The organism is Streptomyces sp. NPDC021212 (genome assembly GCF_044332925.1).
Classification (GTDB): Bacteria; Actinomycetota; Actinomycetes; order Streptomycetales; family Streptomycetaceae; genus Streptomyces.
Window position 1 is genome coordinate 1 of the sequence record NZ_JBIRPZ010000011.1, and the last position, 112,622, is coordinate 112,622.

The following is a 112,622-nucleotide window of genomic DNA, read 5'->3' on the forward strand; positions in this document are numbered from 1 at the left end:
GCTTCATCGTTCGACTTGCATGTGTTAAGCACGCCGCCAGCGTTCGTCCTGAGCCAGGATCAAACTCTCCGTGAATGCTTTCCGGGTCATCCCGGTCAACACCACGAGAGCGGAACAAGCCGGAGGAATAGTCCAGCTCGTTCACAGCGTCCTCGCTGTGTTTTTCTTCAAAGGAACCTCGACCACATCAGTGATGCGGACGGGGTATCAACATATCTGGCGTTGACTTTTGGCACGCTGTTGAGTTCTCAAGGAACGGACGCTTCCTTTGAAACCGTATCACCGGTTTCTCCGGGCTTTTCCCTCCGGCCTTTCGGCCTTTCGTGTTTCCAACCTTACCAGATCCGTTTTCCGTTCCGTTTCCGGTCCGAATTCCGTTTCCGGCCCCCTGTTGGAGCGGGGTGTTTCGCGCCTTCCGGCGTGTCCACCACTTTAGCGAATTTCCCGCTCAGCTCCTAATCGGAGCCCCAGGGCATGATTTCGCGCAGCGAAATAGGACCCTGTTGGGGAAGTGTCAGTAGTGGTTGGCCACCTGGGGCTACTGGGGGCCCGACCTGGGGTCGTGCCGACAGCGCTGCCCGTCTCAAGCGACTCGGGCTACGTTAGGCCCCCGGCCGACCGGAGTCAAGTTCCCACCTGACGACGCGTCGCATTACGGCGCCTCGGGGTGTGCGCCCGGTACGGGCTGACCGAAGGGTCCCCGTCGATCCAGAAGCGCCACGGGTGGGTCGCGCCCTCGCCACCGACTCCCGTGCGGGGTCCGCTGAGCACCTGCTCGGGCCGGGCGGGGCAGCCCGTGAGTATCCCCAGCGGGGCCTGCGGGCCCGCGCACACATCGGTGCCGTCCAGCCGGCGGTCGACACCGAGTGCCGTGGCCAGCCGGGCGGGGCCCTTGGCCAGTTCATGGTCGTTGCGCGCCTTCGGCCGGCGCTCGTGGGCGTGCTCGTGTCCGTACAGCACCTCCCCCGCGCGCAGCAGTACCCCGCTCGGGGAGCCCTCCGGTCCGCAGACCAGGTTGAGGCAATGCCACATGCCGTAGGTGAAGTAGACATACGCATGCCCCGGGGGCCCGAACATCACGGCGTTGCGCTCGGTGCGACCGCGGTAGGCGTGGGAGCCGGGGTCGGCCAGGCCCGCGTACGCCTCGACCTCGGTCAGGCGCAGCGCGATCGGACCCTCGGGAGTGCGCCGCACGAGCGTCCGGCCGAGGAGGTCCGGTGCGACCTCGAGCACCGGGCGGTCGAAGAAGGCACGGTCCAGCGGCTCGCGGTCGGGTCCATCGGTCACTTCGGCTCCGTCAGTCACGCGGTCCGAGCGTAGTGGAACCGTTGGATACCGGTGGTTGGAGCCGGGCCGGTCCACTGCGAGGGTATGACCTGCGGAACCGCCGGAGGCTGTTCCGCGTATCTACTGTTCAACAGCGACCGATGCGATCGAGTCATGGCGCGAAAGCGTCGGCGCGAATGTGTCTTTGAGAGGGAGAACATGGGCTTCAAGAAGCTGCTCGCGAGTTTGGGTGCCGGTGGCGCCTCGGTGGAGACGGTGCTGACCGAGGAGAACGTCGTCCCGGGTGGCGTCGTGCAGGGCGAGGTCCGGATCCAGGGGGGCTCCGTCGCGCAGCAGGTCGAGGGCCTCTCCGTCGGGCTGCAGGCCCGGGTCGAGGTGGAGAGCGGCGACCAGGAGCACAAGCAGAACATCGAGTTCACCCGGCAGCAGCTGGGCGGCGCGTTCGAGGTGCAGCCGGGTGCGGTGCACGCCGTGCAGTTCGGTCTGGAGATCCCCTGGGAGACTCCGGTCACGACCTTCCTCGGCCATCATCTGACCGGGATGCACGTGGGCGTGACGACGGAGCTGGCGATCGCGCGCGCGGTGGACTCCGGTGACCTGGACCCGGTCAACGTGCATCCGCTCCCCGCCCAGCAGGCGATCCTGGACGCCTTCGGTGCGCTCGGTTTCCGGTTCAAGAACGCCGACCTGGAGAAGGGGCACATCCGCGGGACGCGTCAGCGGCTGCCCTTCTACCAGGAGATCGAGTTCCACGCGCCGCAGCAGTACCGGGGGCTCAACCAGGTCGAGCTGTCCTTCGTCGCGGACGACCGCGAGATGGACGTCGTCCTGGAGATGGACAAGAAGCCGGGGCTGTTCAGCTCGGGCAGCGACTCGTACCGCTCCTTCACCGTCGGCCTGGAGTCCTACCAGGAGACGGACTGGGCCGCGTATCTGAACCAGTGGCTCGCCGAGGTCGGCGGCAAGCGCAACTGGTTCTGAACCGTCGCCGGTTTCCCCTCACACGATGCGCCGCGGGGCGTGTGCCGGATGCGTTCGGCGCACGCCCCGCGCTATGCGTCCGGGCCGTCGTCGTACCAGATGGTCAGCGGTGTGCCGCGGGCGGACCAGTACGTCACGGCGTCGCTGAGGATGTCCGCCGCGATCGCCGCGGCCTCGGGTGCCGCGGCGCGGAACGCGTTCCAGCCACGGACCCGCAGCAGATAGCCGCTGGGCTCGGCGTCCTCGCCCCACCAGGAGAGGTCGGTGAGGCAGTCGGCGAGCGCGTCCCAGTTGTGCCCGTACCAGTCGGGGAAGCGCAGGTCCCGGGCGCAGCGCTCGAGGAAGCCGTCCTTGTCGGACACGCCGTCGAGGTGCAGGGGGAGGACGGGGGTCGGGCCGGTCATGGGCGCCATGGTGCCAGCCCGCGCCCGTCCGGTCTCGTTAGGCTGGCCGGGCAGCTGATCAACCGCGATCATCAGGAGGTTTTCGACGTGTCCGATCAGAACCGGCGTCCGCTCCCCCATGACTTCCATCCGCCGGTGCCGTCGTTCACCGTGGCGAGCGACGATGTGACGGCGGACGGCGCGCTGCCGTCCGCCCAGGTGTACGCGGAGGGGAACACCTCGCCGCAGCTCCGCTGGGAGGGTTTCCCGGAGGGGACGAAGAGCTTCGCCGTCACCTGTTTCGACCCGGACGCGCCGACCGGCAGCGGGTTCTGGCACTGGGTGCTGTTCGACATTCCGGCGACCGTGACCGAGTTGCCGGCCGGGGCGGGAACCGGTGGCTTCGCGGGGCTTCCCGAGGGTGCCGTGCACGCCCGTAACGACTTCGGCACCCGGGACTTCGGCGGTGCCGCGCCGCCGCCCGGGGACGGTCCGCACCGCTATGTGTTCACCGTGTACGCGGTGGACACCGAGAAGCTGGGCCCGGACGCGGACGCGTCGCCCGCGGTGGTCGGCTTCAATCTGCGCTTCCACACGCTGGGCCGGGCGCAGCTGATCGGCGAGTACGAGGTGCCCGCGGCGGGCTGACGCCGCGAAAATGCGTTGTTCTCGGCCATTCTCCCGGCCAGAGTTGACCCCGGCCCGCCCGTCACGGAAGGCGGGCGTGGCCGGGATGCGGGAGGTGGTCGGGATGCGCGAGACGCTGGTTCTGAACGCGAGCTTCGAGCCGCTGTCGACGGTGACGCTGCGGCGTGCGGTGGTGCTGGTCCTCCAGGAGAAGGCCGTCGTCGAACGCGCCCATCCCGGACTGCGGGTGCGCGCCGCGGAGGTCGATCTGCCGGGGCCCCGGGTGATCCGGCTGTGCCGTTACGTACGGGTGCCGTTCCGAAGACGTGCTCCGTGGTCGCGGCGCGGGGTACTGGTGCGGGATCAGCACCGGTGCGCGTACTGCGGTCGGCGGGCGACGACCGTGGACCATGTGGTGCCGCGGTCGCGCGGGGGCGGGGACACCTGGCTGAACACCGTCGCCTCCTGCGCGGAGGACAACCACCGCAAGGCGGACCGGACTCCGGAGCAGGCGGGGATGCGACTGCTCAACTCGCCGTTCGAGCCGACGCCTTCGGACGCGCTGCTGCTGGCGCTGGGGGCCGCCGAGCGGGACGGGCTGCCGGAGTGGCTGGCGCTGCCCGCCTGAGCCCATGAGCCGCCAGGACGACTGAAGGGCCGGTACCCCGCGCGGGGTACCGGCCCTTCAGTCGTCGGCGTCAGTCGATCCTGGGCTGCTCGCGGCGCGGGGCGGCCTCCTTGCCGGTGGCCGTCGGGGCGGCCGGTGCGGCACCGCCGCCGTTCCCGCCGGTCATCGGCCCGAAGTTGCCGATGGCCCCGCCGAGGCCCTTGAGGGCGTCGCCGATCTCGCTGGGCACGATCCAGAGCTTGTTGGCGTCGCCCTCGGCGATCTTCGGCAGCATCTGGAGGTACTGGTAGGAGAGCAGCTTCTGGTCCGGGTCTCCGGCGTGGATGGACTCGAAGACCGTACGGATGGCCTGGGCCTCGCCCTCGGCGCGCAGCGCGGCGGCCTTGGCCTCACCCTCGGCCCGCAGGATCGAGGACTGCTTCTCGCCCTCGGCGCGCAGGATCTCGGACTGCCGGACACCTTCGGCCTGGAGGATCGCGGCGCGCTTGTCACGGTCGGCGCGCATCTGCTTCTCCATCGAGTCCTGGATGGAGGTCGGCGGCTCGATGGCCTTCAGCTCGACGCGGTTGACGCGGATGCCCCACTTGCCGGTGGCCTCGTCGAGGACGCCGCGCAGCGCCGCGTTGATCTCCTCACGGGAGGTCAGGGTGCGCTCCAGGTCCATGCCGCCGATGATGTTCCGCAGGGTGGTGACGGTCAGCTGCTCGATCGCCTGGATGTAGCTGGCGACCTCGTAGGTCGCGGCCCGGGCGTCGGTCACCTGGTAGTAGATGACGGTGTCGATGTTCACGACCAGGTTGTCCTGGGTGATCACCGGCTGCGGCGGGAACGGGACGACCTGTTCCCGCAGATCGACGCGGTTGCGGACCGAGTCGATGAATGGGACGACGATGTTGAGGCCCGCGTTGAGGGTGCGCGTGTAGCGGCCGAAGCGTTCCACGATGGCGGCACTGGCCTGCGGGATGACCTGGATCGTCTTGATCAGTGCGATGAAGACGAGCACCACCAGGATGATCAGGACGATGATGATCGGTTCCACAGCGGCTCCCCGTGCCCTTCATGCGTGCTTCTGGATGATCGGGATGATCAGGTCCGGTCTTGTGGGTGGAGTCTGTCAGATCGACGGCCGACTCCGCAGCTGAGCGGGGTGGGGCTCAGCTCTTGGTACTACGACGTCTACATGACGACGGCGGTGGCGCCGTCGATCTCGACGACGTCGACCTGCTGGCCGGGTTCATAGGACTGGCCGGGGTCGAGGGAACGGGCGGACCAGATCTCGCCGGCCAGCTTGATGCGGCCGTCGCCGCTGTCGTCGACGCGTTCGAGGACGACGGCCTGCCGTCCTTTCAGCGCCTCGACACCGCTGCGCAGCCCGGGTTGCTGACGCCGGCTGCGGACCGCCAACGGGCGGACGACGGCGACCAGCGCGACCGAGACCGCACAGAAGACGATGACCTGGAGTACGACTCCGCCGCCGAGCGCATCGGTGATGGCACCGGCGACCGCGCCGACCGCGACCATCCCGAATTCGGGCATCGCGGTCAGCACGAGCGGAATGCCCAGTCCTACGGCGGCGATCAGCCACCACACCCACGGATCCACAAGGTCATGGTAGTTCTCGAGGTCCGTCGGGGAACAGGGCGCATTCCGGGTTGCCGGTGGCAGGCGCCGTGTTCGGAGCGGATGTTCAGGCCATCGGAGGGTGGTGTCAGGTGAGGGGCAGGCCCTGGGCGGTCCAGCGGTCGCCGTTGCGCTCGACGATCAGCGGGAGCCCGAAGCAGCGCGAGAGGTTACGGGAGGTCAGTTCCATGTCGATGGGCCCGGCGGTGAGCACCTTGCCCTGACGGATCATCAGGACGTGGGTGAAGCCCGGGGGGATTTCCTCGACATGATGTGTCACCATGATCATCGACGGCGCGTACGGGTCGCGGGCGAGCCGTCCGAGGCGTCGTACAAGGTCCTCGCGGCCGCCGAGGTCGAGCCCTGCCGCGGGCTCGTCCAGGAGCAGCAGTTCGGGGTCGGTCATCATCGCGCGGGCGATGAGGGTGCGCTTGCGCTCACCCTCGGAGAGGGTGCCGAACTTGCGGTCGAGGTACTCGGTCATGCCGAGGCGGTCGAGGAAGGCCCGGGCCCGGGCCTCGTCGACCTGGTCGTAGTTCTCCTGCCAGTGCGCGGTCATGCCGTACGCGGCGGTGAGCACGGTCTGCAGGACGGTCTGGGCGCGCGGCAGCTTGTCGGCCATGGCGATGCCCGCCATGCCGATGCGCGGGCGCAGGTCGAAGACGTCCACGGCGCCGAGCTGCTCGCCGAGGATCCGGGCGGACCCGGCACTCGGGAAGAGGTAGCTCGACGCGAGGTTGAGCAGGGTGGTCTTCCCGGCGCCGTTGGGGCCGAGGATCACCCAGCGCTCCCCTTCCTTGATCGACCAGGAGACGTCGTCCACCAGAGCCCGACCGTCGCGGACCACGGATACGTCCACCAGCTCCAGAACCTCGCTCATGAGCGCGTTGTCTCCCATTGCAGTCTCGAGTGTTGCGTGCGCCTGTGGGCGCAGCCCCCAGAGGAAAACCTACGCCACGCATTGTCGGCGGCAGTCCTTAGGCTGGTTCCATGCTCGATGAACCACGTTCAGGGCGCCTCGCAGCCTGGGGAAATGCCCTTCTCGCCGGACTTGTCTCGCCGGACGACGCCGCGCACCGGATCGCCGGGGAGGACGCGTCGCACCGGGTGGCGGAGCTGCCCGGCGAGTCCGGCCCGGTCGGACTGACGCTGGCGCTGGGGCGGCTGAGAGCGCTCGGGGCCAAGGGGCTGCGGGTGGCGCTGCCGATAGCGGGGCACCCCCTGGGGCTGAGCGGGCCGCCGGAGTTCAACGAGAGGGCGCTCGACGCGGGCGAGGCGGTGGTGGCAACGGGGGTGGCGCTGGGTCTGGTGCCCGAGGTGTCGGCGGTGGGGCCCGAGGGCGATCAGCACATCGAGGTGACGTGGCGCTGTCTGCCGGTGCGGGAGGCGCCGCCCGCGGACGTGCCGTCGCTCGGCGAGGCCGAGCGGGAGCTGGCCGAGGCGCTGCGGGAGGCGACCGAGGTGCTGTCCCGGCTGAATGTGGCCGGGGCCGGTCCGGCCGCCCAGGCAGCGCTGGAGGCGTACCGGGCGCGGGCCGAGCGGGGGCGCGAGGTGCTGGCGCCGGGCTATCCGCCGCGGGCCCTGCGGGTGCTGGAGCTGGCGCAGCGGGTGGGCGCGCTGATCGCCATCGCGTACGCACCGGGCGGGGACGGCAAGGATCACGGGGCGGCGGTGAGCGCGTCGGAGATCGCGGCCCGGTCGGAGGCGCTGCGGCCGGTGGAGCGCACGGCCCGGCGGGCGCAGGTGGCGGCGTACAACGCGTATGTGGAAGAGCTGGAGCGGGGCGGTTTCTGACGGCCCGGACGCAAGGGGCCGGCCCCGGAGGCGGTGCCTCCGGGGCCGGCCGGTGCTGAGCGGTGCCTCTGCCCTGAGGGGAGGGCTCAGTCGCAGAAGGCGGGGTTCATCGTCCCGATGACGTTGATGGTGTTGCCGCAGACGCCGACCGGCACGTGGACGGGCACCTGGGCGTTGTTGCCCGCGACGACTCCCGGGGACATCGTCGCCCCGCCGTCGGCCATGGGGCCGTCCTGGGCGGAGGCGACACCCGCACCGGCGACGGCGAGACCGCCGGCCGCGATGGTGATGGCAGCGATCCTCTTGATGTTCTTCACTTCTCAAGACCCTTCGTCCATAACGCGTCGCTGCGGCGAATCTCCGCAGTACGCCGTGGAGAACGGCCCGGGACGGGCGGAGTTGCGCTGTTCGGGTGACATACACACGTTGGTGTGATTGCACGGAGAAACGCTGTTCATGCTCCGATTCCATGGCGTACCGCCCAGAGCGCGGCCTGCGTGCGATCGGCGAGGTCCAATTTCATAAGAATATTGGACACATGTGTCTTCACGGTCTTTTCGGACAGTATGAGCCTGCGCGCGATTTCCCGGTTCGACCGGCCGTCCGCGATCAGCGCGAGCACCTCCCGCTCCCGGTCGGTGAGGGAGCCGCCGCGCCCCTGACCGCCGCTCTCCTCACCCTGGGAGAGCAGCGCGTCGGCCACCTCGGGCTGGAGCACCACCTGCCCGGCGTGGGCGGACCGTATGGCGCTCGCGAGGGCCTCGGGGTCCACGTCCTTGTAGACGTAACCGGCCGCACCCGCGCGCAGGGCGGGAACCACGGTGCGCTTCTCGGTGAAACTCGTCACGACCAGCACCCGGGCCGGGTTGCCGAGGTCGCGCAGCTTGCGCAGCGCCTCGATGCCGTCGACGCCGGGCATCTTGATGTCCATCAGGACGACGTCGGGGCGCAGCTCCTCGGCGCGGGCGATGCCCTCCTCCCCGTCCGGCGCCTCGCCGACCACGTCGATGTCGTCCTGCACCTCCAGGAAGGTCCGCAGGCCGCGCCGCACCACCTGGTGGTCGTCGACGAGCAGCACCCGGATCGCCGCTCCGTCCCGTCGCTCACCCACCGGGCACCTCCATCTCGATCACGGTTCCCTTGCCGGGCGCCGAGTGCACGGTCAGTCCGCCGCCTACGCCGCTCGCCCGGTCGCGCATCGACACCAGCCCCAGATGCCGCCCCGCCCGGCGCACCGCCAAGGGGTCGAAGCCGACGCCGTCGTCGCTCACCCGCAGCACGGCGCCCTGATGGTGCCGCGAGAGGGTGACGTCGACCTGCCGCGCGTCGGCGTGGCGCAGCGCGTTGTGCAGGGCTTCCTGGGCCACCCGCAGCAGCGCCTCCTCCTGGGCGGCGGGCAGCGCCCGTACGCCGAGGGCCTCGAAGGTGACCCGGGCGGTGTGGGCCCGGTCCAGGACCTGCACCTGGGTCCGCAGGGTCGCGACCAGGCCGTCCTCGTCGAGCGCGGCGGGGCGCAGCTCCACGACGGCGGAGCGCAGTTCGTCGGCGGCCTCGGCCGCGAGGGCCGCGACCTGGTGCAGCTCCTCCTTGGCGCGGGCCGGGTCGCGGTCCACGAGCGCTGCGGCCGCCTGGGCGGTCAGCCGCAGCGAGAAGAGCTTCTGGGAGACGGCGTCGTGCAGCTCATGGGCGAGCCGGGCGCGCTCCCCCGCGATGGTCAGCTCGCGGCTGCGCTCGTAGAGGCGGGCATTGGTGAGGGCGATGGCGGCGTGCTGGGCGAGGATGGCGAGCAGTTCCTCGTCCTCGGCGGTGAAGCCACAGCTGCCCTCCGGTTTCGCGCATCGCTTGTTGGCCAGGAAGAGCGCGCCGAGAACTTCCTCACCATCCGCGATAGGAAGTCCAATAAAGTCGGACATGTCCGGATGACCCCGGGGCCAGCCCTCGAATCGCGGATCGCGCCGGACATCGGCCAGCCGCTGCGGGGTGGCGTCCCTGAGCATCGCGGCGAGGATCCCGTGCTGGCGGGGCAGCGGCCCGATGGCCTTCCACTGCGCGTCACTGACGCCATCTACTACGAACTGGGCAAAACCCCCGTGGTCGTCCGGGACCCCCAGCGCCGAGTACTCCGCATCCAGCAGCTCACGGGCGGACACAACGATTGTCTTTAGGACATCTCGGACTTCCAGATGTCTGCTCATCGCGAGGAGCGCACTGCTCACCCAAGCCAGGCCCGCCCCGGCCCCGCCGCCCGGTCCTTTGGTCATGAGCATCACCGTACCGGCGCGGCGGAAGTGAGCGTATCGGCCTTACCACAGGGCTTCATTGCGACTTCCGACCTAGGGCGAAGGAAGCAGCGGAAGCGCCGGAAGAGGCCGTTACAAAGTGCGGAAATTCGGCGACACTCCGCATTTGCGCAGGCACACTTCGCAATATTAAAGACTCGGCAATGTGACCCCTGACACAGGACGCACGTCACTTACGAAGTCGGTTAGTGGATGTTTTACCCGGCATGAGCGGGGACAACGCACGCTCACACGGGCGGGGAAAACCTACTTACCCACTAAGCGGCATCGTATGTCACACCTTTGCCACAGCATTTTGCAACCGCTAAGAATTTCCCCCAGTCGCACGGCGCCGTGGATCCAGGGACGGCGCACAAGGCGCCGATTTGGCCTGCGACACAAGCGATTGGAAGAGGTCTACTCCGCCATGCCCCTGCCCAGCATTCCCGGCTACAACCGCCTGACGAAGACAACCAAGTACTCCGCCGCCGGCATCGCCGCGGCCGGCGCCGCCGCCATAGCCTTCGCGCTCGTCCCCGGCGGCAACGCCGACGCCAAACCGACGGCCCAGGAGCTGCCGGCGAAGTCGGTGTCCTGGACCTCGCAGAAGGTCGACAGCAAGGTCCAGCGGGAGGTTCTGCTCAAGCAGGCCACCCTCGCCAGCAAGCAGGCCCAGGCAGAGGCCGCGCAGAAGAAGGCCGCCGAGGAAGCGGCAGCGAAGAAGGCCGCCGCCGAAGCGGCCGCCAAGAAGGCCGCCGCGGAGAAGGCCGCCGCCGCGAAGGCCGCCGCGGCCAAGGCCGCCAGGGAGAAGGCCGCGCAGGAGGCCGCGAGCCGCGCCGCCGCGCGCGCCAAGCTCGCCGCTGCCAAGAAGACCTACCCGAACAACCTCGACGGCTGGATCCGGGAATCCCTGGACATCATGAAGAAGCACAACATCCCGGGCACCTACTACGGCATCCACCGCAACATCATCCGGGAGTCCGGCGGTAACCCGCGGGCGATCAACCTGTACGACATCAACGCCCAGAACGGCGTCCCGTCCAAGGGTCTGCTCCAGGTCATCCTCCCGACCTTCCAGGCGTACCACGTCGCGGGCACGCCCTTCGACCAGTACGACCCGGTCGCCAACATCGTCGCCGCGTGCAACTACGCGGCCGACCGGTACGGCTCCATCGACAACGTCAACGGCCCGTACTAAAGCCAGGCGCCCACATGCCGAAGGGCGGCGGCACCCCCTGTGTGCGAGGGGTGCCGCCGCCCTGGGCCGTGCTGTGCTGGTTGCGGCTACTTGCGCATGACCTCCGGCTCATGGCGGCGCAGCAGCCGCGCGACCGCGATCGCGCAGATGATGGCGAGCGCCAGCAGGACGGCCATGTCGATGCTCCACTGGGCGGTGGTGTGCTCCCACAGCGGGTCCGTGTCCAGCGGCTTCTTGCGGTCCCACGGCGCCATCAGATGGCCCGGGCCGGGGCCGAGGTCCAGCGTCGCGCCGACCGCGCCGACCGCCCAGCGGGCGGGCATCAGATACGCGAACTGCTCGATGCCGGGCGATCCGTAGATCTTGAACAGGATGCCGGTGAAGACGACCTGGATGATCGCGAACATGACCAGCAGCGGCATGGTCTTCTCGGCGGTCTTCACCAGCGAGGAGATCACCAGGCCCACCATCATCGAGGTGAAGCCGATCGCGATGATGGCCACGCACATCTCGACGGCCGGCGGCATGATCAGCGCCTCTTCGGGCAGCTCGCGGACCGAGAAGCCGATGGCGGAGATGATCACGCCCTGGAAGGCGGTGATCACGCCGAGCACGATCACCTTGGACATCAGATAAGCGGAGCGGGACAGGCCGACGGCCCGTTCCCGTTCGTAGATCACCCGTTCCTTGATCAGTTCTCGTACGGAGTTGGCCGCGCCCGAGAAGCACATGCCGACCACGAGGATCAGGGTGATCGTGCCCGAGTCCTGGTTGAACTGCCCCTTCGGTGCTCTGTTGAAGCCGAAGTCCGACGGGATCACGGTACTGACCGCGCCGAGCACGGCGGGCAGGATCACCATCAGCGCCAAGAAACCGCGATCGGAGGCGATCACCGAGACGTAGCGGCGTATCAGCGTCCACAGCTGGGAGCCCCAGCCCTGCGACTTCTGCATCCGCGCGGGCGGCGCCTGCACATCGACGGACTGCGGGGCGACGGCGTCGATGTCCGCTGCGTACATCTGGTAGTGCTGCGAACCGCGCCAGCGGCCCGACCAGTCGTAGTCGCGGTAGTTCTCGAACGCCGAGAAGACGTCCGCCCAGCTGTCGTAGCCGAAGAAGTTGAGCGCCTCGTTCGGCGGGCCGAAGTAGGCCACCGAACCGCCCGGCGCCATCACCAGCAGCTTGTCGCACAGCGCCAGCTCGGCGACCGAGTGGGTGACCACCAGGACGGTGCGGCCGTCGTCGGCGAGGCCGCGCAGCAGCTGCATGACGTCGCGGTCCATGCCCGGGTCGAGACCGGAGGTCGGCTCGTCCAGGAAGATCAGCGACGGCTTGGTGAGCAGCTCCAGCGCGACCGAGACCCGCTTGCGCTGACCGCCGGAGAGCGCGGTGACCTTCTTCTCGCGGTGGATGTCGAGCTTCAGCTCGCGCAGCACCTCGTCGATCCGGGCCTCGCGCTCGGCGGTCGCGGTGTCGCCGGGGAAGCGGAGCTTCGCGGCGTACCGGAGGGCCTTCTGGACGGTCAACTCCTTGTGCAGGATGTCGTCCTGCGGGACCAGACCGATGCGCTGGCGCAGCTCGGCGAACTGCTTGTAGAGGTTCCGGTTGTCGTAGAGGACGTCGCCCTCGTTGGCCGGGCGGTAGCCGGTGAGCGCCTTCAGCAGCGTCGACTTGCCGGAGCCGGACGGGCCGATGACCGCGATCAGCGACTTCTCGGGGACGCCGAAGGAGACGTCCTTGAGGATCTGCTTGCCGCCGTCGACGGTGACGGTGAGGTGGCGGGCCGAGAAGGAGACGTCACCGGTGTCGACGAACTCCTCGAGCCGGTCGCCGACCAGCCGGAAGGTGGAGTGGCCGACGCCGACGGTGTCGTTCGGGCCGATCACCTGCTGGCGGACCGGCTGACCGTTGACGTACGTACCGTTGTGGCTGCCGAGGTCGCGGATCTCGAAGCGGCCGTCGGGCAGCGCCCGGAACTCGGCGTGGTTGCGGGAGACCTGGAGGTCGGAGACGACCAGCTCGTTCTCCAGCGCACGGCCGATGCGCATCACCCGGCCCGCGTCCAGTTGGTGGAACGTGGTCGGGCTGCGGTCGGCCTGACCGGTCCGCGCGTCGCCGGGGCCGCCGCCCTGGCCGTTCTGCGCGTGGTGGTCGCGCGGGCTCTGCTGCTGCGGCACGAACGGCTGCTGCTGGGGCGGGGCCTGTTGCTGCCACCCCTGGGGCTGCGCCTGCGGCTGCCGGCCCTGTTGCGGCCAGCCCGCGCCGGGCTGCTGATACGGCTGCTGCGGGGGCTGCTGGTACTGCTGCGCCTGCTGCTGGGCCTGTTGAGGGGCGCCTGCGGCCCCCTGCCGGCTGTACGCCGCGGCGCCCGCGCCCGAAACGTTCAGCCGCGGGCCGTCCGTCGCGTTGCCGAGATGGACGGCCGCACCCGGGCCGATTTCCACCTGTTGGATTCGCTGGCCCTGCACATAAGTGCCGTTGGTGCTGCCATGATCTTCAACGACCCAACTGCCGCCGCCCCAGCGCACCGTGGCGTGCCGCCACGAGACTCTGGCGTCGTCCAGCACCATGTCGCCCTGTGGGTCACGCCCCACGCTGTACGACCTGGATGGATCAAGCGTCCAGGTCCGTCCGTTCAATTCCAGTACGAGTTCCGGCACTCCATGCCCCACTAGTTGTCCCCCGAGCTACCCCCTGCAAAGGGAGTCTAGGGATGGCGAACATCGTGAGGAACTATTTCAGGCTCAGCCGCTTAACCGGAAGTCGGGTTTTGAGCAAGACGGCAACTCGGGCAAGTTGGTTCATCCGGAAAACCCCAGAAAACCCCAGGAAAGCGTAAGCGCGCCCGGATGGGTCCGACCACGGAGGATCCGGGCAACTCGGCGCGGCCATGATCGGCGGCGGCGACGGTGACGCGGTGGCGTCCGGTAGATGAACGTTGCGCACCGTATGGCCGTCCACGACGCGGGCTGCCGCGCGGCGGGCGGGGGCGGCCGGATACGGTGGGAAGACCATGAGCGCATCGCAGATTCCCCCTGCCACCGCCGTCCCATCCGACGACGATCCCACACTCCTTGTCAAAATCTTCGGCAAGGACCGCCCCGGCCTCACCGCCGGGCTTTGCGACACCCTCGCCGCGTACGGGGTGGACATAGTCGACATAGAGCAGGTCGTCACCCGGGGCCGCATCGTGCTGTGCGTGCTGGTCACGGCCCCGAAGGCCGACGGGGCCGAGGGGGAACTGCGGGCCACCGTGCACAGCTGGGCCGAGTCCCTGCGGATGCAGGCCGAGATCATCTCCGGCCGGGGTGACAACCGTCCGCGCGGCACCGGCCGGTCGCACGTCACCGTGCTGGGGCATCCGCTGACCGCCGAGGCGGTGGCCGCGATCGCGTCCCGTATCACCGGCACCGGCGGCAATATCGACCGTATTTTCCGGCTGGCGAAGTATCCGGTGACGGCCGTGGAATTCGAGGTGTCCGGGGCCGAGACGGAGGCCCTGCGCACCGCGCTGGCCACCGAGGCCGCCGATATCGGGGTCGATGTGGCGGTCGTGGCGTCGGGGCTGCAGCGCCGGGCGCAGCGACTGGTGGTCATGGACGTCGACTCGACGCTGATCCAGGACGAGGTGATCGAGCTGTTCGCGGCCCACGCGGGCTGCGAGGCCGAGGTCGCCGAGGTCACGGCCCGGGCGATGCGCGGTGAGCTGGACTTCGAGCAGTCGCTGCACGCGCGGGTCGCGCTGCTGGCGGGGATCGACGAGTCGGTGGTGGAGAAGGTGCGCGCGGAGGTCCGGCTGACGCCCGGCGCCCGCACCCTGATCCGTACCCTCAAGCGGCTGGGCTACCAGGTCGGGGTGGTCTCCGGCGGCTTCACGCAGGTCACCGATGATCTCAAGGAGCGGCTGGGGCTGGACTTCGCCTCCGCCAACACCCTGGAGGTCGTGGACGGCAAGCTCACCGGGCGCGTGGTCGGCGAGGTGGTGGACCGGGCGGGCAAGGCCCGGCTGCTGCGGCGCTTCGCGGCCGAGGCGGGGGTGCCGCTGGTGCAGACCGTCGCGATCGGCGACGGGGCGAATGACCTGGACATGCTGAACGCGGCCGGGCTCGGGGTCGCCTTCAACGCCAAGCCGGTTGTCCGGGAGGCCGCGCACACCGCGGTGAACGTGCCGTTCCTGGACACCGTGCTGTATCTGCTCGGCGTGACCCGCGACGAGGTCGAGGCCGCGGACGCGCACGTGGAGGACTGACCGCCCCGCCCGGCGCTCCCCCGCCCCTGATCACCCCCGTTCCGCCCGCCTCGCTGCCGAGGCGGGCGGAACGATACGGCGACGGATGACGGGCCGGTAGGGCGGCGGGGTTACTCGTGCGGCGCCCAGAAGTCGTCGAGACGGCCGACGCCGTGCTCCACCGACTTCCACGAGCCGCTGAAGGTCACCACCGCGATGCCGGAGGTGGGGAAGCCGGTGCGGGTCATCCGCTCCCGGGTGCCCTCCGCGGCCTGGCCCGCGAGGGCGTCGGCGAGGGCGTGCACCCCGGGGTTGTGGCCGACCACCAGCAGGTCGGTGATGTCGTCGGACGTCTCGTTGAGTACCGCGATCAGTTCGCCGAGCGAGGCGTCGTACAGCCGCTCCTCGTACACCGTCTTGGGGCGCTGGGGCAGCTCGTGGACCACGAGCTTCCAGGTCTCCCGGGTGCGCACGGCCGTGGAGCAGAGGGTCAGTTCGGGGACCAGACCGGCTTCGGTGAGCCGGCGCCCGGCGAGGGGGGCGTCCTTGCGGCCGCGCTCCGCGAGCGGCCGCTCATGGTCTGCCACCTCGGGCCAGTCGGCCTTGGCGTGTCGGAGAATGACGATCCTGCGGGGCACATCGACGCTCATGCGTCCCAGCTTCGCATGAAACGGCTGGCGAGGCGCAGGGTGTTGAAGCGGTGCTCACCTAAGTGAGCGCACACGGCGGGTGCCTCCGCGCACCGTCGGTCACGCCCCCCGGTGGCCGAGGGTCTGCCGCAGCAGCTCCAGGAAGTGCGAGAGGGCGCCGGACCCGCTCGCGGCCTGTGCGTCGGACGGCCGGGCCAGCAGGAGCAGCAGCGCGACGAAGGCGAGGGCGGGCAGCGCGACCGCCCACCACGGCAGCCGGACGTCCATGCCACCGTCCGGCGGGGTCGCGGGCCGGGTGGGGGTGCGGGCGGGCATGGGGATCGCCTCCGGTCGGGGAACCACGCTGCTTCGGATGGTTCGACGGTACGGAGCGGGCGGGCCCGTTCCCATCCGGTGATCCACCCAGTTCCCCCTGACCCTCACCCCCTAGGGGATGGTGGTGCCGGCCCCACCCCTTCCGGGACGGGCGCGGGCGGGCGTCGGCCTCAGGGCGAGGCGATGGTGGCGATCACGCCGATGACCACCGTGATCCCGAGCATCACGCCCAGGATGAGGAGGAGCTTCTTCTGGCCGTCCGGCGGGTTCTCATCGAGCACTGGCATGGGGCCAGTGTCCCACCCGGCGGTCAGATCTCGTCCTCGAGGGTGCGGTCGCGCCCGGCCAGCAGTCCCGCCACGATCTGCGGCACCATCAGCCCGGCCATCAGCGCGAGGGGCGGCCCCCAGCCGCCGCTGTGCTGGTACAGCATGCCGACCAGCAGCGGGCCCGGGATGGACAGCAGATAGCCGGTGCTCTGGGCGAAGGCGGAGAGCCGGACGACGCCCGCGCTGGTCCTCGCCCGCATGCTGATCATCGTGAGGGCGAGCGGGAAGGCGCAGTTGGCGACGCCGAGCAGGAGGGCCCACACCCAGGCGCCACCGACCGGGGCCAGCCACAGCCCCGCGTAGCCGATGAGCCCGCAGACGCCGAGGGCCACGGCCAGCACGCCCTGGTTGCGCAGCCGGGCCGCGGCGCGGGGCAGGACGAAGGCCAGCGGGACGCCCATGGCCATGATGACCGCGAGCAGCACCCCGGAGGTGGAGGCGGAGACCCCCGCGTCGCGGAAGATCTGCGGCATCCAGCCCATGGTGATGTACGCGGCCGTGGACTGGAGGCCGAAGAAGACGGCCATCGCCCAGGCGGTGGGGCTCCGGGTGATCCGGATGGCGGGTTCCGGCGCGGCAGGCCCGGCCGGTGCGGTCGACGCGGCCGGTTGCTCGGACTCGCGGTGCGTACGGTCGCGGGCGAGGAACAGCCAGGGCACCACGGCGACCACGGCGAGCACCGCCCACACCCCGAGCCCGGCCCGCCAGCTGCCGCCCAGCGCGTCCGTCATGGGCACCGTGGCGGCCGCGGCGCTGGCCGTGCCCAGCGAAAGACCCATGGAGTAGAGGCCGGTCATCGAGCCCACTCGGTCCGGGAACCAGCCCTTGACGATCACCGGCATCAGGATGTTGCTCACCGCGATCCCGGCCAGGCCGAGCGCGCTGGCGCACAGGAAGGCCACCGTCCCGCCCGCGAACGGGCGCAGCGCCAGGCCCGTGGCGATGGCCGCGAGACCGGTGCAGACGACGGCCCCGGGCCCGAAGCGGCGGGCCAGCCGGGGCGCGGTGATTCCGAAGACGGCGAAGCAGGCCGCGGGCATCGAGGTGAGCAGCCCGGCGATGGTTCCGCTCATGCCGAGGTCGTCCCGGACCTCCTTCAGGAGGGGACCCAGGCTGGTGACGGCGGGGCGCAGGTTGAGCGCGGCCAGCAGCAGCCCGACGACCACGATGCGGCGGCGCCACGGCGAGGGCGCGGGGCGCGGTTCGTGGTCCCGCCGGGCCGGGGCCGCGGTGTCGAGCGTCGCGAGGTCGTCATTGGACATGCCGACCATCATAGAATCATGGGATGAATGCCTGTCCAATCGATATGTAACCGCCTGGTGACAACGGGACGGCATCATGGAATCCCTCGTTTCCCGGCCCCAGCCCCCGGCAAAGCCCCGGGCACAGCCCCCGCCCCAGCCCCAGGCACAGGAGAGTCATGCCGCTGACCTCACCCCAGCGCTCCGCCCTCGCCGACCAGGTGATCGCCCAGCTGCGCGCCCAGATCACCTCGGGCGAATGGCAGGTGGGCTCGCGGATCCCCACCGAGCCCGAGCTGGTCGAGCAGCTCGGGGTGGCGCGCAACACTGTGCGCGAGGCGGTGCGCGCGCTGGCGCACAACGGCCTGCTGGACATCCGGCAGGGCTCGGGCACGTACGTCCTCGCGACCAGCGAGCTGGCCGGGGTCATGCACCGCCGCTTCGCGAGCGCCGAACCGCGGCACGTGGCCGAGCTGCGCAGCGCCCTGGAGACGAAGGCCGCGCAGCTGGCCGCGGAGCGCCGTACCGAACAGGACGTCAAGCAGCTCGACGCGCAGCTGGACCGGCGCGAGCGGGCCTGGGAGTCCGGTGACGCGGAGGCGTTCGTGGAGGCGGACGCGACGCTGCACATGGCGATCGTGGCCGCCGCCCACAACGACGTCCTGGCGGCGCTCTACGCGGACCTGGGATCGGTCGTACGTGACTTCCTGCGCGCCGACGTGGCCGACGGCCTGAGCCCCGAGGCGTACGTGGACCACGCGCGGCTGGTGGAGGCCATCCGGCAGCGGGACGGGGAGCGGGCGGCGGCCGAGGCGAGCACGCATCCGTTCGCCTGCCGGCTCACGCCCGAGGCCGGCTGAGCACGCGTACGACGGCGGGCACGCGTACGACGCCGCGTCCTCATCGGCGACGGTGGGTCACCCACGCCTTGCGGATCTGCTTCCAACAGCGCTCGTCCAGCTCCACGTGCTGCGCCGGGCTCACCTCCACCCGGCGGCTGTCCATGTCCGGGTCCCACCAGCGGGCGCATTCGACGTGCAGCTGCACCCGGTCGGCGTCGGGGTAGGGGTTGAAGCAGCTGGCGGTGGCGTGTGAGCCGCGCACCGAGGTGGAACAGGCGGCCTCGCGCGGCCGGGGGCGCTCCAGCGCGACGGACGCGACCGAGTTGGAGGCGGCGAGGGCGCAACCGACCGCTGCGACGGCCAGCGAGACGACCGCGAAGCGACGAGGCGTACGCATGGCAGGACCTCCTCGGCCGGGCTGTCGCTCCGCGAGTCGTACTCCACCCTGCGCGCCGCGCCATCCGTCCGCCCGCCCGCTGGTCCGAACGGGTGACTATCGGCACCCGAACGGCCGCCGCCCCCGTCCCGCGCGGTGGCGGGGCGGGGGCGGCGGGCCCTGTGGACGGTCCGGACGGCTCAGGCGCCCATCATGTGCACGCCGCCGTCGACGTGCACGATCTCGCCGGTGGTGCGCGGGAACCAGTCGGACAGCAGGGCGACGACGCCACGGCCGGCCGGCTCCGGGTCGGTCAGGTCCCAGCCGATCGGGGCCCGGTGGTTCCACACGTCCGCCAGCTCCTCGAAGCCCGGGATGGACTTCGCGGCCATGGACTTGATGGGTCCGGCCGAGACCAGGTTGCAACGCACGTTCTTCTCGCCCAGGTCACGGGCGAGGTAGCGGCTGGTCGACTCCAGGGCGGCCTTGGCCACGCCCATCCAGTCGTACTTCGGCCACGCGAACTGCGCGTCGAAGGTCAGCCCGACGATGGAGCCGCCGCGCGGCATGACCGGCAGGCAGGCCATGGTGAGCGCCTTCAGGGAGTACGCCGAGACGTGCACCGCGGTGCCGACGTCCTCCCAGCTGCCCTCCAGGAAGTTGAACGCGCCCTGCGGGCCGAAGGCGATGGAGTGCACGACACCGTCGAGGTCGACGCCCTCCCCCAGGTGCTCGCGCACCTTGTCGGCGAGCCCGTCGAGGTGCTCCTGGTTCTGCACGTCCAGCTCGATGACCGGGGCGGGCTTGGGCAGCCGCTTGGCGATCCGCTCCACGAGGGAGACCCGGCCGAAGCCGGTCAGGATGACCTCGGCGCCCTCCTCCTGCGCGAGCTTCGCGGCGTGGAAGGCGATCGAGGACTCGGTGATGACGCCCGTGACGAGGATGCGCTTACCGGCGAGAATTCCACTCATGACTGTCAGTGACCCATGCCCAATCCGCCGTCGACAGGGATGACGGCTCCAGTGATGTAAGCGGCCTCGTCGGAGGCCAGGAAGCGGACCGAGGCGGCGATCTCCTCGGGCTGCGCGTAGCGCGCGAGCGGCACCTGCTTGACGATGCCCTCGCGCTGCTCGTCGCTGAGCGCCCGCGTCATGTCCGTGTCGACGAAACCGGGCGCGACCACGTTGACGGTGATGTTCCGCGAGCCCAGCTCACGGGCGAGCGAACGGGCGAAGCCCACCAGGCCCGCCTTGGACGCGGCGTAGTTCGCCTGCCCGGCGGAGCCCATGAGCCCGACCACGGACGAGATCAGCACCACGCGTCCCTTACGGGCCCGCAGCATGCCCCGGTTGGCCCGCTTGACCATGCGGAACGTACCGGTGAGGTTGGTGTCGAGGACGGCGGAGAAGTCCTCCTCCGACATGCGCATCAGCAGCTGGTCACGGGTGACCCCAGCGTTGGCCACCAGAACCTCGACCGTGCCGTGCTTCTCCTCGATCTCCTTGTACGCCTGCTCGACCTGCTCGGGCTCGGTGATGTCGCACTTCACCGCGAGGAAGCCGGCCGGCGGCTCACCGGACCGATAGGTGATGGCGACCTTGTCGCCTGCGTCGGCGAAGGCCCGGGCGATGGCGAGGCCGATGCCGCGGTTGCCTCCGGTGACGAGAACCGAGCGGCTCAAGGGACCACCCTCTCTTGTAGATGTCGTGCTCGACCCCACGCGGTGTCCGTACGTGTGTCGACCCTCGTGCGGAAAAACTACCGGGCTACGGACGGGTTCGGAGAATCGAGCGCGCACAGGGGCATGTGTCCGACCCTGTCGACTTCCTACAGAACGGGCACGTACAGGGGCTGACGGGTACGCGCCAATCGCCCAGGGCCCGGATGATCACGAGCCCGTCACCGCTGAGCGCGGCGTCCAGCGAAACGCGGGTCACCGAGATCGCCCTCGCCCATCGAGGGAAAAGACACCTTCGCGCCCCTGGCAGCACGTTCACATTGCGCCATGTCCCGCACCTCGCTTTCCGGCCAACTCCACGGTTCACGTCCTGCCGGACCTGAACCGTTACGGCCACAGCGATGGGAATCACTTTACCCCGCATGGGGAACTAACGCGGACAGCCGGATCGGCACCGGCCAGGATCCGCCGCACGTTAAAACATGAACAAACACTTGGTGAATATTGATCCAAAGAACAGCCTGGAGCACCGGGGACCAGCAGAAAAAAGCGTTGTCCAAAACTCCACGGACACAGCGTCGCACGAATCCACTTTGCCCCAATTCGCGCATCAATGCATCACTCAACGTTTTATTGCCCCCGTCTTGACCGGCATCGATGGCCCCTCCTACGTTTTTTCCGCCCGGATTCAGACGTTTCACCTGGCGCCGGAAACGACGAAACGCCTGCCGCAGGTCAACGAGAGATGCGATGAAGGAGATCGCGAAGTCATCGACGGCCTCGATTTTGCCAACCAGGCAAAGACGGGACGGCCGCCGGGCCCTCGGACACAAAGAGCTGGAGGCCCACGTTAAAACACGCCATCCGGCCCTTCCAATATGAGACGTAGTTGATTCGGTGATGACTCATCTCGACCTGGTCGGCGCGACGGGACTATCGGGAAGCAGCCATTGTTCTCGGGAATGATCCGGGCTCGTTTCACAATGGCGTTCGCAGAGGAGCGGGCCTCGGTCATGGCAGGGCGAGAATGTCGAACAGGGACGGAGACGGCGCGCATGGCCCCATCGCAGGGACGCATGAACAGCACATTCACCCGGTTGCCCCGGCACGGTTTCACCGACCCCCCGGCCGCCCGGCGACTGCTGGACGCGCTCGAACTGGCCGGGGTGCGCGGCGATTCGGTGCTGCTCGACGGGCTCGGCGCGACCGTCGATCCCGACCTGGCGCTGCGCGGGCTGGTGCGGCTGATCGAGGCGCTCCCGGAGATTCCCGAGGGCGGGGACGACAAGGAGGGCGCTGACTCGCGGCAGGCGTTGCTGGACACGCTGGTCACCGCGAGGCCGCTGCGGGACCGGCTGCTGGGGGTGCTCGGGGCGTCCGAGGCGCTGGGCGACCATCTGGCCCGGCATCCGCACGACTGGCACGCGCTGGCGGCCTACAGACCGGGCGATCTGCGTCCGGCGCTCACGGAGTTCGAGCAGGCGCTGGCCGAGGGGATCTGGGGCGAGGCGGGGACCGGGATGCCACGGCCGGACGCGCTGCGCGTCGCCCACCGCCGCGCCCTGCTGGCGATCACCGCGCGCGATGTGTGCGGCACCACGGACGTCACGCAGACCGCCGCCGAACTGGCGGACCTGGCGACCGCGACCCTGCGCGCCGCACTGGAGATCGCGGCGGAGGAGCGGCCCGAGGACGCGGCGGCCTGCCGGCTCGCGGTGATCGGGATGGGTACGTGCGGCGGGCACGAACTGAACTACGTCTCGGACGTGGACGTCATCTTCGTCACCGAGGCCATCGACGGGGTGGAGGAGAGCGAGGCCGTCCGGGCCGCCACCTCGCTGGCCTCGCGGCTGATGCGGATCTGTTCGGATGTGACCGTCGAGGGCACCATCTGGCCGGTCGATGCCGATCTGCGACCGGAGGGACGCGATGGCCCGCTGGTGCGGACGCTCTCCAGCCATGCGGCGTACTACCGGCGGTGGGCCAGGACGTGGGAGTTCCAGGCACTGCTGAAGGCCCGCCCGGTGGCGGGCGCCCCCGGTCTCGGCGAGCGTTTCATCGAGCTGATCGACCCGCTGCGCTACCCGCCCGGAGGACTGGACGCGGACGCGGTCCGCGAGATCCGCCGGCTCAAGGCGCGGATGGAGTCCGAGCGGCTGCCCCGCGGCGCCGATCCCACCACCCACACCAAGCTCGGCCGCGGCGGGTTGAGCGATGTCGCCTGGACGGTCCAGCTCCTCCAGATGCGTCACGGCCGCGCCGAACCGGGCCTGCGCACCACCCGCACCCGCCGCGCCCTGGCCGCCGCGCACGCGGCCGGTCTGATCGGCAGGGACGACGCCCGGACCCTGGACGAGGCGTGGGTGCTGGCCGGCCGGGTCCGCAACAGCGTGATGCTGGTCCGCGGCCGCCCCGGCGACACCTTCCCCAGCGACGCCCGCGAACTGGCGGCCGTGGCCCGCTACCTGGGCTACGGCCCGGGTCGGGCCGGCGAGATGCTGGACGACTACCGCCGCACGACCCGCCGCGCCCGCGCCGTGATGGAACGCTTGTTCTACGACTGTGAGCGGTGACCGACCGGCTCCGGCCCGGTAAAGCGGTGGACCCACCGAATGTCGTAGCGGCATGGTTCACTGCCGACGGACACTCACCGACGAAGGGGTCGCCGTGGCGCACGAGATCGATCCGTCCTTCCTCGCGCTGCCGCTGCGCGCGCTCGCCGATGCGGCGCTCGCGCGGGCGCGGGCGTTGGGGGCCGAGCATGCGGACTTCCGGTTCGAGCGGGTTCGCAGCGCCTCGTGGCGGTTGCGGGACGCCCGGGTCGCGGGCTCGTCCGACACCACGGACCTGGGGTATGCGGTGCGGGTGGTGCACGGGGGGAGCTGGGGGTTCGCGTCCGGGGTGGATCTGTCGATGGACGCGGCCGCGCGGGTGGCCTCGCAGGCGGTGGCGATGGCGAAGCTGTCGGCCAAGGTGATCGAGGCGGCGGGGTCCGATGAGCGCGTGGAACTGGCGGACGAGCCGGTGCACGCGGACCGGACGTGGGTGTCGTCGTACGAGGTCGATCCGTTCGGCGTGCCGGACACCGACAAGACCGGGCTGCTGGCCGAGTGGAGCGGGCGGCTGCTGGCGGCGGACGGGGTGGCGCATGCGGACGCGTCGCTGCTGACCGTCCATGAGAACAAGTTCTACGCGGATACGGCGGGCACCACGACCACCCAGCAGCGGGTGCGGCTGCATCCGCAGCTGACCGCGGTGGCGGTGGATCCGGTGAGTGGGGAGTTCGATTCGATGCGGACCCTGGCCCCACCGGTCGGGCGGGGGTGGGAGTACCTGACCGGGGCCGGCGGCTGGGACTGGGACGCGGAGCTGGCCGAGCTGCCCGGGCTGCTGGCGGAGAAGATGGCGGCGCCGTCGGTCGAGGCGGGCTCGTACGACCTGGTGATCGATCCGTCCAATCTGTGGCTGACGATCCATGAGTCGATCGGCCACGCCACCGAGCTGGACCGGGCGCTGGGGTACGAGGCGGCGTACGCGGGGACGTCGTTCGCGACCTTCGACAAGCTGGGCAGTCTGCGGTACGGCTCGGAGATCATGAACGTCACCGGTGACCGGACCGCCGAGCACGGGCTGGCCACGATCGGGTACGACGACGAGGGCGTGGCCGCGCAGTCCTGGGACCTGGTGAAGGACGGCAGCCTGGTGGGGTATCAGCTGGACCGCAGGATCGCCCGGTTGACCGGTTTCCAGCGGTCCAACGGCTGCGCGTACGCCGATTCGCCGGGTCATGTGCCGGTGCAGCGGATGGCGAACGTGTCGCTCCAACCGGACCCCGACGGGCCGTCCACGGACGGGCTGATCGGGGATGTCGAGAACGGGCTCTATCTGGTCGGCGACCGCTCGTGGTCGATCGATATGCAGCGCTACAACTTCCAGTTCACGGCGCAGCGGGCGTACCGCATCCGGAACGGTGTCCTCGCGGGCCAGGTGAGGGACTTCGCCTACCAGGCCACCACCACCGACTTCTGGGGCTCGATGACGGCCGTCGGCGGACCGGGGACGTACGTCCTGGGCGGCGCCTTCAACTGCGGCAAGGCCCAGCCCGGCCAGGTCGCGTCCGTGTCGCACGGCTGCCCGTCCGCGCTGTTCCGCGGCGTGAACATCCTCAACACCACCCAGGAGGCGGGAGCATGAGCGTGAAGCCGCACGAGATCGTGGAGCGCACCCTGGAGCTGTCCCGCGCGGACGGCTGTGTGGTGATCGCGAACGAGACGTCGACCGCCAATCTGCGCTGGGCGGGCAACGCGCTGACCACCAACGGCGTCACCCGGGGCCGCACCCTGACCGTGGTGGCCACCGTGGACGGCGCTGAGGGGGCCGCCTCAGGGGTGGTGTCCCGGTCGGCCGTGACCGCCGAGGAGCTGGAGCCGCTGGTACGGGCCGCCGAGGCGGCCGCGCGGGACGCGGGCCCGGCCGAGGACGCCCAGCCGCTGGTCGGGACCGCAACCGCCGGGCCCGCCTCCCCCGGCTTCACCGACTCCCCCGCCGAGACCTCCTCGGAGGTGTTCGCGGCGTTCGCCCCGGCGCTCGGCGAGGCGTTCGCCCGGGCCCGCGCGGGCGGCCGGGAGCTGTACGGGTTCGCCAACCATGAGGTGGTCTCCAGCTATCTGGGCACCTCCGGCGGGCTGCGGCTGCGCCATGACCAGCCGAGCGGCACGCTGGAGCTGAACGCCAAGTCGCCGGACATGACGCGCTCGGCCTGGGCCGGGCGGGCGACCCGCGACTTCACGGACGTGGATCCGGCCGCGATCGACGCCGAGCTGGCCCGGCGGCTGCGCTGGGCCGAGCGCAAGGTCGAGCTTCCGGCGGGCCGCTACGAGACGTTGCTGCCGCCGACCGCCGTCGCCGATCTGCTGATCTACCAGCTGTGGTCCTCGTCGGCCCGGGACGCGGCGGAGGGCCGTACGGTCTTCAGCAAGCCGGGTGGCGGCACCCGGGTCGGCGACACGCTGTCGGAGCTGCCGCTGACGCTGCGCAGCGACCCGCACGAGCCGGGGCTCGAGGCGGCACCGTTCGTGATCGCGCACTCCTCCGGGGACGACGCGTCGGTGTTCGACAACGGGCTGCCGCTGTCCGCCACCGACTGGATCCGGGACGGGGTGCTGAAGCACCTGGTCACCACCCGGCACACGGCGGAGCTGACCGGGCTGCCCCTCGCGCCGGGGATCGACAACCTGATCCTGGACGCGGGCGGCACCCGCTCGCTGGAGGAGATGGTCGCCTCGACCGAGCGGGGCCTGCTGCTGACCTGCCTGTGGTACATCCGCGAGGTCGATCCGGTCACCCTGCTGCTGACCGGGCTGACCCGGGACGGGGTGTATCTGGTGGAGGGCGGCGAGGTCGTCGGCGAGGTGAACAACTTCCGGTTCAACGAGTCGCCGGTGAGCCTGCTGTCCCGCGCCACCGAGGCGGGGCGCACCGAGCCGACCCTGCCGCGGGAGTGGGGCGACTACTTCACCCGCGCCGCGATGCCCGCGCTGCGGATCCCGGACTTCAACATGAGCTCGGTCAGCAAGGGGGTGTGAGACCGGCCGGACGACACCGGCCGGGCAATCCGTACGACACCGGCCGGGCACTATTGGGGACCGGCCGCCGGGGACCGGCGAATAGACTGGTCCCCGCCCATCCGTCCGCTCTTGACTCTCACCAGGAACCCCATGACACGCCTCGGCGCATCCGTCGCCCGCGCCCGCGAGCTGCTCGACCAGGACCTCTCCTCCGACAAGACCGTCGAGCAACTGCTCGCCGAGACGTCCGCCCGCCGCTCCCTCGATCTGAGCGACCTGTCGGCACAGGAGCAGGCCGAGCTGATCGCCTCCCGTTCGGTCGAGGTCCTGCCGGGGGTCAAGGAGCTGGCCGAGCGGATCGAGAAGCGCCGGGCCGCGGGCCAGGGCCTCGCCATCAAGCTGGGCATCGACCCGACGGCCGCCGATGTGCACCTCGGCCACACCGTGCCGATGATCGTCCTCAACCGCTTCCAGCGGATGGGGCACGACGTCACCCTGCTGATCGGTGACTTCACGGCCAAGATCGGCGACCCGTCGGGACGTACGGCGGAGCGCCCGCCGCTCACGGACGACGACATCGCGCGGAACCTCGCGGGCTACCAGGAGCAGGTCCGGCCGTTCTTCGACTTCGAGAAGGTCAGCTTCCGGCAGAACAGCGAGTGGCTGGCGCCGTACACCTTCCCGGAGCTGCTGGGGCTGCTCGCCCAGGTGCCGGTGTCGCAGCTGCTGCAGCGCGAGGACTTCCGCAACCGGCTGGCCGCGGGGTCCGGGCTGACCATGTCCGAGCTGCTGTACCCGATCGCCCAGGGCCTCGACTCGGTGGCGCTGGAGAGCGATGTGGAGCTGGGCGGCGCCGATCAGCTGCTCAATCTGCAGATGGGCCGCAAGCTGATGGAGCTGCGCGGCCAGCAGCCGCAGCTGGTCGTCACCATGCCGCTGATCGAGGGCACGGACGGCACCGGCGCCAAGATGTCCAAGTCCAAGGGCAACTACGTGGCGCTCAGCGCGCCCGCCGACGATGTCTTCGGCAAGATCATGTCGATTCCGGACCGGCTGATGAAGCCGTACCTGGAGGCGTGGACGGAGTGGACGGACGCGGAGATCGCCGCCGTGACCACCCGGCTGGAGACCAAGTCGCTGCACCCGATGGACCTCAAGAAGGTGCTGGCGGGTGAGGTCGTGGCGGCGATGTACGGCATCGAGGCGGCGATGGCGGCGCGCGCGGGCTTCGTCGCGCAGTTCTCCAAGAAGAGCTTCACCGACGTCGGGACGCTGCCGGTGGTCGACGCCGCGGAGCACGGCGGCGAGAGCATCGCGACCGTGCTGAGCAAGGTGCTGGAATTCCAGCCGAGCGCGTCGGCGGCCCGCCGGGTCGCCAAGCAGAATGGTCTGCGGCTGGTCGTGGAGGCCGAGGACGGTCAGAAGGCGATCGTGCTCGCCGAGGCCCAGGCGGTACGGCCGCTGGCCGAGGTGGTCGCGGAGGTGCTGGCGGACGCCGGGCTCACCGCGGCCGCCGGCGGGGTCTACCTCAAGGCCGGACGGAAGATCGCGCAGCTCCAGGGCATGTAGTCCAGGTGGTCGAGGTGGTCCCGGCGATCCGAACGCGGCGGCCGGTGCGCTTCCACCCTGCGCGCCGGCCGCCGCGACGCCGCGGAGATCCGTTAGAAGGGCCCTAGGCCCGTTCTCTCCTGCCGCCGTGGCGGATCGTCTGCCACAGGGGGGTGCCCAGGGCGACGATCACGATGGCCCCGGCCAGCTGGAGCAGATGCCGGATCCAGTCGAATCCGCTGGTGTGCCTGACCCCGATCCAGCCGGCCACCGCATTGCCCACGATGGCCCCGAGGATGCCGTAAATGCAGGTCAGCCACAGCGGAATGTCTTGCTTTCCCGGCAGAATCGCTCTGGCGATCACACCGAGAATGATTCCTACGACGATCGCCCACAGCCAGTTCATGTCGCCTCCTGACGCGGCGGGGATGCGCGTTTCCTCCCAGTGTTCGACCGTTTTCGCTACGGCGCATGTCGAGGCATCCCGTACGCGCCGTGCCGTATCGGCATCGCCACCCATCGGGGTGCCCCGGTCTCGAACCGTACGGGGGCGCGGCGTAACGTTGGGTACGTATCGGAGCGGGGGTACCTGCTCGGGGACCAGGTGGTGGAACGTGATGCGGAAGCACAGTGAGACCGAGGTCTTCCGGATCACCGGGGCCCGTCAGGGACTGGCCGACGACGTGCGCGGTCGGCAGCGGCGTTATGTGATCTCGATGTCGGTGCGGACGGTGGCGGTCGTGCTGGCGGCCGTGTTGTGGAACGTCGAGCGCCATGTGGCCATCGTTGCCCTGGTGCTGGGTGTGCTGCTGCCCTATGTGGCGGTCGTGATCGCGAACGCGGGCCGGGAGAACGCCCCTTCACTTCCCACCACCTATATCCCGACGCCGATGCGCCCGATGCTGGGCTCAGGCCGCGAAGAGACGCCGTCGGATTCGGGGCCGAATGCGGAGCCGGATTCCGCGTCGGCGGAATCCGTCCCGGAAGATGCCGCACATACCAGCGAGGATGGACGCGGGGGACACGGCTGACCTGCCGCGTTTCCCGAAGCTCAAGAAAACCTCAGATCAATCATGCTGTTCCCGTGCACCGCGCCCTATCCCTCGTGACATACTTTGTACGCGCTCCGCATCCCCCGTCGGAGCGACAGACCGACGCCGGGCGGCTCCCCCCGTGGCTGCCCGGCGTCGTCATGTCTGTGGCGGTCTGCGTAGAGTCTGCGGTGTGAACATCCTCGACGCCGCCACCGAGACCGACACCCCGATCTGCTCAGCCAAGGGCTGCCGCGCCACCGCCGTCTGGGTGCTGGCCTGGAACAACCCCAAGGTCCACACCCCGGAGCGGCGGAAGACCTGGCTGGCGTGCGAGGAGCACCGCGAGCACCTGTCGAAGTTCCTGGGCATGCGCGGCTTCCTCAAGGACGTGGTGACCTTGGAGGACTGGTCAGCCACCGATCGCTGACATCGGGCGGTCCGGCTGGAGGAACGACGGGTCGTCCAGCCCGGACCCCGCCTTCTTCCCCCACATCGCCGTCTTCCACAGCCCGGCGATCTCCTCGTCCGGGGCCCCGGAGCGCAGCGCGCCGCGCAGATCGGACTCCTCGCGCGCGAACAGGCAGGTGCGCACCTGTCCGTCGGCGGTGAGCCGGGTGCGGTCGCAGGCGCGGCAGAAGGGGCGGGTGACGGAGGCGATGACGCCGACGCGGGCCGGGCCGCCGTCGACCAGCCAGCGCTCGGCGGGGGCGGAGCCGCGCTCGCCGTCGCCCTCGGGGTCAAGCGTGAAGCGGGTGCGCAGGCTCTCCAGGATGTCCCCGGCGGTGACCATGCCCTCGCGCTGCCAGCCGTGCTGGGCGTCGAGCGGCATCTGCTCGATGAAGCGCAGCTCATAGCCGCTGTCCAGGGCCCAGGCCAGCAGGTCGGGGGCCTCGTCGGCGTTGAGGCCCGGCATCAGCACGGCGTTGACCTTGACCGGGGTGAGTCCGGCGGAGTGCGCGGCGGCGAGGCCGCGCAGCACATCGCCGTGGCGCTTGCGCCGGGTCATGGCCTGGAAGACATCGGGGCGCAGGGTGTCGAGCGAGACGTTGACCCGGTCCAGACCGGCGTCGCGCAGCGCCGCGGCGGTGCGCTCCAGGCCGATGCCGTTGGTGGTCAGGGACATCTCGGGGCGCGGGGTGAGGGCGGCGCAGCGCTCGACGATGGAGACGAGGCCGGGGCGCAGCAGCGGCTCACCGCCGGTGAAGCGGACCTCGGTGACGCCAAGGTCGGTGACGGCTATCCCGATCAGCCGGACGATCTCGTCGTCGGTGAGCAGATCTGGCTTGGCGAGCCATTGAAGCCCCTCTTCCGGCATGCAGTAGGTGCACCGCAGGTTGCACCTGTCGGTCAGGGAGACACGCAGGTCGGTGGCGACTCGACCATAGGTGTCGATCAGCATGTCGGCGGCCCCTCACGGTTCGCTTGCGTGCACTGCGGTCAATTGTCCCGCACCGTACGCCAAGGCACTGACAGCGAGGGGCCACCGGGGGGGATGGACGGCGTCAGTGGGCGCCGTGTCCGGTGAGCGAGCGGACCTCCAGTTCGGCGTACTTGGCCTTGTCCGGCTCCTCCTTGGAGACGAGGGTGCCCAGCCAGCCCAGCAGGAAGCCCAGCGGGATGGAGATCAGGCCGGGGTTCTCCAGCGGGAACCAGTGGAAGTCGACGTCCGGGAACATCGAGGTGGGCTTGCCGGAGACGACGGGCGAGAAGAGCACCAGGAAGACGGAGGAGATGAGCCCGCCGTAGATCGACCAGAGGGCGCCCTGGGTGGTGAAACGTTTCCAGAACAGGCTGTAGAGGATGGTCGGCAGGTTGGCGGAGGCGGCGACGGCGAAGGCGAGGGCGACGAGTCCCGCGACGTTGAGATCGCGGGCGAAGACCCCGAGGACGACGGCGACGGTGCCGATGCCGACGGTGGCCCAGCGGGCGGCCCCGATCTCCTCCTTCTGGGTCGCCTGGCCCTTGCGGATCACGTTGGCGTACAGGTCGTGGGCGAAGGAGGACGAGGAGGCCAGGGTGAGCCCGGCGACGACGGCGAGGATGGTGGCGAACGCCACCGCGGAGATCACCGCGAGCAGGATCGCGCCGCCGGTGGAGTCCGCGCCGCCGCCGATCTCCTCGGCGAGCAGGGGTGCCGCGGTGTTGCCGGACTTGTTGGAGGCGATGATCGCGTCGTGGTCCAGCAGGGCCGCCGCGCCGAAGCCGAGCGCGATCGTCATCAGGTAGAAGACGCCGATGATGCCGATCGCCCAGTTGACCGACTTACGGGCGGCCTGGGCGGTGGGGACGGTGTAGAAGCGGATGAGGATGTGGGGCAGTCCGGCGGTGCCGAGGACCAGCGCGATGCCGAGGGAGAGGAAGTCCAGCTTGGAGGTGGCGCTGATGCCGTACTTGAGGCCCGGCTCCAGGAACGCGCTGCCCATACCGCTGTTCTTGGCGGCCTCGCCCAGCAGCTCCGAGACGTTGAAGTGGAACTTGAGCAGCACCAGGAAGGTGATCAGCAGGGTGCCCGCGATGAGCAGGACGGCCTTGACCATCTGCACCCAAGTGGTGCCCTTCATGCCGCCGATGGTGACGTAGAGCATCATCACCACGCCGACCAGGACGACGATAAGGATCTTCCCGGCTTCGCTGGTGATGCCCAGCAGCAGCGAGACGAGGACGCCCGCGCCCGCCATCTGGGCCAGCAGGTAGAAGATCGACACGACGATGGTGGAGACGCCCGCGGCGGTGCGCACCGGGCGCTGGCGCATCCGGTAGGCGAGCACGTCGCCCATGGTGTAGCGGCCGGAGTTGCGCAGCGGTTCGGCGACCAGGAGCAGGGCGACCAGCCAGGCGACGAGGAAGCCGATGGAGTACAGGAAGCCGTCGTAGCCGGAGAGCGCGATGGCCCCGGCGATGCCGAGGAAGGACGCGGCGGACATGTAGTCGCCGGAGATGGCGAGCCCGTTCTGGAAGCCGGAGAACTGCCTGCCGCCGGCGTAGAAGTCGTTGGCGTCCTTGGTCTGCCGGCCCGCCCAGACGGTGATGGCCAGGGTCGCCACGACGAAGACGCTGAAGAGCGTGATGATCAGCGGCCGGTTGTCCGACGCGCTCTCGGCCGCAAGCAGATACGTACTCATGAGTCATCCCCCAGACGGGCCTTGATGGCCTCCGCGCGCGGGTCGAGCTTGGCGGCGGCGTGCCGGGAGTACCACCAGGCGATCAGGAAGGTGGTCAGGAACTGGGCGAGGCCGAACACCAGGGCGACGTTGACGTTGCCGACGAGTTTGGTGCCCATGAAGCCGTCGGCGTAGTTGGACAGTAGGACGTAGAGCAGGTACCAGCTGACGAACGCGATGGTCAGGGGGAAGGCGAACGAGCGGTGCGCGGTGCGCAGTTCGCCGAACTCGGGGCTCGCCTGCACCTCGTCGTACGGGGGGTGGTGGTGCTGCCGCTGATCGTCGGGACGATCGCTGGCCGGTGCGGTATCCACGGTCTCTCCTGGTGAGTGGGTCTGACGGGGACGTACGGCGGCGATGGTGATCCGGATCACGCATAGTAAAGCGCGGGGAAAGTCTGCGACAGGGGTGTGGTGGTTGAAAGACGGAGGGAAAAATCGCTGATGCGTTTGGGTCCGGGCGCTGTGGCGGGTTTTCTTCCGGAATGTATTGATATCCGGTGATGATCAGCGATAGCTTCGCTCGTCATGTACCCGCCCACGCGCATCCGCGCCGGGGCGGTCGCTTCGGATGAGGTGGAGACCCCATGGCTCAGCTGAGATCGGATGCTCCCAGTCCCGGGACGAGTTCCACTGCGGGAATGACATCTTCCGGATCGCGGGGGCGGACGCCGCGCGCCGTCGCCATACCGGCCGCACTGGCCCTGACCGGCGCGCTGGCGTTCCTGCCGACCACGGCGGGCGCCATCGGGCAGGACCAGCACACCCCCGTCGCCCCGGCCGCGCCGACCGCTGACGGCCCGTCGCTCAGCTACGTCGTCAACGTCCGCCCGGGCCACCGCGACTCCTCGCAGGTCGAGAAGGCGATCAAGCAGGCCGGCGGCACGGTGGTCATCTCGTACGACCGGATCGGCGTCATCGTCGCCCACTCGGCGAACCCCGACTTCGCCAAGACCCTCCGTACGGTCAAGGGCGTGGCCTCCGCCGGTGCCACCCGCACCGCGCCGCTGCCCGCCCAGTCCACCGGTGACGTCGGCACGCCGAAGCTGCTGAGCGAGAAGGAGCAGAAGGCGGTCGCGGCGCGCGCCAAGGCCGGTCAGGACCCGCTGGAGCCGCTCCAGTGGGACCTGCCCGCCATCAAGGCGGACAAGGCCCATGAGAAGAGCCTCGGCAGCCGCGACGTGACGGTCGGCGTCATCGACACCGGAGTGGACGACACCCACCCCGACCTCGCGCCGAACTTCGACCGCAAGGCGTCGGTCAACTGCGTGGGCGGCAAGCCGAACACGGCCGATGGCGCCTGGCGGCCGAGCGCGGCGGAGAGCCCGCACGGCACGCATGTCGCGGGCGAGATCGCCGCCGCGAAGAACGGGATCGGCGTCACCGGGGTCGCCCCGGGCGTCAAGGTGTCGGGCATCAAGGTGTCCACGACCGACGGGTTCTTCTACACCGAGGCCGTCGTCTGCGGCTTCGTGTGGGCCGCCGAGCACGGTGTCGACGTCACCAACAACAGCTATTACACCGACCCGTGGTACTTCAACTGCACCGGTGACCCGGACCAGAAGGCCCTGGTCGAGGCGGTGCGCCGGGCCTCGTCGTACGCCGAGCGCAAGGGCGTGGTCAACGTCGCCGCGGCGGGCAACGAGAACTACGACCTCACCTCCGACAAGATCACCGACAGCTCCAGCCCGAACGACACCACCCCGGGCGACCGGGTCGTGGACCCCAGCACCTGCTTCGACATCCCGACCCAGCTGCCGGGCGTCGTCACCACCGCCGCGACCGGCGCCAAGGGGCTCAAGTCCTCGTTCTCCAACCACGGGCTCGGCGTCATCGACGTCGCGGCCCCCGGCGGCGACAGCACCGCCTACCAGAAGCCGGCGCCCCCGGCCGAGGACGGCCGGATCTACAACACCCTCCCGGGTGGCAAGTACGGCTACATGGCGGGCACCTCGATGGCCTCCCCGCACGCGGCGGGCGTCGCGGCGCTCATCAAGAGCACCCACCCGAAGGCCTCCGCCGCCATGGTGAAGGCCCTCCTCAAGGGCGAGGCCGACGACACCGCCTGCCCGACGTCGTACGACATCGACGGCGACGGCAAGATCGACGCGGTGTGCGAGGGCGGCAAGAACTACAACGGCTTCTACGGGGCCGGGCTCGTGGACGCCCTGGACGCGGTCAAGAAGTGACCCGCTGACAGGATGTACGGGCCGCCGGGCAGCGCTTCCGCCTGGCGGCCCGTACGCGTTCCCGGGAAGCCTTGAAGAGGATCCACCACCGTGCACCACGACGACTCCTGGGGCCCGCCGCCCCCTCGGCCGGCCTTCGCCCTGTGGCTCCGGTTCGGCTTGAGCATGCTGTTCCTGCCGCTGTGGTGGCTGCTGCTGGCGGTGATCGCCTTGGCTGTCATCGCCTTCAGCATCGTGGGCGAGATCCTGACCGTGATACCCGGCTTCGAGAAGGGCTTCCTCAAGACGATGGACTGGTTCATGGACCGCGTGCCGGTGTGGCCCGCCTGGTGCGTGACCTGGCCGGAGCTGCGGCACGAGGGCGACGCGGACTACTACCGGGCGCGGGCCCAGGGGAAGGTCGCCGGTCTGACCCGCAAGCAGCTGGCCGCCCGGGAGGCCGGGAAGGCGCCGCCGCCCGGTCCTTACGACATCCCGGTGCGCGACTACCGCGCCGCGGGCGCGGGCCACGTCGTCGACGTGGCGCGGTCCCAGGGCTGGGAGCTGAGCCACGACCGGCCCTCCGACCCGGCCCGGATCGTCCGGCTCAGGCGGCTGCCGGAAGCGCCCTGAGCGGCGCTTCGCGGGCGGCCCGGCGCAGCAGTCCGGCGGTCAGCAGGTACTGCGCCGCGACATAGGTGGCCATGATCCAGAACTGGGGTACGGGAGGCCGCGGCCAGCCCGCGAGACCGGCCGCGATCAGGCCGTCGGAGAGCAGGAACAGCGCCCCGCCGAGCCCGGCCCACGGGCCCGCCCGCAGCGCGCCCACGGCCATCGCCGTCAGCAGCAGGCTGTACGCGGCGACGGGGACCCGCAGCCCCGGGTCGAGCCCGGGCCACAGCGCGGCCGTGCTGCCGAGCCAGGCGCCCCCGTAACCGGCCGCCGCCCAGGGCACCGTACGCCGCCGCCCCGACCGGGCGAACAGGGTGAGGTAGCACAGGTGCCCGGCCGCGAAGCAGCCCATTCCGGCCAGGAAGGCGGTGTCGCCGCCGAGTTGCAGCAGTACGTCCCCGCCGCAGCCGCACAGCAGGGCGGCGACCAGCGGGCGCGGCCCGCCGCGCAGCAGTACGTACGCCGCGAGGACCGGCATCAGGGCGGGCTTCGTCAGCTGGACGAGCGTGGTGGCGTCGGCGAGCAGCGCGCCCAGATGCACGGCGGTCAGCAGCGCGAAGAGCCCGGACAGGGCGCGCGTGGCGCTCATACGGCGCGCTCCGGCTCAGGCGCCGTCTCGCGCTCCGGCTCACGCACCGCCGCTTCGGCGGGCGGCGCCGCGGGCGCCCAGCCCGGGCCGCGGAAGACCCTCCCGGCGCGCTCGCGCCAGTCGCGGGCAGCGGCGACGTCGCGGGCGATGGCCGCGTACTCATGGGTGGCCACGCGCAGCGGGTTGTAGGTGTCGATGTTCTTGGTGAGCCCGAAGACCGGGCGATGTGTCTCCGGGACGAACGACCGGAAGAGCCGGTCCCAGACGATGAGGATCCCGCCGAAGTTGCGGTCCAGATAGCCCCCTTGGGAGGCGTGGTGGACGCGGTGGTGCGAGGGGGTGTTGAAGACGAACTCGACGGGGCGCGGCAGGGTGCCGATCCGCTCGGTGTGGATCCAGAACTGGTAGACGAGGTTCACCGACGAGCAGAAGGCGACCGCGGCCGGATGCACGCCGAGCGCGATCATCGGTACGTAGAACGGCCACACCGTCCAGGTGGTCCACGGCTGCCGCAGCGCGGTGGTGAGGTTGAACTTGCGGCTGGAGTGGTGCACCACATGACAGGCCCACAGGACGCGGATCACATGGTGCCCGCGGTGCGACCAGTAGTAGAGGAAGTCCTGCGCGAGCAGCAGCAGCGGCAGCGTCCACCACTCCACCGGGACGCGCAGCGGGGTGAGTTCGTACACGGCGGAGTAGACCGCCACGATCGGGATCTTCCACAGCAGGTCGAAGACGAGGCTGCCGAGCCCCATGGTGACGCTGGTCGCGGCGTCCTTGGCCGCGTAGCCCGCGGCGTCCTCATCGGGGTGCAGACGGTAACTCACCATCTCCACGACGGCGAGCAGCACGAAGGCGGGTATCGACCACAGCACGGCGTTGGGCAAATGCGGCATACCGGCAACATAGATCCGGTTTCGCCCCATCGCCAGAGGTAGTTACCAACAAGTATGATAGACGTAATGTCAACAACGGGCCCCGGCCGATCGGCTGACGGCACGTATCCGCGCCAACCCGGCGGCCCGGAGTGTCGGGGCGGGCCCGTATCCTCATGGACCATGCTCGAAGACCCCACGGCAGCCGCCCCGCGAACCGCGTCAACACCCTCGTGGCCGGAGGCCTATCCGCAGGGGTACGCGGTGGTCGATGTGGAGACCACCGGTCTCGCCCGCGACGACCGGATCGTCTCCGCGGCGGTCTATCAGCTCGACGCGCAGGGCGCGGTGCAGGACCGCTGGTACACGCTGGTCAACCCGCGGCGCGATCCGGGCCCGGTGTGGATCCACGGCCTCACCCGGGAGACGCTGGCCGACGCCCCGCTCTTCCCGGACATCGCCGCCGCGTTCGCGGAGCGCCTCGCCGGCCGCGTCCTGGTCGCGCACAACGCCGCGTTCGACTGGGCGATGATCGCCCGCGAGTTCGCCCGGTCGGAGACCGAGGCGCCGGTGCGCCAGCGGCTGTGCACCATCGCCCTCTCCAAGGAGCTGGGGCTGCCGCTGGCCAACCACAAGCTGGAGACCCTGGCCGCGCACTACGGGGTCGTCCAGGAGCAGGCCCACCACGCGCTGGACGACGCGCGCGTGCTCGCCGAGACGTTCCGGCCGAGCCTCCACCGGGCCGCCGAGTCCGGACTGCGGCTGCCCCTGCTGGCCTGTCAGCCGCTCACCGAATGGTCGGACCCGCCGTCCCGCGGTATCGGCGCCCAGCGCTCGTACCGGCAGCAGAGCTGGCGCCCCAGCCGCAAGCGCCCCGCCTGCCCCTACCCCAACCCGGGGCGCTACCAGCCGGGCGGGCTGCTCACCCAGGGCATGCGGGTGGCGTTCTCCGGGGACACCTCGGTCGACAGGGAGCTGCTGGAGGACCGGGCCGTCGAGGCGGGGCTGCACGTGGCGACCAGCGTGTCCCGGCTCACCAGCCTGCTGGTCACCAACGATCCGGACGCGTCCACCTCCAAGACCGTCAAGGCCCGCTCCTTCGGCACGCCCATCGTCGACGAGGCCGCCTTCACACAACTGCTGCTGGACGTCACCCCGGCCGAGCCGACAATCAGGTGAACTCCGCGCGACGCGCCCGCCCACCGCTCGCCCGCCGCCGCCCCGGCCCGCACGCTGTGGCCCATGGCACGCTGTGAGGTCTGTGGAAACGACTACACCATGACGTTCGAGGTGCACGCCCAGGGCAATGTGCACGTCTTCGACTGCTTCGCCTGCGCCATCCACCGCATGGCGCCCATCTGCGAGCACTGCCGGTGCCAGATCATCGGCCAGGGTGTGGAGGTGGACGGCCACTACTACTGCGGCGCCCACTGCTCCCGCGCGGAAGGGAAGGTGGGCATCGTCGACAAGGTATGACCCCGGGCCGGATGCGTGGATTGTCGTCCCGTGCCCCCCGTGGCCGGGGGACAATCCACGCCGAGTAGTGTCAAGGACGTGTACCGCTTCCTGTTGACCCGGCAGTGGGTGATTCTCACGCTGATCGGGCTCGCTCTGATCCCCACCATGATCAGGCTGGGCTTCTGGCAGCTGCACCGCCACGAGGCCAAGGTCGCGCAGAACCAGCTGATCGGGAACAACCTCGGCGCCCCCGCAGTGCCGGTCGACAAGCTCACCGCCCCCGGCCGCACCGTCCCCCGCGACGACACCTTCCGCACGGTGACCGCCACCGGGACGTACGACACGGCCCATGAGGTCGTCGTCCGCCAGCGCACCGGCTCCGACGAGCAGAGCATCGGCTACTTCGTCCTCACTCCGCTGATCGAGGGCAAGCGGGCCGTCCTCGTCAACCGGGGCTGGATCCCCGCCGGGGCCGACCTCACCAAGTTCCCCGACGTCCCGGCCGCCCCCCGCGGCAAGGTCACCGTCACCGGCCGCCTCAAGGCCGACGAGACCAGCGCGGACAGCGGCATCAAGGACAAGAGCGGGCTGCCGCCGCGCCAGGTCATGCTGATCAACAGCGAGCAGCAGGCCAAGGCCCTCGGCCGGCCCGTCCAGGGCGGCTACATCGAGCTGACCTCGTCCTCCCCCAAGGGCGCCAAGCAGCCCGACCCGGTGCCGGAGCCGGAGCACAGCGACATCGGCCCCCATATGGCGTACGCCGTCCAGTGGTGGCTCTTCACCGCCGGAGTACCCGTCGGCTGGTTCGTCCTGGCCCGCCGGGAGCTCCGTGACCGGGCCGCCGAGGCCGCCAAGGCCGCCGCCGGGAGCACCGAGCCCAAGACCCCAGGAAAGACCCACGCCGCCGCCAATGCGGACTAGCTCTCCCACTCTCCGGGAAGATGCCCCGACGTGGCACAGGACATTGACGACTACGCGCTCATCGGGGACCACCAGACCGCGGCCCTGATCAGCCGCGAGGGCTCGATCGACTGGCTGTGCCTGCCCCGCTTCGACTCCGCCGCCTGCTTCGCCGCCCTCCTCGGCGACGACGACAACGGCCACTGGCGGCTCGCCCCCAAGGGCGCCGGCGCCTGCACCCGCCGCGCCTACCTCGAGGACTCCCTCGTCCTGGAATCCGTCTGGGAGACCGGCTCCGGCACCGTCAAGGTCATCGACTTCATGCCGCAGCGCGACCGGGCGCCCGACGTCATCCGCATCGTGGAGGGCGTCTCCGGCAGCGTCGAGATGGCGGGCGTCCTGCGGCTGCGCTTCGACTACGGGCACGTCATCCCCTGGGTGCGGCGCACCGACGGCCACCGCATCGCCGTCGCCGGTCCCGACTCCGTCTGGCTGCGCTCCGAACCCGAGGTGCACACCTACGGCAAGGACTTCAGCACCCGTTCCGACTTCACCGTCGCCGCCGGTGACCGGGTCGCCTTCGTCCTCACCTGGCACCCCTCCCACGAGCCCCGGCCCCGCCTGGTCGACCCGTACGAGGCCCTGCGGTCCAGCCTGGCCGACTGGCGCGCCTGGGCCGCCCGCTGCCGCTACCGGGGCCCGTACCGGGACGCCGTCGTACGCTCCCTCATCACCCTCAAGGCGCTCACCTACGCCCCCACCGGCGGCATCGTCGCCGCCCCCACCACCTCGCTGCCCGAGCGGCTCGGCGGGGTGCGCAACTGGGACTACCGCTACTGCTGGCTGCGCGACTCCACCCTCACCCTGAACGCGCTGATCTCCGCCGGCTACCACGAAGAGGCCGCCGCCTGGCGCGACTGGCTGCTCCGCGCGATCGCCGGTGACCCCGCCGAACTCCAGATCATGTACGGGCTCGGCGGCGAGCGGCGCCTCCCCGAACACGAGCTGCCCTGGCTGGAGGGGTACGGCCACTCCGCCCCCGTCCGCGTCGGCAACGGCGCCGTCACCCAGCGCCAGCACGACGTCTACGGCGAAGTCCTCGACTCCTTCCACCTCGCCCGCACCCACGGCATGGACCCCGAGCCGCACGCCTGGAAGATCCAGAGCGCCCTCATGGACTTCCTCGAATCCGCCTGGCAGGACCCCGACGAGGGCCTGTGGGAGGTCCGCGGCCCCCGCCGCCACTTCGTCCACTCCAAGGTCATGGCCTGGGTCGCCGCCGACCGCGCCGTCCGCACCATCGAATCCCACCCCGACCTGCACGGCGACGCCGACCGGTGGCGGGCCATGCGGGAGGCGGTCCACCGCGAGGTCTGCGAGAAGGGCTACGACGCCTCCCGCAACACCTTCACCCAGTCCTACGGCTCCACCGCGCTCGACGCCGCCACCCTCCTCATCCCGCGCCTCGGCTTCCTCCCCGCCGACGACCCCCGCGTTCTCGGCACCGTCGACGCGGTCCGCCGCGAACTCAGCCACGACGGGGTGATCCGCCGCTACTCCACCGACGACACCTCCGACGGCCTCCCCGGCACCGAGGGTGCCTTCCTCGCCTGCTCCTTCTGGCTCGCCGACGCCCTCCACCTCACCGGCCGCCACCAGGACGCCTCCGCCTTGTTCGACCGGCTCCTGTCCCTGCGCAACGACGTCGGCCTCCTCGCCGAGGAGTACGACCCCGGAACCGACCGGCTGCTCGGCAACTTCCCGCAGGCCTTCAGCCACATCGGGCTGGTGGGGACCGCCCTCACCCTCGCGGACGGGCCCCAGGCAGACTGAACCCATGGATCTTGGACTCGAAGACCGCGTGTACATCGTCACCGGAGCCACCCGTGGGCTGGGCCGCGCCGCCGCCGCTGAGCTGGTCGCCGACGGCGCCAAGGCCGTCATCACCGGCCGTGACGCCGAGGCCGCCGCCGCGGCCGCCGACGGCCTCGGCCCGAACGCGGTCGGCGTCGCCGCCGACAATGCCGACCCCGACGCCGCCGAACGGCTCATCGCCACCGCCCGCGAGCGGTTCGGCCGCTTCGACGGCATCCTCATCAGCGTCGGCGGGCCGCCCGCCGGGCCCACCGCCGACATCACCGACGCCCAGTGGCAGACCGCCTTCGACTCGGTCTTCCTCGGCGCCGTCCGGCTCGCCCGGGCCGCTGCCGCCGAACTCACCCCCGGCGGTGTGATCGGCTTCGTCCTCTCCGGCTCCGTCCACGAGCCCGTCCCCGGCCTCACCGTCTCCAACGGCCTGCGCCCCGGGCTCGCCGGCTTCGCCAAGAACCTCTCCCTGGAGCTGGGACCGCGTGGCGTCCGCGTCGTCGGCCTCCTCCCGGCCCGCATCGACACCGACCGGGTCCGCGAGCTGGACGGGCTCTCCGGCGATGCCGATGCCGCGCGTGAGCGGAACAGTGCGGCGATTCCGCTGCGGCGGTACGGGACGCCTGACGAATTCGGCAAGGCCGCCGCGTTTCTCCTCTCGCCGGCGGCGTCCTACCTGACCGGGCTGATGCTCCCCGTGGACGGGGGCGCGCTCCACGGCTGGTGACGCCGGGGCGGGTCTTCCCCACCCCGCCCCTTCCCGAACCTGGGGGCAAGCCCCCAGCCCCCCCACCGGGGCTCCGCCCCTGGGCCCCGCTCCTCAATCGCCGGAGGGGCTGGGATGTGGGGCATCTCCGGCCCCCAGCATGCTCCTCAAGCACCGGAGGGGCTGAGTGGTGGGGCCCCTCCGCCCCGGAACCCCGGGTGGGGGCTCCGCCCCCACACCCCCGCTCCTCAAACGCCGGAGGGGCTGGGATGTGGGGCAACTTGCCGGTGCGGGGTCTCCGGGCGGGGCGCAGCCCGCCCCCGCACCGCGCCCGCCACCGGGCCGGTGGCCACCGCACGGTGGGAGGGGGTGAGGTCGCTCCCACCGGGCGGAACGGGAGCGGGGGCGCGTCACCGGGCGGGCCGGACGGAAACGGGCCGGGCCCGGGGCCAACGGGCGGGGAGGCGCTGCACGCCGCGAGGGGCGGGGGCGCACCTGGCCTCTGTGTACGCCGGTGCCGGGCCGTGGCCCGGGGCCAGCCGGCGGAAAGGGGCGGGGGGCGCACCCACCCCGCACCCGCGCCTACCGCGCCCGCTCCGCGCCGTGGGACTCGCCCCGGAGGCGGACCTCCGTCGGGAGGTGGGGCAGGCCCGCCGAGCCTCGGGCGGGGGCCAGGGCTTCGGACTCCAGCGCGCGCAGGGTGGCCACCGGCTCCGCGCTCGCGGTCAGGACCAGGCGCACCCTCGCCCTGGGGGCCGTGCGGTGGCCGTGGAGGTGGACGTGGGCTCGGGAGACCCCGGAGAGGGACTCCGCGTCGGCGCTCAGGGCGGCTTCGAGGGCGGAGCCGCGCAGCGACGCGCCGGCGCTGTCGTCCAGGGGGACCTGGACGTCGTGCAGCCGGCGCCGCCGCAGTTGGGTCAGGGCCCACCACAGGGCGAGCAACACCAGCACGCTCAGCCCCGCGATGACGCCGGGCCACCACCAGTCCTCGTCGCGCCAGCGCACCCGGTCCGCGCGGGACAGCAGGACGGCGTCGGGGGAATGCCGTCCGGTGACGAGGACCGCCGCACCCCCAGCCATCAGGGCAGCGCCCAGTACCCCCAGCAGCACCCGGTTCACGATGCGCACGCCGCCCTCACCTCGCCGGTCGCCGTACGCGGACGGACAGACCGGGCCGCCGGGCGAGCCCGAGTTGGCGGATGCCGTCTCCGAGCGCGGTCAGCAGGTCGGCCCGTACCTCGTCGAGGTCGCGGAAGTGGGCCTGGGCGCGGGCCCTGATCCGGCGGCGGCCGACGTCGACCCGTACGGCCCGTACGCCGGGCACCGCCATCGCGCGCTCGCGCAGCACCAGACCGGCGGCGGTGCGGTCGATCCCGGCCCGGAGGTCGTCGTTTTCGTCGTCGCGCATGGGCAGGAGGCTCCGTAGGCCCGGGGTCACGGCCAGCGCCACCATCCACACGCCCAGCACGACCAGGGCTACCGCGATCCCTACCATCCAGCCGTCGCCGAGCGGCCGCGTGGCGAGCTGTTCGGCGAGCCACCGCCGCCACTCCATCACGGGGTGGCCGGTGCGCTGGGACACGATGTCGTACAGGAGCAGCCCGAGCGCGCCGAGCAGCACCAAGGCGGTCAGCCCGGCCGGTACGCGCCGGGCCGACCAGAAGCGGTGGCGAGGCCAGAAGCGGTGACGAGAATCGTTCATCGGACCGTGCCCCGGTCCAGGTGCGGTGAGTGCAGCCGTTCCACGGTGACCGCCACGTCCGGCACCTCCATGCCCGTCAGTTCGCCGACCCGCGCGGCCACATGACGCCGTACCGTCCCGCACTGCGCGCCGATGTCGGACGGATAGCCCAGCTCGACGGCGACCCGTACGCGCGCGACGCCCGCGCGGACCGCGACGACCGCGTACGGCAGCAGCCCGCTCCCGGCGCCGAGCGCTTCCCGCGCCGCCCGCGAGGCGATCTTCGCGACGACGCGGTCCGCGATCCGCGTCGCGCCCCGCTCCCCCGGCTCACTCACGGCGCATCCTCACCGCCGCCGTTCGCCACGGTCACGGGTACGGAAGAAGTCGCCCGGTTCCAGGTCCCCGTCCAGGAACCGGCCCGCGACGAACCCGACCGCGCCCAACGCCGCCACCAGCAGAAAGGCCCCGAAACCACCGAAGTATCCGGCGAAAGCCAGCGCCATCCCCGCGATCATCCCGATCACGGCCATGCTCATCGTGTGCTCCCCTGCTGGAGCCAACCGGAGCTACTGCAATCTCGGCTCCGGCGATTCCTCTTCCTCATCCGGCAACTTCACATCGCTGACCGCGATGTTGACCTCGACCACCTCAAGGCCGGTCATCCGCTCGACCGCCGTGATCACGTTCTCCCGCACGGCCCGGGCGACGTCGGCGATCGAGACGCCGTAGTCCACCACGATCTCCAGGTCGAGGGCCGTCTGCACCTCGCCCACCTCGGCCTTCACCCCGCGGGCGACCGACTTGCCGCCGCCGGGCACCCGGTCGCGGACGACCCCGAAGGTGCGGGCGAGGCCGCCGCCCATGGCGTGGACGCCGACCACATCGCGGGCGGCCATTCCGGCGATCTTCTCGACCACGCCGTCGGCGATGGTGGTACGGCCGCGGGCTCCCGGGTCGACACCGCGTCCAAAGGTCTTCGGCGTGTCGGCGGACGGCTCCGTGGCAGGTGTCTGGGGCCGGTTCCGTGGTGCGGTCTGAGACATCACCAATCGCCCCTTTCTCTCCTTTTTGCCCTAATTACCACCCTAAAGGCGCTTGGCCCGCAATGCGCACGTTATGCATCATTCAGGCATGGTCACGGACCGGCTCGCACACGCCGTACGCCAGCAACTGCGGCTCGGCCGCCTCCTCCCCCTGGGCGGGCCGGAGGACGGCGCCTGGCTGACCGAGCGCGCGGCGGACGCCGTGCTCCGCCGGGCGGCCGGAGCCCTGCCCGGCGTACGTCTCGGCGCGCTCCGTATCGCGCCGGCCGACCCGGACGCCGCCGCGCGGCCCGCGGTCCCGGCCCCGCCGAGCGCGCTGCCACCGGGACCGCTGCGGGTCGAGGCGGAGTTCGCGGCGACGGCGGACCAGCCGCTGCCGGTGACGGCGGAACGGCTGCGCGGGGCCCTGCTGGGCGCGGCCGCGGACCGGCTCGGGCTGGCCGTCGGCGCCGTGGACCTCCGGGTGACGGACGTGCTGGACGAGGCACCGGAGCGCGAGCCCCCGCCCGCCGAGGAGCAGCCGGACGAACGGGAACCGGGCGAACGGGAACCGGGCGACGGCTCGGACATCGCCGCCGCGGTCCTGGCCGTGCCCGGCGTGGCCCGGCTCGCCCCGGTGCTGAGCCACCAGGCCGTACGGGTCGAGGGCCCGCACCTCCGGGTCGAGCTGGCCGTCGCCCCGCGTCACCGCGCCCTGGATGTGGCCCGCGCGGTGCGCGGGGCGGTCGCGGCCACCGTCCCTGCCCCGGCGACGGTGGCCGTCCTCGTCACCGCCGTGGACGACGACTGACCGTCGCCGGGGTCACCAGTGGTAGCGGTGCACGGCCTGGGCGACGCAAGCCGGCTTGTCGCCGCCCTCCTGCTCCACCACCAGGTCGATGACGGCCTGGGCGCCGCCGTCGCCGAGTTCCTCCACGGAGACGAGCGTCGCCCCGGCCCTGATCGTGGCGCCGGCCGGTACCGGTGCCGGGAACCGCACCTTGTTGAGGCCGTAGTTGACGGCCATCCGGACGCCGCCCAGTTCGAGGATCTCGCCCCACAGCGGGATCAGCAGGGAGAGGGTGAGATAGCCGTGGGCGATGGTGCCGCCGAAGGGGCCGTCCTTGGCCCGCTCGGGGTCGACGTGGATCCACTGGTGGTCCCCGGTGGCGTCGGCGAAGGTGTCGATCCGGTCCTGCTCGATCCGGTGCCACCGGCTGTGGCCGAGGTGCTGTCCGGTCAGCTGCTTCAGCTCGTCGAAGCTGTTCACGGTCGTGGGCATGCAAAGACTCCGTTCGTCTGGTGAGTCCGCTGCGCGTCGTCAGCGCAGGGCGGACTTGCGGATCTTTCCGCTGGCGGTGCGCGGCAGCGCGGTCCGCAACTCGACCGCCTTGGGCACCTTGTACTTCGCGAGGCGGCCCGCGAGGTGGTCGAGCAGGTCCTGCGGATCGGTGGCGGCTCCCGCCCGGAGGACCACGACGGCCTTGCCGACCTCGCCCCACCGGGCGTCCGGCATGCCGATCACGGCGCATTCGAGGACGTCGGGGTGGTCGTACAGCGCGTTCTCGACCTCGGCCGGATAGACGTTCTCACCGCCCGAGATGATCATGTCTTTGACGCGGTCCACGATGAACACATAGCCGTCCTCGTCCCGCACCCCCACGTCCCCGGAGCGGAACCAGCCACCCTCCAGCAGCGCGTCCGCGGTCGCGTCCGGCAGGCCGTAGTAGCCGCGCATCACATGGGGGCCGTGCACCAGGATCTCGCCGGGCTCCCCGGGATCCGCCTCGCCGGTCAGGTCCGACCGGACCAGCCGGACGTCGGTGAAGAAGTGCGGCACGCCCGCGGAGCCCGCCTTGACCGCGCTCATCTCACGGTCGAGCAGGAGCGTCCCGGGGGACGCCTCGGTCATCCCGTAGCCCTGGATGAAGGAGAGGCCGCGCCGCAGATAGACGTCGATCAGCGCCTTGGGGACGGGGGAACCGCCGCACATCAGGGTGCGGACGGACGACAGGTCCGCCGTCTCCCAGCGCGGCGACTCCGCGACCGCCGCGAACATGGCGGGGACGCCGAACAGGCAGGTCACGCCCTGGCTCTCGATCAGGTCGAGCATCCGTTCCGCGTCGAAGCCGGGCTCTATCACCACGCGTCCGCCCTTGAGCAGGGTCGGCAGACAGGTCATGTTGAGCGCGGCGGTGTGGAAAAGGGGCGCGGTGACGAGGGTGATCTCGTCCGAGGCCAGATCGGTGTCGACCAGGACGTTGAGGCTGTTCCAGGTGATGTTGGCGTGGCTGAGGACCGCGCCCTTGGGCTGTCCGGTGGTACCGGACGTATACATGATCATGCACGGGTCGTCGGCGGCCATGACCTCGTCCGCCCGGTTGTCCCCGTCCCCGTCCCCGTCTGTCAGATCGTCGACCGCCACCGCGATGCCCGGACCCGCTTCCTCCGCCGTCTCCGCGCAGCGCGCGTCGTGGAGGAGCAGCCGCGCACCGGAGTCGTTCAGCATGTAGGCCAGTTCGGGCGCGGCGAGCCGGGTGTTGAGCGGGACGAAGACCGCGCCCACCGCGCAGGTGGCGAAGAGCGCGTGGAGGAACGAGGGGTGGTTGGGGCCGAGGTAGGCGACGCGGTCGCCGCGCCGGACCCCGCGCCCCCGCAGGGCCCGGGCGAACCGGGTGACGGTCTCGTCCAGCTCCCGGTAGGTCTGGGTGTCGTCGCCGTGGACGATCGCGATCCGCCCGGGGGTCTTACGGGCCCGCCGTCGCGGCCACGACCCGATGCCCTCTCCGGCGCCCCGGCCGATGCTGTGCTCCGGCATCTCCCGCTCACTCCTTCGTGAGGCCGAGCAGCCGTGCCGCGTTGTCCTTGAGGATCAGCGGCCGAACCTCGGGCTTGATCTCTAGTCTGTCGAAGTCGGCCAGCCAACGGTCCGGGTCGATCACCGGATAGTCGGAGCCGAACAGGACCTTGTGCTTGAGCAGCGAATTGGCGTAGCGGACCAGCTGCGGCGGAAAGTACTTCGGCGACCAGCCGGACAGGTCGATGTAGACGTTCGGCTTGTGCGTGGCGACGGCCAGCGCCTCGTCCTGCCAGGGGAACGACGGATGGGCCAGGATGATCCGCAGATCCGGGAAGTCCACGGCGACGTCGTCCACGTCCATCGGGTTGGAGTACTTCAGCCGGATCCCGCCGCCCCCGCGCACGCCCGCGCCGATCCCCGTCTGCCCGGTGTGGAAGAGCGCGGGCACCCGAAGCTCCTCGATGGCCTCGTACAGCGGATAGAACCGCGGGTCGTTCGGGTGGAACGCCTGGAGGGACGGATGGAACTTGAAGCCGCGCACCCCGTGGCCCTCGACCAGCCGCCGCGCCGCCCGCACCGCCGCCCGGCCCTTCCACGGGTCGACGCTGGCGAACGGGATGAGGACGTCGGCGTGTTCGGCGCAGGAGGCGGCCACCTCCTCGTTGCTGATCGGCGGATGGCCGGTGGCGCTCTCCGCGTCCACCGTGAAGACGACGGCGGCGATGCGGCGTTCGCGGTAGTGGGCGGCCAGCTCGGGGATGGTGGGCTGCCGGGCGCCATGGGTCTTGAAGTACGCGGCGGAGGCTTCGGCCAGTTCACCGCTCAGCGAGGAGTGGCCGTCCGCCGAGACCTCGGCGTGGGTGTGGACGTCGATGGCGACGAGATCGTCGAGGTTCACCGTCCGGCCCCCTCCGCACCGTTCGGGCTGTTCGGGTCGGAGGGCGCGGGGATGCCCACGCCCTCCGGGTGCCGCCCCAGCGACGTACCCCAGACGCCCGCGACGGCGTCCGCGTCCCAGCCGCCCTCGCGGTAGACCGCCGCCCGCTCCTCGGGGTGGGTCCACAGGGTCAGCCGGTCGCCGCCGATGCCGATGGCCTGCCCGGTGATGCCGTCGGCCGCGTCCGAGGCGAGGAAGACCACGAGCCCGGCGACGTCGTCGGCGGTGCCGAAGCCCTCGCCCTGGCGCAGCCAGGCGGGCAGCGGTTCGCCGCGCTGCTCGTACGCCTCGACGTACGGCGCGAAGGCGGGGATGGTCGCCGTCATGGCGGTCGCGGCGACGGGGATCACCGCGTTGACGCCGATACCGGCCTTGGCGCACTCCATCGACCAGGTGCGGGTCATGCCGACGATGCCCGCCTTGGCGGCGGAGTAGTTGGTCTGCCCGAAGTTGCCGCGCTGTCCGGCGGGTGAGCCGATGAGGATCAGCCGGCCGCCCCCGCCGCGCTCGCGCATGTGCCGGACGGCGGCGCGGGCGCAGGTGAAGGTGCCCTTGAGGTGGACGCCGACGACCGCGTCGAAGTCCTCGTCGGTCATCTTCCACAGCACCCGGTCGCGCAGGATGCCCGCGTTGGTGACGAGGACGTCCAGCCGCCCGAACGCCTCGACCGCGCGGTCCACGAGCGCGTCGGCGACCTCGCTGCTGCCGACCGCGCCGGGCGCGGCGACCGCCGTACCGCCCTCGTCGGTGATGACCTTGACCGCCTGTTCGGCGGTGGCGGCGTCGGCGTCGTTGACGACCACCTGGGCCCCCGCCCGGGCCAGGGCGCGGGCGTAGGCGAGGCCGAGGCCGCGCCCGGCGCCGGTGACCACGGCGGTCTTCCCCGTCAGCTCCATGGACTTCAGATCCCTTCCGGTGTGACGCGTTTCGGGGGACTACGAGTATCATCAGGGTCCCTGATGATGAAGTGCAGCACTCCGGGAGGTCGGGTGTCAATGGGCGGAGCGGCGGCCGGACGCCCGCCCCGGCCATCGGTCGGGCAAGATGGCCGAATGACCACTTCCGAGCAGTCCGACACGGCGCAGCTGGACCAGGTCGGCACGCTCTACCTGGTGAAACGGCTGGAACAGGCGATACGGGCCCATCTGGACGCGCTGCTGCGCCCGCTCGGCCTGACCACGCTCCAGTACACGGCGCTGACCGTCCTGGAGCGCCGGGACGGGCTGTCGTCGGCCCAGCTCGCGCGGCGGTCGTTCGTCAAGCCGCAGACGATGCACGAGATGGTCCAGACGCTGGAGGAGCGGGGGTTCATCGAGCGCCGCCGGGATCCGGCCAACCGCCGGGTGCTGCTCATCAGCCTCAGCGACCGGGGGCGGGAGGCGCTGCGCGCCTACGACGAGCAGGTGCGGCTGCTGGAGGAGCGGATGCTCGGCGGGCTGACCGAGGACCGGCGCGGGGAGCTGCGCCAGGCGCTGATCGACTGCACCCGGGCGATGTCGGCCGAGCCGCCGCGGGCGGAGGGGGACGCGGCGACGCCGTAGGACGACCGTCATCCGCCCTGGATGGCCTGACGGGCGGCCCGCAGGTCCTCCACGGTGCGGGCCAGCTCGTTGACGCAGTCGACCAGCTCGGTCGGCTTCTCGTCGCCCCCGCCCCCACGCAGCACCGCCGTGGTGCGGGCGAGCTGTTCGGACACCCGCTCCAGCCGCTCGTCCGAGGGGTCCGCCGCACCGGCCAGCTGGCGGCGCAGCTGCTCGGCCTGGGCGGCGAGCTGGAGGTTCTTGCGGTGCAGGTCCAGAAAGACGTTGACCTTGGTCCGCAGCAGCCAGGGGTCGATGGGCTTGGTGAGGAAGTCGGCGGCGCCGATGGCATAGCCCCGGTAGCGATAGTCCGAGTCGGCATCGGTGCCGGTCAGCAGGATGATCGGGACATCCTTGGTCTGGTCGAGGCGCTTCATGTTGGCGGCGGTCTCGAAGCCGTCCATGCCCGGCATCAGGACGTCGAGCAGCACGACGGCGAAGTCCTGCCGGAGCATCGCCTTCAGCGCCTCCTCGCCCGAGTGGGCGCGGACGAGACGCTGGTCGAGCGGGCCCAGGACGGCCTCCAGCGCGATCAGGTTCTCTTCCATGTCGTCGACGATCAGGATTCCGGCGCGGTCGGGTGCGGCGGCGCTCATGGCTCCCCCTGTCTCGGCCTCGGCGGGCGCGTCTCCGCGTCCGGGCCGGTCGTCTCGTCCGCTGCGTCCGCGTCAGCGGGCTCCTCGCCGCTCCGGGCGGGCTCCCCCGTTTCCGTGGTCTCCGCCGGTTCTCCCGGGGCCGGAGCGCCCTGCGGGTCGAGCAGATCGCAGACCGTGGACATCAGCCGGTCGACGTCCACCGGCTTGGGGACGTAGCCGTTGGCGCCGCTTTCGAGTGCCTTCTCGCGGTCGCCGGGCATGGCCTTGGCGGTCAGGGCGATGATCGGCAGATCGGCGAGCCGGGGGGTGCCGCGGATGGCCCGGATCGTCTCGTAGCCGTCCATCTCCGGCATCATCACGTCCATCAGCACCAGGGACACATCCGGGTTGCGGTGCAGGACGTCCAGCCCCTCGCGGCCGTTCTCCGCGTACTTCACGGTCATGCCGACCCGCCCCAGCACATGGGTGAGCGCGAAGACGTTGCGGATGTCGTCGTCGACGATGAGGATGCGGCGGCCGGTGAGCACCCGGCTGGGGCGGCCGCACTGCCACTCCTGGAGCCGGGGAGGCTCCGTCCGCGCCGCGTCCTCGCCGTCGCCGTGGTCCTGGGGGGCGAGCAGACCGGCCAGGGAGCTGCGGTCGCCGGTCACGCCGCTCTGGTCGCTGAAGACCCCGCTGGGCGCGTGGTCGGCGGTGTCCGGAAGCGATTCGTCCGTGGCGGGCAGCGCCGCCGGGACGGTGGCGCCGGTGGCCCGGGGGTCGGACACATCGGGCGACGGGACGACCCCGGCGTAGTGCGCGGGGACGTACAGCGTGAAGCAGGAGCCGACGCCCTGCTCGCTCTCGGCGATGATCCGGCCGCCCAGCATTCCGGCGATCTCCCGGCTGATGGACAGCCCCAGGCCGGTGCCGCCGTATTTGCGGCTGGTGGTGCCGTCGGACTGCTGGAACGCCTCGAAGATCACGGGCAGCTTCTCGGGCGCGATGCCGATGCCGGTGTCCTTGACGGAGAAGGCGACGACCGCGTCCGCGTCGCGCAGAGTCTCCTCCTGGAACTCCGCGTCGGCCGCCCGCTCCACGCGCAGCTTCACTCCGCCCGAGGAGGTGAACTTCAGGGCGTTGGAGAGCAGGTTGCGCAGGATCTGCTGGATCCGCTGCTCGTCGGAGTACAGCTCGCGCGGTACGTCCTCGCCGACGGCGATCTCGAACGACAGGCCCCGGTCGATGGCGAGCGGCCGGAAGGTGGCGTGCACGTAGTCGAGCAGCTTCATCAGCGGCAGCTTCTTCGGGCGGACGTCCATCCGCCCGGCCTCGATCTTCGACAGGTCGAGGATGTCGTTGATCAGCTGGAGCAGGTCGGAGCCGGAGCGGTGGATGGTGGTGGCGAACTGCACCTCCTGGGGAGACAGCCGCTGGTCGGCGTTGTCGGCGAGCAGCCGGGCCAGGATCAGCAGGGAGTTGAGCGGGGTGCGCAGCTCGTGCGACATGTTGGCCAGGAACTCGGACTTGTACTGCGAGGCGGTGGCCAGCAGCGCGGCCTTCTCCTCCAGCTCCGCGTTGGAGCGCTGCAGCTCGTTGGAGCGCTGCCGCAGTTCGGTGGTGAGCCGCTGGGATTCGGACAGCAGCGACTCGGTGCGGGCGTTGGCGATGATGGTGTTGATCGAGACGCCAATGGTGTTGACGAACTGGTCGATGAAGGCGAGGTGGACCTCGCTGAACCGGCCGAAGGAGGCCAGTTCGATGACGCCGAGCACCTGGTCCTCGTACAGGACCGGCAGGATGACGACGCTGGTGGGGAGCGCGGAGCCGAGTCCGGAGTTGATGGTGACGTAGTCGGCCGGGACGTTGTTGATCAGGATCCGCTTCTTCTCCAGGGCGGCCTGGGCGACCAGCCCGCGGCCGGGGGTGCCGCTGGCCGGCAGCGGGCCGTCGTCCTGCTCGGTGCCGTATCCGGCGATCAGTTTCAGGCCGTCGCCCGGTTCGACGCCGGGCTGGCCGAGGAAGAACGCTCCGAACTGGGCGTTCACCAACGGGGTCAGCTCGCGCAAAATCAGGTCGGCGACCTCGACCAGGTCGCGGTGGCCCTGCATCAGGGAGGCGATACGGGCGAGGTTGGACTCCAGCCAGTCCTTGGCGCGGGTGGTCTCGCGCAGGTTGGCGACCATGAGGTTGACGTTGTTCTTCAGCTCGGCGACCTCGCCCTGGGCCTCGACCGAGATGGATCCGGACATATCGCCCTGGGCGACGGCGGAGGCGACCTCGGCGATGGCGCGCACCTGGGTGGTGAGGTTGAGGGCGAGGTCGTTGACGCTGGTGGTCAGCCGCTTCCAGGTGCCGTAGACGCCCTCGACCCGGGCCTGGCCGCCGAGCCGGCCCTCGCTGCCGACCTCGCGGGCGACGCGGGTGACCTCGGCGGAGAACGAGGAGAGCGTGTCGACCATCGTGTTGATGGTCGTCTTCAGCTCCAGGATCTCGCCGCGCGCGTCCACGTCGATCTTCTTGGACAGATCGCCCTGGGCGACCGCGGTGGCCACCTGGGCGATGTTGCGGACCTGGGAGGTCAGGTTGCCCGCCATGAAGTTCACGTTGTCGGTCAGGTCCTTCCACACCCCGGACACGCCCGGCACCTGGGCCCGGCCGCCGAGCTGACCCTCGGTGCCCACCTCGCGGGCCACCCGGGTCACCTCGTCGGCGAACGCCCGGAGCTGCTGGACCATGGTGTTGACGGTGTCCTTCACCTCCAGGATCTCGCCCCGGGCGTCCACGGTGATCTGCTTGGACAGATCGCCGTTGGCGACCGATGTGGTCACCTGGGCGATGTTGCGGACCTGGCTGGTCAGGTTGAGCGCCATGAAGTTGACGTTCTCGGTCAGGTCCTTCCACACCCCGGACACGCCCCGGACCTGCGCCTGACCGCCCAGGTTGCCCTCGGTGCCGACCTCACGGGCCACCCGGGTCACCTCGTCCGCGAAGGACGACAGCCGGTCCACCATGGTGTTGATCGTCGACTTCAGCTCCAGGATCTCGCCCTTCGCCTCCACGCCGATCGTCTTGCTGAGGTCTCCTTCGGCGACCGCGGTGGCCACCTGGGCGATGTTGCGGACCTGGGAGGTCAGGTTGTCCGCCATGAAATTGACGTTCTGAGTGAGGTCCTTCCACACCCCGGACACACCCCGGACCTGCGCCCGGCCACCGAGCCGGCCCTCGGTGCCCACCTCGCGGGCCACCCGGGTCACCTCGTCCGCGAACGCCGACAGCTGGTCGACCATCGTGTTGACGGTGCTCTTGAGCTGGAGGATCTCGCCCCGTGCGTCGACGGTGATCTTCTGTGAGAGATCGCCGGTGGCGACCGCCGTGGTCACCTGGGCGATGTTGCGGACCTGGCTGGTCAGGTTGGACGCCATGAAGTTGACGTTGTCCGTCAGGTCCTTCCACACCCCGGACACGCCCCGGACCTGGGCCCGGCCGCCGAGTTCGCCCTCGGTGCCCACCTCGCGGGCCACCCGGGTCACCTCGTCCGCGAACGCGCGCAGCTGGTCGACCATCGTGTTCACGGTCAGCTTCAGCTCCAGCAGCTCACCGGTGGCCTCGACGGTCACCTGCTGGGTGAGGTCGCCGCGGGCCACGGCCGTGGTCACCACGGCGATGTCGCGGACCTGACTGGTCAGCCGGGAGGCCATGGTGTTGACGGCCTCGGTCACCTCGCGCCAGTCCCCGGACAGCCCCTGGACCTTCGCCCGGCCGCCGAGTCGGCCCTCGGTGCCGACCTCACGGGCCACCCGGGTCAGCTCGCCGGTGAACAGGGAGAGCTGATCGACCGTGCGGTTGACGCCGCGGGCCAGCCGCCGCAGATCGCCGCGCAGCTGACGGTTGCCGTCGTGCAGGTCGACCCGCCGGGTCAGATCGCCCGCGGCGATGGCGTCCAGCACCCGGGTGGCGTTGGACACCGGCCCGGTCAGCGCGTCCACCAGCTGGTTCGCGTCGTCCACGCTGGTCGTCCACGCGCCCTGGCCGGGGCTCGCGGTGAGCCGCTCGTCCAGGCGCCCCTGGCGCACCACCTCGCGGCGGACCCGCTGGAGCTCGGAGGCCAGGTGGGCGTTGCGCGTCACCAGCTGGTTGAACGCGCCGGCCATTTCGCCGAGCACGCCCTCGTTCGTGCCGTCCATACGTACGGTGAAGTCGCCGTCGCACAAGGCGTTCATCGCCGCCAGCAAGGACCTCAGCTCGGCTGTGCACTCCGTGGGATTCGGCTCGCGTGCCATGGCGCCGCCCTTTAAAAGATCATTAGATATCCCTACGTCTGTCATAATATGGCACCTAGATGGCCCAATCCGCCCGAATTGCCCAGGAGCCCCACGTGGGAGCTTTGCTTCCCCTCTCACGCGAGTCCGTCGCCCGGACAACGCTGCCAGGAAGCGTGCGCGCACCAGGGGTTGCGCGCACGTTCGTCCGCGCCACCCTCGCGGGACAGACCGCGACGGAAATCCTCGGTCCTGGGGCGATCGGCGCGCGGGTCACCGAGGACGCGGCGCTGCTGGTGAGCGAGCTGGTCACCAATGCCGTGCTGCACGCGGGCACCCGGGTCGAGGTCACCTGCCGCCTCCGGGCCGGGAACGGAGCAGAGGATTCCGGCGACACCGAGGCCGAGCCGGTGGACCGCCCGGGGATCGTCATCGAGGTTGCCGACCTGCATCCCGCCAGCGTGGTGCTGGGCGGGCCCGACACCCAGCGCCACGGCCGGGGCCGCGGGCTCCAGCTGATCGGCGCGATCGCCGAGTCCTGGGGCGTGACGTACCACCGCTCCCGCAAATCCGTGTGGTTCCGCCTGGACACCGAGACGGCGTCGGCCCAGGTCGACGCCGTACCCGCCGAGGAACCCGGCCGCGCACCACTCGCCGCCGCGCCCCGCGCCCCAACCCCGCCGCAGAAGCCCCGCGACCGGACGGCGGAATGGGTCGACCGCGGCGGGCCGTCCTTCCTCGCCGAGGCCAGCGAGCTGCTCACCGGGCAGCTGGACGAGAACATGGTCGCCGCCCTCGCCGGGCAGTTGCTGGTGCCCCGGCTGGCCGACTGGTGCGCGGTGTGGCTGAACAACACGAGCGGCGGGCTGGAGCTGCGCCGGGTCTGGCACAACGACGAGCGCCGCATCGAGGCGCTCCGCGCCACGCTGGAGCGCGATCCGCCGCCGCCCGGGGTCGCCACCCCCTGGCCCTGGCCCGAGGCCGCCGACCCCTCCGGTACGGGCGGCTCCGCGCTGACCTTCCCGCTCATCGCCCGCGGTCGCCACTACGGCCTGCTGCTGCTCGGCCGCGCGGGGGTGGCGCAGATGACCGACGGTGTGGTGCGGCTCGCCGACGACGTGGCGCGGCGGATCGCCCAGGCCGTGGCCACCGCCCGGCAGTACACCCAGCAGGCCACCATCAGCCGGGCGCTGCAGCGCCGCCAGCTGCCGGTCTCGCTGGCCCACATCCCGGGCGTGGACACCGCGATCGTCTACGAGCCGCACGGCGAGGGCCAGACGGTCGGCGGCGACTTCTACGACCTGTTCCCGATGGGCGGCCGCCGCTGGTGCTTCCTGCTCGGCGACGTCTGCGGCAGCGACCCGGAGGCGATGTCGGTGACGGGCCTCGCCCGCCATCTGGTGCGGCTGCTGGCCCGCGAGGGCCACGGCGTGGAGTCGGTGCTCACCCGGCTCAACCAGGCTCTGGTGGAGGAGGAGGCGGAGGCCGCGGCGCTCGGTGGCGATCAGTCCCGGGCGCGTTTCCTCAGCCTGCTCTACGGAGAGCTGGAGCCCGACCCGGACTCGGGCGGCGCGCACTGCGTCCTGGCCAGCGCCGGGCACCCGCTGCCGCTGCGGCTGAGCACCGACGGCACAGTGGCGCCCGCGGCGCTCCCGCAGATGCTGCTGGGCATCGACGACGAGCCCGACTTCCACGCCGACTCGCTGGACCTGGCGCCGGGCGAGACGCTGCTGTGCGTGACCGACGGAGTGACCGAGCGGCGGGACGGCAACCGGCAGCTGGACGACGACGACGGCCTGGCCGAGATCCTGCGCGGCTGTGCGGGACTCGGCGCCAAGGCCGTCGCGGAGCGGGTGCGGCAGGCCGCCCACGAATTCGGCACCGAGCCGATCGACGACGATCTCGCGGTGCTGGTGCTGGAGGCCGTGCCGACGTCGGCACAGGAGCTGATGCGGGCGCTGTGAGCAGGCGGCCGGGCTGCGAAGTTCTTGAAATCTGTACGTCCCGGGACCTTGCCGCCCCCTCCCCCGAGGAGCATCATCAGGATTCCTGAGCATTGAGGAGTCCGCGATGAGCCTGCTCTCCACCGCCGACTGGGCGGAAAGGATCTTCACCGGCGACTGGGAGCCTCCCGCCCGGCCCGGCACCATCGACATCACCGAGCCCGCGACCGGGCAGCACCTCGGCTCCGTCGGCCGGGCCACCGAGGCGGACGTCACCCCCGCGGCCCGCACGGCGGCCGCCGCGGGGCGCGCGTGGGCCGCGGCGCCCTTCCCCGAGCGGGCCGCGGCCCTGCGGCGCGCGGCCGGCACCTTCCGGCGCCATGCCGACGAGATCGCCGACTGGATCGTGCGGGAGGCCGGATCGTCGCGGGCGAAGGCCGCCCTGGAGGTGGCGGTCGCCGCCGCCGAATGCGAGGAGGCCGCAGCCCTGCCCGCGGCGCCCACCGGTGAGCTGCTGCCCTCGACGCAGCCGCGGCTGAGCATGGCGCGCCGGATCCCGGTCGGGGTGGTCGGCGTGATCTCGCCGTTCAACTTCCCGCTGATCCTGTCCATCCGCTCCATCGCCCCGGCGCTGGCGCTCGGCAACGCCGTCCTCCTCAAGCCCGATCCGCGCACCCCGGTGTCCGGCGGAGTGGTCCTCGCCCGCGCCTTCGAGGAGGCCGGGCTGCCCGCGGGGCTGCTGCAGTGCCTGCCCGGCGGGGCGGATGTCGGCGCCGCGATCGTCCGCGACCCGGCGGTACGGGTCGTGTCGTTCACCGGCTCCACCGCCGCGGGCCGCGCGGTCGGGGCGCTGGCCTCGAAGCATCTGACCCGGGCCCATCTGGAGCTGGGCGGCAACAGCGCCCTGATCGTGCTGGACGACGCCGACATCGAGGCCGCCGCGTCCTGCGGGGCCTGGGGGAACTTCCTCCACCAGGGGCAGATCTGCATGGCCGTCGGCCGCCATCTGGTCCATGAGTCGCGGTACGAGGAGTACGTCGGCCGGCTCGCCAAGAAGGCCGAGCAGCTCACCGTCGGCGACCCCTTCCGCGAGCCGGTCGCCCTCGGCCCGCTCATCGACGACCGGCAGCTCGGCCATGTCGTGGACATCGTCGAGCGCAGCGTGGCCGCGGGCGCCCGGCTGGTCACCGGCGGCACCCACCGGGGCCGGTTCCACCGGCCCACGGTGCTGGCCGACTGCGGCCCGTCCGTCCCGGCCTGGGACGAGGAGGTGTTCGGCCCGGTCGCCTGCGTACGCCCGTACCGTGACGACGACGAGGCCGTGGAGCTGGCCGCCGACTCCCCGTACGGCCTGAGCCTGGGCATCCTCACCGCCGACACGGCACGCGGGCTCGCGCTGGCCGAACGGATTCCCAGCGGAATGGTCCACATCAACGACCAGACGGTCAACGACGATCCGAACGCGCCCTTCGGCGGTCTGGCAGCGTCCGGATTCGGCCGGGTGGGCGGCGCCCGGGCCAATCTCGACGCCTTCACCGAGACCCAGTGGCTGACCCTGCGCGGCGACACCGCCCGCTACCCGTTCTGAGCCGTTCCTGGCCGTTCCAAGCCGTTCCTGGCCGTTCGTAGCCGTTCCTGGCCGTTCGTAGCCGTTCCCAGCCGTTCCCAGCCACGGAGTTCCCCGATGACCGAAACCCTCGCCGCCGTGGTGAACAAGCCCGGCGCCCCCTTCTCCCTGGAGAGGATCACCCTGGACGAGCCGCGGCCGGACGAGATCCTGGTCAGGCTGACGGCCGCCGGGGTCTGCCACACCGATCTGACCGTGCGCGACGGCCATCTGCCCTTCCCGCTCCCCGGCGTCCTCGGCCACGAGGGCGCGGGCGTGGTGGAGCGGGTCGGGTCATGGGTCGGCCGGGTGCGGCCCGGCGACCATGTCGTCCTGACCTTCACCTCGTGCGGTACGTGCGGCACCTGCCGCGGCGGCCATCCCGCCTACTGCGCCTCCTGGCTCCCGCTCAACCTCCTCGGGGGCACCCGCGGCGACGGCACCGCGACCCTGCGGCGCGACTGCGGTGCGGGGTGCGGGGGGCTCGGGGGCCACTTCTTCGGCCAGTCGTCCTTCGCGACGCACGCGCTGGTGGACGAGCGCAGCGTGGTCCGGGTCCCGGCGGACGTACCGCTGACCACCCTCGCCCCCTTCGGCTGCGGCATCCAGACCGGGGTCGGCGCCGTCCTGTACGTGCTGCGGCCCCGGCCCGGCAGCACGATCGCCGTCTTCGGCGCCGGCGCGGTCGGGCTCGCCGCCCTGATGGCCGCCGTGCTCGGCCCGGTGCGGCAGGTGATCGCCGTCGACCGGCTCGCCCCACGGCTGGCGCTGGCCCGGAAGCTGGGCGCCACGGCCGTGGTAGACGCCGCCGAGGAGGACACCGCGGCCGCCCTCGTCGAGCTGACGGACGGCCTCGGCGTCGACTGCGCCCTGGAGACGACGGGCAACCCCGGCGTCCTCCGCACCGCCATCGACGCCCTCGCGCCCCGGGGCGAGGTCGCGGTCATCGGGGCACCCCCCATGGGCACCGAGGCCGCGATCGACGTCAATGGCCTGCTTCCGGGCCGCCGCATCACCGGCGTCACGCTCGGCGACAGCGAACCGGAACAGCTGATCCCGCTGATGGTCGGCCTCCACCGACAGGGGCGCCTGCCCGTGGAGCAGCTGATCAGGACCTATCCGTTCGCCCGGATCGAGGAGGCGGCGGCGGACATGACGGCGGGCACCACGATCAAGCCGGTGCTGACCTTCGACTGACGGCCGAGCGATCTATTCCGCCAGACCGGCCAGGTCGCGGATGCGGCGGGCCTGGGCGGCGCGCTCGGCGGCGCGCTGCTCGTCGTACGTACGGTCCGCCGCGCCCCGCAGCAGCGCCTTGGTCTCGACCACCGCGTCGCGAGGGGCGGCGAGCAGGGCCGCGGCCAGGTCCTGGACCGCGCCGTCCAGCTCGGCGGCGGGCACCACGAGGTTGGCGAGGCCGGTGCGCTCGGCCTCGTCCGCGTGGACGAAGCGCCCGGTCGCGCAGATCTCCAGCGCCCGGGCGTACCCCACAAGGCCGACCAGCGGATGGGTGCCGGTCAGGTCGGGCACCAGCCCGAGGCCGGTCTCGCGCATCGCGAACTGCGCGTCCTGCGCGCACACTCGCAGGTCACAGGCGAGGGCGAGCTGGAAGCCGGCCCCGATCGCATGGCCCTGCACCGCGGCGACGGTCACGATGTCGTTGCGCCGCCACCACGTGAACGCGTCCTGGTAGGCGGCGATGATCGCGTCCAGCTCGGCGTCCGGGCGGCGGGCCATCTCCGGGAAGGACGGCTCACCCTCGAACCCCTCGGCGGTGAACGCCTGCCGGTCGAGCCCCGCGGAGAAGGACATGCCCTCGGCACGCAGCACCACGACCCGCACGCTGCCGGGCAGCAGCGACCCCGCCTCGGCCAGCGCCCGCCACAACGCGGGCGACTGGGCGTTGCGCTTGGCCGGGTTGGTCAGGGTCACCGTGGCGATCGCGTCATCGACGGTGAGCGATACGCCGTCCTTGTCGAGCAGGGTCACAGGAAGCCTCCGGTCGGCCGCAGTCAGTACAAGTGACTGCACAGTAACCACCCGGTCGAACGGACGATCAACCGGGTGGCACTGCCCGCACCTGCTGCCGGTGACGAACCGCTGACGCGAGACGCGCTGTCAGGCCGATGCGGCCTTCTTGCCTCGCGTCGCGCCACCGCGACCACGTAGGGAAACTCCTGATTCGCTGAGCATCCGGTGGACGAATCCGTAGGAACGGCCGGTCTCCTCGGCCAGCGCCCGGATGCTCGCACCGGAGTCGTACTTCTTCTTCAGGTCTGCCGCGAGCTTTTCGCGCGCGGCGCCGGTCACCCGGCTGCCCTTCTTCAGAGTCTCGGCCACCCGTGCCTCCTCATGGGAAGTGCGCTCTGGACTCTCATGATCACCCCTAGGCGGCTTCCTGGCCACCCATTCGGCAAGACCTATGGAGGAAGGATTCCGAGAAATGGCGCCGTACGAGCCTTCGGAATTCAGGATTCCGGCGACTTCCGCCCTGCCAGTCCTTCTTGATCATCTAGAAAAGGGCAGGTCAGGGCCTATATGTCAGAGGATGGCCGGAGAGTGACCGGCGCGCGGCACGTGCCGTGCGCCGGTCGTGGGCGGCGCGCCGCGATACGAGCGGTTCTCACTCAGATGATGGATCACGCCTAGGCCGAATGATCTACGGGAAGTGGATCAGACGGGAGGAATCGGGCCAGACGCCCCGAGGCAGGCCGACGGAGGCCCCGGACCCGGGTTGGCCGGGGCCGGGGCAGCTGAGGGCAGGTCGGCGGAGGCCGGGCCGGCCGGGGTCAGGCCAGCGCGACCAGGTCCGCGTAGTCCTCGCCCCAGAGGTCCTCGACCCCGTCCGGCAGCAGAATGATCCGCTCCGGCTGGAGGGCGTCCACCGCGCCCTCGTCGTGGGTCACCAGCACCACCGCGCCGGTGAAGGTGCGCAGCGCGCCGAGGATCTCCTCGCGGCTGGCCGGGTCGAGGTTGTTGGTGGGCTCGTCCAGCAGCAGGACGTTGGCCGAGGAGACGACCAGGGTGGCCAGCGCGAGCCGGGTCTTCTCGCCGCCGGACAGGACCCCGGCGGGCTTGTCGACGTCGTCGCCGGAGAACAGGAACGAGCCGAGCGTCTTGCGGATGTCGACCAGGTCGAGGTCGGGGGCGGCCGAGCGCATGTTCTCCAGGACGGTGCGGTCCGGGTCGAGCGTCTCGTGCTCCTGCGCGTAGTAGCCGAGCTTCAGCCCGTGGCCGGGCACCACCTGCCCGGTGTCCGGCTTCTCGACCCCGGCCAGCAGCCGCAGCAGGGTGGTCTTGCCCGCGCCGTTGAGGCCCAGGATGACGACCCGGGAGCCCTTGTCGACGGCGAGGCTGACGTCGGTGAAGATCTCCAGGGAGCCGTACGACTTCGACAGGTCCTCGGCGGTCAGCGGGGTCTTGCCGCACGGGGCCGGGTCCGGGAAGCGCAGCTTGGCGACCTTGTCGGACTGCCGCACCTCCTCCAGGCCGGACAGCAGCTTCTCGGCGCGGCGGGCCATGTTCTGCGCGGCGACCGTCTTGGTGGCCTTGGCCCGCATCTTGTCGGCCTGCGAGTTGAGGGCCGCGGCCTTCTTCTCGGCGTTGGCGCGCTCGCGCTTGCGGCGCTTCTCGTCGGCCTCGCGCTGGGCCTGGTAGAGCTTCCAGCCCATGTTGTAGATGTCGATCTGCGAGCGGTTGGCGTCCAGGTAGAAGACCTTGTTGACGACCGTCTCCACGAGGTCGACGTCGTGGGAGATGACGATGAAGCCGCCGCTGTAGGTCTTCAGGTAGTCCCGCAGCCAGATGATGGAGTCGGCGTCGAGGTGGTTCGTCGGCTCGTCCAGCAGCAGGATGTCGGAGTCCGAGAACAGGATCCGGGCCAGCTCGACGCGGCGCCGCTGACCGCCGGAGAGGGTGTGCAGCGGCTGGCCGAGCACCCGGTCCGGCAGGCCCAGGCTGGCCGCGATGGTCGCGGCCTCCGCCTCGGCCGCGTAACCGCCCTTGGTCAGGAACTCCGTCTCCAGGCGCTCGTACTTCTTCATCGCGCGCTCGCGGGTGGCGCCCTTGCCATTGGCCATGCGGTCCTCGTTCTCGCGCATCCTGCGCAGCACGGAGTCGAGGTCGCGGGCGGAGAGGATGCGGTCGCGCGCGAGGACGTCGAGGTCGCCGGTGCGCGGGTCCTGCGGCAGATAGCCGACCTGGCCGGAGCGGGTGATGGTGCCGCCGGCCGGGATGCCCTCGCCGGCCAGGCACTTGGTGAGCGTGGTCTTCCCCGCGCCGTTGCGGCCGACGAGACCGATGCGGTCGCCCTTGGCGATACGGAAGGAGGCGGACTCGATCAGAACACGGGCGCCGGCACGCAGCTCGACGCCGGATGCGGTGATCACGGGAATTACTCCTGGGCAGATTGGACGGCGGACGGGACGGACCAGCGGGCGGGGCCGACGCCGTCTAATGCACGAGGAGAATTGCCATGCGGCTAGTTTAGCGGGGCGGGCAACCGGATTTTCCCCTGGGGTCCGGGGCCTCCCCCCGCCTCCGCCGCCTCCCGCGGGCCCCCTCAGACGCCGCCCGTGTGGACCTGGAAGGCCGCCCGGCGCACCGCCTTGGCGAGGGCCGGGTCGGGGTGGGCGGCGGCCAGCGCCACCAGCACCTGCACCGTACGGGGGTGGCCGACGGCCCGTACCTCCTGCAGCAGCGCGGGCACGGTGCCCTGCACCGCGGACTCCAGGTGGCGCACCAGCAGCGGGCTCTCGCCGTGGTCGGAGATGGCCGCGGCGGTGTCCACCCACAGCCAGGTGGCCTCCTCGCGGGTGAGCACGTCCAGCGCGTCCTCGGGGTCGGCGCCCTCGTGCTCGGCGAGCCACAGCAGCGCGTACGGCCGCAGGCACGATTCGTCCACGACGGCCCGCACCGCGGGTTCGGCGGGCGCCCCGGCGACCCGCAGCGCCTCGAACGCGAGCCCGCGCAGCAGCGCGTCGTCGCCGCGCGCGGCGTCCAGCAGCTCGGTGATGGCGCTGCCGACCGGGCGCGCGGCGAGCCAGGCCCGGTACTCGGCGCGGGCGGGGCCGGGGGTGAGGCCGGCGCAGCCGCGCAGCATGTCGGCGGCGGGGTGCTCGATGTTCCCGGCGGGGCTCTGGGCGGCGACGCAGATCTGCTCCAGCTTGACCCACACCGCCCAGTTGCCGAGCGCGGTGAGGACGGCGTCGCCTTCGAGGACGGTGAGCGCACCGACCGAGGCGAGCGCGTCCAGGGCCCAGCCGAGCAGGCCCTCCAGCTCGTCGTCGCCCTCGGTACCGTCCGGCCGCTCTCCGTGACCGGCCGGGTCCGGGGTGGGGGTCGGGTCGCCGTCACCGGGCGCGGCCACCCCGTACGGCACCTCGCAGCGCTCGGTGCGCAGCTCCGCGACCCGCTTGTGCAGCATGTCCAGCAGCGTGGAGATCTGCACCGGGCCCGCGGACAGCTGGAGCAGCGGGAGCAGCTGCGGTACGGCCTCGACCACCTCGGCGACGGCCGCGGGCTCGGCGGTCTCCGGCGCGGGGCTGGCCAGCGACCAGGCGTCGAGCAGCGCGACCCAGCCGCGCAGCACCGCGCTGTCGTCGCGGTCCCACGCCTGGAGCCGCCAGCCGGGGCGGGCGGTGCCGCCGTGCAGATCGACGAGCCCGACGAGCCGGGCGCGGTCCCAGTCGGTCCGCACCTCCTCGGGGCTGCGGCCCAGCGCGGCGGCGGCACGGGCGGCGGCCTCGTCGGAGAGGGTCCCGAGCGAGTCGTCCTCGGCGGCGGCCCAGTGCGCCACCTCCACGGCCCCGGCAAGCCCCGCACGGGCCTGCCGGGCCAATTCCGGCCGGGGCGGTGTGCCCTCGGGCGGGCGTGGCGCCGGCCGGGAGCGGTTCGGCGCGGGCCGGGTGGCGGTGGCCATCGGCCGTTGGCGGACGAGTCGGAGCCGGGAGTCGCGCGGAGTACGGGACGTCACAGAAGCAGTCTCGCCGTTGATGGCCCGAAAGCCCAATCGGCACCCGTCCGGCGGTCGCCGCGGCCGGATTCCGATGGGTAACCGGAGCCGCCGGACGCCCTGCCGGATGCCCTAGATGAGGGGCGTGAGGAAGCGCCGCAGCGCCTCCTCGTACCCGCGTGGGTCGGCGTTCCACATGGCGGCGTGCGGGGCGTGCCGGACCGGGTGAAGGGTGACCAGCTCGGGCCGGGCGGCGGCGAGTTCACGGGAGGCGTCCCAGGGCGCGAGGGTGTCGCCGGGGCCGTGCACGATGAGCGTGGGCACCGGCAGGCTCTCGGGGTCGGCAGCCTCCGCGAGCTTGCCGTCATGGAGCCCGGTGCGCCCCTCCGCCGCCCGTACGGCGAGCGGGAGCAGGGCGGCGGGGGTGCGGCGCGCGGCGGCGAGGGCGCGCAGGGTGGCCCGCCAGTCGAGCACCGGGGAGTCCAGGACGATGCCGCTGAGCCGGTGCCGCAGTGCGGAGTTGGCGGCCGCGTGCAGGGCCATGGAGGCACCGGTGGACCAGCCGTGCAGGACGACGCTCTCCGCCCCGTAGCGGACCGCGTAGCGGATGGCGGCGTCGAGATCGCGCCACTCCGTGTCGCCGAGGTGGCCGATGCCGTCGGGCGGGCGCGGGGCGCCGGGGTCGCCGCGGTACGCGAGGTCGAGCACCGGGATCCGCAGCCGGTGCAGCAGCGGCATGACGACCATGGGGTGTTCCCGGGTGGTGCCGAGGCCATGGGTGGTGATCACCCAGGTGGTGCGCTCGCCGGGCAGGAACCAGGCGGGCAGCGGCCCGAGTTCCCCGGGGATGTCGACATCGGCGTGTTCGATGCCGAGGGCGTCCCCCGGGTTGCCGATGTGCACCTGGGGGGTGAGCCGCACCCGGGTGCCCGCGTCGAGGGTGCCGTGCGTCACCCGCTCCAGGCGGCGTACGACGCAGTCGGCGGGGTGCGCGACGTGCTCGTCCACCGGGCCGACGACGGCATGGCAGTTCCGGCCGACGAGGCCGTACGTACCGGGGCGCAGCGAGGCGAGCGAACGGGTGAGGGTGATCCGCCCGCCACCCCTGTCGCCCGTGGCATCCGTGGCGTCCACGGCGTGGACGGTGAGGGGCGGCTCGTTCGGCAGCGGCCGGTCGGGCGCCGGTTTGAGCGCAGCGTCAGTGATGTACCGGCCCGCCGCCACCGCGGCCGCGCCGACACCGAGCAGAGTGGTGGCGGCCGCCACCGCCGTTGTCCGCACACGCATCCCTCCCAGTGTCGGCGGGTACCCACGCGGCGGCCAGCGGAACTGGTTACTTTGGCTGGCCGTAGCCGCCGAGCTTGGCCGCGGCGCGGTCCAGCTCGGCGGGCGGGAGGAGGGTGGGGGTGCGGCCGGGGACGGCGGCCGCGGCCAGCCAGACCTGGCACATCCATTCGAGCTGGGCGGTGCGGTCGTACGCCTGGTCCAGCGTCGCGCCGTATACGACGGTGCCGTGGTTGCGCAGCAGACAGCCGGAGCGGTCGCGCAGCGCGTGCAGCATGTTTTCGGCCAATTCGTCGGTGCCGTACAGCGCGTAGTCGGCGACCCGGACCGGCCCGCCGAGGGCGGCGGTCATGTAGTGGATCGCGGGGAGTTCGTCCACCAGCGTGGAGACGGCGGTGGCGTGAACGGCATGGGTGTGGACGATGGCCGCGGCGTCTTCCGTGTGACGGTAGACGGCAAGGTGCATGGGCAGCTCGCTGGTCGGCGCGAGCGTGCCCAGCACCTGCCGGCCGTCGAGGTCGACGCCGACCGCGTCGCGCGGGCCGAGCCGGTCGTACGGGACGCCGCTCGGGGTCACCAGGACGGTGTCGCCGACCCGGGCCGACACATTGCCCGAGGTGCCGACGACGAGCCCGTCGGCGGTGGTTCTGCGGGCCGTCCGCACCACATGCGTCCAGGCCTGCCGCAGGGGCTGGGTCAGCCTCGGCTGCGGCCGTCGCGCCGCTCGCGGCTCCGTCACGGGCCCTCACCTCCGGGCGACGATCCTTCCATACGGGCGCCGGCGCGAGCCGGGTACTTCAGTCGGCTACTTCAGGTGGATGTACGGCCGTCAAATCGCCCATGACGAAAGGGAGTACGGTCGAAAACCAGCCGTTCTCCCACCCGCGCCCCCGCGTCACCGTGACGCCCGCCTCAGTTCATCTCCCGTTCACCCAGTTTCCTTACGTTCACCGTGGCAATGACCGCCCTCCGAACTGATTGACCGGGTGTATGGAACACATCACGCTTCTCATCGGGATCGTGATCGTCACGGCCTTGGTGTTCGACTTCACGAACGGCTTCCACGACACGGCCAACGCGATGGCCACCACGATCTCCACCGGAGCACTCGGTCCCCGGGTCGCGGTGGCGATGTCGGCCGTCCTCAACCTCGTCGGCGCCTTCCTCTCCGTGGAGGTCGCCAAGACCATCTCCGGCGGAATCATCGACGAGGGCTCCGGCATCAAGCCCGAAGTGATCTTCGCAGGGCTGGTCGGCGCGATCCTCTGGAATCTGGTGACCTGGCTGGCCGGTCTCCCGTCCAGCTCCTCGCACGCCCTCTTCGGCGGCCTCATCGGCGCCACCGTCGTCTCCGTCGGCATGGACGGGGTCAACAGCGACGCGATCGTCATGAAGGTCCTCATCCCTGCCGTGGCCGCGCCGGTCGTGGCGGGCATCGCCACGGTGGCCGCCACCCGGCTCACCTACCGGCTGGCCCACAACCGGGCCGAGGCGGACACCGCGAAGGGCTACCGCGCCGGGCAGATCGCCTCGGCCGCCCTGGTCTCCCTGGCCCACGGCACCAACGACGCGCAGAAGACGATGGGCGTCATCACCCTCGCGCTGGTCACGGGCGGCGTCATCGCGCCCGACTCCGACCCGCCCATGTGGGTGATCGTCTCCGCCGGCCTCGCGATCGCCCTCGGCACCTACCTGGGCGGCTGGCGCATCATCCGCACCATGGGCAAGGGCATCACCGACATCCAGCCGCCGCAGGGCTTCGCCGCCCAGACCGGCGCCGCGACCGTCATCCTGGCCTCCTCCCACATCGGCTTCGCGCTGTCCACCACGCAGGTCTGCTCGGGCGCCGTCATGGGTGCGGGCGTCGGCCGCAAGGGCGGGGTGGTGCGCTGGTCGACCGCGGGCCGCATGGTCGCCGCCTGGGTGCTGACCCTCCCGGCCGCCGGTCTGGTGGCCGGCGGCGCGGCGCTGCTGGCCGGGCAGGGCAACGGGGGCATCGCCGCGGTCGCCGTCCTCGCGGTGCTGGGCTGCGGCGTCATCTGGGTGCTCTCGCGCCGCAAGCCGGTGGACGCGAGCAACGTCAACGCGCCGAGCGTGGAGCCCACCGAGCCGGTCGGCGTCGTCACCGCCGCCGTGCGGTCGGTGGCCCCGCCGCCCGCCGGAAAGGCCGCGTCGGCCGCCGACGGCTCCGACGCCTCGTCCGAGTCCGAATCCGCACCGACCCCCGCCACCGCGGGGACCGGTTCCACCAGCTGACAGGGAGCACACGCAATGCACATCGACTGGGCGGCCCTCGGCCAGGTCTTCGGCGTCAGCCTCGCGGTGACGGTCGGCGTCGTAGGGGTCTTCACCCTGGGCATCATCGGCACCTCCCGTACAGCTCAGCCGCAGCCCCAGGCCACCGCGGGCGGCGCGTCCCCGGTCGCACGCACCGGCGCGTACGCCTGTTTCGCGCTGTGCGCCGCGATGGTGGCGTACGGCATCTATCTGATCGTGGCCTGAAGCCGCGGAACGGCCGCGGGGCGGTGGGTGCCGATCGGCGCCCGCCGCCCCGCGGCCGTTCCCCTGCGTGGCCCGGCGGGGGCCTGTGGGCCTCGGCACACTCTGGCATCGCAGGTCAAATGCGAGTTGACGGCCATTCGCGCCCCATGGTGGACTTCCCGAGCCAAACGGCGGCAGGAGAGGAAGCCGGTGAGAATCCGGCGCGGTCCCGCCACTGTCACCGGGGAGCGCTCTCCCCCACCGCAAGGGGTCACGGCCGTCCGTACGCGAGGAAGGCTGGAAGACCGGGAGAGCCGCGGATCCGGGAGCCAGGAGACTCTCACCGCCGGTCACGTCGAGCCAGGGCGCGGACCCTGAGTGAGGACATACCGCCATGCCCGGCACTGCCACGCCGTCAGCTCCACCTGTCCGCATGCTCGGCGGCGGTCCCCGCCGCAGAGGCGTGACGGCGGTCTGAGGGATGCGTGCCGACCACGCCTCGTACGCGTGCGGCGCCGCTCTCGGCTTCCTCGGCGATCTCGCCACGGGCGATCCGCGCCGCGGTCATCCGGTGGCCGCGTTCGGGCGCGCCGCCGCGGCCGTCGAGCGGCGGCTGTGGCGCGACCACCGCGGTTCCGGGGCCCTGCACACCGCGCTGTGCGCGGGCGGCGCGGCCGCCGCTGCCGCGCTGCTGGCGCGTACCGTACGCACCGCCGCGAGGCCCCGCCGTACGGCCGACGCCGCGCTGACCGCCGCCGCCACCTGGGCCGTACTGGGCGGCACCTCGCTGGTACGGGAGGCCCGGGCCATCGGCGACGCGCTGGCCGCCGGGGACGTCGACGCCGCACGGGAGCGGCTGCCGCATCTGTGCGGACGCGATCCGCAGGCGCTGGACGAGCAGCAGATCGCGCGGGCGGTCGTCGAGTCGGTGGCCGAAAACACCTCGGACGCGGTGGTGGGCGCGCTGGTGTGGGGGGCTGTGGCCGGGGTGCCGGGGCTCGTCGGCTTCCGCGCCGTCAACACCCTGGACGCCATGGTGGGCCACAAGTCGGCCCGCTACCGCCGGTTCGGCTGGGCGGCGGCCCGGCTGGACGACGTCGCGGGCTGGCCCGGCGCCCGTCTCACCGCGGCCCTGGCCGCCCTCGCCGGGCCCGACCCGCGCGGCGCGTGGCGCGCCTGGCGCCGCGACGGCGGACGCCACCCGAGCCCCAACGCGGGCCCGGTGGAGGCGGCGTTCGCGGGCGCGCTGGGGGTCCGGCTGGGCGGGACGCTGGCGTACGGGGGCCGGGTCGAGCACCGCCCCGTGCTGAATCCGGGCGGCCGTCCCGTGGCGGTGGCCGACATTCCGCGGGCGATCCGCCTCTCGCGGCGGGTGTCCGCGCTCGCGCTGCTCACCACCGTCGTGGCTCGCTCCGGAGCCGATCAGGAACCCGATCAGGAAAAGGTGAACCGATGACCCTGGGGGGCGGACTGCTCATCGCGGGGACGACCTCGGACGCCGGTAAGAGCGTCGTCACGGCGGGCATATGCCGCTGGCTGGCGCGCAAAGGGCTCCGGGTCGCCCCGTTCAAGGCGCAGAACATGTCGCTCAACTCCTTCGTCACCCGGGACGGCGCCGAGATCGGGCGGGCGCAGGCCATGCAGGCCGCCGCCGCGCGCGTCGAACCGAGCGCCCTGATGAACCCGGTCCTGCTGAAGCCGGGCAGCGACCGCAGCAGCCAGGTGGTGCTGCTCGGCAAGCCGGTGGGCGAGATGAGCGCGCGTGGGTATTACGGGGGGTCTGGGCCCGAGGCGAAGCCGCTGTCGGGCACAGTGTCCCCCGAGGGAAAGCAGCACGCGCAGTGGCGCGAAGGGCTGCTGGAGACCGTCACCGACTGCCTGGGCGAGCTGCGGCGCACGCACGACGCGGTGATCTGCGAAGGCGCGGGCAGCCCGGCCGAGATCAATCTGCGCCGCACCGACATCGTCAACCTGGGTCTGGCCCGGGCCGCGGGGCTGCCGGTCGTCGTGGTCGGGGACATCGACCGCGGCGGCGTCTTCGCGTCCTTCTTCGGCACGACCGCGCTGCTGTCCCGCGAGGACCAGCGGCATGTCGCCGCCTATGTGGTGAACAAGTTCCGCGGCGATGTGAGCCTGCTGGAACCCGGCCTCGACATGCTGCGCGACCTCACCGGCCGACCGACCGTCGGCGTCCTGCCGTACGCGCACGGCCTCGGCATCGACGAGGAGGACGGGCTGCGCGTCTCGCTGCGCGGCGCGGTGCGCGAGAGCGTCGTCGCGCCGCCGCACGGCGCGGACGTGCTGCGGGTCGCGGTGGCCGCCGTACCGCTGATGTCCAACTTCACCGACGTGGACGCGCTGGCCGCCGAGCCGGGCGTGGTCGTGCGCTTCGTGGACCGCCCGGAGGAGCTGGCGGACGCCGATCTGGTGGTGCTGCCGGGCACCCGGGGCACCGTGAAGGCGCTGGAGTGGCTGCGCGAGCGCGGTCTCGCCGACGCGATTCGGCGGCGGGCCGCGGAGGGGCGGCCGGTGCTCGGCATCTGCGGCGGCTTCCAGGCGCTCGGGGAACGCATCGAGGACGAGGTCGAGTCGAAGGCCGGAACGGTCGCGGGCCTCGGGCTGCTGCCCGTACGGGTCCGCTTCGCCACGGACAAGACCCTGGCCCGGCCGGTGGGCGAGGCGCTGGGCGAGCGGGTGGAGGGCTACGAGATCCACCACGGCGTCGCCGAACTGCGCGACGGGGGCGACGAAGCCTTCCTGGACGGCTGCCGGGTGGGCCCGGTGTGGGGCACCCACTGGCACGGCTCGCTGGAGAGCGACGGCTTCCGCCGCGCCTTCCTGCGGCGGGTCGCGCAGGCGGCGGGCCGGGCGTTCGTGCCCGCGCCGGACACCCGCTTCGGGGAGCTGCGCGAGGAGCAACTGGACCGGCTGGGCGATCTGATCGAGGAGCACGCGGACACGGACGCGCTGCTGAGGCTCATCGAGGGCGGCGTACCGGACGGGCTGCCCTTCGTGCCGCCCGGGGCGCCGGGAGGAACGGTTTGAGCACGAGACGCGAGTCCGCACGCACCGATCGCGCACGTACCGTAGGAGGTACCGAAGCATGACCACCGCTGCCTACCCGTTCACCGCGGTCGTCGGAATGGACGACATGCGGCTCGCCCTGCTCCTCAACGCCGTCTCCCCCGCCGTGGGCGGGGTGCTGGTGCGCGGCGAGAAGGGCACGGCCAAGTCGACGGCCGTACGCGCGCTGTCCACGCTGCTGCCGCCGGTCGAGGTCGTTCCCGGGTGCCGCTTCTCGTGCGATCCGGCCGCGCCCGACCCCGGCTGCCCGGACGGGCCGCACGAGACCGCACCCGGGGACGCGCGCCCCGCGCGGATGGTGGAGCTGCCGGTCGGCGCCTCCGAGGACCGCCTCGTCGGGTCGCTCGACATCGAGCGGGCGCTGTCGGACGGGGTCAAGGCGTTCGAGCCGGGGCTGCTCGCGGACGCGCACCGCGGGGTGCTGTACGTCGACGAGGTCAACCTGCTGCACGACCACCTGATCGACCTGCTGCTCGACGCGGCCGCCATGGGCGCCTCCTATGTGGAGCGCGAGGGCGTCTCCGTACGGCACGCCGCGCGCTTCCTGCTGGTGGGCACCATGAACCCGGAAGAGGGCGAGCTGCGGCCGCAGTTGCTGGACCGCTTCGGGCTCACCGTCGAGGTCACCGCGTCGCGGGACACCGAGGAGCGGGTCGAGGTGGTGCGCCGGAGGCTGGCGTACGACGAGGACCCTGCCCGGTTCGCCGCGCGCTGGGCGCGCGAGGAGGGCGAGCTGCGGGACCGCATAGCGGCGGCGCGCGCGCTGCTGCCCGCCGTCCGGCTGGGCGACCGCGCGCTGCGGCAGATCGCGGCGGTGTGCGCGGCGTTCGAGGTGGACGGGATGCGCGCGGACATCGTGACCGCGCGTACGGCGACGGCGCTGGCCGCCTGGGCGGGCCGGACGGACGTACGCACCGAGGACGTACGGCAGGCGGCGCTGCTGTCGCTCCCCCACCGGCGGCGGCGGGCGCCGTTCGACGCGCCGGGGCTGGACGAGGACAAGCTGGACGAGGTGCTGCGGCAGTTCGAGGACGAGGAGCCGGAGCCGGAACCCTCTGGTCCGGGCGACGATCCCGACGACGACCCCGACGGGCCGGGCGAGGGCGGGGGTTCCGACGGCGGCGACGGCCCCGACGGGCCCGGCGGTGGCCGCCCGCAGGACGGCGGGCAGGAGCAGGCGCCGCCGGGCGCGCCCGAACCGTCCATCCCCGAGCAGCGGTCGGCCGAACCCGAGTCGTCCGCCGACGCCGCGCCCGAGGAGTCGGAGCCCCGGGCAGACGACGGCGGGCCCGGTGGCAGCGGCGGCGAGCGGGCGGCCGTGGGCGCCGCGGAGCCGTTCCGGACCCGGCGGCTGGACGTGCCGGGGCTCGGCGAAGGCGCGGCCGGGCGGCGGTCGCGGGCCCGCACCGCGCACGGCCGCACCGCGGGTGCGCGCCGCCCCCAGGGGACGCTGACCTCGCTTCACCTGGCGGCGACGGTACGGGCCGCCGCCCCGCATCAGCACATCCGCGGGCGGCGCGGGCCGGGGCTGCTGGTGCGCCGGGACGATCTGCGGGAGGCGGTGCGCGAGGGCCGGGAGGGCAATCTCGTGCTGTTCGTCGTGGACGCGTCGGGGTCGATGGCCGCCCGCAAGCGCATGGGCGCGATTAAGGGCGCGGTGCTGTCGCTGCTGCTGGACGCCTATCAGCGGCGGGACAAGGTCGGCCTGATCACCTTCCGGGGGGCGGACGCGGAGCTGGCGCTGCCGCCCACCTCGTCGGTGGACACGGCCGCCGCCCGGCTGGAGCAGCTGCCGACCGGCGGCCGCACCCCGCTGGCGGCGGGGCTGCTGAAGGCCCGCGAGGTGCTGCGGGTGGAGCGGCTGCGCGACCCTTCGCGCCGTCCGCTGCTGGTCGTGGTGACCGACGGGCGGGCCACCGAGGCCAAGAAGGCTTCCGCGTCCAACGGGTCCACGCCGGTGGACCGGGCCGCCCGCGCGGCGCGGCTGCTCGCGGGCGACGGGGTCGCGTCGGTGGTGGTCGACTGCGAGTCGGGGCCGGTGCGGCTGGGCCTGGCGGGTGCGCTCGCCCGCGATCTGCGGGGCACCCCGGTCACCCTGGACGAACTGCGCGCGGACAGCGTGACCGCGCTGGTCCGCGATGTACGGACGGTACAGAACTCACGGAGGGCAGCCTGATGCCGCAAGGACAACCGACCGTCGTCCCCGACGACGGGCTGACCACCCGCCAGCGCCGCAACCGGCCGCTCGTGCTCGTGCACACGGGCGTGGGGAAGGGCAAGTCGACGGCCGCGTTCGGTCTGGCGCTGCGGGCGTGGAACCAAAACTGGCCGGTAGGTGTATTCCAATTTGTAAAGTCCGCGAAATGGCGGGTCGGCGAGGAGCGTGCGCTGCGCGTCCTGGGCGACTCGGGCGAAGGGGGGACCGTCGCATGGCACAAGATGGGCGAGGGCTGGTCCTGGGTCCAGCGCGACATGGCTTCCAGCGAGGAGGCCGCACGCGAGGGCTGGGAGCAGGTCAAGCGCGATCTCGCGGCGGAGACATACCGGCTCTATGTGCTGGACGAGTTCGCGTACCCCATGCACTGGGGCTGGGTGGATCCTGAGGAAGTGGTGTCGGTCCTGCGCGACCGGCCGGGCACGCAGCATGTCGTCATCACGGGGCGCAACGCACCGGCGCCGCTGGTGGACTTCGCCGACCTGGTCACCGACATGTCCAAGGTCAAGCACCCGATGGACGCAGGTCAGAAGGGCCAGCGAGGCATCGAGTGGTGAGAGTTCCCCGGCTGGTCGTCGCCGCGCCCGCCTCCGGCAGCGGCAAGACGACCGTCACCGCGGGGCTGATGGCGGCCTTCGCGGAGCGCGGTCTGGATGTGTCCCCGCACAAGGTGGGCCCGGACTACATCGATCCTGGCTATCACGCGCTGGCCGTCTCCTCCGTCGGTGGCGGGGCCGGGCGGCCGGGCCGGAACCTGGACGCCTATCTGTGCGGTCCGGACCGGATCGCCCCGCTGTTCCTGCACGGGGCGACGGGCTGCGATCTGGCCCTGGTCGAGGGCGTGATGGGGCTCTTCGACGGGGCGGCCGGGCAGGGCGAGCTGGCGTCGACGGCGCAGGTGGCCAAAGTGCTGCGGGCACCGGTGGTGCTGGTGGTGGACGCGTCGTCGCAGTCGCGTTCGGTGGCGGCGCTGGTGCACGGCTTCGCCTCCTGGGACCCGGAGGTGCGGGTCGCGGGGGTGATCCTCAACAAGGTCGGGTCGGACCGGCACGAGGTGATGCTGAGGGAGGCGCTGGAAGGGGCCGGGGTGCCGGTGTTCGGCGCGCTGCGCCGGATGCGCGAGGTCGGGACGCCGAGCCGGCATCTCGGTCTGGTGCCGGTGGCCGAGCGGCGCACGGAGGCGACGGATTCGGTCGCGGCGCTGGCCGCGTGGGTGCGGGAGGGGTGCGATCTCGACGGGCTGATGGCGCTGGCCGGCAGCGCGCCTCCCCTGTCAGGACCGGCGTGGGATCCGGTGGCGGAGCTGGGCCCGGCGGCGGAGGCCACAGCGGACGCCCCGCGTCCGGAGGGGCAGCGGCCGGTGGTCGCCGTGGCGGGCGGGGCCGCGTTCACCTTCTCCTACGCGGAGCACACCGAGCTGCTCACCGCCGCGGGCGCGCGGGTGGTGCCGTTCGACCCGCTGCGGGACGAGCGCCTCCCCGACGGGGTCGGCGGGCTGGTGATCGGTGGCGGCTTTCCGGAGGTGTACGCACCGGAGCTGTCCGCGAACGAGCCGCTGCGCGCCGAGGTCGCCAGGCTGGCGGCGACCGGTGCGCCCATCGCCGCCGAGTGCGCCGGGCTGCTGTATCTGGCGCGTTCGCTGGACGGCCGCCCGATGTGCGGAGTGGTGGAAGCGGAAGCACATATGTCGGATCGGCTGACGCTGGGCTACCGTGAGGCCGTGGCCATTTCCGACACGTCCCTCGCCGTCGCGGGGACCCGGGTGCGCGGCCATGAGTTCCACCGCACCACCGTCGAGCCGGGTGCCGGGCGGACGCCCGCCTGGGGGCTCGTCCATCCGCAGCGCCGCGCCGAAGGGTTCGCACCGGGAAACGTGCATGCCTCGTATCTGCATGTGCACTGGGCGGCGGTGCCCGGTGTGGCGGCCCGGTTCGTGGCCGGATGTGTGCCCTCCGCCGGGTGACGGGGGCGGTGACCTCGAGTGGACCATCCACAACTGGACCATCGACAGCGGCCGGACCCCGTCATCCCGGATCTTGTCGTCGGCGTCGGCTCGGGGCGGGGGGTCTCCGTGGGCGAGGTGACCGGTCTGGTGGCGGCGGCCCTCGCCGGGGCGGGTCTCGCGCCCGGCTGCGTCGCCGAGTTGGCGACGGTCGAGGCCAAGGTCCGTGAGCCCGGGCTGCTGGCCGCGGCCGAGCGATTCGGGGTCCCGCTGCGGGGGTACGGCGCGGCGATGCTCGCCGCCGTCGAGGTAACAAATCCGTCCACGGCGGCGCTCACAGCCATGGGGACGCCTGGTGTGGCCGAGGCGGCCGCACTGCTCGCAGCCGGACCTGGAGGCGAACTTCTCGTCGCCAAGCGGAAGTCGGAACCGGGCGGTGGCAGGCCGTCAAGGGCCACCTGTGCGATCGCCCGCCGTGGCCCGCAAAAAGGCCGAAGACCGGCCATGGCGTGTCCCGACGGCGCTCAGTAGCGTCTCGGGGCGAGACTGCCACCCCCACCGTGAGAACCGCTTCACCTGCACCAAGGAGACCTCGTGACGACCCCGCCCGCGCTGCTCATCGCAGGCATCGGCACCCGAGACGAGAGGCGCGCCGACGCCTTCCAGGACTTCGTACGGGAGTTGGGCGCGCAAGCCCCGGATCTGCCCGTGGCGGGCGGGCTCACCGGGCCCGACGCGCCCCCGCTCTCCGATGCGGTGGCCCGGCTCGTCGGAGAGGGGGTGGCCCGGTTCGCCGTCGTGCCCCTCAGCCTGATCCCGGTGGAACATCCGAGAGACGGGGTCGCCGCCGCCGTGGCCCAGGAGGCGGAGCGGCACGCGGACGCCTCATTCGTCTTCGGCCGCCCGCTGGGCCCGGACCCCCGGCTGCTGCGGGTGCTGGAGCGGCGGCTCGACGAGGCGCTGGGCGGCGGTCGGCGCTCCCCCTCGGACCGGGCGCAGACGACGGTGCTGCTGGTGGGCGACGGGTCGCCGCTGCCGGAGGGCAACGCCGAAGTGCACCGGGCCGCCCGGCTGCTGTGGGAGGGCCGCGGTTTCGCGGGCGTCGAGACGGCCTTCGCCTCGCTCGCCGCGCCGGACGTGCCCTCGGGTCTGGACCGCTGTGTGCGGCTCGGGTCGCAGCGGATCGTCGTGCTCCCGTATTTCCTGTTCGGCGGCGACGCGCTGGAGCGGGTGCGGCAGCAGGTGGAGGGCTGGGCGCTCGCGCATCCGGACGCCGAGATCGTGTGCGCCGATGTCATCGGCCCGGCCGTCGAGTTGGCGGAGCTGGTCATGGAGCGCTACGAGGAGGTGGCCGGGGTGCCCGAGCGGGCGCGGCTCGAAGAGGAGACGGCCCATGCCCACTCCCACCCGGACATCCACGCCGATGTCCGCTGAGACACCCGCCGACGGCTCGGTGCCCGGGTTCGATCTGCGGCACCACGGGGACGCGGAGGTGCGGGGTGCCGACGCCGGGCTGACCGACCTCGCGGTCAACGTCCGTGCCGGTACGCCGCCGGGCTGGCTCAAGGACCGTGTCGCCGCGTCCCTCGACGGGCTGGCCGCCTACCCGGACGGGACCGCGGCGCGCGCCGCGGTGGCCGCGTGCCACGGAGTGCCGGAGGCGCGGGTGCTGCTGACGGCGGGGGCCGCGGAGGCGTTCGTGCTGATCGCCCGCGCCCTTCCGGCCCGGCGCCCGGTGGTGGTGCATCCGCAGTTCACCGAGCCGGAGGCCGCGTTGCGGGACGCCGGGCATGCGGTGGAGCGGGTGCTGCTCGACGAGCGGGACGGCTTCCGGCTGGACCCGGCGGCGGTGCCGGACGACGCCGATCTGGTGGTCGTCGGCAATCCCACCAACCCCACCTCCGTGCTGCACCCGGCCGCCGCGCTGGCCGAGCTGGCCCGGCCGGGACGGACGCTGGTGGTGGACGAGGCGTTCATGGACGCCGTGCCGGGCGAGCCCGCGTCGCTCGCCTCCCGGACGGATGTGCCGGGGCTGGTCGTGCTGCGCAGCCTCACCAAGACCTGGGGGCTCGCGGGGCTGCGGATCGGATATGTGCTGGCGGACCCCGGGATCATCGCCGCGCTGGAGCGGGTGCAGCCGCTGTGGCCGGTTTCCACCCCCGCGCTCGCGGCGGCGGAGGCGTGCTGTGCGCCCGCCGCGCTGGCCGAGGCGGCGCGGGCCGCCGAGCGGACCGCCGCCGACCGCGCCCACCTGGTCGCCCGGCTGGGCGAGTTCGCCGAGGCCGGGCTGCGGGTGTGCGGTCCGGCGGCCGGTCCGTTCCTGCTGATCCGGCTGCCGGACGCGGCGGCGATACGCGGCCGCCTCCGCGAACTCGGCTTCGCGGTGCGCCGCGGCGACACGTTCCCGGGCCTGGGCCCGGACTGGCTGCGGCTGGCCGTCCGCGACCGCGATACGACCGACCGCTTCGTGATCGCCCTGGCCAAGGCCCTCCAGGACGGCTGAGTCTCAGCACGGAAGGACCCTGGGGGCCTGCCCGGGCGGGGTGAACCGCGCCGGGGGCAGGCCAGGGGGTGTCTTGTCGATCAGGCCGGATCAGCGAGCGGCGTCAGGGGGCACCTCCCAGCGGTAGCTGGGGGAGGCGCTGCGTGCGACGAGCGCGGGGCCGCGAGGTGCCGCCCGCCGCGGCAGCGGCTGATGTCACAGCGGCGTCGGGAGCCCGGCATGACCGGCAAGACACCCCCTAAGGCCGGTGCCGGGGGTCGGGGTGGGGCGACCCCCGGCACCGGCTGCTGGGTGAGGTGTTACCTACGCATCACCGCGCGTTCCGGCGGCCCGCCGCCGGCGGGCCAGGATCACCGCGCCGCTACCCGCGGCGAGCAGCATGGCGCCGCCTGCCACCAGGTAGGGGGTGGCCGAGCTGCCGCCGGTCTCGGCGAGGTGCTCCGGCTTGGGCTCCGGCTTGGTCTGGTTCACGACCTCCGGCTTCTCCGGCTTGGCCGGGGCGCCGGGCGCCTCACAGGTCGCGTGGGCGAGGGTGACCTGGCCCTCGACCTCGGAGACGTTGAGCTTGAGCGGGTTCACCGAGACCTTCAGCGAGAGCGCGGTGGCCGCCGCGGTGCGGGAGGTGGTCGCGGTGCGCGACAGATCCAGGCTCACCTTGCCGAGCGTGGGCACGTCGACCTTGGTGGAGGCGCCCGCGGTCAGGGTGACCTTCTTGCCGAGCACGCTGACGGTGCCGAGCAGGTTGGAGTCGGCGGTCGGCTTCTTCCCGGCCGCGCAGACGGCCTTCGAGGTGACCTGCTCGACGGTGATGAGCGGCACCCCCAGCAGCCCCGGCACGTTCACCTTGGCGTTGACGAGGTTGGAGTAGCCCTCGGACCGGGACTTGTCCGTGGCGGCGCGGGCCGTGGCCACATCGGCGCGCAGCACGCTGAAGGGGCGGTCGCCGTTGACGCCGGCCACGGTCGCGCTGAGCGCGGTCTTGCTGGCGGTCTGGGGCGCCTTCACTTCGTTCAGCGAGGTCACCAGCGGTGCGGTGACGGTCTTGTTGAGGAGCGAGACGCTCAGGTCGGTACGGAGCACGGCCGCGCTCGCCTTGCCGGTGGTGTGGCCGGTCCGGGCGTACGCCGTGCCCGCGGGCAGGACGCCCAGGACGGAGACGGCGGTGGCTGCGGAGACGGCCGCCAGACGGCGGGCGGGCATGCCGAAGGAGGTATTGCGAGAAAAGGACACGTGAGTTGACCCCCACAGGAGACATGGAGCCGCCGGCGCCTGCCGCGGGGGACTCCACGGGCGCCGACGGCCTCGACCACGCCATATTTGCGCACCGAGGGTAAACAGGCAGACACATGCGGTCCGTTCATCCCAAAGGGTGTTGTTCGCCGAAGCGTTCGACCCCCCGGAGCTCCCGGAGCCCTCGGACCTCCCGGGACCCCGCGGGCCCCGCTCAGAACACCCGGCCCCGCAGCACCACCCGGCGCGGCGCGGTCAGCACCCGTACGTCGGCCCGCGGATCGGTGTCGTACACGACGAGGTCGGCGGGGGCGCCCTCGGCGATACCCGGCCGGCCCAGCCAGGCCCGGGCGCCCCAGGTGGCCGCCGACAGCGCGTCCCGCACCGGGATGCCCGCCTTGACCAGCTCGGCGACCTCCTGGCCGACCAGCCCATGGGCGAGCGAGCCGCCCGCGTCGGTGCCGGTGTAGACGGGGATGCCCGCGTCCCAGGCGGCGCGCACCGTGTCGTAGCGCCGCGCGTGCAGCCGCCGCATGTGGTCGGCCCAGCGCGGGAACTTGGCCTCGCCGCCCTCCGCGAGCCGCGGGAAGGTGGCGATGTTGACGAGGGTCGGCACGATGGCGACGCCCCGCTCGGCGAACAGCGGGATGGTGTCCTCGGTCAGCCCGGTGGCGTGCTCGATGCAGTCGATCCCGGCCTCGACCAGCGGGGCCAGGGTCTCTTCGGCGAAGCAGTGCGCCGTGACCCGCGCCCCGAGCCGGTGCGCCTCGGCGATGGCCGCCTCGACCGCCCCACGCGGCCAGCAGGCGGAGAGGTCGCCGCTGTCCCGGTCGATCCAGTCGCCGACGAGCTTGACCCAGCCGTCGCCGCGGCGCGCCTCTGCCGCCACGTAGGCGACCAGGTCCTCGGGTTCGATCTCGTGCGCGTAGTTGCGGATGTAGCGCTTGGTGCGGGCGATGTGGCGGCCGGCCCGGATGATGCGGGGCAGGTCCTCGCGGTCGTCCACCCAGCGGGTATCGGACGGGGATCCGGCGTCGCGCAGCAGCAGCGCCCCGGCGTCACGTTCGGTGAGTGCCTGCTTCTCGCTCGTCGTGTCGTCGACCGCGCCGTGGGCGTCCAGACCGACGTGGCAGTGGGCGTCCACGAGCCCCGGCAGGACCCAGCCGTCCAGCCTCGTGACGTCCCGGGCCCCGGTCGGCCGGTCGAAGGTGATCTTTCCATCGATCACCCACAGTTCGTCCCGGACGCCACCGGCGTCCCCGTCCTCCGGGCCGGCCAGGATCCGCCCCGTGATGTGCAGCACCGCGCTCTCCCTCATGTCACGCACTGTACGAGACGTCGGCGGGGCGCTGACCGGCCAATTCCCGGGAAGCGGAAGGGCGCCACTCGTACAACACGGGGAGCGCTGCTACGCTCACGCATCCCACCGGACGAGGGACAGCAGGGACAGTGAGGAGGCCCGCGTGAGCGCTCCTACCGACGGCCCGGCAGCCGCGGCCGACTTACCGGTCACCCCGGCCGCCGCACATACGGCGAACTTACAGGCGGAGTTCCGGGAGTTCTTCGAGCGGCACCACGCCGAGCTGGCCCGCCTCGCCCATCTGCTGCTGGGCAGTTCCGACGGGGCGGACGACCTGGCGGCCGACGCGCTGGTCGCGGTCTGGCACCGGTGGGACCGGGTGCGGGTCGCCGAGCATCCGGCCGCGTACGCCCGGGGCGTGGTCGCCAACCTGGCCCGGTCCCGGATCCGCAGCCTGGTGCGCGAGCGGCGGCGGGTGGCGCTCTTCTCCTCCGAGCGCTCGGACCGGGTGGACGACCCGGATGTGTCCGCGATGGTGGATGTGCAGGCCGCGCTGGTGAGGCTGCCGTTCCGGAAGCGGGCGTGCGTGGTGCTGCGGCACGCGTTCGACCTCTCGGAGCGGGACACGGCCCGTACGCTCGGCATCTCGGTGGGGACGGTCAAGAGCCAGACCTCCCGCGGCATCGCCGAGCTGGAGCGGCTGCTCGGCCCGCCGGACGACGACACCGAGCGGCCCGCGGCGGGGACACAGGCGCAGCCCCCGCCATCGGCGCCGTCGGCGCAGGAGACGGTTCGGGGGCTCCGCCCCGGCCGCGTGGGTCACGCCGGGCACCCAGGAGGAAACGGTTGATGACCGACCATCGCGACGGCCGGCGCGATGTCGCCGCCGAACTGCGCGAGGCCGCCGAGGCGCACCAGCCGGACCGGGCCCGGATGCTGGCCCGGGTCACCGCGGGCATGGCGGCGGACGAGCAGCGTCGCGTCCGCCGCGGCTCCGGCCGGCAGTGGGCCCGGGTGGTGGGCCCGGCCGCGGGGCTGGCCGCGGCGGTCGCGGTCGCCGGGATCGCGGTGGTGACCACCGACACCGCCGACGGGCCGCAGACGGTACGGACGTCGAGCGAGCCGGCCGGGCCGCCGGCGGGCGAGGGCGGCGACACCACGGGACGGCCGGGCGGCGGCGCGGGGGACGGGGCTGGGCGGCACACGCCGAGCGCCTTTCCCACGGCGGTCGGTCCAAACCATCTTGCCGACCCGGCGGTGCGCTCGCGGGGGGCGATCAACCCCAATTCCAACCCGTACTGGGCGCAGAGTGACATCACGCTCACGACGAGCAAGCCGCTGACGTCGCTGACGGTCGAGCTGAGGGTCTCCGAGAACGGCGGGGTGCACACCACCGGCTGCTGGAGCACCCTGCCCGCGGACGACCTGGCGGTCTCGGTGCGCTCCGAGGACGGGGTGCTGGTCTACCGGTGGACGCTCCGGAAGGGTGCCACGGCACCGGCCGGCCGGCATGTCTTCGCGGGGCAGTACAACCACGCCGAGGGCAGTCGGGACGCCGGACGGGACGGCTACTCCGCCTCCGGCAATGGCCCCTCCGGCGCATTCGCCGTCCGCGGCGACTTTAGGGGGTAGGTTGCGTGCAAGCATCCGCTCAGTCGGTGCGGAGTTCCCCGCGAGAAGCCCGGATGAATGAATTCCGGAGGACCGGAAGACAAATTCGGGGCGTTTTTCAGGTACATCTTCCCGTCTCGTCTTCCCGCTTTTCCGACCTCTAAACGCACTTCCTTTAGTGGCCCAGGACACGGTAATTCGGCACCACCACGCCCTCGTTACGTACATGTGACACACTCCACACCGAGACCGTTTCGCCCGCTAACTCCCCCACAAATCAGCGCTTTTCAGCGATCTGCCGCGCGTGCGCGCACCCCCGCGTGTTACCACACCGACCCCCGGTTACGTAACCCCTCTCCTCGATGCATTTTTCTATCCTGCTGGGTAAATTGAATTCGCATGACCGCCGCACAAGCAGACCGAGTAGGTGCCCGTAGCGAATTTGATTTGCCGGAGGGGCTCACCCTCGACACACCACGCGTCGAGGACGGAGCCGCGATCTGGCGAATCGCCCGCGACTCCAAGACTCTGGACCTCAACTCCTCGTACAGCTACCTCCTGTGGTGCCGTGACTTCGCCGCCACCTCCGTGGTCGCGCGCGACGCCGAGGGCGGACCGGTCGGCTTCATCACCGGCTACATCCGCCCCGAACTGCCCGAGACCCTCGTGGTCTGGCAGGTCGCCGTCGACCAGGCGTGGCGCGGCCGCGGACTTGCAGCCACGCTGCTGGACGGGCTGACCACCCGTGTCGCCGCGACGGGCATCCGGGGGATCGAGACCACGATCACCCCGGACAACACCGCGTCGAACCGGCTGTTCACGTCCTTCGCCGAGCGGCACGGCGCGTCCGTCGAGCGCGAGGTGCTCTTCGACGGCGGCCTGTTCCCCGACGGGGGACACGAGCCCGAGGTGCTTTACCGCATCGGCCCGCTCGCGGACCGCGGCTGAGGCACGGCCCCCTGAGGCCATCGCCGCCATCCCCGATCCCTGCCCCCGACATCCCTGTACAGCCCGAGGGCGCATGCCCTCACCCCCCTCACCCCTGCACTCATCTCCCAGGAGAATGCTGTGACCATCACCCCGCCCGCCCTGAGCGTCTTCGAGGCCCTGGAGTCGGAGGTGCGCAGCTACTGCCGCGGTTGGCCCGCCGTCTTCGACCGCGCGCAGGGCAGCCACATGTACGACGAGGACGGCCACACCTACCTCGACTTCTTCGCCGGAGCCGGGTCACTCAACTACGGCCACAACAATCCGGTCCTGAAACGGGCGCTGATCGACTACATCGAGCGTGACGGCGTCACGCACGGTCTCGACATGTCCACCACGGCCAAGCGCGCGTTCCTGGAGTCGTTCCAGAACAACATCCTGCGCCCGCGTGACCTGCCCTACAAGGTCATGTTCCCGGGCCCGACGGGCACCAACGCCGTCGAGGCCGCGCTGAAGCTCGCCCGTAAGGTCAAGGGACGCGAGTCGATCGTCTCGTTCACCAACGCCTTCCACGGCATGTCGCTCGGCTCGCTCGCCGTCACCGGTAACGCCTTCAAGCGGGCCGGCGCCGGTATCCCGCTGGTCCACGGCACCCCGATGCCGTTCGACAACTACTTCGACGGCGCGGTCGAGGACTTCCTGTGGTTCGAGCGGCTGCTCGAGGACCAGGGCTCCGGCCTCAACAAGCCCGCCGCCGTGATCGTCGAGACCGTGCAGGGCGAGGGCGGCATCAACGTCGCGCGCGCCGAGTGGCTGCGCGCCCTGTCCGAGCTGTGCGAGCGCCAGGACATGCTGCTCATCGTCGACGACATCCAGATGGGCTGCGGCCGCACCGGTGCCTTCTTCTCCTTCGAGGAGGCGGGCATCACCCCGGACATCGTCACGGTCTCCAAGTCGATCAGCGGTTACGGCCTGCCGCTGGCGCTCACCCTGTTCAAGCCGGAGCTGGACATCTGGGAGCCTGGGGAGCACAACGGCACGTTCCGCGGCAACAACCCCGCGTTCGTGACCGCCGCCGCGACCCTGGACACCTACTGGGCCGACGGCCAGATGGAAAAGCAGACGCTGGCCCGCGGTGAGCAGGTCGAGCAGGGGCTGAGCGCCATCTGCGAGGAGAACTCCGGCGTCTCGTTCCGCGGCCGCGGCCTGGTGTGGGGCATGGAGTTCGAGGACAAGCCGCGCGCCTCGGCCGTGTGCAAGCGCGCCTTCGAGCTGGGCCTGCTCGTCGAGACCTCCGGCCCGGAGAGCGAGGTCGTCAAGCTGCTGCCGGCGCTGACGATGACGCCCGAAGAGCTGGACGAGGGTCTGCGGATCCTCGCCCGGGCGGTCCGCGAGACCGCCTGAACACCCTCAGTAACGTAACTGCGAAAGGTAGCGACTCACCGTGATCGTCCGATCCTTCAAGGACATCGAGGGCACCGATAGGCATGTAAAGGCCAAGTCGGGTACTTGGGAGAGCAAGCGCATCGTGCTCGCGCGGGAGAAGGTCGGCTTCTCCCTGCACGAGACCACGCTCTACGCGGGCACCGAGACGTCCATGTGGTACGCCAACCACATCGAAGCGGTCCTCTGCGTCGAGGGGGAGGCCGAGCTCACCAACGACGAGAACGGCGAGAAGCACACCATCACGCCCGGCACGATGTATCTGCTGGACGGCCATGAGAAGCACACCATGCGGATCAAAAAGGACTTCCGTTGCGTTTGTGTCTTCAACCCGCCGATCACCGGACGGGAGGACCATGATGAGAACGGGGTTTACCCCCTGATCACCGAGACCGAGGAGGCATGATCCGATGACCACGGTCACTGACCTGTACCCGACCCGCGGATCCATCGAGGTGGCCACGCCCCGCGTGGACCCCGTCGTGTGGTCCGAGCCCGGGGCCGAGGGTCCGATGCAGCCGTCCGAGCTGAGCGATTTCGATCGCGATGGCTTTCTGGCGATCGACCAGCTCATCACTCCGGACGAGGTCGCGGTCTACCGCGCCGAGCTGGACCGGCTGATCGCCGACCCGGACGTGCGCGCCGACGAGCGCTCGATCGTCGAGCCGAAGTCGAAGGACGTACGGTCGGTGTTCGAGGTGCACCGGATCAGCGAGGTCTTCGCCAACCTGGTGCGCGACCCGCGAGTGGTGGGTCGCGCACGGCAGATCCTCGGTTCGGACGTCTACGTCCACCAGAGCCGGATCAACGTCAAGCCGGGTTTCGGGGCCTCGGGCTTCTACTGGCACTCGGACTTCGAGACCTGGCACGCCGAGGACGGGCTGCCGAACATGCGGACCGTGTCGGTCTCGATCGCCCTCACCGAGAACTACGACACCAACGGCGGCCTCATGATCATGCCGGGGTCGCACCGTACGTTCCTCGGCTGCGCGGGCGAGACGCCGAAGGACAACTACAAGAAGTCGCTCCAGATGCAGGACGCGGGCACCCCGTCCGACGAGGCGCTGTCCGGCTTCGCCGACAAGCACGGCATCAAGCTGTTCACCGGCAAGGCAGGTTCGGCGACCTGGTTCGACTGCAACTGCATGCACGGCTCGGGCGACAACATCACGCCCTACTCGCGCAGCAACGTCTTCATCGTGTTCAACAGCGTGGAGAACACGGCGGTGGAGCCGTTCGCGGCGCCGGTGCGGCGGCCGGAATTCATCGGGGCCCGGGACTTCACCCCGGTGCGGTGAGCCACCGGTCCCCTTGACCGTGGATGGCCAGGGGGAGGGCGTCTGACGCCCTCCCCCTGGCCACCTGCGTTGTGCGCGCTACGCGACGGCGAGAGCGAGGGCCTCCAGCAGGCGGTCCACGTCGGCGGGGGTGTTGTAGAGGTGGAAGGCGGCGCGCAGGTTCCCGGCGCGCGCCGAGACGTGCACGTCCGCCTTGGCCAGCCGGGGCGCGGCCTCGCCGAGCCCCGGTACGGAGACGATCGCGGAGCCCGGGGCGGCCACGCACGGGTGACCCAGCCCGGTGACGCCGGCGCGGAAGCGGTCGGCGAGCGCGCGGTCGTGGGCGAGGACGGCATCGGTGCCCAGTTCGTGGAGCAGGGCGAGCGAGTGCCGGGCCGCGACGTACGAGAACAGGGCCGGGGCCTCGTCGTAGCGCCGCGCCGAGCGGGCCGGCTCGGCCACCGGCCCGTAGCAGCTGTCCCACGGATCCTCCCCCGCCACCCAGCCCGCGAAGACCGGCGTGAGGCCGCCCAGGTCCTCGGGCACGGTGAGGAAGGCGGTGCCGTGCGGGGACAGCAGCCATTTGAAGCCGATGGACACGGTGAAGTCGGCCGCCTCGGCGCTCACCGGCAGCCACCCGACGGCCTGGCTGAGGTCCACCAGGGTGCGCGCCCCGTGCGCCCGGGCGGCCTCGCGGAGGGCGTCGAGGTCGGCGATCCGGCCGTCCGCCGACTGGACGGCGCTCACCGCGACCAGCGCGGTGTCCGGCCGTACCGCGTCCGCCAGCTCCTCCAGCGGCGCGCTGCGCAGCGTGAGGTCGCGGCGTACGGCGAAGGGGTTGACCAGCGAGCTGAAGTCACCCTCGGCGACGAGGACTTCGGCTCCGGACGGCAGCGAGGTCGCGATCAGTCCGGCGTAGACGGCGACCGAGGCGCCCGCCGCGACCCGCCGCGGCGGTACGCCGACCAGCCGGGCGTAGGCGGCGCGGGTCTCCTCGACCGCCTCGAAGGCCACATCCATGACGCGGCCACCGGCGGCCGCGTCGTCGAGGGCCGCCTTCATGGCGGCCACGGAGCGTGCGGGGATCAGACCGCTGGAGGCGGTGTTGAGGTACGTCGTCTGTGGCGCGAACTCGGCGCCCGCCAGGCTCTCCATGTCCATCCACTATGGGACGGGCCCACCCCGGCGTCCATCGCACATCTGTGGACGGTGCCCGTCAGCGATGCTTATCCATTCCGCTGACCTGCGACGATTCCCACGCCTGGGTCAGCGCTTGGGTGAAGACCTCGGCCGGCTGACCGCCGGAGACCCCGAAACGGCGGTCGAGGACGAAGAAGGGGACGGCGTTCGCACCGAGCTCCGCGGCCTCGCGTTCGTCGGCCCGTACGGCGTCGGCGTAACGGCTCTCGTCGGCGAGCACCGTACGCGCCTCCTCGGGGTCGAGCCCGGCGTCGGCGGCCAGGGCGGCCAGCGTGGCGGGGTCGAAGACGGAACGCTCCTCGGCGAAGTGTGCCGTGAGGAGCAGGTCGAGCAGGCGGCCCTGGCAGCCGCGGTCCTTGGCGAGGTGCAGCAGCCGGTGGAGGTCGAAGGTGTTGCCGTTGTCGCGGCCGGGGTGCCAGCCGAGCCCGGCGTCGGCGGCGGCCTCGGCCACCCGGGCCTCCATGGCCTCGGCCTGCTCGCGCGACACGCCGTACTTGGACGCGAGCATGTCGAGGACGGGGCCGGTCTCACCGCGGGGGCTGTCCGGGGCCAGCTCGAACGAGCGGTGCACCACCTCGACCTCGTCCCGGTGGTCGAAGGCGGCGAGACCCTGTTCGAAGCGGGCCTTGCCGATGTAACACCACGGGCAGGCTATGTCGGACCAGATTTCTACGCGCATGCGGGATCCAACCACGGGAGCGCCGGATTCCTTCCCGCCCCGGACCCGCCGATGGGCACGGGCCCGCCGCCCGGGCCCGGAACGCGGGACGGCCGCCGGGCACGCGGGTCAGGCCCGCGCGCCCGACGGCCGTGCCGTCACCGGGAGGGGTCAGCCCTGCTGTTCCCGGATGCCGTTCACCCGGCGGGGCAGCCCGAGCGGGTTGTCGTCGCGCAGCTCCGGCGGGAGCAGCGCGGGCGGGGTGTCCTGGTAGCTGACCGGCCGCAGCCAGCGCTCGATGGCCGTACCGCCGACCGAGGTGGAGGTGGAGGTGGTCGCCGGGTACGGGCCGCCGTGGTGCTGGGCGGGGGCGACGGCGACGCCGGTGGGCCAGCCGTTGATCAGGACCCGGCCCGCGAGCGGGGTCAGCTCGGCGATCAGCTCACCGGCCCGGCCCTCGGTGCCCTCGGCCTCGGCGGCGGAGATCTGGACGGTGGCGGTCAGGTTGCCCTGGAGGCGGCCGAGGACGGCGGAGATCTCGGCGTCGCTCTCGTAGCGCGCGACGACGGTCACCGGGCCGAAGCACTCCTCCAGCAGCACATCGTGCGGGCCCTGCTCGGCGAGGCGCCGGGCCGGGACGGTGAGGAAGCCGGGGCTGACGCTGTGGTCGCCGCCGGAACCCGGGGTCACCGGCGCTTCGACGTCCTCCAGTGCGGCGCGCTCCTTGACCCCGGCGACGAAGTTGTCCCGCATGCGGTGGTCGAGGAGAACCCCGGCGTCGGTGTTGCTGACGGCCTCGGTGAGCGACTTGACCAGCGCGTCACCGGCCGCGCCCGCGGGCGCCAGCACGAAGCCGGGCTTGGTGCAGAACTGGCCCACGCCCAGCGTCATCGAGCCGCCGAGCCCGGAGCCGATCTGCTCGCCGCGCTCGGCGGCGGCGGCCTCGGTGACCACGACCGGGTTGAGGCTGCCCAGTTCGCCGTGGAAGGGGATCGGCACCGGCCGGGCGGCCGCGGCGTCGTACAGGGCGCGGCCGCCGCGGATCGAGCCGGTGAAGCCCGCGGCGGCGATCAGCGGGTGCTTGATCAGTTCGATGCCGGCGTCGAAGCCGTGCACCACGGAGATCACGTCGGCGGGCAGCCCGTGCTGCTCGGCGGCCCGGCGCAGCGCGGAGGCGGCCACCTCGGAGGTCGCGGGGTGGTCGGGGTGTGCCTTGACGACGACCGGGCAGCCCGCGGCGAGGGCGCTGGCGGTGTCGCCCCCGGGTACGGAGAAGGCCAGCGGGAAGTTGCTGGCGGCGTAGACGGCGACGACGCCGAGCGGCAGCTTGTAGCGGCGCAGATCGGGCCACGGCGGGGTCTGGGTGGCGTCGGCGTGGTCGACGTGGACGTCGAGGAAGGCGCCCTCGTCCACGATCTTGGCGAAGGACCGGAGCTGGTAGCTGGTGCGGGCCAGCTCGCCGGTGAGCCGGGCCGGACCGAGCGCGGTCTCCGCGTCGGCGGCCTCGACCAGGGTGTCTCGAGCCTCGTCGAGAAGATCGGCGGCGGTGCGCAGGAAGGCGGCGCGCACCGTACGGTCGGTGAGGGAGCCGCGTGCGGCGTCGGCCGCCCGCACCAGCTTGTCGACTTCCTCCGCTGTGGCTTCGACCGCTACCTGCTCACGCTGCTTTCCGGTTCGGGGGTCGACGCTCCACACTGGTGCTGACACCGCGGATTCCTCCTGCTGTGTTACCGCTGCTTGCGTCTCGCACATCGACTGTTGTTCGATATGCTGAACGCTGTCCCGGTTGATGAATACCATCGGGACTCTATGGCTGGTCGAACAGAGGGGTCAAGGCGATGACAGCTGCCGAGACGGGCGGGGCCCAGGTCAAATCGGCGGTCCGCACGGTCGAACTGCTGGAGTTCTTCGCCGGACGGCCCGGGATGCACAGCCTGGCCTCCGTGCAGGAGGCCGTGGGCTACCCCAAGTCGAGTTTGTACATGCTGCTGCGCACCCTGGTCGAGCTGGGCTGGGTGGAGACGGACGCGACCGGCACCCGGTACGGCATCGGGGTGCGGGCGCTGCTCGTCGGCACGTCGTACATCGACGGCGACGAGGTCGTGGCCGCGGCCCGCCCCACCTTGGACCGGCTCTCGGACGACACCACCGAGACCATCCACCTCGCCCGGCTCGACGGCACCAACGTTGTCTACCTCGCCACCCGCCAGTCCCAGCACTATCTGCGCCCCTTCACCCGCGTCGGCCGCCGTCTCCCGGCCCACTCCACCTCCCTGGGCAAGGCGCTGCTGGCCACGTACACCGACGAGCAGGTGCGCAAGCTGCTCCCGGAGACGCTGAGCCCGCTCACCGAGCACACGATCACCGACCGCGAGAAGCTGATCGAGGAACTGCGCCTCATCCGCGAGCAGGGGTACGCGGTGGACCGCGAGGAGAACACCCTGGGCCTGCGCTGCTTCGGCATCGCCATCCCCTACCGCACCCCGTCCCGGGACGCCATCAGCTGCTCGGTGCCGGTGGCCCGGCTGACCGGGGCCCATGAGCAGATGATCAAGGACGCGCTGTTCGACGCCCGCGACCGCCTCACCCTCGCCACCCGCCGCCTCTGACCATCGGGCCCCTCGCCAGGGCTGACATCGCGCGTCCGGAGTGGTCTCCTGTGACCGGCCAAGGCCATGGCCAAGGCCTGGAGCCAAGGGCAGGATTGGAGCCAAGGGCAGGAGAGGAGACCGCCATGGAATACGCACGGCTGGGCATGTCGGGGATCAAGGTGTCGCGGATCTGCCTGGGGATGATGAGCTACGGCGACCCCTCGTACCGGGCGTGGCAGCTGGACATCGACGCGTCCCGGCCGATCGTGCGGCGGGCGGTGGAGAGCGGGGTGACGTTCTTCGACACTGCCGACATGTACGCGGTCGGGCGCAGCGAGGAGATCACCGGCGAGCTGCTGGCCGAGTGCTTCCCGCACCGCGACGACTACGTGCTGGCCACCAAGGTCTACAACCCGATGGGCGAGGGCCCCAACGACCGGGGGCTGTCCCGCAAGCACATCCTGGCCGGGATCGACGCCTCGCTGCGGCGGCTGGGCACCGACCACGTCGATCTGTACCAGATCCACCGCTACGACCACGAGACGCCGATCGAGGAGACGATGGAGGCGCTGCACGACGTGGTGCGCGCCGGGAAGGCCCGCTACATCGGCGCGTCCTCGATGTACGCGTGGCAGTTCGCGAAGGCCCAGCACACGGCCGACACCCACGGCTGGACGCGGTTCGTCTCCATGCAGAACCACTACAACCTGCTGTACCGGGAGGAGGAGCGGGAGATGAACCCGCTCTGCCTCGACCAGGGCGTCGGGGTCATCCCGTGGAGCCCGCTCGCCCGCGGCCTGCTCGCCGGGACCCGTGACCGCGACCGCACCGGCCCCACGACCCGCGCCGCCAACGACCCCTTGGTCGAGCGGTGGTACGCGGACGCCGACTTCGGCATCGTCGACGCGGTGCGCGCCGTCGCCGGGGAGCGCGGCGTCTCCCCCGCCCAGGTCGCCCTGGCCTGGCTGCTCAGCCGCCCCGCCGTGACCGCGCCGATCGTCGGCGCCACGAAGCTGCCCCATCTGGAGGACGCGGTGGCGGCGGTGGACCTGACCCTCACCGAGGACGAGATCGCCCGCCTGGAGACCCCCTACCGCCCGCGCGCCATCCAGGGCCATTCCTGAGCCTTTCCGGCCCGGCGGCGGGGGTCAGTTCATGGTCGAGCCGACCTCCGTGCCGCCGGCGACCACGAGGAAGCTGGTGACGGGCAGCGAGCCGTCCTGCCGCCGGGCCTCGTACGCCGTGCCGGGGTCGGTGGTCACGAAGGGCGGGGTGATCGAGGCGTCCGGCTTCCAGTTGTTGCCGCGGGAGACCGCCTGCCCGCCGGTGTCGGCCTGGCCGCTGCCGTTGGCGACCGCGAGGTTCTGCTGGAGCAGCACGCGGGAGTCGGGGAAGGAGTAGCCCTGGCCCTTGTTGGCGTAGGCGGTGGTGCGCAGGAGCCGGAGGGCGCCGGTGTTGCCGCCCGCGGCGAAGCCGTTCTTGGAGTTCTTCCAGGCTGCGGACGCCCGGACGACATGGGCGGGGGTGGGGGCGGAGTCGGTGTCGGCGCCGAGCTGGAATCCGCTGCCGTCGCCCTCGAAGTCGCGGATGCCCCAGCGGTTGATGCCGTTGCCCCAGGCCCAGGAGTGCTCGATGGAGACGGGGCTCGCCCACATCCACAGGTCGAGGCCGTCGTCGCTGTTGTCGAAGAAGCGCGAGCCGGTGACCACGTTGCCGGAGCCGGAGCCGTGGGTGATCGCGATGCCGTCGGCTCTCTTGCCGCCGGTGGCGTCGTCGTGGTTGCCGTAGGAGTCCAGGTTCCGGATGAGGTTGCCGTCGGTGTCGTCCCCGCGGAGGGTGAACCCGGTGTCGCCGTTGCCGCGCGTGGTGAGGTTGTTGAAGACGCCGCGCGAACAGGAGGTGCAGACCAGGCCGCCGCCGGGGGCGTTGCGCAGTTCGAGGCCGGAGACGGTCCAGTAGTCGGCGCTGAGGGAGAGCAGGGAGGCGCCGTCGCGGAGCCGGGAGCCGTCGAGCCTGACCTTCTCGCCCTGGTACGGCCGCAGCTGGACGCGGTTCCCCGCGGTGCCGCTCACGGAGCTGCGCAGGGTCCGGGCCGGGTAGTACGTACCGCCGCGCACCTCGATGGTGGTGCCGGGCTTCGCCACGGCGAAGGCCTTCTCCAGCGTGCGGTACGGAGATGCCAGCGTGCCCGTATGGCCGTCGCTGCCGCCGGGCGCCACGTAGACGGTGGTGGGGACGGCGCTCGCGCCCTGGGGAGCGGCGGTCAGGTACACCCCGGCCACGGCCGATGCCAGGATCACGGCACTGCCGAGCGGCAGCGTGCGGTCCTTGCGACGGCGGTGACGGCCGCGGCTTCGCCTCACTCTCATGGCAACTCCTGTTCTGCGTCGAGAGAGCGGGCCGTGGGATCCTGGACGACCCGCTCCATGGCGTAGTTGCCGCCGGTCCAGATTAGGTTGCCGCCGTGTCGAAGATTCTCAGATTACGGAATCGCGATCGCCCAGCGATAGACCATGGCCGCTCTTGATCATTCTGCGACCCGCATTGCCCGGCCGTCCAGTTGGAGTTGACCATCGCGTCAGAAGAGGCCGATAGGTGGAAGGGGAGGCCGGGCGGGGCCAGTTGACGCCCGGCCTCCCCTGCTCAAGGGGCCGACCGGACGTCAGAGGCGGCCCGCACCCGCGTCCTTGCCGACGATGCCGGGCACGGCGCGCGGTGCGTCGACGCGCGTGCGCAGGCTCGGCGTCCAGCCCGCGTCGCCGCCCAGCTGCTCGTCGGGGACGCCCGCGTTGTGGAGGGCGAGGAGATCGGCCGCCTTGCCGCCGACCTCGTTGTTCTTCACGGTCAGCGCCGTGCCCTTCCACTTCTTGATGATCTTCGCGGGGTCGACGGAGGACGGCACCGTGAAGGCGTTGGCCTCCGCGTAGAGCTGGGATTCGACGCCGACACCCCAGCTGTACGCGTAGCCGCTCTTCGGCGCCACGAAGTGGTTGTTGTACGCGTCGACCTTGCCGAACCGCACCCGCGGCGCGCGCTCCACGATGTTCTTGAAGAGGTTGTGGTGCAGCGTGACGCGGAGCTTGCCGCGGTCCGTGGCGCCCGCGCTGTCGCTGTTGCCGATCATCAGCGTCTTGTCGTGGTCGGTGAACACGTTCCAGGAGGCGGTGACGAGGTCGGCGCCGCGCACCACGTCCAGCTCGCCGTCGTGCTGCTGGTAGAGGCGGCCGTAGTAGCTGGGCTGGGCGCTGTCGGGGCGGCGGCCGTCGGTGAACGTGTTGTGGTCGACCCGGACATGGGTGGAGCCGTACACCACCAGGTTGTCGTACTCGGAGTTCCAGTTGCCGTCGTCGCCGTCGGTCGGGTCCCAGGCGGGGAAGCAGTCGAAGGCGTCCTCGAAGGTGAGGTTGCGGACGATGACGTTGTCCACGCCCCGGATCTGGAGGCCGGCCCCCAGCAGCCTGGCGTTCCGGCCGACGCCGAGGAGGGTCGTGTGGGAGCCGACCTTCAGTTCGACGCGCTCGTACTGCCGGGCGGCGGACGCGGCGCGGGCGTCCTCCTGCGGGCCGGACGGCGCGGCCTTGCCCCAGGTGGCGGGGTCGTACGCCTTCAGGTACGCGTCCAGGGAGTAGCCGCCGGTCGCGTAGTCGGCGCAGGACAGCGGCTTTCCGGCGTCGTCGGTGTTGGCGTCGATCGTTCCCTTGACGTGGATCAGCCTCGGGGTCGCGTCGCCGTCGCCGAGGGCCTTCACCAGCTCGGCCCGGTTGGTGACGGTGAAGGTGTGCGCCTTGTCGGCCTGGGCGCCGCCGGTCGTGCCGCCGTCGGCGGAGGCCCAGCCGTCACCGGCCGGGAGGGCGCCCTGGGCGGCGGCGGGGGTGGCGGCCAGCGCGCCGAGGACGAGGGAGGCGCAGCAGAGCACGGCGGCCACGCGGGCATGACGTCTGGACATGACGGCTCCTGTGAACAAAGGGGAAGGGAGTGGGGAAGGGGCGTGCGGAAGGTGGCTACCAGGTGATCCAGCTGTCCGGGATCGCGGCGTTCAGCCTCGTTACGTCGCGCGGCCGCAGCACCCGCCGGGCCGCCAGCTCGCGCGCGACGAGCCGGGCCACCTCGATCGCGCCGTGCGGCTGGAAGTGGGTGTTGTCCTGGAGCCCGGCCGGGTAGTTGGGCGACTCCCCCGGCTCCAGCCAGTCGAAGTAGTCCTTGGTGGCCTCGGGCCCGAGCCGCTGCCACAGCGCGATGCTGGACGCCTGTACGTCGAGGAGCGGCACCCGCTCGGCGCTTGCGAGGCGGCGTACGGCGTCGGGGTACGCGCCGTGCGTGGGCCGGGCGTTGCCCGCCGCGTCGAACTTGCGGCGCTCCACGGAGGTGAGCAGCACCGGGCGCGCGCCGCGCTCGCGCGCGCCGTCGAGATAGCGCCGCAGATACTGCGGATACGTGGTCCCCGGGTCGGTGCCGCGCGCCGGGTCGTCGGTCTTCTCGTCGTTGTGGCCGAACTGGACGAGGAGGAGGTCGCCGGGGCGGAGCGCGGCCAGGATGGGGGTGAGCAAGCCCTCGTCGTAGAAGCTCTTGGAACTGCGGCCGTTGACGGCGTGGTTGGCGACGGTGAACCGGTCGTCCGCCAGGAAGAACGGGAGGGCCATGCCCCAGCCGGTCTCGGGCGCGGCGGGGGGCTGCTTGGTCGCGGCGGTGGAGTCACCCGCGATGTAGACGGTGGTGCGGGCGTTTTGGCTGCGGGCTTTGGGGGCGGAGGCGGCCGCCGTGCCGGGGGTGGCGGCGAGGGCGAGGGGCAGCGCGGCGAGGGACGCGGCCGCGCGTCTTCGGGTGAGGGACATGGGGAGACCTTTCCTACGAGGGGTGCCGGGGGTGCCGGGGCGGCCGCCGGTGCGGTGCGGCCGCCCCGGGCGCGGGGCCCTGGCCTACTGGTGCTTCTTCCAGTCGGCCTGGGCCTTGTTCAGCTCCCCGGCGACCTTGTCGCAGAAGGCCTTGGCGGTCATCTGGCCGAGCAGCACCTTCTGGAAGCTCGGCTCGTTGTCGGCCTTGCTGATGTTGTTCCAGTCCGGGAGGTAGTACGGCAGCTGGACGACCTTCGTCTGCGGGTCGTTCAGCGACTCCAGCGCGGCCTTGGTCGGCGGGGCCTTGGCTATCCACGCGTCGTCGGCTGCGCCGACGTTGGCGGGGATCGCGCCGACGTCCTCGTTCCAGAGGCTGTTCATCTCCGGGGAGGCCGCGAACTCGATGAACTTCCAGGCGGCCGCCTTGTTCTTGCTCGCCTTGAACAGGCCGAGGCCGTCGACCGGGTTGGAGACGATCGTGCGCGCCGACCCGGCCTTGGACGGCGGGAGGGGTATGCCCGCGATCTTGTCCTTGCCGAGCTGCTTGACGTGGTCGACATAGCTGCCGAGGTTGTGCTGGAGCATGCCGATGTCGCTCTGGTCGAACTGGGCGACCATCTTGGCGAAGTCGTTGTTCAGGTCGGCGGCGGGAGTGACCTTCTTGAAGAGGCCGACGTACCTTTCCAGCGCCGCGACGTTCTCGGGGTCGTTGAGGGTCGTCCTGTCCCCGTCCCAGAACGAGGAGATCCCCGACTGCGCGTACATCATGTCCAGCGCCTGGGCGATGGAGCCCGCGCCGCCGCGGAGGGTGAAGCCGAACTTGTTCTTGCCCTTGTCGGTCAGCTTGTCGGCGGCCTTGTAGAAGGCGTCCCAGGTCGTCGGGGCGGCGAGGCCCGCCGACTTGAAGAGGTCGGTGCGGTACCAGAGGGTGCCCTGGTTGGCCGAGGTCGGGACGGAGAACAGCTCCTTCTCGTCACCGCCGGCCGCGCGGACGCCGTCCACCATGTTCTTGATCAGCTTGCCCTTGAGGAGGCTGTCCTCGATGCGGTCGGTGACCGGGTCCAGGGCGCCCTGGGCGGCGAGGTTCGCCAGGTACGCGGTGCCGACGCCGCCGACGTCGGGGAGGCTGTCGCCGCCGCTCTGGATGGCCGTGTCGTACTTCGACTGCACGTTCGTGATCGGGATCGGAACGTACTTGACCTTGATGTCCGGGTTCTTGGTTTCGAACTCGGCGATGATCTTCTTCCAGACCTTCGTCCGGGGACCGCCGTTGTTGTCCCAGAACGTGATCGTCCCCTTGCCGGACCCCTCCTCCCCGGTGGACGACCCGTCGTCGCCGCAGGCGGTGACGGTGAGCGCGAGGGTGAGGACGGCGGCGACGGCCGCGGCGGCTCTCCGGTACGGGGGTGGTTGCTTCATGATGCGCATCTCCTGGTGTGTTGGGGTGCCCAGCCGTCCGTCCCGGCGAGGTAGTCGGCCACCTCGTGGTCCGCGGCGTCGGCCTCGTTCATCTGCGGCCGTGTCGCGGCGGGGTCCGCCCCCGCCGCGCCCGGTCCGGTGTTGCGGTACTCGGTGAAGCGGGCCTCCTGCCACGGGAATCCGCTCATGTCCGTCCAGGGGGCGGCTCGGGCGCGTCGCTGACGACGCGGCTGCGGGTGATCAGGAAGCCGTGCGCGCGGCCGAGTGCGGCCCGGTGGCCACCAAGGTGAGCGCCATCGTGGCCGGGGTGCGTGGCCGAGTGCGGGCCGGGTTGCGCCCACCCGTTCCGCCCAGGGGCACCTCCCAGCGGTAGCTGGGGGAGGAACGCCTGCCCACAACCCGGGTGGCAGGCCGCTGCCCCTGCCGGGGCTGGGGCGGAGCCCGGTGCGAGGCCGGGACGCAGCCCCATGGGGGCCAGGGGCGCAGCCCCGGAAGGACCCGGGCGCACAGCCCCGGCGCGGGCCTGGGCGGAGATGGCCCACTCCCAGCCCCTCCGGCGATTGAGGAGCGGGGGTTCGGGGGCGGAGCCCCAGGTTCGGGGAGGGGCGGGGTGGGGGAAACAAAAGCGTCCATCACCCGGCTCCGTCCGTCGCGCTAAAGGCCATGAACTCCGCGTGGCCGGCCGCGCCGCGGCCCGGTGGGGCGGTGGCGAACAGGCCCAGCAGGGCGCCCACCCATCGCCACGGCGTGGCGGCGAAGACGGGGCCCGACGGACGGAAGCCGTCGCCGGTGTCGGCGGAGAAGCGGCAGCGGGCGCCCGGGGCGACCTCGATGCGGAGGCGGGCCCGGGCGTCGGGGGCCGGGCGGGGGTGTTCCGCGTCCCGCTCGCGCTCGGTGGTGACGCTCGCGAAGCGGTGGACCAGGCGGACGCCGTCCGCCGCCCGCTCCAGGCCGATCCAGCCGAACGCGTCGCCCAGGACGGCGAGTCCGGCCTTGGCGCCCACGGCCCGACTGTGCAGCGCCAGGTCCACCGTGGCCTCGAAGGACTCGGCGGGAAGCCGTTGGACCAGGACGTTCGGGAGGCGGCGGAGGTCGTCCGACGCGCGGTCGCGGTGGCACGTCAGCCATAGCCCGGGGCCGTCGTGCGCCGTGGTCCAGCCCGCCGCCGGGTTGGCCGTCCAGGACCACTGGGGGCCGTAGCGGCCATCGGGGAAGGGGTCGTCCACGGCGGGGGCGCAGAGGTCGGCGGACGTCCCCTTCGGCTTGCGGTACCACGCCACCGGCTCGCCGTCGTCGCCCACCACCGGCCAGCCCGCGTCGTCCCACTCCATCGGCTGGAGGTGCACCACCCGCCCGTGGGCGCCGCGCCGCTGGAAGTGCAGGAACCAGTCCTCGCCCGCCGGGGTGTCGACCCAGGCGCCCTGGTGGGGGCCGTTGACGCCGGTGCGGCCCTGGGCCAGGATCGTCCGCTCCTCGTACGGGCCGAAGAAGTCCCGCGAGCGGAAGGCGCCCTGCCAGCCGGTTTCGACGCCACCGGCCGGGGCGAAGATCCAGAACCAGCCGTCGCGCCGGTGGAGCTTCGGGCCTTCGAGGGTGAACCACCCCGGGATGGTGTCCCCGTCCACGATGACGCGGCCCTCGTCGAGGAGTTCCCGCCCGTCCGGGCTCATGCGGTGCCCGGTGAGGCGGTTGTTGACGCCGGAGCGGGACTTGGCCCAGGCGTGGACGAGGAAGGCGTTGCCGTGTTCGTCCCACAGCGGGCAGGGGTCGATCAGGCCCTTGCCCGGCTTGATCAGGTGCGGCGTGCTCCACGGCCCGCGCGGGTCGCGGGCGTTGATCTGGTGGACGCCGGTGTCGGGGTCGCCCCAGAAGATCCAGAAGCGGCCGTCGTGGTGGCGGATGCTGGGCGCCCAGACCCCGCGGTCATGGCGCGGGAGGGCGAAGGTGTCGGCGGGTTCGAGCCGGTCCAGGGCGTGTCCGAGGATGCGCCAGTTGACGAGGTCACGGGAGTGCAGGATCGGCAGCCCGGGGGCGCGTCCGAAGCTGGAGGCGGTGAGGTAGTAGTCGTCGCCGACGCGGACGACGTCCGGGTCGGACCAGTCGGCGTTGAGGACCGGATTGCGGTACGTACCGTCGCCGAGATCGGCCTGCCACGCGAGCCGGCTCATACGGCGGCTCCCTTGTCCGACAGTTGCCCCGCGATCCGCGCCGCCTCGCCCCGCTCCAGGCGGCCGTCCGCGACGGCGGTGACGATGCGCCGGGTCACGGTGTCGGCGGGGGCGATGGTCAGCGGCCGCCTCCGGGCGGCGAGGGCCGAGCCGACGCCGGGGTGGTCACCGGTGCGGACGTACCAGGGGGCGGAGCGGGTGTCGCCGGTGGCACCGGCGAAGACCAGCGTCCAGTCCTCGGCGGCCAACGCCACCCAGTTCGCGGGCCGCCCGTCCACGGCGGCCTCGCCGTCGCCGCCCGCGCTGAAGACCCGCGGCGGCTGCGGACGGCGCGACGCGCTCCAGAAGAAGCCCCCGCCGGAACCGGAACCCGCACCCCCGACCGCGACCTCCTGCCCGGTCACATTGGTGAGCGCCGTGGTGAAGTCCAGCGCCCAGCACCCCGCCGACAGGGTCCGCACGGCGACCGTGCGCCGCTCCAGCAGCAGTTGCCGTTCGCTCGCGCCCCAGGCCAGCTCCTCCACGAAACCGTCCGGGTCGCGCAGCAGCCAGCCCAGATGGCGCTGGCTGCCGTAGGCGTCCGGTACGGCCAGGGACACACCCGGCTGGTCGGTGACGGTGATGCCGCCGAGGGTCCGTACCGGGTGCAGATACGGGCGCGGGGCGAGCGTCCCGGCGAGCGGCGGCCGGTGGACGTACGTACCGACGGGCCGGTTCTCGTGGCGCAGCACGGTGCAGGGGGGACGTTTGGTGAAGGATGCCTTCACGGGGGCGTTCATGGGGGCGTTCATCGGTGCGTTCATCGGTGCGTTCATGGGTGCGGGACCTCCGCGGGGGGTGCGGCCCAGGGGGCGCGCAGTTCGGAGTACAGAGCGAGGCGCTCGGCGCCGGCGGCGACCAGCTGGTCGATGCCGGTGACGACGCGCCGCTTCGCGCCCGCCGACGCGCCCGCACCGGGTTCGGTGCGCCAGGCGTCCGCGGGCAGCGGGACCGGTGCGGGGGCGGTGCGGACCGCCTCGACGACGCGCATGAACGCGCCGGTGCGGTCCGGGGGGACGAGCAGTTCGGTGCCGTCGCGCACGTGGGCCGCCAGGTTCTCCAGCAGGTCGGTGCGCGCGTAGTGGGTGGTCTCGGGGGGCGCCCCGGCGCGCTCGACCCGGACCCGGTCCTGCTTGTACCAGAAGGTGATGCGGCCCCGGTCGCCGTGGACGACGACGTACGGCTCGCCGGGTTCCTCCGCGCATAGGGTGACGGCGGCGGTGAGGGTGGTGCCCCAGCAGGTCCGGATGCGCAGGCAGGAGGTGTCGTCGGCCTCGATGTCGTTGGCCCGGTACAGCTCCAGTTCCAGCGCGGTGACGTCCTCGGCGCGGTCGGCGCCGTCGATGCGCAGGGCGGTGGCGACGGCGTGGGCGAGGGGGTTGGTGAGGACGCCGTCGACGACGTCGCGACCGTCCAGGGTGCGGTGCCCGGCCCAGGGCGCGCGGGTGTAGTAGTCCTCGTCGCGCGCCCACGCCCCGGCGGCGCCGATGCCCCGTACGGTCCCGATGGCGCCGTCGGCGATCAGCTTCCGGATGGCGGGCAGGGCGTGGGAGCCGAGGGACTGGAAGCCGATCTGGCAGGCGGCGCCGAGGTCCGCGAGCCCGTCGCGCAGCCGGGTGAACTCGGCGTACGAGGGCGTGGGCGGCTTCTCCAGCAGCAGATGCGCGCCGTGCGCGGCGGCGGTGAGGGCGAGGTCGGCGTGGGTGTGGATCGGGGTGCAGACGACGGCGATCCGGGCGCCGGTACGGGCCACCAGGTCGCCGAGGTCGCCGGACTGCTCGGGTGCGGGCTCGCCGAAGCCGTCGCCCAGCTCCTCGGCGTCGAGCGGCCGGAGTTCGCACACCCCGGCCAGCCGCACCAGCCCCTCCGCCGCCAGCCGCCGGATGTTCTCCAGGTGCCGGCGGCCGTGTCCCCGCGCGCCCGCGAGGACGACGGGTACGGGTGCGAATCCCTCGGCTCCCTCGGCAGTCCCGCGTCCCCCGGGGTGTGTCGTGCTCATGCTCGGACCTCCTTGCCCGCGAAACAGTGACCGGGTCAGCCCTTGACGGCGCCCGCGCTGAAGCCGGTGATCAGCCACTTCTGGATGAAGGCGAAGACGATGACGACCGGCACCGCCGCGATCACACCGCCGGCCGCGAGGGCGCCCAGGTCGACGCTGTCGGCGCCGATGAGGGTGTTGAGGCCGACCGGGATGGTCTGCGTGTCCTGCGAGCTGAGGAACATCAGCGCGAACAGGAAGTGGTTCCAGCTGTGCACGAAGGCGAAGGAGCCCACCGCGATCAGGCCCGGCCGCAGCAGCGGCAGCACCACCGCGCCGAAGGCCCGCAGCCGCCCGCAGCCGTCCACCCAGGCCTGTTCCTCCAGGGAGACCGGCACGTTCTTGATGAAGCCGCTGATGAGGATGATGGACAGGGGCAGTTGGAAAACGGTCTCCGCGATGATCACGCTTCCCAGCGAGTTGATCATCTGGAGGTTCTTGAAGATCTCGAAGAGCGGTACGAGCATCAGCGCGCCCGGGATGAACTGCGAGGCGAGCAGGGCCAGCATGAAGCCCTTCTTGATGCGGAACTCGAAGCGGGCGAGCGCGTAGCCGCCCGCGAGCGCGACCCCCGTCGTCATCAGCAGCGAGGCGACGCCGACGATCATGCTGTTCTGGAAGAAGGTCCCGAAGGCGCGCTCGTTCCAGACCTTCGCGAAGTGCTCCCCGGTGACCGGCCACGGCACCAGCGAGGTGGAGCCCGCCGGGCGGAGCGCGAAGAGCAGCATCCAGTAGAAGGGAACCAGTGTGAACAGCAGATACAGGCCCAGCGGCAGATAGATCTGCCAGCGCGGCACGCCGTCGTCGACCGACCGTCCGCGCCGCTTGCCGGAGGCGGCGCGCGGGACGGGGGCCGCGGGGGCGGCCTGGGCCCGGTGGCCCTGTTCCGCAGCTACGGCGGTCACTTGGTGTCGCCTCCGAACTTGCTCAGGCGCAGATAGAGGATCGAGCAGAAGAGGAGGATCACGAAGGCGACGGTGGTCAGCGCGGAGGCGTAGCCGAAGTCGTGGCCGTTGATCCCGGTGTTGGCGACGTACAGCGGCAGCGTGGTGGTCTGCCCGGCCGGGCCGCCGCCGGTGAGGGTGTAGAGCAGGTCGACGTTGTTGAACTCCCACACCCCGCGCAGCAGGGTCGACAGCACGATGGCGTCCTTCAGATGCGGCAGCGTGATGTGGAAGAACTGCCGTGCCCGCCCGGCGCCGTCGACCGAGGCCGCCTCGTACAGCTCCTTGGGGATGGACTGGAGGTCGGCGAGGATGAGGATGGCGAAGAAGGGGACGCCGCGCCAGAGTTCGGCGAGGACGGCGGCCCAGAAGACGGTGCCGGTGTCGGAGAGCACGGAGGTGCCGTACGTGCCGATCCCGGCGTCCGCGAGGTAGCGGCTGATGCCGGTCGACGGGTTGTAGAGCAGCATCCAGATGGTCGTGGTCAGCACCCCGGAGACGGCCCAGGGCGAGAAGACCAGGGCGCGGGCGATGCCGCGTCCGATGAAGGTCTGGTTGACCAGCAGGGCGAGCGCGACGCCGAGGACGAGTTGCAGCAGCACCTCGGTGACGACCCATTTGCCGCTGAAGGCCAGCGTGTCCCAGAACTGCGGGTCGTCGGTGAAGACGCGGGTGAAGTTCCCGAAGCCCGCGTAGCCGTTCCGCCAGGGCTTGGTGACGTTGTAGTTCTGGAGGCTGTAGTAGAGGACGCTGAGCATCGGATAGGCGATGAAGCCCAGCATCAGCAGCCCGGCGGGGGCGATCAGCAGGTACGGGAGGCGGCGTGGTGTCGCTCCCGTACGGGGTTTCGCCACGGCGTTGGCCATGACTGCTACTCCGTTCTCACGGTAAGCGCTTGCTCCAAGGGGGAACCCGAGGGAGAAAGCGCTTTCCGTACGTCGTTCGAGATACCGGCCAAAATTTTTTCGATCGAGCCGCGGGCCGCTCAGCCCGCGTACGGTTCCGGCACCGCACCGTCCCGGGCCAGGAAGCGGAAGTCGCAGCCCGTGTCGGCCTGGGTCATCTGCTCCTGGTAGAGCGCCCCGTAGCCACGCCCGTAGCGGGGCGGCGGGGCCGTCCATTCCGCCCGGCGCCGCTCCAGCTCGGCGTCGTCCACCTCCAGCCGCAGCACCCGCGCCGCCACGTCGAGCGTGATCAGGTCGCCGTGGCGGACGAGGGCGAGCGGTCCGCCGATGTACGACTCGGGCGCGAGGTGCAGCGCGCAGGCGCCGTAACTGGTGCCGCTCATCCGGGCGTCGGAGATCCGCACCATGTCCCGCACGCCCTTCTTCAGCAGGTGGTCGGGGATGGGCAGCATGCCGTACTCGGGCATGCCGGGCCCGCCGAGCGGACCGGCGTTGCGCAGCACCAGCACGGTGTCCTCGGTGATGCCGAGGCCGGGGTCGTTGATGGTGGCCTGCATCGTCTTGTAGTCGTCGAAGACGACGGCGGGACCGGTGTGCTCCAGCAGATGCTGATCGGCGGCGATGTGCTTGATGACCGCGCCGTCCGGGCACAGGTTGCCGCGCAGCACCGCCACCCCGCCCTCGTCCGCGAGGGGGTTGTCGCGCGGCCGGATGACGTCCGGGTTGTGCACGAGGGCACCGTCGAGCTGTTCGCGCAGGGTGGCGTGGGCGGCGGTGGGCCGGTCCAGATGCAGCCGGTCGGTGAGCCGGGAGAGGAAGCCGGGCAGTCCCCCGGCGAAGTGGAAGTCCTCCATCAGGTACCGGCCGCCGGGCCGCAGATTGGCGAGGACGGGCACCGTACGGGCGATCCGGTCGAAGTCGTCGAGGGTGAGCCGCACCCCCGAGCGCCCGGCCATGGCGATCAGGTGGATGACCGCGTTGGTGGATCCGCCGAGCGCGAGCACGGTGGTGACCGCGTCCTCGTACGCGTCCCGGGTGAGGATCTCGGAGAGCCGGAGGTCCTGCCGGACCAGCTCGACGATGCGCATCCCGGAGGCCGCGGCCATCCGCTCGTGCCCGGAGTCGACGGCCGGGATGGACGAGGCACCCGGCAGCGTCACGCCCAGCGCCTCGGCGGCGGCCGTCAGCGTGGCGGCGGTACCCATCGTCATGCAGTGGCCGGGCGAGCGGGCGATGCCGCGCTCCAGCTCGGCGATCTCGCAGTCGCCGATGAGCCCGGCCCGCTTGTCGTCCCAGTACTTCCACATGTCGGTGCCCGAGCCCAGCACCTCGTTGCGCCAGTGTCCCGGCAGCATCGGCCCGGCGGGCACGAAGACGGTCGGCAGGTCGGCGGTGGCGGCGCCCATGAGCAGCGCCGGGGTGGACTTGTCGCAGCCGCCAAGCAGCACGGCGCCGTCCACCGGGTACGAGCGGAGCAGTTCCTCGGTCTCCATGGACAGCAGATTCCGGTACAGCATCGGAGTCGGCTTCTGGAAGGTCTCGGAGAGGGTGGAGACCGGGAATTCGAGGGGGAAGCCGCCCGCCTGCCAGACCCCGCGCTTGACCGCCTGGGCGCGGTCACGCAGGTGGACGTGGCAGGGGTTGATGTCGCTCCAGGTGTTGAGGATCGCGATGACCGGCTTGCCGAGGTGTTCCTCGGGCAGATAGCCGAGCTGGCGGGTGCGGGCCCGGTGGCTGAAGGTGCGTAACCCCTCGGTGCCGTACCACTGGTGGCTGCGCAGCTCCTCCGCCCGTCTGCGGGTTCTGTGCGGGCCGCTCACAGCGCCCACCCCTCTATCAGCGCGGCCACCTCGGCGCGCTGCGGCTCCGGCAGCAGCCGGCTGGGCGGGCGGACCTCGCGGCGGCACAGGCCGAGCGCGGCCAGCGCCTCCTTCACCACGGTCACGTTGTTGGCCGACTGCCGGGCGGCCCGCAGATCCTCGAACGGCCGGATCTGTTCCCACACCTTCATCGCGGCCGCGTAGTCCCCGGCGCGCAGCGCGCCCAGCATGTCCAGCGACAGCTTCGGGGCGACGTTGACCAGCCCGGAGGTGAAGCCGGTGGCGCCGTTGGCCCAGTACGACGGCGCGTACAGCTCGGCGAGCCCGGCCACCCAGACGAACCGGTCGAGGCCCGCGTCCCGCGCGAAGGCCGCGAAGCGGGCCGCGTCGGGGACCGCGTACTTCACGCCGATCACGTTCGGGCACGCCTCGCCCAGACCCGCCAGCGCCGCGCCCTCGATCAGCGGGTTGCGCAGGTACGGTACGACGCCCAGCTCCGGAACCGCCTCGGCGATCTCACGGTGGTAGTCGACCCAGCCGTCCTGCGACACGTACGGATGCACCGGCTGGTGCACCATCACCATGCGGGCCCCGGCCTCGCGGGCGTGCCGTGCGGCGTCCACCGCCGTCGCCACGTCCTGCCCGACGCCCACCAGCACGGCGGCCCGGTCGCCCGCCTCCTCGACGCTCAGCTCGGTGCACAGCCGGCGCTCCTCCAGGGTGAGGGCGTAGAACTCCCCCGTGTTGCCGCCCGGGGTGACGGCCCGTACGCCGCCGTCGAGAAGCCGGCGCAGCAGGGCGCGGTAGGTGTCCCGGTCGACGGCGCCCTTGGCGTCGTACGGGGTGACCGGGATCGCCACGACGTCCGCGAGCGCGGTTCTCAGCGGTGTGAAGTCCATACGGGCCTCTCTAGTTCGTGTTCGCGTCGGTCTGCGGGCTGGTGCCGGCGTCCGCGTCCGGGAAGGCCCGCTGGACGAAGGAGGAGATGTGGTGGTGCAGCGCGCGGGCGGCCCCGTCGGCGTCCCCGTCGTGCGCGCGGGCCAGGATCTCCCGGTGCTCCCGCGCCTCCCGTTCCCAGGACGGCACCGCCTGCCAGGCGACGGCCGACACCAGCGCCGCCTGGTCGCGCAGTTCGTCGAGCATCCCGGTCAGCAGCGGGTTGCCGCAGGGGAGGTAGAGCGAGCGGTGGAAGTCCCGGTTGGCCAGCGACCGGTCGGCCGGGTCGGCCGCCGCGTCCGACCGCTCCAGCGCGGCCCCCGCCGCCGCCAGGCTCGCCCGCGCGGTGACGGTCCGCCGCAGCGCCTCGGGCTCCAGCAGCAGCCGTACGTCGTACACGGCCCGCGCCATCGCGGTGTCGACCGTCCGGACGGTCGCGCCCTTGTACTCGCTCATCACCACGAGACCGCGGCCCGCCAGGGTCTTCAGCGCCTCCCGCACCGGCGTCTTCGACACCCCGAACTGGGCCGCCAGCTCGGTCTCCACGAGCGGCTGCCCGGGGCGCAGCCGTCCCGTCAGGATGGCGTGCTTGACCGCTTCCAGCACGTACTGAGTACGGGACGGAATCGGGCTGGGGGCGATGTCCATGGGGGCTCTCAGATCTCACGTATCGCGTCTCATATATGACGTACGAAGTACGACGCGATGAAGTTAGGGCCGCCTCATGGATTCGTCAACGGTCCTGACGAAACTTCAACTTCTCCTGCCGGTAACGTGGTCGGCGTGCTAACGGGCTCCCTGACGACACGCCTGATCCTGCTGCGCGGCAATTCCGCGTCCGGCAAGTCCTCCGTCGCCGCCGAGCTGCGCGCCCGCTACGGCCGGGGGCTCGCCCTGGTCGGCCAGGACACGCTGCGGCGGGATGTCCTGCGCGAGCGGGACGTCCCCGACGGCGCGAACATCGGCCTCATCGACACGGTCGCCCGCTACGCCCTCGACCACGGCTACCACGTGGTGGTCGAGGGCATCCTGTACGCGTCCCACTACGGCACGATGCTCGACGCCCTGCGCCACGACCACCGGGGCCGCACCCACGCGTACTACCTCGACGTGCCGTTCGCCGAGACGGTGCGCCGCCACGCGACGAAGCCGCAGGCGGCCGAGTACGGCGAGGCGGAGCTACGCGGCTGGTACCGGCCCCTGGACCTGCTGCCGGGCGGCACCGAGTCCGTGATCCCGGCGACGAGCGGCCTCGGCGAGACGGTGGACCGGGTGCTGCGGGAGGCCGGGCTGACAGCACAAGGTCCCCGCGAGTGCGTCTGACCGCACTCACGGGGACCCACCGTGTACGTGGCCTACGAGAGCGTGTCGGCGACCACGGAGGCCGCGTCCGCGATCAGCTTGTCGTCGTGGGTGTCGTCCGCCCCGGGGCGGTTCGTCAGGACCGCCATGACGATGGGCGCGGCGCCGGGGCGCCACACCACGGCGATGTCGTTGCGGGCGCCGTAGCCGAAGCCGCTGCCGGTCTTGTCGCCGACCACCCAGCCCTTGGGCACCCCCGCCCTGATCAGGGCGTCCCCGGTGGTGTTGGTCTTCAGCCACGTCGTCAGTTGACCGCGTTCGGGCTTGCGGAGGACATCGCCGAGGACGAAGGTGCGCAGGTCCTTCGCCAGCGCGCGCGGGGTGGTCGTGTCGCGCTTCTCGTCCGGGGTCCAGCGGCTCAGGTCGGGCTCGACGCGGTCCACCCGGGTGACGTCGTCGCCAACCCCCCTGACCTCGCGTTGAAGCGCCTTGGGCCCGCCGATCGCGTCGAACAGCAGGTTGGCCGCGGTGTTGTCGCTGTAGCGGACGGCGGCGTCGCACAGCTCGCGCAGCGTCATCCCTGTGTCGACGTGCTTCTCGGTGATGGGCGAGTTGTCGATCAGGTCGTCACGGGAATACGTGATCACCTTGTTCATCCCGCTCAGGGAGTACTCGCGCAGCACGGCCGCGGCGAGTATCGCCTTGAGCGTGGAGTGGAAGCCGAAACGCTCGCCGTCCCGGTACGCCACCTCGCGTCCGGTGCCGGTGTCGATGGCGTAGAGACCCAGTCGTGCGTCGAACTTGCTCTCCAGAGCCTTGAGTTCGCCGGTGTACGGCTTCGTGTCCGCGATGGACGTCGCCGCGGCGGCGGGCTCGGGCGCCGCGGCGGCGGTGTTGCCCTGACCGCAGGCCACGAGCGGGACGAGAGCGAACGCGGCGAGCGTACCGACCGCGGCGCGGCGGGCACGGGTGACACGGGTGAACTGCATGGTGCAACCTCCAAGTCGCCCACGGACGGGGCGGGTTGGTCATGAGTACGGGAACACCCTCGCCGTGGCGCGCTCATGCGGTCCAATACGCTCACGCGCGGCTTCATGCCGATCTGGCATAGGATGGCGAGCTGTGGATCTCGTGGGGGCATGCCGTGCGTTCGTCAGCGTGAGCGAGCACGGCAGTTTCACCGTCGGAGCGTCCGCGGCCCGGATGTCCCAGCCGGTGGCCAGCCGTCGCGTCGCCGCCCTGGAGGAACGCTTCGGTGAGCCGCTGTTCGAGCGCACGTCGCGGCGGGCCGTCCTCACCCCGTTCGGCCGGGACATGCTGCCGACGGCCAGGCAGCTCGTGCAGGCGGCGGACGTGCTGCTGCACGAGGCCGAGGCCGTCAAGCGCAAGCCGTGGCGGCTCGCGGTGCCCGGCATCTGCACCACGGCCGGTCTCGCACGCCTCGTCGCCGAGGCGCGGGGGCTCGGCGTCACCCTGGACCTCCAGGTCGCGGCCCCGGCGCGGCGCGCGGAGCTGATCCACACGCAGCAGGTGCGCGCCGCCCTGCTCGCGGTGCCGCCGGGCGACGCGGCGTGGTCCGTGCCGCTCGGGCTCGCCGGTGCCGTGGATCCCGGCGTGAAGCGGGTCTACCTGGAGACGCTGCGGGTCGGACGCGCCTCCCCCGGCCCGGCCCGGCGCGTCTGGATCCAGCCGGAGGACGACGTCCCGCACATCCGCGACCCCCTGACGCGGCTGCGCGACGCGGTCGGCCTGCGGCCCGCGCAGCTCGTCACCGCGACCGACCTGACCACTGCCGTGGCGGAGGCCCTCGGCACGCACGACGTGCTGCTGTGCTCGCCCGCGCAGGCCGAGGAACTCGACCTGCACTGGCGGCCCGTGGGCGAACTGACCCTCAGCCGGGGGTACGCGCTCGCCGCCGAGGAGGGCAGTCCACAGCACATCGAAGCGCGTCTGGGCGGGGCCATGGCCCGTTGCCTCGGCGCCGAGACCCGACGGGTGGCGAAGTGAACACCGAAGCGCTGCTCCACGACCTGCGGCAACAGTTGCACGACGGCGGCCTGCGCGGCTGCTTTCTCGTACGGGACCTGCACACGGGAGACGAGCTGGGCATCGACCCGGACACCCAGCTGCCGTCGGCCTCCCTGGTCAAGGTCCCGCTCGCGCTGGCGACGGTGGAACGCATCCGGCGGGGCGAGCTGGACGGGGCGACGATGCTCGACGTCCAACCCGGGCGGATCACCACGCCCGGCCCCACCGGGCTGAGCCGTTTCCGCCATCCGGCGCGGGTCGCGGTGGACGACCTGCTGTACCTGAGCACCTGCCTGAGCGACGGCACGGCCGCCGACGCGCTATTCGGCCTCACCCCGCCTGCGGTGGTCGCCGGCATCCTCCATGAGCTGGGGCTGCGGGGCATCACCGTCCGGCACACCGTGGACGAGCTGTCCGACACCCCCGTCGAACGCTTCGACGCCACCCAGGCCCACCTGGCCCACGCCCTCGCCATCGGCGCCGGCACGGGCGGCCGCGGCCACCGGGTGCCACAGCTCGACACGACCCGCGCCAACACGGGCAGCGCCCGCTCCTACGTCGACCTGCTCCAGGCCCTGTGGACCCCGTCGAAGATCCACCCCGAGGTGGCCGAGCGGGTGCGGGAGCTCATGGCCCACAACGTCCTACGGCACCGGCTGGCCCCGGACTTCAGCTCGGACGCCACCACGTGGTCCTCCAAGACCGGCACCGTGCTGAACCTCCGCCACGAGGTGGGCGTGGTCGAGCACGCGGACGGCCAGACCTTCGCCGTGGCGGCCCTGACGGAGTCCGAGGTACCGGCCGGCGCCCAACCCGGCGCGGAAGCCCTGATGTCGCAGGTGGCCCGAGCCCTGCGCGACCACCTGCGCCAGCTGTAGGCGGAGATACACCATCCCCAGCCCTCCGGCGCTTGAGGAGGGGCCCGGGGCGGAGATGCCCCACCACCCAGCCCCTCCGACGCTTGAGAAGCCGGGCCCGAGGCGGAGATGCCCCACCCCCAGCCCCTCCGACGCTTGAGAAGCGGGGTCCGGGGCGGAGCCCCGGCGGGGGTGTGGGGGCGGAGCCCCCACCATCGGCCTCAGCCCAGGCGCCCCAGCGCCTTCCGTACCTCCCCCAGATCCCCATCCGACGCCAACCCCGCGTGGTACAGCCGAATCTCGTCCGCCCCCAACTCCACCGCGTGCGCCGCGTCCTCCGCCAGCATCGACGGCCGGCCCCCCATCCCCGCCACCACCGTGAAGTTGGCGGCCAGCACAGTCCCCTCCCGCCGATGCGGAGCAAACGGCGGGAGCACGGCGGCACGAGCCGCCGCATCACCCGTACACGGCAGCACCACCCCATCCGCATGCCCCAGCACATCCGCCGGATCAACCCCCACGTTGGCCCCCACCGCCCGCCGATCCGGAACGGCGTGCAGCAGCACCTGGAACCCATCAGCCGCCGCCCCCCGCACAGCCGCCACCGCATCCCGCTGCAGCCCGCTCGCCACCCCGTCCCGCCAGGCCGCGAAAACCCCCGCCACATCCGCCCCCAACACCCCAGGCCCGGCGGCACCCGCCCACACCGGAGCCAATGCCTCCCGCACGGCCCTCCCCAGTTCCTCCGACTCGGCCCCCAGTCCCTCGTACCCCGCACAACAGCACTCGCAGAAGCACAGCGACATCAGATACTGCGCCTCCGCCCCCAGCCCCACTCCCCCGATCTTGTCGTGGGCGTGCAGATGGGCGAGCCCGTACCAACCGCACGACTCCAGCTCGGCCCCCGCCGCCCCCGGCCGCACCGACGCCTCGACCGCCAGGTCGACCAGATACTCCCGTACCTCGGGCCGCCCGATACACGGCGCCCACGGATACCGGTCCCCGTACGCGTTCCGTACGGAGGTCCCCGGGTGCTCATCACCCATCCGCGAGTTGTGGGCCAGCACGACCCACGCGTGCACCTCCAGCCCCGCCCCCGCCAACGCCTCACCCGCCTCGCCGAAGGGATCGGCCCCGGCCACCCACGCCTGCTCGTAGGGCCGCAGCGCGCGCCCCGCCCAACGCCCCTCGTCCGGCGGGTACAGCACCGCCGCGTGCCGCGCCGTCACGATCCGGTGCGCGGGATGCCTCGGGGTGAGGGCCCGCGTCGAGTGATACGCGGAGGCCAGCGTGACCTGCCGCACCCCCAGATCCGCGATCCGCCCCGCCGCGTCCGGATCCCCGACCACGTCCCACGGATACACGAACGCGGAAGCCTTCATCGCGCCCCGCCCTCCCCCACCAGCTCCAGGCCCCGCTCGATCAGCCCGGCCAGCTCCTTCACATGCGCCGCGCTCGGCTCGCTCAACGGCGACCGCACCTCGCCCACGTCCAGCCCGCGCAACCGCACCCCGGCCTTCACCAGGGATACGGCATACCCCCGCCCCTGGTTCCGCAGTTCGACGAGCGGCCGGAAGAAGCCGTCCAGCAGCCGGTTGACGACATCGTCCTCACCGGCCATCAACGCCCGGTGAAACGCGAGCGCGACCTCCGGCAGGAAGCAGAAGACGGCGGACGAGTAGAGCGTCACCCCGATGGCCCGGTACGCCAGCCCGGTCAGCTCGGCGGTGGGCAGCCCGTTGAAGTACCGGAACCCCTCCTCCGCACCCGCCTCCCGCACCGCGCTCACGATCCGCTGCATCAGGTCCAGGTCGCCGAGCCCGTCCTTCAGCCCGATGATGCCCGGCACCCGCGCCAGCCGCGCCACGGTCTCCGGCGCGAAGACGGCGTTGTCGCGCTGGTAGACGACGACTTCCAGCCCCGTCGCCCCCGCCAGCGCGGTGTAGTGCCGGACCAGTCCCTCCTGATCCGCCACCACCAGGTACGGCGGCATGGCGAGCAGCCCATCGGCCCCCGCCCGCTCCGCGAGCTTGGCGTACTGGATGGCGAGCGCCGTCCCGTAACCGGCGCCCGCGACGACCGGCACCCGCACCCCACCGGCGGCCTCGACCGCCGCGGCCTCCTCCACCGCCACGGTGACGCAGTCGTGGAACTCCTCGGGGGTCAGCGCGTGGAACTCCCCCGTACCGCAGCACGCGAAAACGGCCCCCGCGCCCCCTTCGATGCCCCGGCGCACATGGGTGCGGTACACCTCGAGATCGAGGGCGCCATCGGGCCCGTAGGCGGTCACGGGGAAGAACAGCAGTCCGTCGAGGCGCTCGGCGAGCGATGCCGAGGCTGAGGGGGCTGTGGTCACGGGCTCTCCCTGTCGCGTGCATGTTTCTGATCGGCATCTATATTTATGAACGCACACACAGTAAGGTAGCCGTCGCGCGCAGGTCAAGGGCTGACGCGCGCATCACCCGCCCTTGACGCCCCCTCCCGCGCTCCCTAGGTTGTCCATACATCTGAACCAGATGCACATATACGTCCGCCCGCCCGGAGGAGATCCGCCCATGTCCGCGCCCGCTCCCCGCACCATCCTCCTCACCGGCGCCGCCGGCGGCATGGGCACCCTGATGCGCGAGCTGCTGCCCCCGTACGGCTACGAGCTGCGCCTGTTCGACGTCGCACCCATCGCCGACGCCCCCGACGCGATCATCGCCGACCTCGCCGACAAGGACGCGCTGCGCCGGGCCGTGGAGGGCGTCGACGCGATCATCCACCTCGCGGGCATCTCCCTGGAAGCCCCGTTCGAGAAGATCCTCGCCTCCAACATCCAGGGCACGTACAACCTCTACGAGGCGGCCCGCGAGGCGGGCGTCCGCCGGATCGTCTTCGCCTCCAGCAACCACGCGGTGGGCTTCACGCCCCGCCCGTCCGGCGACGACGCCCCGCTGATCCCCATCGACACTCCGCGCCGCCCGGACACCTACTACGGCATCTCCAAGTCCTTCGGCGAGGACCTGGGCTCGTACTACTGGGACAAGTACGGCATCGAGTCCGTCTCCATCCGCATCGGCTCCTGCTTCCCCGAGCCGACGAACGTCCGGATGCTGTCGATCTGGATGAGCCCGGCCGACGGCGCCCGCCTCCTGCACGCCGCCCTCACCGCCGAGGACGTCGGCCACACCGTCGTCTACGGCAGCTCCAACAACACCCGCCTGTGGTGGGACCTGTCCTCCGCCCGGGCCCTCGGCTACGACCCGCAGGACGACTCGGAGCCGTACGCCGCGAAGCTCATCGCCGAGCAGGGCGAGCTGGAGCCGGGCAACCCCGACCACGCCAACCTGGGCGGCGCGTTCTGCACCAACCCGCCGATCTGGCCGCACTGAGGTCGGGCGAGGGGTCAGCGCGCCCCGGCCGGGTTGGCGTCCTCGGCGACCAGCGGGCCTTCGAAGATCAGCACCTCGCCCATGAGCCCATCGTGCCGTTCAGGTCAGCGCGAGGAGGCTGACGGCGACGGCGGCGGTGCCGAGGCCCACGAGCTGGCCGCGGTGGATGCGTTCAGCGAGGACGCCTCGAGCCAGGAGGACCGTACCGGCCGGGTAGAGGGCGGTGATCACGGCGACGACGGCGAGGTCGCCGCTGCGGGAGGCGAGCAGGAAGAGGAGGTTCGCCAGGGAGTCGAGCACGCCCGCCGTGGCCGACATGGCGTACGCGGGCCGCTCGGGGCCCAGCGTGCGGCGCAGCAGCCCGGCCGCGACCAGGGTGACCGTCGAGGCGACCGCCCGGCCCACGAGCAGCGGGGCCACGCCGCTGTCGGACGGGGCCTGGTGCAGGCAGATCAGCTGGACCGCGATGGCGGCGCCCGCGCCGAAGGCCAGCAGCAGGGCGGTACGGGAGGGGCGCGCCGAGCCCGCGCCGTGACCGGCGCTGACGAGGACGACGGCCATCAGCGCGAGCGGCAGCCCCACCAGCCCGGCGGCGCCCAGGCGTTCGCCCTGGAGCAGACCCACGGCGACGGGCAGCGCGGCGGAGACGAGCGCGGTCAGGGGCGACAGCACGTTCATGGGGCCGATCGCCAGGGTGCGGTAGAGCAGGGCGAACGCGGCGGCCGAGGCGACGCCCGACGCGGCGCCCCAGCCGAGGACGCCGACGCTGAACGAGGCGCCGAGCACCGGCCACAGCAGCAGCTCGATGGCGAGGCTCGCCGGGGCCGCGACCATCACGGTGCGCAGCACATGG

General features: G+C 71.8%; 107 protein-coding genes, 1 rRNA gene, 1 pseudogene and 1 riboswitch (1 of these 110 running past the window's edge). Of the genes and pseudogenes, 47 read left to right on the top strand and 62 right to left on the bottom strand.

Going from position 1 to position 112,622, the window contains the following annotated elements; genetic code table 11:
* Both ACH4SI_RS27930 and ACH4SI_RS27935 read right to left on the bottom strand, forming a co-directional pair.
* Positions 1-75, bottom strand: a 16S ribosomal RNA gene (locus ACH4SI_RS27930); the annotation flags it as partial.
* A gap of 549 nt (positions 76-624) precedes the next feature.
* The gene (locus ACH4SI_RS27935; protein WP_398300284.1) at positions 625-1,287 is read right to left on the bottom strand and encodes a DNA-3-methyladenine glycosylase; all 663 of its coding nucleotides are present in this window, start codon (positions 1,285-1,287) and stop codon (positions 625-627) included.
* 198 nt (positions 1,288-1,485) lie between these two features.
* Between ACH4SI_RS27935 and ACH4SI_RS27940 the strand changes: the two genes are divergently transcribed.
* On the top strand, positions 1,486-2,268 hold the full coding sequence (locus tag ACH4SI_RS27940; protein ID WP_398300286.1) for a sporulation protein: 783 nt from the start codon (positions 1,486-1,488) through the stop codon (positions 2,266-2,268).
* A 71-nt stretch (positions 2,269-2,339) separates the two neighbouring features.
* Here ACH4SI_RS27940 and ACH4SI_RS27945 read toward each other — a convergent pair whose 3' ends face one another.
* Positions 2,340-2,672 (bottom strand): barstar family protein, encoded by a 333-nt coding sequence (locus ACH4SI_RS27945; RefSeq protein ID WP_398300288.1) that lies wholly within the window; start codon positions 2,670-2,672, stop codon positions 2,340-2,342.
* An 87-nt stretch (positions 2,673-2,759) separates the two neighbouring features.
* Here ACH4SI_RS27945 and ACH4SI_RS27950 point away from each other — a divergent pair, with 87 nt between their 5' ends.
* Both ACH4SI_RS27950 and ACH4SI_RS27955 read left to right on the top strand, forming a co-directional pair.
* On the top strand, positions 2,760-3,299 hold the full coding sequence (locus ACH4SI_RS27950) for a YbhB/YbcL family Raf kinase inhibitor-like protein (RefSeq protein ID WP_398300290.1): 540 nt from the start codon (positions 2,760-2,762) through the stop codon (positions 3,297-3,299).
* Positions 3,300-3,402: 103 nt separating this feature from the next.
* The gene (locus ACH4SI_RS27955) at positions 3,403-3,906 is read left to right on the top strand and encodes an HNH endonuclease (RefSeq protein ID WP_398300292.1); all 504 of its coding nucleotides are present in this window, start codon (positions 3,403-3,405) and stop codon (positions 3,904-3,906) included.
* Positions 3,907-3,976: 70 nt separating this feature from the next.
* Here the strand turns inward: ACH4SI_RS27955 and ACH4SI_RS27960 are convergent, their stop codons facing one another.
* From ACH4SI_RS27960 to ACH4SI_RS27970, 3 genes are all read right to left on the bottom strand, one after another.
* The gene (locus tag ACH4SI_RS27960; RefSeq protein WP_398300295.1) at positions 3,977-4,945 is read right to left on the bottom strand and encodes an SPFH domain-containing protein; all 969 of its coding nucleotides are present in this window, start codon (positions 4,943-4,945) and stop codon (positions 3,977-3,979) included.
* Positions 4,946-5,082: 137 nt separating this feature from the next.
* On the bottom strand, positions 5,083-5,508 hold the full coding sequence (locus ACH4SI_RS27965) for an NfeD family protein (protein ID WP_398300297.1): 426 nt from the start codon (positions 5,506-5,508) through the stop codon (positions 5,083-5,085).
* A gap of 106 nt (positions 5,509-5,614) precedes the next feature.
* Positions 5,615-6,406, bottom strand: coding sequence for an ABC transporter ATP-binding protein (locus ACH4SI_RS27970; RefSeq protein ID WP_398300299.1), 792 nt, complete (start codon positions 6,404-6,406; stop codon positions 5,615-5,617).
* A gap of 110 nt (positions 6,407-6,516) precedes the next feature.
* Between ACH4SI_RS27970 and ACH4SI_RS27975 the strand changes: the two genes are divergently transcribed.
* Positions 6,517-7,320: a hypothetical protein gene (locus tag ACH4SI_RS27975; RefSeq protein ID WP_398300301.1), complete on the top strand. Its 804-nt coding sequence runs from the start codon at positions 6,517-6,519 to the stop codon at positions 7,318-7,320.
* Positions 7,321-7,406: 86 nt separating this feature from the next.
* Here the strand turns inward: ACH4SI_RS27975 and ACH4SI_RS27980 are convergent, their stop codons facing one another.
* From ACH4SI_RS27980 to ACH4SI_RS27990, 3 genes are all read right to left on the bottom strand, one after another.
* Complete coding sequence (locus tag ACH4SI_RS27980) at positions 7,407-7,637, bottom strand: chaplin (RefSeq protein WP_398300303.1); 231 nt, start codon at positions 7,635-7,637, stop codon at positions 7,407-7,409.
* A gap of 137 nt (positions 7,638-7,774) precedes the next feature.
* Positions 7,775-8,431 carry a response regulator gene (locus ACH4SI_RS27985; protein ID WP_398300305.1) on the bottom strand — a complete coding sequence of 219 codons (657 nt, stop codon included), beginning with the start codon at positions 8,429-8,431 and terminating at the stop codon, positions 7,775-7,777.
* Positions 8,424-9,581 (bottom strand): GAF domain-containing sensor histidine kinase, encoded by a 1,158-nt coding sequence (locus ACH4SI_RS27990; protein ID WP_398300307.1) that lies wholly within the window; start codon positions 9,579-9,581, stop codon positions 8,424-8,426. Before ACH4SI_RS27990 ends, ACH4SI_RS27985 begins: the two co-directional genes overlap by 8 nt.
* Positions 9,582-10,026: 445 nt before the next feature.
* Between ACH4SI_RS27990 and ACH4SI_RS27995 the strand changes: the two genes are divergently transcribed.
* Positions 10,027-10,797: a lytic transglycosylase gene (locus ACH4SI_RS27995; protein ID WP_398300309.1), complete on the top strand. Its 771-nt coding sequence runs from the start codon at positions 10,027-10,029 to the stop codon at positions 10,795-10,797.
* Between the two features lie 86 nt (positions 10,798-10,883).
* Here ACH4SI_RS27995 and ACH4SI_RS28000 read toward each other — a convergent pair whose 3' ends face one another.
* On the bottom strand, positions 10,884-13,469 hold the full coding sequence (locus ACH4SI_RS28000) for an FHA domain-containing protein (protein WP_398300311.1): 2,586 nt from the start codon (positions 13,467-13,469) through the stop codon (positions 10,884-10,886).
* A 341-nt stretch (positions 13,470-13,810) separates the two neighbouring features.
* Between ACH4SI_RS28000 and serB the strand changes: the two genes are divergently transcribed.
* On the top strand, positions 13,811-15,046 hold the full coding sequence (gene serB, locus ACH4SI_RS28005; protein ID WP_398300313.1) for a phosphoserine phosphatase SerB: 1,236 nt from the start codon (positions 13,811-13,813) through the stop codon (positions 15,044-15,046).
* Between the two features lie 110 nt (positions 15,047-15,156).
* Here the strand turns inward: serB and ACH4SI_RS28010 are convergent, their stop codons facing one another.
* The 4 genes from ACH4SI_RS28010 to ACH4SI_RS28025 form a co-directional block, all read right to left on the bottom strand.
* Positions 15,157-15,675 carry a SixA phosphatase family protein gene (locus ACH4SI_RS28010; protein ID WP_398300318.1) on the bottom strand — a complete coding sequence of 173 codons (519 nt, stop codon included), beginning with the start codon at positions 15,673-15,675 and terminating at the stop codon, positions 15,157-15,159.
* Between the two features lie 99 nt (positions 15,676-15,774).
* Entirely contained in the window at positions 15,775-15,990 is a 216-nt protein-coding gene (locus ACH4SI_RS28015) for a hypothetical protein (RefSeq protein WP_398300320.1), read from the bottom strand.
* Positions 15,991-16,160: 170 nt separating this feature from the next.
* Positions 16,161-16,277, bottom strand: a complete 117-nt coding sequence (locus ACH4SI_RS28020; protein ID WP_267892818.1) for an SGM_5486 family transporter-associated protein — start codon at positions 16,275-16,277, stop codon at positions 16,161-16,163.
* Positions 16,278-16,300: 23 nt separating this feature from the next.
* Positions 16,301-17,581 carry a CynX/NimT family MFS transporter gene (locus tag ACH4SI_RS28025; RefSeq protein WP_398300322.1) on the bottom strand — a complete coding sequence of 427 codons (1,281 nt, stop codon included), beginning with the start codon at positions 17,579-17,581 and terminating at the stop codon, positions 16,301-16,303.
* 158 nt (positions 17,582-17,739) lie between these two features.
* Between ACH4SI_RS28025 and ACH4SI_RS28030 the strand changes: the two genes are divergently transcribed.
* Positions 17,740-18,420 (top strand): FadR/GntR family transcriptional regulator, encoded by a 681-nt coding sequence (locus tag ACH4SI_RS28030; protein ID WP_398300324.1) that lies wholly within the window; start codon positions 17,740-17,742, stop codon positions 18,418-18,420.
* Positions 18,421-18,460: 40 nt separating this feature from the next.
* Here the strand turns inward: ACH4SI_RS28030 and ACH4SI_RS28035 are convergent, their stop codons facing one another.
* From ACH4SI_RS28035 to fabG, 3 genes are all read right to left on the bottom strand, one after another.
* A complete protein-coding gene (locus tag ACH4SI_RS28035; protein WP_398300326.1) occupies positions 18,461-18,799 on the bottom strand; it encodes a hypothetical protein in 339 nt (112 codons plus the stop codon).
* Between the two features lie 179 nt (positions 18,800-18,978).
* Complete coding sequence (fabI, locus tag ACH4SI_RS28040) at positions 18,979-19,749, bottom strand: enoyl-ACP reductase FabI (RefSeq protein ID WP_123103191.1); 771 nt, start codon at positions 19,747-19,749, stop codon at positions 18,979-18,981.
* A 5-nt stretch (positions 19,750-19,754) separates the two neighbouring features.
* Positions 19,755-20,459, bottom strand: a complete 705-nt coding sequence (fabG, locus tag ACH4SI_RS28045; RefSeq protein ID WP_358623479.1) for a 3-oxoacyl-[acyl-carrier-protein] reductase — start codon at positions 20,457-20,459, stop codon at positions 19,755-19,757.
* A gap of 1,052 nt (positions 20,460-21,511) precedes the next feature.
* Between fabG and ACH4SI_RS28050 the strand changes: the two are divergent.
* The 4 genes and pseudogenes from ACH4SI_RS28050 to tyrS form a co-directional block, all read left to right on the top strand.
* Positions 21,512-23,014 (top strand): annotated as a pseudogene (locus ACH4SI_RS28050) (bifunctional glutamine-synthetase adenylyltransferase/deadenyltransferase); the annotation flags it as partial.
* Between the two features lie 109 nt (positions 23,015-23,123).
* Positions 23,124-24,650, top strand: a complete 1,527-nt coding sequence (locus tag ACH4SI_RS28055) for a TldD/PmbA family protein (RefSeq protein WP_398300329.1) — start codon at positions 23,124-23,126, stop codon at positions 24,648-24,650.
* Complete coding sequence (locus ACH4SI_RS28060; protein WP_398300331.1) at positions 24,647-26,041, top strand: metallopeptidase TldD-related protein; 1,395 nt, start codon at positions 24,647-24,649, stop codon at positions 26,039-26,041. Before ACH4SI_RS28055 ends, ACH4SI_RS28060 begins: the two co-directional genes overlap by 4 nt.
* Before the next feature lie 132 nt (positions 26,042-26,173).
* Positions 26,174-27,592, top strand: a complete 1,419-nt coding sequence (gene tyrS / locus ACH4SI_RS28065) for a tyrosine--tRNA ligase (RefSeq protein WP_398300333.1) — start codon at positions 26,174-26,176, stop codon at positions 27,590-27,592.
* A gap of 103 nt (positions 27,593-27,695) precedes the next feature.
* On the opposite strand, the gene ACH4SI_RS28070 is transcribed toward tyrS, so the two are convergent.
* Positions 27,696-27,977 carry a GlsB/YeaQ/YmgE family stress response membrane protein gene (locus ACH4SI_RS28070; protein WP_398300335.1) on the bottom strand — a complete coding sequence of 94 codons (282 nt, stop codon included), beginning with the start codon at positions 27,975-27,977 and terminating at the stop codon, positions 27,696-27,698.
* Between the two features lie 211 nt (positions 27,978-28,188).
* On the opposite strand from ACH4SI_RS28070, the gene ACH4SI_RS28075 reads away from it, so the two are divergent.
* Positions 28,189-28,602, top strand: coding sequence for a DUF3099 domain-containing protein (locus ACH4SI_RS28075; protein WP_398300337.1), 414 nt, complete (start codon positions 28,189-28,191; stop codon positions 28,600-28,602).
* 193 nt (positions 28,603-28,795) lie between these two features.
* Positions 28,796-29,032 carry a hypothetical protein gene (locus tag ACH4SI_RS28080; protein ID WP_398300339.1) on the top strand — a complete coding sequence of 79 codons (237 nt, stop codon included), beginning with the start codon at positions 28,796-28,798 and terminating at the stop codon, positions 29,030-29,032.
* Here ACH4SI_RS28080 and moaA read toward each other — a convergent pair.
* The 3 genes from moaA to ACH4SI_RS28095 form a co-directional block, all read right to left on the bottom strand.
* Positions 29,015-30,004: a GTP 3',8-cyclase MoaA gene (gene moaA / locus ACH4SI_RS28085; protein WP_398300341.1), complete on the bottom strand. Its 990-nt coding sequence runs from the start codon at positions 30,002-30,004 to the stop codon at positions 29,015-29,017. The two genes, ACH4SI_RS28080 and moaA, sit on opposite strands and share 18 nt — an antisense overlap.
* Positions 30,005-30,107: 103 nt before the next feature.
* On the bottom strand, positions 30,108-31,727 hold the full coding sequence (locus ACH4SI_RS28090; RefSeq protein WP_398300343.1) for a cation acetate symporter: 1,620 nt from the start codon (positions 31,725-31,727) through the stop codon (positions 30,108-30,110).
* On the bottom strand, positions 31,724-32,080 hold the full coding sequence (locus ACH4SI_RS28095; protein ID WP_398300345.1) for a DUF485 domain-containing protein: 357 nt from the start codon (positions 32,078-32,080) through the stop codon (positions 31,724-31,726). The genes ACH4SI_RS28090 and ACH4SI_RS28095 overlap by 4 nt, the downstream gene beginning before the upstream one ends.
* 326 nt (positions 32,081-32,406) lie before the next feature.
* Between ACH4SI_RS28095 and ACH4SI_RS28100 the strand changes: the two genes are divergently transcribed.
* Together ACH4SI_RS28100 and ACH4SI_RS28105 are read left to right on the top strand one after the other, a co-directional pair.
* Complete coding sequence (locus tag ACH4SI_RS28100) at positions 32,407-33,954, top strand: S8 family peptidase (protein ID WP_398300347.1); 1,548 nt, start codon at positions 32,407-32,409, stop codon at positions 33,952-33,954.
* Between the two features lie 90 nt (positions 33,955-34,044).
* Positions 34,045-34,566, top strand: coding sequence for a hypothetical protein (locus ACH4SI_RS28105; protein WP_398300349.1), 522 nt, complete (start codon positions 34,045-34,047; stop codon positions 34,564-34,566).
* Here ACH4SI_RS28105 and ACH4SI_RS28110 read toward each other — a convergent pair.
* The gene (locus ACH4SI_RS28110) at positions 34,541-35,194 is read right to left on the bottom strand and encodes a lysoplasmalogenase (RefSeq protein WP_398300352.1); all 654 of its coding nucleotides are present in this window, start codon (positions 35,192-35,194) and stop codon (positions 34,541-34,543) included. The two genes, ACH4SI_RS28105 and ACH4SI_RS28110, sit on opposite strands and share 26 nt — an antisense overlap.
* Positions 35,191-36,090: a sterol desaturase family protein gene (locus tag ACH4SI_RS28115; RefSeq protein ID WP_398300354.1), complete on the bottom strand. Its 900-nt coding sequence runs from the start codon at positions 36,088-36,090 to the stop codon at positions 35,191-35,193. The genes ACH4SI_RS28110 and ACH4SI_RS28115 overlap by 4 nt, the downstream gene beginning before the upstream one ends.
* A 162-nt stretch (positions 36,091-36,252) precedes the next feature.
* Here ACH4SI_RS28115 and ACH4SI_RS28120 point away from each other — a divergent pair, with 162 nt between their 5' ends.
* The 5 genes from ACH4SI_RS28120 to ACH4SI_RS28140 all read left to right on the top strand — a co-directional run bounded on the left by ACH4SI_RS28120 (position 36,253) and on the right by ACH4SI_RS28140 (position 41,020).
* Positions 36,253-37,248 (top strand): DEDDh family exonuclease, encoded by a 996-nt coding sequence (locus ACH4SI_RS28120; protein WP_398300356.1) that lies wholly within the window; start codon positions 36,253-36,255, stop codon positions 37,246-37,248.
* A gap of 63 nt (positions 37,249-37,311) precedes the next feature.
* Positions 37,312-37,545, top strand: a complete 234-nt coding sequence (locus tag ACH4SI_RS28125) for a hypothetical protein (RefSeq protein ID WP_398300358.1) — start codon at positions 37,312-37,314, stop codon at positions 37,543-37,545.
* Between the two features lie 78 nt (positions 37,546-37,623).
* Positions 37,624-38,448 (top strand): SURF1 family protein, encoded by an 825-nt coding sequence (locus ACH4SI_RS28130; RefSeq protein WP_398300360.1) that lies wholly within the window; start codon positions 37,624-37,626, stop codon positions 38,446-38,448.
* A 30-nt stretch (positions 38,449-38,478) separates the two neighbouring features.
* Complete coding sequence (locus ACH4SI_RS28135) at positions 38,479-40,260, top strand: glycoside hydrolase family 15 protein (protein WP_398300362.1); 1,782 nt, start codon at positions 38,479-38,481, stop codon at positions 40,258-40,260.
* A 4-nt stretch (positions 40,261-40,264) separates the two neighbouring features.
* Positions 40,265-41,020, top strand: coding sequence for an SDR family oxidoreductase (locus ACH4SI_RS28140; protein ID WP_398300364.1), 756 nt, complete (start codon positions 40,265-40,267; stop codon positions 41,018-41,020).
* Between the two features lie 561 nt (positions 41,021-41,581).
* On the opposite strand, the gene amaP is transcribed toward ACH4SI_RS28140, so the two are convergent.
* Genes amaP through ACH4SI_RS28165 form a run of 5 tightly spaced genes read right to left on the bottom strand, consistent with a single transcriptional unit; the run spans position 41,582 to position 43,726 of the window.
* Entirely contained in the window at positions 41,582-42,127 is a 546-nt protein-coding gene (gene amaP, locus ACH4SI_RS28145; RefSeq protein WP_398300366.1) for an alkaline shock response membrane anchor protein AmaP, read from the bottom strand.
* Between the two features lie 7 nt (positions 42,128-42,134).
* Positions 42,135-42,701, bottom strand: a complete 567-nt coding sequence (locus ACH4SI_RS28150) for a DUF6286 domain-containing protein (RefSeq protein ID WP_398300368.1) — start codon at positions 42,699-42,701, stop codon at positions 42,135-42,137.
* Positions 42,698-43,018 carry a hypothetical protein gene (locus ACH4SI_RS28155; RefSeq protein WP_398300370.1) on the bottom strand — a complete coding sequence of 107 codons (321 nt, stop codon included), beginning with the start codon at positions 43,016-43,018 and terminating at the stop codon, positions 42,698-42,700. The genes ACH4SI_RS28150 and ACH4SI_RS28155 overlap by 4 nt, the downstream gene beginning before the upstream one ends.
* A 9-nt stretch (positions 43,019-43,027) precedes the next feature.
* Positions 43,028-43,219, bottom strand: a complete 192-nt coding sequence (locus ACH4SI_RS28160) for a hypothetical protein (RefSeq protein ID WP_398300372.1) — start codon at positions 43,217-43,219, stop codon at positions 43,028-43,030.
* A 30-nt stretch (positions 43,220-43,249) separates the two neighbouring features.
* On the bottom strand, positions 43,250-43,726 hold the full coding sequence (locus ACH4SI_RS28165) for an Asp23/Gls24 family envelope stress response protein (RefSeq protein WP_398300374.1): 477 nt from the start codon (positions 43,724-43,726) through the stop codon (positions 43,250-43,252).
* A gap of 88 nt (positions 43,727-43,814) precedes the next feature.
* Between ACH4SI_RS28165 and ACH4SI_RS28170 the strand changes: the two genes are divergently transcribed.
* Positions 43,815-44,516, top strand: coding sequence for a hypothetical protein (locus ACH4SI_RS28170; RefSeq protein ID WP_398300376.1), 702 nt, complete (start codon positions 43,815-43,817; stop codon positions 44,514-44,516).
* A gap of 12 nt (positions 44,517-44,528) precedes the next feature.
* Here ACH4SI_RS28170 and ACH4SI_RS28175 read toward each other — a convergent pair whose 3' ends face one another.
* From ACH4SI_RS28175 to ACH4SI_RS28190, 4 genes are read right to left on the bottom strand one after another with little or no spacing between them, the layout of a single operon-like run.
* The gene (locus ACH4SI_RS28175) at positions 44,529-44,987 is read right to left on the bottom strand and encodes a MaoC family dehydratase (protein WP_398300378.1); all 459 of its coding nucleotides are present in this window, start codon (positions 44,985-44,987) and stop codon (positions 44,529-44,531) included.
* Between the two features lie 39 nt (positions 44,988-45,026).
* On the bottom strand, positions 45,027-46,523 hold the full coding sequence (locus ACH4SI_RS28180) for a long-chain fatty acid--CoA ligase (RefSeq protein ID WP_398300380.1): 1,497 nt from the start codon (positions 46,521-46,523) through the stop codon (positions 45,027-45,029).
* 7 nt (positions 46,524-46,530) lie between these two features.
* Entirely contained in the window at positions 46,531-47,403 is an 873-nt protein-coding gene (locus tag ACH4SI_RS28185; protein WP_398300382.1) for an amidohydrolase family protein, read from the bottom strand.
* Positions 47,400-48,347 carry an SDR family NAD(P)-dependent oxidoreductase gene (locus ACH4SI_RS28190; RefSeq protein ID WP_398300925.1) on the bottom strand — a complete coding sequence of 316 codons (948 nt, stop codon included), beginning with the start codon at positions 48,345-48,347 and terminating at the stop codon, positions 47,400-47,402. Before ACH4SI_RS28190 ends, ACH4SI_RS28185 begins: the two co-directional genes overlap by 4 nt.
* Positions 48,348-48,494: 147 nt before the next feature.
* On the opposite strand from ACH4SI_RS28190, the gene ACH4SI_RS28195 reads away from it, so the two are divergent.
* On the top strand, positions 48,495-48,983 hold the full coding sequence (locus ACH4SI_RS28195; RefSeq protein ID WP_398300384.1) for a MarR family winged helix-turn-helix transcriptional regulator: 489 nt from the start codon (positions 48,495-48,497) through the stop codon (positions 48,981-48,983).
* Between the two features lie 8 nt (positions 48,984-48,991).
* Here ACH4SI_RS28195 and ACH4SI_RS28200 read toward each other — a convergent pair whose 3' ends face one another.
* Positions 48,992-49,618: a two-component system response regulator gene (locus tag ACH4SI_RS28200; protein ID WP_398300386.1), complete on the bottom strand. Its 627-nt coding sequence runs from the start codon at positions 49,616-49,618 to the stop codon at positions 48,992-48,994.
* Complete coding sequence (locus ACH4SI_RS28205; protein WP_398300388.1) at positions 49,615-53,880, bottom strand: HAMP domain-containing protein; 4,266 nt, start codon at positions 53,878-53,880, stop codon at positions 49,615-49,617. The genes ACH4SI_RS28200 and ACH4SI_RS28205 overlap by 4 nt, the downstream gene beginning before the upstream one ends.
* 59 nt (positions 53,881-53,939) lie before the next feature.
* Between ACH4SI_RS28205 and ACH4SI_RS28210 the strand changes: the two genes are divergently transcribed.
* The 3 genes from ACH4SI_RS28210 (at position 53,940) to ACH4SI_RS28220 (ending at position 58,605) form a co-directional block, all read left to right on the top strand.
* Complete coding sequence (locus tag ACH4SI_RS28210; RefSeq protein ID WP_398300390.1) at positions 53,940-55,823, top strand: SpoIIE family protein phosphatase; 1,884 nt, start codon at positions 53,940-53,942, stop codon at positions 55,821-55,823.
* Between the two features lie 106 nt (positions 55,824-55,929).
* The gene (locus tag ACH4SI_RS28215) at positions 55,930-57,390 is read left to right on the top strand and encodes an aldehyde dehydrogenase family protein (RefSeq protein WP_398300392.1); all 1,461 of its coding nucleotides are present in this window, start codon (positions 55,930-55,932) and stop codon (positions 57,388-57,390) included.
* A 96-nt stretch (positions 57,391-57,486) separates the two neighbouring features.
* Entirely contained in the window at positions 57,487-58,605 is a 1,119-nt protein-coding gene (locus ACH4SI_RS28220) for an NAD(P)-dependent alcohol dehydrogenase (protein ID WP_398300394.1), read from the top strand.
* 12 nt (positions 58,606-58,617) lie between these two features.
* Here ACH4SI_RS28220 and ACH4SI_RS28225 read toward each other — a convergent pair whose 3' ends face one another.
* From ACH4SI_RS28225 to ACH4SI_RS28250, 6 genes are all read right to left on the bottom strand, one after another.
* A complete protein-coding gene (locus ACH4SI_RS28225; protein WP_398300396.1) occupies positions 58,618-59,397 on the bottom strand; it encodes an enoyl-CoA hydratase/isomerase family protein in 780 nt (259 codons plus the stop codon).
* Between the two features lie 129 nt (positions 59,398-59,526).
* The gene (locus tag ACH4SI_RS28230) at positions 59,527-59,748 is read right to left on the bottom strand and encodes a helix-turn-helix domain-containing protein (RefSeq protein WP_009718933.1); all 222 of its coding nucleotides are present in this window, start codon (positions 59,746-59,748) and stop codon (positions 59,527-59,529) included.
* 449 nt (positions 59,749-60,197) lie between these two features.
* Complete coding sequence (locus ACH4SI_RS28235; protein WP_398300399.1) at positions 60,198-61,796, bottom strand: ABC-F family ATP-binding cassette domain-containing protein; 1,599 nt, start codon at positions 61,794-61,796, stop codon at positions 60,198-60,200.
* Between the two features lie 173 nt (positions 61,797-61,969).
* Positions 61,970-63,382 carry a hypothetical protein gene (locus ACH4SI_RS28240; protein WP_398300401.1) on the bottom strand — a complete coding sequence of 471 codons (1,413 nt, stop codon included), beginning with the start codon at positions 63,380-63,382 and terminating at the stop codon, positions 61,970-61,972.
* Positions 63,383-63,493: 111 nt separating this feature from the next.
* A complete protein-coding gene (locus ACH4SI_RS28245; RefSeq protein WP_398300403.1) occupies positions 63,494-64,648 on the bottom strand; it encodes an alpha/beta hydrolase in 1,155 nt (384 codons plus the stop codon).
* A 46-nt stretch (positions 64,649-64,694) separates the two neighbouring features.
* Positions 64,695-65,384, bottom strand: coding sequence for a class II aldolase/adducin family protein (locus ACH4SI_RS28250; RefSeq protein WP_398300405.1), 690 nt, complete (start codon positions 65,382-65,384; stop codon positions 64,695-64,697).
* A gap of 251 nt (positions 65,385-65,635) precedes the next feature.
* On the opposite strand from ACH4SI_RS28250, the gene ACH4SI_RS28255 reads away from it, so the two are divergent.
* The 10 genes from ACH4SI_RS28255 (at position 65,636) to cobC (ending at position 76,870) form a co-directional block, all read left to right on the top strand.
* The gene (locus ACH4SI_RS28255) at positions 65,636-66,901 is read left to right on the top strand and encodes an anion permease (protein ID WP_398300407.1); all 1,266 of its coding nucleotides are present in this window, start codon (positions 65,636-65,638) and stop codon (positions 66,899-66,901) included.
* A 15-nt stretch (positions 66,902-66,916) separates the two neighbouring features.
* Positions 66,917-67,147, top strand: a complete 231-nt coding sequence (locus ACH4SI_RS28260) for a hypothetical protein (RefSeq protein WP_398300409.1) — start codon at positions 66,917-66,919, stop codon at positions 67,145-67,147.
* A gap of 178 nt (positions 67,148-67,325) precedes the next feature.
* A riboswitch (cobalamin riboswitch) is annotated at positions 67,326-67,466 on the top strand.
* A gap of 141 nt (positions 67,467-67,607) precedes the next feature.
* A complete protein-coding gene (locus ACH4SI_RS28265; protein WP_398300411.1) occupies positions 67,608-68,582 on the top strand; it encodes a cobalamin biosynthesis protein in 975 nt (324 codons plus the stop codon).
* A complete protein-coding gene (locus ACH4SI_RS28270; RefSeq protein ID WP_398300413.1) occupies positions 68,579-70,171 on the top strand; it encodes a cobyric acid synthase in 1,593 nt (530 codons plus the stop codon). The genes ACH4SI_RS28265 and ACH4SI_RS28270 overlap by 4 nt, the downstream gene beginning before the upstream one ends.
* Before the next feature lie 58 nt (positions 70,172-70,229).
* Positions 70,230-72,386 carry a putative cobaltochelatase gene (locus ACH4SI_RS28275; protein WP_398300415.1) on the top strand — a complete coding sequence of 719 codons (2,157 nt, stop codon included), beginning with the start codon at positions 70,230-70,232 and terminating at the stop codon, positions 72,384-72,386.
* Positions 72,386-72,982, top strand: coding sequence for a cob(I)yrinic acid a,c-diamide adenosyltransferase (gene cobO / locus ACH4SI_RS28280; RefSeq protein WP_398300417.1), 597 nt, complete (start codon positions 72,386-72,388; stop codon positions 72,980-72,982). Before ACH4SI_RS28275 ends, cobO begins: the two co-directional genes overlap by 1 nt.
* Positions 72,976-74,388 (top strand): cobyrinate a,c-diamide synthase, encoded by a 1,413-nt coding sequence (locus ACH4SI_RS28285; RefSeq protein ID WP_398300419.1) that lies wholly within the window; start codon positions 72,976-72,978, stop codon positions 74,386-74,388. Before cobO ends, ACH4SI_RS28285 begins: the two co-directional genes overlap by 7 nt.
* An 18-nt stretch (positions 74,389-74,406) precedes the next feature.
* Positions 74,407-74,898: a cobalamin biosynthesis protein gene (locus tag ACH4SI_RS28290; protein WP_398300421.1), complete on the top strand. Its 492-nt coding sequence runs from the start codon at positions 74,407-74,409 to the stop codon at positions 74,896-74,898.
* Between the two features lie 63 nt (positions 74,899-74,961).
* Positions 74,962-75,801, top strand: coding sequence for a sirohydrochlorin chelatase (locus ACH4SI_RS28295; protein WP_398300423.1), 840 nt, complete (start codon positions 74,962-74,964; stop codon positions 75,799-75,801).
* Entirely contained in the window at positions 75,791-76,870 is a 1,080-nt protein-coding gene (cobC, locus tag ACH4SI_RS28300) for an Rv2231c family pyridoxal phosphate-dependent protein CobC (protein ID WP_398300927.1), read from the top strand. Before ACH4SI_RS28295 ends, cobC begins: the two co-directional genes overlap by 11 nt.
* 303 nt (positions 76,871-77,173) lie before the next feature.
* Here the strand turns inward: cobC and ACH4SI_RS28305 are convergent, their stop codons facing one another.
* Positions 77,174-78,070: an SCO1860 family LAETG-anchored protein gene (locus ACH4SI_RS28305; protein ID WP_398300425.1), complete on the bottom strand. Its 897-nt coding sequence runs from the start codon at positions 78,068-78,070 to the stop codon at positions 77,174-77,176.
* A 244-nt stretch (positions 78,071-78,314) separates the two neighbouring features.
* On the bottom strand, positions 78,315-79,418 hold the full coding sequence (locus ACH4SI_RS28310; RefSeq protein ID WP_398300427.1) for an amidohydrolase family protein: 1,104 nt from the start codon (positions 79,416-79,418) through the stop codon (positions 78,315-78,317).
* 265 nt (positions 79,419-79,683) lie between these two features.
* Between ACH4SI_RS28310 and ACH4SI_RS28315 the strand changes: the two genes are divergently transcribed.
* The 6 genes from ACH4SI_RS28315 to thpD all read left to right on the top strand — a co-directional run bounded on the left by ACH4SI_RS28315 (position 79,684) and on the right by thpD (position 84,679).
* Positions 79,684-80,250 carry a SigE family RNA polymerase sigma factor gene (locus ACH4SI_RS28315; protein WP_398300929.1) on the top strand — a complete coding sequence of 189 codons (567 nt, stop codon included), beginning with the start codon at positions 79,684-79,686 and terminating at the stop codon, positions 80,248-80,250.
* Entirely contained in the window at positions 80,250-81,032 is a 783-nt protein-coding gene (locus ACH4SI_RS28320; RefSeq protein WP_398300429.1) for a hypothetical protein, read from the top strand. Before ACH4SI_RS28315 ends, ACH4SI_RS28320 begins: the two co-directional genes overlap by 1 nt.
* Positions 81,033-81,410: 378 nt before the next feature.
* A complete protein-coding gene (ectA, locus tag ACH4SI_RS28325) occupies positions 81,411-81,959 on the top strand; it encodes a diaminobutyrate acetyltransferase (protein ID WP_398300431.1) in 549 nt (182 codons plus the stop codon).
* Between the two features lie 120 nt (positions 81,960-82,079).
* The gene (gene ectB / locus ACH4SI_RS28330; protein ID WP_398300433.1) at positions 82,080-83,342 is read left to right on the top strand and encodes a diaminobutyrate--2-oxoglutarate transaminase; all 1,263 of its coding nucleotides are present in this window, start codon (positions 82,080-82,082) and stop codon (positions 83,340-83,342) included.
* A 40-nt stretch (positions 83,343-83,382) separates the two neighbouring features.
* Positions 83,383-83,787 carry an ectoine synthase gene (locus ACH4SI_RS28335; RefSeq protein WP_398300435.1) on the top strand — a complete coding sequence of 135 codons (405 nt, stop codon included), beginning with the start codon at positions 83,383-83,385 and terminating at the stop codon, positions 83,785-83,787.
* A 4-nt stretch (positions 83,788-83,791) separates the two neighbouring features.
* Positions 83,792-84,679: an ectoine hydroxylase gene (gene thpD, locus ACH4SI_RS28340; RefSeq protein WP_398300437.1), complete on the top strand. Its 888-nt coding sequence runs from the start codon at positions 83,792-83,794 to the stop codon at positions 84,677-84,679.
* A gap of 78 nt (positions 84,680-84,757) precedes the next feature.
* On the opposite strand, the gene ACH4SI_RS28345 is transcribed toward thpD, so the two are convergent.
* The 3 genes from ACH4SI_RS28345 to ACH4SI_RS28355 form a co-directional block, all read right to left on the bottom strand.
* Complete coding sequence (locus ACH4SI_RS28345; protein ID WP_398300439.1) at positions 84,758-85,813, bottom strand: aminotransferase class V-fold PLP-dependent enzyme; 1,056 nt, start codon at positions 85,811-85,813, stop codon at positions 84,758-84,760.
* A gap of 61 nt (positions 85,814-85,874) precedes the next feature.
* Positions 85,875-86,537, bottom strand: coding sequence for a DsbA family oxidoreductase (locus ACH4SI_RS28350; protein ID WP_398300440.1), 663 nt, complete (start codon positions 86,535-86,537; stop codon positions 85,875-85,877).
* A 150-nt stretch (positions 86,538-86,687) separates the two neighbouring features.
* Entirely contained in the window at positions 86,688-88,223 is a 1,536-nt protein-coding gene (locus tag ACH4SI_RS28355; protein WP_398300442.1) for an aldehyde dehydrogenase (NADP(+)), read from the bottom strand.
* Positions 88,224-88,354: 131 nt separating this feature from the next.
* On the opposite strand from ACH4SI_RS28355, the gene ACH4SI_RS28360 reads away from it, so the two are divergent.
* Together ACH4SI_RS28360 and ACH4SI_RS28365 are read left to right on the top strand one after the other, a co-directional pair.
* On the top strand, positions 88,355-89,125 hold the full coding sequence (locus ACH4SI_RS28360) for an IclR family transcriptional regulator (RefSeq protein ID WP_063731971.1): 771 nt from the start codon (positions 88,355-88,357) through the stop codon (positions 89,123-89,125).
* Between the two features lie 125 nt (positions 89,126-89,250).
* Complete coding sequence (locus tag ACH4SI_RS28365) at positions 89,251-90,231, top strand: aldo/keto reductase (protein WP_398300445.1); 981 nt, start codon at positions 89,251-89,253, stop codon at positions 90,229-90,231.
* 24 nt (positions 90,232-90,255) lie between these two features.
* Here the strand turns inward: ACH4SI_RS28365 and ACH4SI_RS28370 are convergent, their stop codons facing one another.
* The 13 genes from ACH4SI_RS28370 to ACH4SI_RS28430 form a co-directional block, all read right to left on the bottom strand.
* Complete coding sequence (locus tag ACH4SI_RS28370) at positions 90,256-91,476, bottom strand: right-handed parallel beta-helix repeat-containing protein (RefSeq protein ID WP_398300447.1); 1,221 nt, start codon at positions 91,474-91,476, stop codon at positions 90,256-90,258.
* A 293-nt stretch (positions 91,477-91,769) separates the two neighbouring features.
* Positions 91,770-93,053 carry a polysaccharide lyase family 1 protein gene (locus ACH4SI_RS28375; RefSeq protein WP_398300449.1) on the bottom strand — a complete coding sequence of 428 codons (1,284 nt, stop codon included), beginning with the start codon at positions 93,051-93,053 and terminating at the stop codon, positions 91,770-91,772.
* Positions 93,054-93,108: 55 nt separating this feature from the next.
* Entirely contained in the window at positions 93,109-93,939 is an 831-nt protein-coding gene (locus tag ACH4SI_RS28380) for a rhamnogalacturonan acetylesterase (protein WP_398300451.1), read from the bottom strand.
* An 84-nt stretch (positions 93,940-94,023) separates the two neighbouring features.
* Positions 94,024-95,358: an ABC transporter substrate-binding protein gene (locus ACH4SI_RS28385; protein ID WP_398300453.1), complete on the bottom strand. Its 1,335-nt coding sequence runs from the start codon at positions 95,356-95,358 to the stop codon at positions 94,024-94,026.
* Entirely contained in the window at positions 95,355-95,546 is a 192-nt protein-coding gene (locus tag ACH4SI_RS28390; RefSeq protein ID WP_398300455.1) for a hypothetical protein, read from the bottom strand. Before ACH4SI_RS28390 ends, ACH4SI_RS28385 begins: the two co-directional genes overlap by 4 nt.
* Positions 95,547-95,990: 444 nt before the next feature.
* Positions 95,991-97,526, bottom strand: a complete 1,536-nt coding sequence (locus ACH4SI_RS28395) for a glycoside hydrolase 43 family protein (RefSeq protein WP_398300457.1) — start codon at positions 97,524-97,526, stop codon at positions 95,991-95,993.
* Positions 97,523-98,305, bottom strand: a complete 783-nt coding sequence (locus ACH4SI_RS28400) for a DUF6807 family protein (protein WP_398300931.1) — start codon at positions 98,303-98,305, stop codon at positions 97,523-97,525. Before ACH4SI_RS28400 ends, ACH4SI_RS28395 begins: the two co-directional genes overlap by 4 nt.
* 32 nt (positions 98,306-98,337) lie before the next feature.
* Positions 98,338-99,564, bottom strand: a complete 1,227-nt coding sequence (locus tag ACH4SI_RS28405; RefSeq protein ID WP_398300459.1) for a Gfo/Idh/MocA family protein — start codon at positions 99,562-99,564, stop codon at positions 98,338-98,340.
* Positions 99,565-99,599: 35 nt separating this feature from the next.
* Positions 99,600-100,508 carry a carbohydrate ABC transporter permease gene (locus ACH4SI_RS28410; RefSeq protein WP_398300461.1) on the bottom strand — a complete coding sequence of 303 codons (909 nt, stop codon included), beginning with the start codon at positions 100,506-100,508 and terminating at the stop codon, positions 99,600-99,602.
* Positions 100,505-101,413 carry a carbohydrate ABC transporter permease gene (locus ACH4SI_RS28415; protein WP_398300463.1) on the bottom strand — a complete coding sequence of 303 codons (909 nt, stop codon included), beginning with the start codon at positions 101,411-101,413 and terminating at the stop codon, positions 100,505-100,507. Before ACH4SI_RS28415 ends, ACH4SI_RS28410 begins: the two co-directional genes overlap by 4 nt.
* A 119-nt stretch (positions 101,414-101,532) precedes the next feature.
* The gene (araD, locus tag ACH4SI_RS28420; protein ID WP_398300465.1) at positions 101,533-103,272 is read right to left on the bottom strand and encodes an L-arabinonate dehydratase; all 1,740 of its coding nucleotides are present in this window, start codon (positions 103,270-103,272) and stop codon (positions 101,533-101,535) included.
* Entirely contained in the window at positions 103,269-104,171 is a 903-nt protein-coding gene (locus ACH4SI_RS28425; protein ID WP_398300467.1) for a dihydrodipicolinate synthase family protein, read from the bottom strand. Before ACH4SI_RS28425 ends, araD begins: the two co-directional genes overlap by 4 nt.
* A 10-nt stretch (positions 104,172-104,181) precedes the next feature.
* Complete coding sequence (locus ACH4SI_RS28430) at positions 104,182-104,856, bottom strand: GntR family transcriptional regulator (RefSeq protein WP_398300469.1); 675 nt, start codon at positions 104,854-104,856, stop codon at positions 104,182-104,184.
* A gap of 135 nt (positions 104,857-104,991) precedes the next feature.
* Between ACH4SI_RS28430 and ACH4SI_RS28435 the strand changes: the two genes are divergently transcribed.
* Positions 104,992-105,531, top strand: a complete 540-nt coding sequence (locus ACH4SI_RS28435; protein ID WP_398300471.1) for a kinase — start codon at positions 104,992-104,994, stop codon at positions 105,529-105,531.
* Between the two features lie 32 nt (positions 105,532-105,563).
* On the opposite strand, the gene bla is transcribed toward ACH4SI_RS28435, so the two are convergent.
* The gene (gene bla / locus ACH4SI_RS28440) at positions 105,564-106,499 is read right to left on the bottom strand and encodes a class A beta-lactamase (protein ID WP_398300473.1); all 936 of its coding nucleotides are present in this window, start codon (positions 106,497-106,499) and stop codon (positions 105,564-105,566) included.
* A gap of 133 nt (positions 106,500-106,632) precedes the next feature.
* On the opposite strand from bla, the gene ACH4SI_RS28445 reads away from it, so the two are divergent.
* Both ACH4SI_RS28445 and ACH4SI_RS28450 read left to right on the top strand, forming a co-directional pair.
* The gene (locus ACH4SI_RS28445; RefSeq protein ID WP_398300475.1) at positions 106,633-107,517 is read left to right on the top strand and encodes a LysR family transcriptional regulator; all 885 of its coding nucleotides are present in this window, start codon (positions 106,633-106,635) and stop codon (positions 107,515-107,517) included.
* Complete coding sequence (locus tag ACH4SI_RS28450) at positions 107,514-108,416, top strand: serine hydrolase (protein ID WP_398300477.1); 903 nt, start codon at positions 107,514-107,516, stop codon at positions 108,414-108,416. The genes ACH4SI_RS28445 and ACH4SI_RS28450 overlap by 4 nt, the downstream gene beginning before the upstream one ends.
* Before the next feature lie 200 nt (positions 108,417-108,616).
* Here ACH4SI_RS28450 and ACH4SI_RS28455 read toward each other — a convergent pair whose 3' ends face one another.
* Together ACH4SI_RS28455 and ACH4SI_RS28460 are read right to left on the bottom strand one after the other, a co-directional pair.
* Positions 108,617-109,777, bottom strand: coding sequence for a hypothetical protein (locus tag ACH4SI_RS28455; protein ID WP_398300479.1), 1,161 nt, complete (start codon positions 109,775-109,777; stop codon positions 108,617-108,619).
* Positions 109,774-110,751, bottom strand: a complete 978-nt coding sequence (locus ACH4SI_RS28460; RefSeq protein WP_398300481.1) for a 5-dehydro-4-deoxyglucarate dehydratase — start codon at positions 110,749-110,751, stop codon at positions 109,774-109,776. Before ACH4SI_RS28460 ends, ACH4SI_RS28455 begins: the two co-directional genes overlap by 4 nt.
* 199 nt (positions 110,752-110,950) lie before the next feature.
* Between ACH4SI_RS28460 and ACH4SI_RS28465 the strand changes: the two genes are divergently transcribed.
* Positions 110,951-111,769 (top strand): NAD-dependent epimerase/dehydratase family protein, encoded by an 819-nt coding sequence (locus ACH4SI_RS28465; protein WP_398300483.1) that lies wholly within the window; start codon positions 110,951-110,953, stop codon positions 111,767-111,769.
* Positions 111,770-111,868: 99 nt separating this feature from the next.
* Here the strand turns inward: ACH4SI_RS28465 and ACH4SI_RS28470 are convergent, their stop codons facing one another.
* Positions 111,869-112,622, bottom strand: partial view of an EamA family transporter gene (locus tag ACH4SI_RS28470; protein WP_398300485.1) — the 3' portion only. 83 nt of this gene lie beyond the right edge of the window; 754 of the gene's 837 nt are visible here — the last part of the coding sequence; the start codon falls outside the window, past its right edge; its stop codon occupies positions 111,869-111,871.

Coding starts and splice junctions, on each gene's coding strand:
- ACH4SI_RS27940 (WP_398300286.1), top strand. CDS start 1,486: ATGGGCTTCAAGAAGCTGCTCGCGAGTTTGGGTGCCGGTGGCGCCTCG.
- ACH4SI_RS27945 (WP_398300288.1), bottom strand. CDS start 2,672: ATGACCGGCCCGACCCCCGTCCTCCCCCTGCACCTCGACGGCGTGTCC.
- ACH4SI_RS27955 (WP_398300292.1), top strand. CDS start 3,403: ATGCGCGAGACGCTGGTTCTGAACGCGAGCTTCGAGCCGCTGTCGACG.
- ACH4SI_RS27970 (WP_398300299.1), bottom strand. CDS start 6,406: ATGAGCGAGGTTCTGGAGCTGGTGGACGTATCCGTGGTCCGCGACGGT.
- ACH4SI_RS27975 (WP_398300301.1), top strand. CDS start 6,517: ATGCTCGATGAACCACGTTCAGGGCGCCTCGCAGCCTGGGGAAATGCC.
- ACH4SI_RS27990 (WP_398300307.1), bottom strand. CDS start 9,581: ATGACCAAAGGACCGGGCGGCGGGGCCGGGGCGGGCCTGGCTTGGGTG.
- ACH4SI_RS27995 (WP_398300309.1), top strand. CDS start 10,027: ATGCCCCTGCCCAGCATTCCCGGCTACAACCGCCTGACGAAGACAACC.
- serB (WP_398300313.1), top strand. CDS start 13,811: ATGAGCGCATCGCAGATTCCCCCTGCCACCGCCGTCCCATCCGACGAC.
- ACH4SI_RS28010 (WP_398300318.1), bottom strand. CDS start 15,675: ATGAGCGTCGATGTGCCCCGCAGGATCGTCATTCTCCGACACGCCAAG.
- ACH4SI_RS28015 (WP_398300320.1), bottom strand. CDS start 15,990: ATGCCCGCCCGCACCCCCACCCGGCCCGCGACCCCGCCGGACGGTGGC.
- ACH4SI_RS28020 (WP_267892818.1), bottom strand. CDS start 16,277: ATGCCAGTGCTCGATGAGAACCCGCCGGACGGCCAGAAGAAGCTCCTC.
- ACH4SI_RS28025 (WP_398300322.1), bottom strand. CDS start 17,581: ATGTCCAATGACGACCTCGCGACGCTCGACACCGCGGCCCCGGCCCGG.
- ACH4SI_RS28030 (WP_398300324.1), top strand. CDS start 17,740: ATGCCGCTGACCTCACCCCAGCGCTCCGCCCTCGCCGACCAGGTGATC.
- ACH4SI_RS28035 (WP_398300326.1), bottom strand. CDS start 18,799: ATGCGTACGCCTCGTCGCTTCGCGGTCGTCTCGCTGGCCGTCGCAGCG.
- fabI (WP_123103191.1), bottom strand. CDS start 19,749: ATGAGTGGAATTCTCGCCGGTAAGCGCATCCTCGTCACGGGCGTCATC.
- ACH4SI_RS28060 (WP_398300331.1), top strand. CDS start 24,647: ATGAGCGTGAAGCCGCACGAGATCGTGGAGCGCACCCTGGAGCTGTCC.
- tyrS (WP_398300333.1), top strand. CDS start 26,174: ATGACACGCCTCGGCGCATCCGTCGCCCGCGCCCGCGAGCTGCTCGAC.
- ACH4SI_RS28070 (WP_398300335.1), bottom strand. CDS start 27,977: ATGAACTGGCTGTGGGCGATCGTCGTAGGAATCATTCTCGGTGTGATC.
- ACH4SI_RS28075 (WP_398300337.1), top strand. CDS start 28,189: ATGCGGAAGCACAGTGAGACCGAGGTCTTCCGGATCACCGGGGCCCGT.
- moaA (WP_398300341.1), bottom strand. CDS start 30,004: ATGCTGATCGACACCTATGGTCGAGTCGCCACCGACCTGCGTGTCTCC.
- ACH4SI_RS28090 (WP_398300343.1), bottom strand. CDS start 31,727: ATGAGTACGTATCTGCTTGCGGCCGAGAGCGCGTCGGACAACCGGCCG.
- ACH4SI_RS28100 (WP_398300347.1), top strand. CDS start 32,407: ATGACATCTTCCGGATCGCGGGGGCGGACGCCGCGCGCCGTCGCCATA.
- ACH4SI_RS28110 (WP_398300352.1), bottom strand. CDS start 35,194: ATGAGCGCCACGCGCGCCCTGTCCGGGCTCTTCGCGCTGCTGACCGCC.
- ACH4SI_RS28115 (WP_398300354.1), bottom strand. CDS start 36,090: ATGCCGCATTTGCCCAACGCCGTGCTGTGGTCGATACCCGCCTTCGTG.
- ACH4SI_RS28120 (WP_398300356.1), top strand. CDS start 36,253: ATGCTCGAAGACCCCACGGCAGCCGCCCCGCGAACCGCGTCAACACCC.
- ACH4SI_RS28125 (WP_398300358.1), top strand. CDS start 37,312: ATGGCACGCTGTGAGGTCTGTGGAAACGACTACACCATGACGTTCGAG.
- ACH4SI_RS28140 (WP_398300364.1), top strand. CDS start 40,265: ATGGATCTTGGACTCGAAGACCGCGTGTACATCGTCACCGGAGCCACC.
- ACH4SI_RS28150 (WP_398300368.1), bottom strand. CDS start 42,701: ATGAACGATTCTCGTCACCGCTTCTGGCCTCGCCACCGCTTCTGGTCG.
- ACH4SI_RS28160 (WP_398300372.1), bottom strand. CDS start 43,219: ATGAGCATGGCCGTGATCGGGATGATCGCGGGGATGGCGCTGGCTTTC.
- ACH4SI_RS28165 (WP_398300374.1), bottom strand. CDS start 43,726: ATGTCTCAGACCGCACCACGGAACCGGCCCCAGACACCTGCCACGGAG.
- ACH4SI_RS28170 (WP_398300376.1), top strand. CDS start 43,815: ATGGTCACGGACCGGCTCGCACACGCCGTACGCCAGCAACTGCGGCTC.
- ACH4SI_RS28175 (WP_398300378.1), bottom strand. CDS start 44,987: ATGCCCACGACCGTGAACAGCTTCGACGAGCTGAAGCAGCTGACCGGA.
- ACH4SI_RS28180 (WP_398300380.1), bottom strand. CDS start 46,523: ATGCCGGAGCACAGCATCGGCCGGGGCGCCGGAGAGGGCATCGGGTCG.
- ACH4SI_RS28195 (WP_398300384.1), top strand. CDS start 48,495: ATGACCACTTCCGAGCAGTCCGACACGGCGCAGCTGGACCAGGTCGGC.
- ACH4SI_RS28200 (WP_398300386.1), bottom strand. CDS start 49,618: ATGAGCGCCGCCGCACCCGACCGCGCCGGAATCCTGATCGTCGACGAC.
- ACH4SI_RS28205 (WP_398300388.1), bottom strand. CDS start 53,880: ATGGCACGCGAGCCGAATCCCACGGAGTGCACAGCCGAGCTGAGGTCC.
- ACH4SI_RS28210 (WP_398300390.1), top strand. CDS start 53,940: ATGGCCCAATCCGCCCGAATTGCCCAGGAGCCCCACGTGGGAGCTTTG.
- ACH4SI_RS28215 (WP_398300392.1), top strand. CDS start 55,930: ATGAGCCTGCTCTCCACCGCCGACTGGGCGGAAAGGATCTTCACCGGC.
- ACH4SI_RS28220 (WP_398300394.1), top strand. CDS start 57,487: ATGACCGAAACCCTCGCCGCCGTGGTGAACAAGCCCGGCGCCCCCTTC.
- ACH4SI_RS28245 (WP_398300403.1), bottom strand. CDS start 64,648: ATGCGTGTGCGGACAACGGCGGTGGCGGCCGCCACCACTCTGCTCGGT.
- ACH4SI_RS28255 (WP_398300407.1), top strand. CDS start 65,636: ATGGAACACATCACGCTTCTCATCGGGATCGTGATCGTCACGGCCTTG.
- ACH4SI_RS28260 (WP_398300409.1), top strand. CDS start 66,917: ATGCACATCGACTGGGCGGCCCTCGGCCAGGTCTTCGGCGTCAGCCTC.
- ACH4SI_RS28265 (WP_398300411.1), top strand. CDS start 67,608: ATGCGTGCCGACCACGCCTCGTACGCGTGCGGCGCCGCTCTCGGCTTC.
- ACH4SI_RS28270 (WP_398300413.1), top strand. CDS start 68,579: ATGACCCTGGGGGGCGGACTGCTCATCGCGGGGACGACCTCGGACGCC.
- ACH4SI_RS28275 (WP_398300415.1), top strand. CDS start 70,230: ATGACCACCGCTGCCTACCCGTTCACCGCGGTCGTCGGAATGGACGAC.
- cobO (WP_398300417.1), top strand. CDS start 72,386: ATGCCGCAAGGACAACCGACCGTCGTCCCCGACGACGGGCTGACCACC.
- cobC (WP_398300927.1), top strand. CDS start 75,791: ATGTCCGCTGAGACACCCGCCGACGGCTCGGTGCCCGGGTTCGATCTG.
- ACH4SI_RS28305 (WP_398300425.1), bottom strand. CDS start 78,070: ATGCCCGCCCGCCGTCTGGCGGCCGTCTCCGCAGCCACCGCCGTCTCC.
- ACH4SI_RS28310 (WP_398300427.1), bottom strand. CDS start 79,418: ATGAGGGAGAGCGCGGTGCTGCACATCACGGGGCGGATCCTGGCCGGC.
- ACH4SI_RS28320 (WP_398300429.1), top strand. CDS start 80,250: ATGACCGACCATCGCGACGGCCGGCGCGATGTCGCCGCCGAACTGCGC.
- ectA (WP_398300431.1), top strand. CDS start 81,411: ATGACCGCCGCACAAGCAGACCGAGTAGGTGCCCGTAGCGAATTTGAT.
- thpD (WP_398300437.1), top strand. CDS start 83,792: ATGACCACGGTCACTGACCTGTACCCGACCCGCGGATCCATCGAGGTG.
- ACH4SI_RS28345 (WP_398300439.1), bottom strand. CDS start 85,813: ATGGAGAGCCTGGCGGGCGCCGAGTTCGCGCCACAGACGACGTACCTC.
- ACH4SI_RS28350 (WP_398300440.1), bottom strand. CDS start 86,537: ATGCGCGTAGAAATCTGGTCCGACATAGCCTGCCCGTGGTGTTACATC.
- ACH4SI_RS28360 (WP_063731971.1), top strand. CDS start 88,355: ATGACAGCTGCCGAGACGGGCGGGGCCCAGGTCAAATCGGCGGTCCGC.
- ACH4SI_RS28365 (WP_398300445.1), top strand. CDS start 89,251: ATGGAATACGCACGGCTGGGCATGTCGGGGATCAAGGTGTCGCGGATC.
- ACH4SI_RS28370 (WP_398300447.1), bottom strand. CDS start 91,476: ATGAGAGTGAGGCGAAGCCGCGGCCGTCACCGCCGTCGCAAGGACCGC.
- ACH4SI_RS28375 (WP_398300449.1), bottom strand. CDS start 93,053: ATGTCCAGACGTCATGCCCGCGTGGCCGCCGTGCTCTGCTGCGCCTCC.
- ACH4SI_RS28380 (WP_398300451.1), bottom strand. CDS start 93,939: ATGTCCCTCACCCGAAGACGCGCGGCCGCGTCCCTCGCCGCGCTGCCC.
- ACH4SI_RS28385 (WP_398300453.1), bottom strand. CDS start 95,358: ATGAAGCAACCACCCCCGTACCGGAGAGCCGCCGCGGCCGTCGCCGCC.
- ACH4SI_RS28390 (WP_398300455.1), bottom strand. CDS start 95,546: ATGAGCGGATTCCCGTGGCAGGAGGCCCGCTTCACCGAGTACCGCAAC.
- ACH4SI_RS28395 (WP_398300457.1), bottom strand. CDS start 97,526: ATGAGCCGGCTCGCGTGGCAGGCCGATCTCGGCGACGGTACGTACCGC.
- ACH4SI_RS28400 (WP_398300931.1), bottom strand. CDS start 98,305: ATGAACGCCCCCGTGAAGGCATCCTTCACCAAACGTCCCCCCTGCACC.
- ACH4SI_RS28405 (WP_398300459.1), bottom strand. CDS start 99,564: ATGAGCACGACACACCCCGGGGGACGCGGGACTGCCGAGGGAGCCGAG.
- ACH4SI_RS28415 (WP_398300463.1), bottom strand. CDS start 101,413: ATGGCCAACGCCGTGGCGAAACCCCGTACGGGAGCGACACCACGCCGC.
- ACH4SI_RS28425 (WP_398300467.1), bottom strand. CDS start 104,171: ATGGACTTCACACCGCTGAGAACCGCGCTCGCGGACGTCGTGGCGATC.
- ACH4SI_RS28430 (WP_398300469.1), bottom strand. CDS start 104,856: ATGGACATCGCCCCCAGCCCGATTCCGTCCCGTACTCAGTACGTGCTG.
- bla (WP_398300473.1), bottom strand. CDS start 106,499: ATGCAGTTCACCCGTGTCACCCGTGCCCGCCGCGCCGCGGTCGGTACG.
- ACH4SI_RS28455 (WP_398300479.1), bottom strand. CDS start 109,777: ATGAAGGCTTCCGCGTTCGTGTATCCGTGGGACGTGGTCGGGGATCCG.
- ACH4SI_RS28465 (WP_398300483.1), top strand. CDS start 110,951: ATGTCCGCGCCCGCTCCCCGCACCATCCTCCTCACCGGCGCCGCCGGC.